Annotated in this window: 109 protein-coding genes and 1 tRNA gene (2 of these 110 only partly in view); 41 read left to right on the top strand and 69 right to left on the bottom strand. The window is 66.9% G+C overall.

Going from position 1 to position 111,487, the window contains the following annotated elements:
- The 3 genes from B6K69_RS00815 to B6K69_RS00805 all read right to left on the bottom strand — a co-directional run.
- Positions 1-83: the 5' portion of a sarcosine oxidase subunit alpha family protein gene (locus B6K69_RS00815; RefSeq protein WP_108644708.1), read on the bottom strand. 2,929 nt of this gene lie to the left of the window's left edge; the window shows 83 of its 3,012 coding nt (coding positions 1-83); it begins with the start codon at positions 81-83; the stop codon falls past the left edge of the window.
- Entirely contained in the window at positions 80-403 is a 324-nt protein-coding gene (locus tag B6K69_RS00810; protein WP_108642436.1) for a sarcosine oxidase subunit delta, read from the bottom strand. The genes B6K69_RS00815 and B6K69_RS00810 overlap by 4 nt, the downstream gene beginning before the upstream one ends.
- Positions 404-493: 90 nt before the next feature.
- Positions 494-1,741: a sarcosine oxidase subunit beta family protein gene (locus B6K69_RS00805; RefSeq protein WP_107673051.1), complete on the bottom strand. Its 1,248-nt coding sequence runs from the start codon at positions 1,739-1,741 to the stop codon at positions 494-496.
- Between the two features lie 255 nt (positions 1,742-1,996).
- Here B6K69_RS00805 and ccmI point away from each other — a divergent pair, with 255 nt between their 5' ends.
- From ccmI to B6K69_RS00790, 3 genes are read left to right on the top strand one after another with little or no spacing between them, the layout of a single operon-like run.
- Positions 1,997-3,223: a c-type cytochrome biogenesis protein CcmI gene (gene ccmI, locus B6K69_RS00800; protein ID WP_108642435.1), complete on the top strand. Its 1,227-nt coding sequence runs from the start codon at positions 1,997-1,999 to the stop codon at positions 3,221-3,223.
- Complete coding sequence (ruvX, locus tag B6K69_RS00795) at positions 3,220-3,705, top strand: Holliday junction resolvase RuvX (protein ID WP_107673049.1); 486 nt, start codon at positions 3,220-3,222, stop codon at positions 3,703-3,705. The genes ccmI and ruvX overlap by 4 nt, the downstream gene beginning before the upstream one ends.
- Positions 3,702-3,941 carry a DUF1289 domain-containing protein gene (locus tag B6K69_RS00790; protein ID WP_107673048.1) on the top strand — a complete coding sequence of 80 codons (240 nt, stop codon included), beginning with the start codon at positions 3,702-3,704 and terminating at the stop codon, positions 3,939-3,941. The genes ruvX and B6K69_RS00790 overlap by 4 nt, the downstream gene beginning before the upstream one ends.
- 87 nt (positions 3,942-4,028) lie before the next feature.
- Here B6K69_RS00790 and B6K69_RS00785 read toward each other — a convergent pair whose 3' ends face one another.
- The 4 genes from B6K69_RS00785 to purB form a co-directional block, all read right to left on the bottom strand.
- Positions 4,029-4,778 carry a hypothetical protein gene (locus B6K69_RS00785; protein ID WP_228156776.1) on the bottom strand — a complete coding sequence of 250 codons (750 nt, stop codon included), beginning with the start codon at positions 4,776-4,778 and terminating at the stop codon, positions 4,029-4,031.
- Positions 4,775-5,590 carry a sulfite exporter TauE/SafE family protein gene (locus B6K69_RS00780; RefSeq protein ID WP_206340551.1) on the bottom strand — a complete coding sequence of 272 codons (816 nt, stop codon included), beginning with the start codon at positions 5,588-5,590 and terminating at the stop codon, positions 4,775-4,777. Before B6K69_RS00780 ends, B6K69_RS00785 begins: the two co-directional genes overlap by 4 nt.
- An 81-nt stretch (positions 5,591-5,671) precedes the next feature.
- On the bottom strand, positions 5,672-6,622 hold the full coding sequence (dusA, locus tag B6K69_RS00775) for a tRNA dihydrouridine(20/20a) synthase DusA (RefSeq protein WP_236939038.1): 951 nt from the start codon (positions 6,620-6,622) through the stop codon (positions 5,672-5,674).
- Positions 6,623-6,735: 113 nt separating this feature from the next.
- The gene (gene purB / locus B6K69_RS00770; protein WP_108642433.1) at positions 6,736-8,037 is read right to left on the bottom strand and encodes an adenylosuccinate lyase; all 1,302 of its coding nucleotides are present in this window, start codon (positions 8,035-8,037) and stop codon (positions 6,736-6,738) included.
- A 157-nt stretch (positions 8,038-8,194) separates the two neighbouring features.
- On the opposite strand from purB, the gene B6K69_RS00765 reads away from it, so the two are divergent.
- Complete coding sequence (locus tag B6K69_RS00765; protein WP_108642432.1) at positions 8,195-8,809, top strand: TetR/AcrR family transcriptional regulator; 615 nt, start codon at positions 8,195-8,197, stop codon at positions 8,807-8,809.
- Here the strand turns inward: B6K69_RS00765 and B6K69_RS00760 are convergent.
- From B6K69_RS00760 to B6K69_RS00720, 9 genes are all read right to left on the bottom strand, one after another.
- Positions 8,806-9,831 carry a sensor histidine kinase gene (locus tag B6K69_RS00760; protein ID WP_108642431.1) on the bottom strand — a complete coding sequence of 342 codons (1,026 nt, stop codon included), beginning with the start codon at positions 9,829-9,831 and terminating at the stop codon, positions 8,806-8,808. The two genes, B6K69_RS00765 and B6K69_RS00760, sit on opposite strands and share 4 nt — an antisense overlap.
- A 47-nt stretch (positions 9,832-9,878) precedes the next feature.
- The gene (gene iolB, locus B6K69_RS00755; protein WP_108642430.1) at positions 9,879-10,694 is read right to left on the bottom strand and encodes a 5-deoxy-glucuronate isomerase; all 816 of its coding nucleotides are present in this window, start codon (positions 10,692-10,694) and stop codon (positions 9,879-9,881) included.
- Between the two features lie 35 nt (positions 10,695-10,729).
- Complete coding sequence (iolE, locus tag B6K69_RS00750; protein ID WP_108642429.1) at positions 10,730-11,626, bottom strand: myo-inosose-2 dehydratase; 897 nt, start codon at positions 11,624-11,626, stop codon at positions 10,730-10,732.
- 7 nt (positions 11,627-11,633) lie between these two features.
- Positions 11,634-13,463 carry a 3D-(3,5/4)-trihydroxycyclohexane-1,2-dione acylhydrolase (decyclizing) gene (gene iolD / locus B6K69_RS00745; protein ID WP_108642428.1) on the bottom strand — a complete coding sequence of 610 codons (1,830 nt, stop codon included), beginning with the start codon at positions 13,461-13,463 and terminating at the stop codon, positions 11,634-11,636.
- Complete coding sequence (locus tag B6K69_RS00740; protein ID WP_108642427.1) at positions 13,460-15,367, bottom strand: bifunctional 5-dehydro-2-deoxygluconokinase/5-dehydro-2-deoxyphosphogluconate aldolase; 1,908 nt, start codon at positions 15,365-15,367, stop codon at positions 13,460-13,462. The genes iolD and B6K69_RS00740 overlap by 4 nt, the downstream gene beginning before the upstream one ends.
- Before the next feature lie 90 nt (positions 15,368-15,457).
- Positions 15,458-16,279: a MurR/RpiR family transcriptional regulator gene (locus B6K69_RS00735; protein ID WP_107673040.1), complete on the bottom strand. Its 822-nt coding sequence runs from the start codon at positions 16,277-16,279 to the stop codon at positions 15,458-15,460.
- A 77-nt stretch (positions 16,280-16,356) separates the two neighbouring features.
- Positions 16,357-16,875 (bottom strand): gamma carbonic anhydrase family protein, encoded by a 519-nt coding sequence (locus B6K69_RS00730; RefSeq protein WP_108642426.1) that lies wholly within the window; start codon positions 16,873-16,875, stop codon positions 16,357-16,359.
- Positions 16,872-17,507 (bottom strand): guanylate kinase, encoded by a 636-nt coding sequence (gmk, locus tag B6K69_RS00725; protein ID WP_108642425.1) that lies wholly within the window; start codon positions 17,505-17,507, stop codon positions 16,872-16,874. Before gmk ends, B6K69_RS00730 begins: the two co-directional genes overlap by 4 nt.
- A 2-nt stretch (positions 17,508-17,509) precedes the next feature.
- The gene (locus tag B6K69_RS00720) at positions 17,510-18,403 is read right to left on the bottom strand and encodes a YicC/YloC family endoribonuclease (RefSeq protein WP_108642424.1); all 894 of its coding nucleotides are present in this window, start codon (positions 18,401-18,403) and stop codon (positions 17,510-17,512) included.
- 178 nt (positions 18,404-18,581) lie between these two features.
- On the opposite strand from B6K69_RS00720, the gene B6K69_RS00715 reads away from it, so the two are divergent.
- Positions 18,582-19,223 (top strand): PAS domain-containing protein, encoded by a 642-nt coding sequence (locus B6K69_RS00715; RefSeq protein ID WP_164681850.1) that lies wholly within the window; start codon positions 18,582-18,584, stop codon positions 19,221-19,223.
- Positions 19,224-19,300: 77 nt separating this feature from the next.
- Here B6K69_RS00715 and B6K69_RS00710 read toward each other — a convergent pair whose 3' ends face one another.
- Positions 19,301-20,671, bottom strand: coding sequence for a class II 3-deoxy-7-phosphoheptulonate synthase (locus B6K69_RS00710; RefSeq protein WP_107673035.1), 1,371 nt, complete (start codon positions 20,669-20,671; stop codon positions 19,301-19,303).
- A gap of 159 nt (positions 20,672-20,830) precedes the next feature.
- On the opposite strand from B6K69_RS00710, the gene B6K69_RS00705 reads away from it, so the two are divergent.
- From B6K69_RS00705 to B6K69_RS00665, 9 genes are all read left to right on the top strand, one after another.
- Positions 20,831-21,853 (top strand): GlxA family transcriptional regulator, encoded by a 1,023-nt coding sequence (locus tag B6K69_RS00705; RefSeq protein WP_107673034.1) that lies wholly within the window; start codon positions 20,831-20,833, stop codon positions 21,851-21,853.
- Positions 21,854-22,030: 177 nt separating this feature from the next.
- Positions 22,031-23,227, top strand: coding sequence for an ABC transporter substrate-binding protein (locus B6K69_RS00700; protein ID WP_108642422.1), 1,197 nt, complete (start codon positions 22,031-22,033; stop codon positions 23,225-23,227).
- Positions 23,228-23,466: 239 nt separating this feature from the next.
- Complete coding sequence (locus B6K69_RS00695) at positions 23,467-24,669, top strand: ABC transporter substrate-binding protein (protein WP_108642421.1); 1,203 nt, start codon at positions 23,467-23,469, stop codon at positions 24,667-24,669.
- 113 nt (positions 24,670-24,782) lie between these two features.
- Complete coding sequence (locus B6K69_RS00690) at positions 24,783-25,574, top strand: ABC transporter ATP-binding protein (RefSeq protein WP_107673031.1); 792 nt, start codon at positions 24,783-24,785, stop codon at positions 25,572-25,574.
- Positions 25,567-26,280: an ABC transporter ATP-binding protein gene (locus B6K69_RS00685; protein WP_107673030.1), complete on the top strand. Its 714-nt coding sequence runs from the start codon at positions 25,567-25,569 to the stop codon at positions 26,278-26,280. Before B6K69_RS00690 ends, B6K69_RS00685 begins: the two co-directional genes overlap by 8 nt.
- A gap of 3 nt (positions 26,281-26,283) precedes the next feature.
- Positions 26,284-27,288, top strand: a complete 1,005-nt coding sequence (locus B6K69_RS00680; RefSeq protein ID WP_108642420.1) for a branched-chain amino acid ABC transporter permease — start codon at positions 26,284-26,286, stop codon at positions 27,286-27,288.
- Position 27,289: 1 nt separating this feature from the next.
- Positions 27,290-28,588, top strand: coding sequence for a branched-chain amino acid ABC transporter permease (locus B6K69_RS00675; RefSeq protein ID WP_107673028.1), 1,299 nt, complete (start codon positions 27,290-27,292; stop codon positions 28,586-28,588).
- Positions 28,589-28,801: 213 nt separating this feature from the next.
- A complete protein-coding gene (locus tag B6K69_RS00670; protein WP_108642419.1) occupies positions 28,802-31,222 on the top strand; it encodes a GcvT family protein in 2,421 nt (806 codons plus the stop codon).
- A 58-nt stretch (positions 31,223-31,280) separates the two neighbouring features.
- The gene (locus tag B6K69_RS00665) at positions 31,281-31,874 is read left to right on the top strand and encodes a nucleotidyltransferase family protein (RefSeq protein ID WP_108642418.1); all 594 of its coding nucleotides are present in this window, start codon (positions 31,281-31,283) and stop codon (positions 31,872-31,874) included.
- Between the two features lie 6 nt (positions 31,875-31,880).
- Here the strand turns inward: B6K69_RS00665 and B6K69_RS18620 are convergent, their stop codons facing one another.
- From B6K69_RS18620 to ypfJ, 4 genes are all read right to left on the bottom strand, one after another.
- A complete protein-coding gene (locus tag B6K69_RS18620) occupies positions 31,881-33,683 on the bottom strand; it encodes a Hint domain-containing protein (RefSeq protein ID WP_108642417.1) in 1,803 nt (600 codons plus the stop codon).
- Between the two features lie 209 nt (positions 33,684-33,892).
- Entirely contained in the window at positions 33,893-34,555 is a 663-nt protein-coding gene (locus B6K69_RS00655) for a Hint domain-containing protein (protein ID WP_108642416.1), read from the bottom strand.
- Between the two features lie 218 nt (positions 34,556-34,773).
- Positions 34,774-34,857: transfer RNA gene (locus B6K69_RS00650), tRNA-Leu, on the bottom strand.
- A gap of 278 nt (positions 34,858-35,135) precedes the next feature.
- On the bottom strand, positions 35,136-35,987 hold the full coding sequence (gene ypfJ, locus B6K69_RS00645; RefSeq protein ID WP_108642415.1) for a KPN_02809 family neutral zinc metallopeptidase: 852 nt from the start codon (positions 35,985-35,987) through the stop codon (positions 35,136-35,138).
- A gap of 163 nt (positions 35,988-36,150) precedes the next feature.
- On the opposite strand from ypfJ, the gene B6K69_RS00640 reads away from it, so the two are divergent.
- Positions 36,151-36,615: a disulfide bond formation protein B gene (locus B6K69_RS00640; RefSeq protein WP_418260573.1), complete on the top strand. Its 465-nt coding sequence runs from the start codon at positions 36,151-36,153 to the stop codon at positions 36,613-36,615.
- A 79-nt stretch (positions 36,616-36,694) separates the two neighbouring features.
- Here the strand turns inward: B6K69_RS00640 and B6K69_RS00635 are convergent, their stop codons facing one another.
- Positions 36,695-37,891 (bottom strand): deoxyguanosinetriphosphate triphosphohydrolase, encoded by a 1,197-nt coding sequence (locus tag B6K69_RS00635; RefSeq protein ID WP_108642413.1) that lies wholly within the window; start codon positions 37,889-37,891, stop codon positions 36,695-36,697.
- A 78-nt stretch (positions 37,892-37,969) separates the two neighbouring features.
- On the opposite strand from B6K69_RS00635, the gene B6K69_RS00630 reads away from it, so the two are divergent.
- From B6K69_RS00630 to xth, 3 genes are all read left to right on the top strand, one after another.
- Positions 37,970-38,296: a HesB/IscA family protein gene (locus B6K69_RS00630; RefSeq protein WP_107673126.1), complete on the top strand. Its 327-nt coding sequence runs from the start codon at positions 37,970-37,972 to the stop codon at positions 38,294-38,296.
- Positions 38,297-38,393: 97 nt separating this feature from the next.
- Positions 38,394-39,125: a hypothetical protein gene (locus B6K69_RS00625; RefSeq protein ID WP_108642412.1), complete on the top strand. Its 732-nt coding sequence runs from the start codon at positions 38,394-38,396 to the stop codon at positions 39,123-39,125.
- A 35-nt stretch (positions 39,126-39,160) separates the two neighbouring features.
- The gene (gene xth, locus B6K69_RS00620) at positions 39,161-39,940 is read left to right on the top strand and encodes an exodeoxyribonuclease III (RefSeq protein ID WP_108642411.1); all 780 of its coding nucleotides are present in this window, start codon (positions 39,161-39,163) and stop codon (positions 39,938-39,940) included.
- Between the two features lie 57 nt (positions 39,941-39,997).
- Here the strand turns inward: xth and B6K69_RS00615 are convergent, their stop codons facing one another.
- Positions 39,998-41,185 carry an FAD-dependent oxidoreductase gene (locus B6K69_RS00615; RefSeq protein WP_108642410.1) on the bottom strand — a complete coding sequence of 396 codons (1,188 nt, stop codon included), beginning with the start codon at positions 41,183-41,185 and terminating at the stop codon, positions 39,998-40,000.
- A gap of 94 nt (positions 41,186-41,279) precedes the next feature.
- Positions 41,280-41,702, bottom strand: a complete 423-nt coding sequence (gene dksA, locus B6K69_RS00610) for an RNA polymerase-binding protein DksA (RefSeq protein ID WP_107673125.1) — start codon at positions 41,700-41,702, stop codon at positions 41,280-41,282.
- Between the two features lie 173 nt (positions 41,703-41,875).
- Here dksA and B6K69_RS00605 point away from each other — a divergent pair, with 173 nt between their 5' ends.
- From B6K69_RS00605 to B6K69_RS00590, 5 genes are all read left to right on the top strand, one after another.
- On the top strand, positions 41,876-42,715 hold the full coding sequence (locus B6K69_RS00605) for an AAA family ATPase (RefSeq protein ID WP_107673017.1): 840 nt from the start codon (positions 41,876-41,878) through the stop codon (positions 42,713-42,715).
- A 466-nt stretch (positions 42,716-43,181) separates the two neighbouring features.
- Entirely contained in the window at positions 43,182-44,570 is a 1,389-nt protein-coding gene (locus tag B6K69_RS00600) for a DUF2927 domain-containing protein (protein ID WP_108642409.1), read from the top strand.
- A 48-nt stretch (positions 44,571-44,618) separates the two neighbouring features.
- The gene (locus B6K69_RS18080) at positions 44,619-44,783 is read left to right on the top strand and encodes a hypothetical protein (RefSeq protein ID WP_164681849.1); all 165 of its coding nucleotides are present in this window, start codon (positions 44,619-44,621) and stop codon (positions 44,781-44,783) included.
- A 23-nt stretch (positions 44,784-44,806) separates the two neighbouring features.
- Positions 44,807-45,988, top strand: a complete 1,182-nt coding sequence (locus B6K69_RS00595; RefSeq protein WP_108642408.1) for a vWA domain-containing protein — start codon at positions 44,807-44,809, stop codon at positions 45,986-45,988.
- 51 nt (positions 45,989-46,039) lie between these two features.
- Positions 46,040-46,723 carry a M48 family metallopeptidase gene (locus B6K69_RS00590; RefSeq protein WP_108642407.1) on the top strand — a complete coding sequence of 228 codons (684 nt, stop codon included), beginning with the start codon at positions 46,040-46,042 and terminating at the stop codon, positions 46,721-46,723.
- A gap of 28 nt (positions 46,724-46,751) precedes the next feature.
- Here B6K69_RS00590 and B6K69_RS00585 read toward each other — a convergent pair whose 3' ends face one another.
- Positions 46,752-47,294 (bottom strand): RSP_2648 family PIN domain-containing protein, encoded by a 543-nt coding sequence (locus B6K69_RS00585; protein ID WP_108642406.1) that lies wholly within the window; start codon positions 47,292-47,294, stop codon positions 46,752-46,754.
- Entirely contained in the window at positions 47,291-48,517 is a 1,227-nt protein-coding gene (locus B6K69_RS00580; protein WP_164681848.1) for an RSP_2647 family RNA methyltransferase, read from the bottom strand. The genes B6K69_RS00585 and B6K69_RS00580 overlap by 4 nt, the downstream gene beginning before the upstream one ends.
- Positions 48,518-48,714: 197 nt before the next feature.
- Between B6K69_RS00580 and edd the strand changes: the two genes are divergently transcribed.
- Both edd and B6K69_RS00570 read left to right on the top strand, forming a co-directional pair.
- Positions 48,715-50,520, top strand: a complete 1,806-nt coding sequence (gene edd, locus B6K69_RS00575) for a phosphogluconate dehydratase (protein WP_108642405.1) — start codon at positions 48,715-48,717, stop codon at positions 50,518-50,520.
- 135 nt (positions 50,521-50,655) lie between these two features.
- Positions 50,656-51,300: a bifunctional 4-hydroxy-2-oxoglutarate aldolase/2-dehydro-3-deoxy-phosphogluconate aldolase gene (locus B6K69_RS00570; protein WP_108642404.1), complete on the top strand. Its 645-nt coding sequence runs from the start codon at positions 50,656-50,658 to the stop codon at positions 51,298-51,300.
- Here B6K69_RS00570 and B6K69_RS00565 read toward each other — a convergent pair.
- Both B6K69_RS00565 and B6K69_RS00560 read right to left on the bottom strand, forming a co-directional pair.
- Positions 51,297-52,391, bottom strand: a complete 1,095-nt coding sequence (locus B6K69_RS00565; protein WP_108642403.1) for an ABC transporter ATP-binding protein — start codon at positions 52,389-52,391, stop codon at positions 51,297-51,299. The genes B6K69_RS00570 and B6K69_RS00565 overlap by 4 nt on opposite strands.
- A gap of 64 nt (positions 52,392-52,455) precedes the next feature.
- Entirely contained in the window at positions 52,456-53,235 is a 780-nt protein-coding gene (locus B6K69_RS00560) for an SDR family oxidoreductase (RefSeq protein WP_108644704.1), read from the bottom strand.
- Between the two features lie 253 nt (positions 53,236-53,488).
- Between B6K69_RS00560 and B6K69_RS00555 the strand changes: the two genes are divergently transcribed.
- Positions 53,489-54,538 carry a Hint domain-containing protein gene (locus tag B6K69_RS00555; protein ID WP_228156775.1) on the top strand — a complete coding sequence of 350 codons (1,050 nt, stop codon included), beginning with the start codon at positions 53,489-53,491 and terminating at the stop codon, positions 54,536-54,538.
- Between the two features lie 30 nt (positions 54,539-54,568).
- Here the strand turns inward: B6K69_RS00555 and B6K69_RS00550 are convergent, their stop codons facing one another.
- Positions 54,569-55,903, bottom strand: coding sequence for an Nramp family divalent metal transporter (locus tag B6K69_RS00550; RefSeq protein WP_108642402.1), 1,335 nt, complete (start codon positions 55,901-55,903; stop codon positions 54,569-54,571).
- A 156-nt stretch (positions 55,904-56,059) separates the two neighbouring features.
- On the opposite strand from B6K69_RS00550, the gene B6K69_RS00545 reads away from it, so the two are divergent.
- From B6K69_RS00545 to B6K69_RS00535, 3 genes are all read left to right on the top strand, one after another.
- Complete coding sequence (locus tag B6K69_RS00545) at positions 56,060-57,658, top strand: peptide chain release factor 3 (RefSeq protein ID WP_107673122.1); 1,599 nt, start codon at positions 56,060-56,062, stop codon at positions 57,656-57,658.
- A 152-nt stretch (positions 57,659-57,810) separates the two neighbouring features.
- Positions 57,811-58,536 carry a hypothetical protein gene (locus tag B6K69_RS00540; protein ID WP_108642401.1) on the top strand — a complete coding sequence of 242 codons (726 nt, stop codon included), beginning with the start codon at positions 57,811-57,813 and terminating at the stop codon, positions 58,534-58,536.
- Positions 58,537-58,710: 174 nt separating this feature from the next.
- Entirely contained in the window at positions 58,711-60,294 is a 1,584-nt protein-coding gene (locus tag B6K69_RS00535; RefSeq protein WP_108642400.1) for a DEAD/DEAH box helicase, read from the top strand.
- A 49-nt stretch (positions 60,295-60,343) separates the two neighbouring features.
- Here the strand turns inward: B6K69_RS00535 and B6K69_RS00530 are convergent, their stop codons facing one another.
- The 23 genes from B6K69_RS00530 to B6K69_RS00415 form a co-directional block, all read right to left on the bottom strand.
- Entirely contained in the window at positions 60,344-62,023 is a 1,680-nt protein-coding gene (locus B6K69_RS00530) for a ribonuclease J (RefSeq protein ID WP_107673005.1), read from the bottom strand.
- A complete protein-coding gene (locus B6K69_RS00525) occupies positions 62,020-62,793 on the bottom strand; it encodes a type III pantothenate kinase (protein WP_108642399.1) in 774 nt (257 codons plus the stop codon). The genes B6K69_RS00530 and B6K69_RS00525 overlap by 4 nt, the downstream gene beginning before the upstream one ends.
- A gap of 21 nt (positions 62,794-62,814) precedes the next feature.
- On the bottom strand, positions 62,815-63,546 hold the full coding sequence (locus B6K69_RS00520) for a biotin--[acetyl-CoA-carboxylase] ligase (RefSeq protein WP_108642398.1): 732 nt from the start codon (positions 63,544-63,546) through the stop codon (positions 62,815-62,817).
- Positions 63,536-64,975, bottom strand: a complete 1,440-nt coding sequence (gene nuoN, locus B6K69_RS00515) for an NADH-quinone oxidoreductase subunit NuoN (protein ID WP_108642397.1) — start codon at positions 64,973-64,975, stop codon at positions 63,536-63,538. The genes B6K69_RS00520 and nuoN overlap by 11 nt, the downstream gene beginning before the upstream one ends.
- Before the next feature lie 9 nt (positions 64,976-64,984).
- Positions 64,985-66,529 (bottom strand): NADH-quinone oxidoreductase subunit M, encoded by a 1,545-nt coding sequence (locus B6K69_RS00510; RefSeq protein ID WP_108642396.1) that lies wholly within the window; start codon positions 66,527-66,529, stop codon positions 64,985-64,987.
- Positions 66,530-66,542: 13 nt separating this feature from the next.
- Positions 66,543-68,762, bottom strand: coding sequence for an NADH-quinone oxidoreductase subunit L (nuoL, locus tag B6K69_RS00505; protein ID WP_108642395.1), 2,220 nt, complete (start codon positions 68,760-68,762; stop codon positions 66,543-66,545).
- Between the two features lie 183 nt (positions 68,763-68,945).
- Complete coding sequence (gene nuoK, locus B6K69_RS00495) at positions 68,946-69,251, bottom strand: NADH-quinone oxidoreductase subunit NuoK (RefSeq protein WP_107672998.1); 306 nt, start codon at positions 69,249-69,251, stop codon at positions 68,946-68,948.
- Between the two features lie 85 nt (positions 69,252-69,336).
- Entirely contained in the window at positions 69,337-69,945 is a 609-nt protein-coding gene (locus B6K69_RS00490) for an NADH-quinone oxidoreductase subunit J (RefSeq protein WP_108642394.1), read from the bottom strand.
- Positions 69,942-70,352, bottom strand: a complete 411-nt coding sequence (locus B6K69_RS00485) for a carboxymuconolactone decarboxylase family protein (protein WP_107672996.1) — start codon at positions 70,350-70,352, stop codon at positions 69,942-69,944. The genes B6K69_RS00490 and B6K69_RS00485 overlap by 4 nt, the downstream gene beginning before the upstream one ends.
- Complete coding sequence (gene nuoI / locus B6K69_RS00480) at positions 70,349-70,843, bottom strand: NADH-quinone oxidoreductase subunit NuoI (RefSeq protein ID WP_107672995.1); 495 nt, start codon at positions 70,841-70,843, stop codon at positions 70,349-70,351. The genes B6K69_RS00485 and nuoI overlap by 4 nt, the downstream gene beginning before the upstream one ends.
- A 4-nt stretch (positions 70,844-70,847) precedes the next feature.
- Positions 70,848-71,885, bottom strand: coding sequence for an NADH-quinone oxidoreductase subunit NuoH (gene nuoH, locus B6K69_RS00475; RefSeq protein WP_107672994.1), 1,038 nt, complete (start codon positions 71,883-71,885; stop codon positions 70,848-70,850).
- Positions 71,886-71,895: 10 nt separating this feature from the next.
- Positions 71,896-72,351, bottom strand: coding sequence for a hypothetical protein (locus B6K69_RS00470; RefSeq protein WP_108642393.1), 456 nt, complete (start codon positions 72,349-72,351; stop codon positions 71,896-71,898).
- A gap of 2 nt (positions 72,352-72,353) precedes the next feature.
- Entirely contained in the window at positions 72,354-74,372 is a 2,019-nt protein-coding gene (gene nuoG, locus B6K69_RS00465; protein WP_108642392.1) for an NADH-quinone oxidoreductase subunit NuoG, read from the bottom strand.
- 85 nt (positions 74,373-74,457) lie between these two features.
- On the bottom strand, positions 74,458-74,859 hold the full coding sequence (locus tag B6K69_RS00460) for a DUF5333 domain-containing protein (RefSeq protein ID WP_108642391.1): 402 nt from the start codon (positions 74,857-74,859) through the stop codon (positions 74,458-74,460).
- Positions 74,860-75,008: 149 nt separating this feature from the next.
- Positions 75,009-75,428, bottom strand: a complete 420-nt coding sequence (locus tag B6K69_RS00455) for a hypothetical protein (RefSeq protein WP_108642390.1) — start codon at positions 75,426-75,428, stop codon at positions 75,009-75,011.
- Between the two features lie 2 nt (positions 75,429-75,430).
- Complete coding sequence (nuoF, locus tag B6K69_RS00450) at positions 75,431-76,726, bottom strand: NADH-quinone oxidoreductase subunit NuoF (protein WP_108642389.1); 1,296 nt, start codon at positions 76,724-76,726, stop codon at positions 75,431-75,433.
- A gap of 12 nt (positions 76,727-76,738) precedes the next feature.
- The gene (locus B6K69_RS00445; RefSeq protein WP_108642388.1) at positions 76,739-76,969 is read right to left on the bottom strand and encodes a DUF5337 domain-containing protein; all 231 of its coding nucleotides are present in this window, start codon (positions 76,967-76,969) and stop codon (positions 76,739-76,741) included.
- Between the two features lie 12 nt (positions 76,970-76,981).
- Entirely contained in the window at positions 76,982-77,638 is a 657-nt protein-coding gene (locus B6K69_RS00440) for an NADH:ubiquinone oxidoreductase (RefSeq protein ID WP_108642387.1), read from the bottom strand.
- 43 nt (positions 77,639-77,681) lie between these two features.
- A complete protein-coding gene (gene nuoE / locus B6K69_RS00435) occupies positions 77,682-78,770 on the bottom strand; it encodes an NADH-quinone oxidoreductase subunit NuoE (protein ID WP_108642386.1) in 1,089 nt (362 codons plus the stop codon).
- Positions 78,771-78,868: 98 nt separating this feature from the next.
- Positions 78,869-80,113 (bottom strand): NADH-quinone oxidoreductase subunit D, encoded by a 1,245-nt coding sequence (locus tag B6K69_RS00430; protein ID WP_108642385.1) that lies wholly within the window; start codon positions 80,111-80,113, stop codon positions 78,869-78,871.
- Positions 80,110-80,718, bottom strand: coding sequence for an NADH-quinone oxidoreductase subunit C (locus tag B6K69_RS00425; protein WP_107672984.1), 609 nt, complete (start codon positions 80,716-80,718; stop codon positions 80,110-80,112). The genes B6K69_RS00430 and B6K69_RS00425 overlap by 4 nt, the downstream gene beginning before the upstream one ends.
- Before the next feature lie 4 nt (positions 80,719-80,722).
- Complete coding sequence (locus tag B6K69_RS00420) at positions 80,723-81,256, bottom strand: NuoB/complex I 20 kDa subunit family protein (RefSeq protein WP_107672983.1); 534 nt, start codon at positions 81,254-81,256, stop codon at positions 80,723-80,725.
- On the bottom strand, positions 81,247-81,612 hold the full coding sequence (locus B6K69_RS00415) for an NADH-quinone oxidoreductase subunit A (RefSeq protein ID WP_107672982.1): 366 nt from the start codon (positions 81,610-81,612) through the stop codon (positions 81,247-81,249). The genes B6K69_RS00420 and B6K69_RS00415 overlap by 10 nt, the downstream gene beginning before the upstream one ends.
- Before the next feature lie 362 nt (positions 81,613-81,974).
- Between B6K69_RS00415 and B6K69_RS00410 the strand changes: the two genes are divergently transcribed.
- Positions 81,975-82,391, top strand: a complete 417-nt coding sequence (locus B6K69_RS00410) for a hypothetical protein (RefSeq protein WP_108642384.1) — start codon at positions 81,975-81,977, stop codon at positions 82,389-82,391.
- 4 nt (positions 82,392-82,395) lie between these two features.
- Here B6K69_RS00410 and B6K69_RS00405 read toward each other — a convergent pair whose 3' ends face one another.
- Genes B6K69_RS00405 through B6K69_RS00395 form a run of 3 tightly spaced genes read right to left on the bottom strand, consistent with a single transcriptional unit; the run spans position 82,396 to position 85,299 of the window.
- Complete coding sequence (locus B6K69_RS00405; RefSeq protein WP_108642383.1) at positions 82,396-82,824, bottom strand: thermonuclease family protein; 429 nt, start codon at positions 82,822-82,824, stop codon at positions 82,396-82,398.
- Positions 82,825-82,841: 17 nt separating this feature from the next.
- Positions 82,842-84,071 carry a DegT/DnrJ/EryC1/StrS family aminotransferase gene (locus B6K69_RS00400; protein ID WP_108642382.1) on the bottom strand — a complete coding sequence of 410 codons (1,230 nt, stop codon included), beginning with the start codon at positions 84,069-84,071 and terminating at the stop codon, positions 82,842-82,844.
- A complete protein-coding gene (locus tag B6K69_RS00395; RefSeq protein WP_108642381.1) occupies positions 84,058-85,299 on the bottom strand; it encodes a TCR/Tet family MFS transporter in 1,242 nt (413 codons plus the stop codon). Before B6K69_RS00395 ends, B6K69_RS00400 begins: the two co-directional genes overlap by 14 nt.
- 148 nt (positions 85,300-85,447) lie before the next feature.
- Between B6K69_RS00395 and B6K69_RS00390 the strand changes: the two genes are divergently transcribed.
- Positions 85,448-85,798, top strand: coding sequence for a hypothetical protein (locus B6K69_RS00390; RefSeq protein ID WP_107672977.1), 351 nt, complete (start codon positions 85,448-85,450; stop codon positions 85,796-85,798).
- A 38-nt stretch (positions 85,799-85,836) separates the two neighbouring features.
- On the opposite strand, the gene B6K69_RS00385 is transcribed toward B6K69_RS00390, so the two are convergent.
- A complete protein-coding gene (locus B6K69_RS00385; RefSeq protein ID WP_108642380.1) occupies positions 85,837-86,511 on the bottom strand; it encodes an HAD-IA family hydrolase in 675 nt (224 codons plus the stop codon).
- Between the two features lie 84 nt (positions 86,512-86,595).
- On the opposite strand from B6K69_RS00385, the gene glmU reads away from it, so the two are divergent.
- The 4 genes from glmU to B6K69_RS00365 all read left to right on the top strand — a co-directional run bounded on the left by glmU (position 86,596) and on the right by B6K69_RS00365 (position 92,185).
- Complete coding sequence (gene glmU, locus B6K69_RS00380; protein WP_108642379.1) at positions 86,596-87,945, top strand: bifunctional UDP-N-acetylglucosamine diphosphorylase/glucosamine-1-phosphate N-acetyltransferase GlmU; 1,350 nt, start codon at positions 86,596-86,598, stop codon at positions 87,943-87,945.
- Positions 87,946-87,949: 4 nt separating this feature from the next.
- Entirely contained in the window at positions 87,950-89,767 is a 1,818-nt protein-coding gene (gene glmS, locus B6K69_RS00375) for a glutamine--fructose-6-phosphate transaminase (isomerizing) (RefSeq protein WP_108642378.1), read from the top strand.
- A 125-nt stretch (positions 89,768-89,892) separates the two neighbouring features.
- Positions 89,893-91,488, top strand: a complete 1,596-nt coding sequence (locus tag B6K69_RS00370; protein WP_108642377.1) for an OpgD/OpgG family glucan biosynthesis protein — start codon at positions 89,893-89,895, stop codon at positions 91,486-91,488.
- Positions 91,489-91,504: 16 nt separating this feature from the next.
- Positions 91,505-92,185, top strand: coding sequence for a DNA alkylation repair protein (locus tag B6K69_RS00365; protein ID WP_108642376.1), 681 nt, complete (start codon positions 91,505-91,507; stop codon positions 92,183-92,185).
- Between the two features lie 98 nt (positions 92,186-92,283).
- Here B6K69_RS00365 and B6K69_RS00360 read toward each other — a convergent pair whose 3' ends face one another.
- Entirely contained in the window at positions 92,284-92,754 is a 471-nt protein-coding gene (locus B6K69_RS00360; protein ID WP_107672971.1) for a hypothetical protein, read from the bottom strand.
- 86 nt (positions 92,755-92,840) lie between these two features.
- On the opposite strand from B6K69_RS00360, the gene moaA reads away from it, so the two are divergent.
- A complete protein-coding gene (gene moaA, locus B6K69_RS00355; protein WP_108642375.1) occupies positions 92,841-93,845 on the top strand; it encodes a GTP 3',8-cyclase MoaA in 1,005 nt (334 codons plus the stop codon).
- A gap of 16 nt (positions 93,846-93,861) precedes the next feature.
- Here the strand turns inward: moaA and B6K69_RS18515 are convergent, their stop codons facing one another.
- The 3 genes from B6K69_RS18515 to B6K69_RS18075 form a co-directional block, all read right to left on the bottom strand.
- Entirely contained in the window at positions 93,862-93,984 is a 123-nt protein-coding gene (locus tag B6K69_RS18515) for a hypothetical protein (protein ID WP_257791670.1), read from the bottom strand.
- A 106-nt stretch (positions 93,985-94,090) separates the two neighbouring features.
- Positions 94,091-95,623 (bottom strand): alpha/beta hydrolase, encoded by a 1,533-nt coding sequence (locus B6K69_RS00350; RefSeq protein WP_108642374.1) that lies wholly within the window; start codon positions 95,621-95,623, stop codon positions 94,091-94,093.
- A 97-nt stretch (positions 95,624-95,720) separates the two neighbouring features.
- Positions 95,721-96,338, bottom strand: a complete 618-nt coding sequence (locus B6K69_RS18075; protein WP_108642373.1) for a hypothetical protein — start codon at positions 96,336-96,338, stop codon at positions 95,721-95,723.
- A 186-nt stretch (positions 96,339-96,524) separates the two neighbouring features.
- Here B6K69_RS18075 and B6K69_RS00340 point away from each other — a divergent pair, with 186 nt between their 5' ends.
- Together B6K69_RS00340 and B6K69_RS00335 are read left to right on the top strand one after the other, a co-directional pair.
- Positions 96,525-97,565: a phosphotransferase gene (locus tag B6K69_RS00340; protein WP_123876510.1), complete on the top strand. Its 1,041-nt coding sequence runs from the start codon at positions 96,525-96,527 to the stop codon at positions 97,563-97,565.
- Between the two features lie 5 nt (positions 97,566-97,570).
- Complete coding sequence (locus tag B6K69_RS00335) at positions 97,571-98,905, top strand: aspartate aminotransferase family protein (protein WP_228156774.1); 1,335 nt, start codon at positions 97,571-97,573, stop codon at positions 98,903-98,905.
- 191 nt (positions 98,906-99,096) lie between these two features.
- Here B6K69_RS00335 and phoB read toward each other — a convergent pair whose 3' ends face one another.
- The 7 genes from phoB to gstA all read right to left on the bottom strand — a co-directional run bounded on the left by phoB (position 99,097) and on the right by gstA (position 104,931).
- The gene (phoB, locus tag B6K69_RS00330; protein WP_107672966.1) at positions 99,097-99,789 is read right to left on the bottom strand and encodes a phosphate regulon transcriptional regulator PhoB; all 693 of its coding nucleotides are present in this window, start codon (positions 99,787-99,789) and stop codon (positions 99,097-99,099) included.
- 10 nt (positions 99,790-99,799) lie between these two features.
- Positions 99,800-100,507 (bottom strand): phosphate signaling complex protein PhoU, encoded by a 708-nt coding sequence (gene phoU, locus B6K69_RS00325; protein ID WP_107672965.1) that lies wholly within the window; start codon positions 100,505-100,507, stop codon positions 99,800-99,802.
- Between the two features lie 7 nt (positions 100,508-100,514).
- Positions 100,515-101,312, bottom strand: a complete 798-nt coding sequence (pstB, locus tag B6K69_RS00320) for a phosphate ABC transporter ATP-binding protein PstB (RefSeq protein ID WP_107672964.1) — start codon at positions 101,310-101,312, stop codon at positions 100,515-100,517.
- A 124-nt stretch (positions 101,313-101,436) separates the two neighbouring features.
- Positions 101,437-102,360 carry a ribokinase gene (locus tag B6K69_RS00315; RefSeq protein ID WP_108642371.1) on the bottom strand — a complete coding sequence of 308 codons (924 nt, stop codon included), beginning with the start codon at positions 102,358-102,360 and terminating at the stop codon, positions 101,437-101,439.
- Positions 102,361-102,398: 38 nt separating this feature from the next.
- A complete protein-coding gene (locus B6K69_RS00310; protein WP_107672962.1) occupies positions 102,399-102,851 on the bottom strand; it encodes an RbsD/FucU family protein in 453 nt (150 codons plus the stop codon).
- 163 nt (positions 102,852-103,014) lie between these two features.
- Complete coding sequence (locus tag B6K69_RS00305; RefSeq protein ID WP_108642370.1) at positions 103,015-104,121, bottom strand: TRAP transporter substrate-binding protein; 1,107 nt, start codon at positions 104,119-104,121, stop codon at positions 103,015-103,017.
- 204 nt (positions 104,122-104,325) lie between these two features.
- Positions 104,326-104,931: a glutathione transferase GstA gene (gene gstA / locus B6K69_RS00300; protein ID WP_108642369.1), complete on the bottom strand. Its 606-nt coding sequence runs from the start codon at positions 104,929-104,931 to the stop codon at positions 104,326-104,328.
- Positions 104,932-105,331: 400 nt separating this feature from the next.
- On the opposite strand from gstA, the gene B6K69_RS00290 reads away from it, so the two are divergent.
- Positions 105,332-107,077 (top strand): acetolactate synthase 3 large subunit, encoded by a 1,746-nt coding sequence (locus B6K69_RS00290; RefSeq protein ID WP_108644702.1) that lies wholly within the window; start codon positions 105,332-105,334, stop codon positions 107,075-107,077.
- A 66-nt stretch (positions 107,078-107,143) separates the two neighbouring features.
- On the top strand, positions 107,144-107,704 hold the full coding sequence (gene ilvN / locus B6K69_RS00285; RefSeq protein ID WP_107672959.1) for an acetolactate synthase small subunit: 561 nt from the start codon (positions 107,144-107,146) through the stop codon (positions 107,702-107,704).
- Positions 107,705-107,806: 102 nt separating this feature from the next.
- Here ilvN and B6K69_RS00280 read toward each other — a convergent pair whose 3' ends face one another.
- Both B6K69_RS00280 and B6K69_RS00275 read right to left on the bottom strand, forming a co-directional pair.
- The gene (locus B6K69_RS00280; protein ID WP_228156773.1) at positions 107,807-108,460 is read right to left on the bottom strand and encodes a hypothetical protein; all 654 of its coding nucleotides are present in this window, start codon (positions 108,458-108,460) and stop codon (positions 107,807-107,809) included.
- Between the two features lie 460 nt (positions 108,461-108,920).
- Positions 108,921-110,126: a pyridoxal-phosphate-dependent aminotransferase family protein gene (locus B6K69_RS00275; RefSeq protein WP_108642367.1), complete on the bottom strand. Its 1,206-nt coding sequence runs from the start codon at positions 110,124-110,126 to the stop codon at positions 108,921-108,923.
- Between the two features lie 248 nt (positions 110,127-110,374).
- On the opposite strand from B6K69_RS00275, the gene B6K69_RS00270 reads away from it, so the two are divergent.
- Positions 110,375-111,487, top strand: partial view of an ABC transporter ATP-binding protein gene (locus B6K69_RS00270; RefSeq protein WP_108644700.1) — the 5' portion only. Its footprint extends 546 nt past the window's final position; 1,113 of the gene's 1,659 nt are visible here — the first part of the coding sequence; the start codon lies at positions 110,375-110,377; the stop codon falls past the right edge of the window.

The following is a 111,487-nucleotide window of genomic DNA, read 5'->3' as shown; positions in this document are numbered from 1 at the left end:
CGCAGACGCTTGCCGTTGAAGCTGATCTCGATGGCATGGGCACGGTCGATCAGGCGCCCGCCCTTGGAAAGCCGCGTGCTCATTTCCAGCCCTTCCACTCCGGCCGCTTGGCCTTGATCTTGTTCACAAGGTCGGCCGGCGGTTCCGACGATTGCGCCGGATAGGTGCCGAAGACCTCAAGCGTGGCGGTGCAGCGCGCGGCCAGGAACCACTTGCCGCAGCCATAGGCATGGCGCCAGCGTTCGAAATGCACGCCCTTGGGGTTCTTGCGGGCGAACATGTAGGCCTCGAAATCCTCGGGGCTGGACCCCGGCCCGAAGCGCTTGAGATGCGCCTCGCCCCCGGGCTGCAACTCGGTCTCCTCGGCCTTCACGCCGCAGTAGGGACATTCAAGGATGAGCATGGAAGCGCTCCGTTTCCGCGGTCGAACCGCAAAAGTTTTCGAAAACTTTTGCAAATTCCTTCGAAGGAATTTGCTGCCTGCACGCGGGTCTCAATGCGCCACCCCGGCCGCGACCGATTCATCAATGAACCGGCCCTCCTTGAAGCGCCACATGTCGAACTCCGCCGCCAGCGGGCCGGGTTCGCCCTTGGCCACCAGCTCGGCCATCGCCCAGCCTGACCCCGGAATAGCCTTGAAGCCCCCCGTCCCCCAGCCGCAGTTGATGAAGCAGTTGCCCAGCGGCGTTTTCGAGATGATCGGGCTGCGGTCGCCCGTCATGTCGACGATCCCGCCCCATTGCCGCAGCATCTTGACCCGGCTGATGATCGGGAAGGTCTCGATCAGCGCGCGCAGGGTTTCCTCGATATGCTGGAAACTGCCCCGCTGGGTATAGTTGTTGAACCCGTCGGTGCCGCCGCCGATCACCAGCTCACCCTTGTCGGATTGCGAGATATAGCCATGCACCGTGTTGGCCATGACCACCACGTCGATGCAGGGCTTGATCGGCTCGCTAACCAGCGCCTGCAAGGCCATGGATTCGATCGGCAGCCGGAAGCCGGCCATTTCGGCCAGCACCCCGGAATGGCCCGCCACCACGATCCCCAGCTTCTTGCACGAAATCGCGCCGCGCGTGGTTTCAACCCCGGTCACCATGCCGTTTTCCGACCGGATGGCGGTGACCTCGCAATTCTGGATCACATCCATGCCCATGTCGGAACAGGCACGCGCATAGCCCCAGTTCACCGCGTCATGCCGCGCCGTGCCGCCGCGCGCCTGATATTGCGCGCCCAGCACCGGATAGCGCGGCCCGTCGATGTTGATGATCGGGACCAGCTTCTTCACCTCTTGCGGGCTGATCCATTCGGTCGCAACGCCCTGCAGGCGATTGGCATGGACCGTGCGCTTGTAGCCGCGCGCCTCGTGGTGGGTCTGTGCCAGCATCAGCAGGCCGCGCGGGCTGAACATCACGTTGTAGTTCAGGTCCTGGCTCATCGTCTCATACAGGCTGCGCGCCTTTTCAAAGATCGCGCTTGAGGAATCCTGCAAGTAGTTCGAGCGGATGATCGTGGTGTTCCGCCCCGAGTTGCCGCCCCCCAGCCAGCCCTTTTCCAGAATCGCGACATTGGTGATGCCGTGGTTCTTGCCCAGGTAATAGGCGGTGGCCAGACCGTGACCGCCGGCCCCGATGATGATGGCATCATAGGCGGGCTTGGGGTCCGGGCTGCGCCAGGCCCTTTCCCAGCCGGTGTGATAGCGCAGCGCCTCACGCGCGATGGCAAAGACCGAATAGCGTTTCATGCAAGCCTACTCCGCACGGGGCATGGGACAGGGCAGCAAAGGGGCACAGGCCGCCGCTTCGCCGCCCCCTGTCTGGAACGCGACCGACTTACACCCCCGCCTCCCCGCGGCACAATCGGGAAAAAAGCGACATGGGCGATCAAGGCTGCGCGATCCGCGCCCCCGCGCAGGCCCTTGCGGCGATTGGGGGCTTTTGCCGGGGGGGCCAAGCCGCTACATCGGGCATGTCGGAAACGGGCCGGGGATGGCAGGGCAATGGATGTGTTGGGCTTCTGGACGATCGCGGGCGCCCTCACGCTGGGGGTGATGCTGCTTCTGCTGCTCAGCCTGCGCCGCGCGGGCGCCGAGGCGGAACCCGCCGCCCGCCGCGACATCGCGGTCTATCGCGACCAGTTGGCGGAAGTGGACCGTGACCTTGCCCGCGGCACCCTGCCCCCCGCCGAGGCCGACCGGCTGAAGACGGAAATCGCCCGCCGCCTGCTGGCGGCCGACCGCGCCCTGACCGCCGCCGGTCCGGTGGCGGCCACCGCCTCGCGCACCCCGCTCCTGCTGGCCGGGGCGCTGGTGCTGGCCGCCGGCGGCGGCGCGCTGGCGATCTACAGCCAGACCGGCGTGCCCTGGTATCCCGACCTGCCGCTGGACCGCCGCCTTGCCGAAGCAGATCACCTGATGGCCTCGCGCCCCTCGCAGGCGCAGGCCGTGGCCGACCTGCCGCCCGCCAAGGCACCCGAGGTTTCGCCCGATTATGCCGCGCTGATGGACAAGCTGCGCGCCAGCGTCGACCCCGCCACCGCGACCGACCCGCGGGGGCTGGAACTGCTGTCCCGAAACGAGGCCGCGCTTGGCAATTTCGCTGCCGCCGAAACCGCACAGCGCCGCCTGATTGCGGTCAAGGGCGCCACGGCCACCGCCGAGGATCACGCGGGTCTGGCCGAAATCCTGATCCGCTGGGCCGGCGGCTATGTCAGCCCCGAAGCCGAGGCGGCGCTGGTCAAGGCGCTGGAACTGGACCCGCAGAACGGCACCGCGCGCTATTTCTCGGGGCTGATGTTCGCCCAGAGCGGCCGCTACGACCACGCCTTCCAGCTTTGGCAGCCGCTCTATGAAAGCAGCCCCCCCGATGCGCCCTGGATGCAGCCGCTGGCCACCCAACTGCCCGACGCCGCCCGTCTGGCCGGCATCCGCTACGACATGCCGGCGCTGAAAGGCCCCTCGGCCGGCGACATGGCCGCCGCCGCCGACATGACACCGGAAGACCGCCAGGCGATGATCGAGGGCATGGTGGACCAGCTTTCCAACCGGCTGGCCACCGAAGGCGGCAGCGCGCAGGAATGGGCGCAACTGATCACCGCGCTGGGGGTGCTGGGCCGCAAGGACCAGGCGCAGGAAATCTATGCCGAGGCCAAGCAGCGCTTCGCCTCGCAGCCCGACGCGCTGGCCAGCCTTGCCGATGTCGCCACCGCCGCAGGACTTGCCCCGTGATCGTGGCCGACCTTGCCGCGCTGCACGCCCTGCTGCCCGCCTCGGGCGCGCTGGCCGGGCTTGACCTGGGCGAAAAGACCATCGGCGTCGCGATCTCGGACCTGCGCCGGTCGGTCGCCACGCCCGCCACGGTGATCCGCCGCGTCAAGTTCACCGTGGATGCCGCCGCCCTGCTGGCGCTTCTGGCCGAGCGCGGGGTGCGCGGCCTGGTGCTGGGCCTGCCCTTGAACATGGACGGCAGCGAAGGCCCGCGCGTGCAATCGACCCGCGCCTTCGCCCGCAATCTGGAACGGCTGTGCGACCTGCCGATGACCTTCTGGGATGAACGGCTGTCCACCGTGGCCGCCGAAAGGGCGCTGCTTGAGGCGGATGCGTCGCGAAAGCGTCGCAAAGAGGTGATCGACGCCGTGGCCGCCGGGTATATCCTGCAAGGCGCGCTGGACCGGCTGGCGCATATGGGCCAGGATCGGAGCGACCCGTGAAGGATGACCTCTGGAAGCGTGACGAGATCCAGTCGCCCTGCATCAAGCTCTGTGTCGTGCACCCCGAGGAACGCATCTGCGTCGGCTGCTACCGCACGATCGAGGAAATCTCGGGCTGGTCGCGGATGACACATGAAGCCCGGGCAGAGCTGATGGCAGACCTGCCCGCCCGCGCCGGACGCCTGCACAAGCGCCGCGGTGGCCGCATGGCCCGGCTGGACCGCGCCGAAAGCTGAGAACGGTCGGCGGAGAGCGGCGCCCGCGGGGGCGCTGCCCCCGCACCCCCGGGGTATTTGGACCAAGATGAAGGGGGCTGCCTGCGGTCAGGGCTCTGTCAGCCACGCGGCGACGCTGGGCAGCAGCGGGCGGAAATAGGCGGTGATCCGGCCTTCCGCAGGGGCGGCGGCCCCTTCGGCCCAGGGGGCGACGCCGTGAACGATCAGCCGGTGCAGCAGCAGCGCCTCGCCCGGACGGGCGGGCAGTTCCACCCTGCGGCAGACACGAAACACCTCGGCCCGGGCTGCCTTGTAGGCGGCGGTCACATCGACCTGATCCCAGAGGTCCGGGTCGGTTCCGGCAAAGGCCCGGCGCAGACCATCCCGCATCACCTCGGCGCTGCCCTCCCAGACCACAAGCGGCGCCGCCCCCGCCCCACAGTCGGTCAGCGGCAGGCCCAGAATCCAGGCGTGCGGCTCTTTCACCATGCGTTGCCGGTCCTGGCCCACGGCCAGCAGCCCGTCCAGATGGGCGGCGTCGCGGCGCTGGCGGAAACCGAAGGCCGCCGCCCCTTCGTCGGGCGAGGGCTGCGGATAGCCGGGCACCACGGTGGAAAGCTGGCCGCGATGCAGGGGCTGCGGCGCAAGCGGCAGCGCGGACCAGGGGAAGCCCACCCCGCCCATGCCGCCATCCGGGCCGTTCGGCAGGGCATCCACGCCCACGAACCAGGTGCCGCCGCAGCGCCAGGGTTCAGGGCTGGCGGCAATGGCAGCACGGGCCGGCGGCAAGGCAGCCGCGGCCCAGGCGGCGATGGCCGGGTCCGGCCCGATCCGGCGCCAGCCCGGGTCCGCCGTCACCAGATCACCTTGCGCAGCATGTTCAGCGCCACCAGCGTCAGGAACACGGCAAAGGCGCGTTTCAGCGGCTTGGGGTTCATCGCATGGGCCAGACGCACCCCCAGCGGCGTGGTCAGCAGCGTGGTGCCGATCACCACAAGGAAGGCCGGCAGGTTGATCGCGCCGATGGTCCAGGGCGGCGCCTCGGCGATCCTGACGAACAGGAAGCCCAGCACCGCCGGCACCGCGATCAGCACCCCGAAGCCCGAAGCGGTGCCGACCGCGCGGTGGATCGGCACGCCGAACAGCGTCATCAGCGGCACCCCGAAGGTGCCGCCGCCAATGCCCATCAGGGCCGAAAAGAACCCGGTGGCCGTGGCCAGAAGCCCGCGCACGGGTTCCCCCGGCATCGCATCGCCCAGCCTTGCGCTGTCGCGGCCGAAGGCCATCCACAGCCCGGCCAGCCCGGCCAGGATGCCGAACACCGCCTGCAGCACCGTTGACGGCACCCGCGCGGCGATGAACACGCCGACCGCCGCCCCGCCCACCAGCCACGGCCCCCAGGTGCGCAGCACCGCCCAGTCGACCGCGCCCTTGCGGTTGTGCGATGTGGTCGAGCGGATCGAGGTAACGACGATGGTCGCCAGCGAGGTGGCAACACAGACCTGCATCACCTGATCGCCCCCATAGCCCAGCACATGAAAGGCGTAAAAGAAGGCGGGCACCAGCACGATGCCGCCGCCAACCCCCAGAAGCCCCCCCACCACGCCGGCAAAGCCGCCGATCACGATCAGTGCCAGCAGCAGCGGAATCAGCGTGGACATCTCTGGAATGGGCATGGGCGGTTCCTTCGCGGCATCTTCCCCCCTGTCTATCCCCGCCGGGGCGCAGGGCGCCAGCCGGGAAACGACAGGTCAGGCCGCCAGTGTCGGCGCCGTGATCCGCTCCAGCGCGGCCAGCAGCACCTCGGGGCCGGCGCCTTCGCGCACGCCTTCCACCGACAGCACCTGCCGCCAGCCCTTGGCGCCGGGGCGGCCATGGAACAGGCCCAGCATGTGCCGGGTGATCTGGTGCAGCCGCCCGCCCCCGGCCAGATGCGCCTCGACATAGGGCAGCATGGCGCGCACCACGGCCACCGGATCGGGGGCGAAGTCTTCACCCCACAGCGCATCGGCGCCGATCAGCACCTGCCCCGGTTCCTGATAGGCCGCGCGGCCGATCATCACCCCGTCCAGCCCCTGCGCCAGCAGGCCGCGCGCCTGATCCAGCGTGGTGACGCCGCCGTTCAGGCAGATCGTCAGCTCGGGGAAGCGGGCCTTCATCCGCAGCACAAGGTCATAGTCCAGCGGCGGAATATCGCGGTTTTCCTTGGGCGACAGGCCCTGCAGCCAGGCCTTGCGCGCATGAACCACGAAATGCCGCACGCCCGCCGCCGCCACGGTTTCCAGGAAGCGCGGCAGCACCTCCTCGGGGGTCTGGTCATCCACCCCGATCCGGCATTTCACCGTCACCGGCACCGGGCTTTCCGCCGCCATCGCGGCCACGCACTCGGCCACCAGCGCCGGGCGCTCCATCAGCACCGCGCCGAAACAGCCCGACTGCACCCGGTCCGAGGGGCAGCCGCAGTTCAGGTTGATCTCGTCATAACCCCAGTCGCGCGCGATCCGCACCGCCGCCGCCAGCTCCGCCGGGTCCGACCCGCCCAGTTGCAGCGCGACGGGGTGTTCCTCGGCGCTGAAATCCAGCAGCCGCGCCTTCGGCCCGTGCACGATGGCGGGCGCCGTCACCATTTCGGTATACAGCATCGCCCGCCGCGTCATCAGCCGGTGGAAATAGCGGCAATGCCGGTCGGTCCAGTCCATCATCGGGGCAACGGAAAGCCGCTCCGCGCCGAACTGCGGCGCGGCCGGCGGGGTTGCGGCGTGGTCCGTCATCTGGCCCATGGATCGGCTTCCGTGGTTTCCGGCACCTGCGAGGCTTACCCGAACACACGCTTGAAGATCGTGTCCACATGTTTGGTGTGATAGCCAAGGTCGAACTTTTCCTCGATCTCGGCCGGGGTCAGCGCGGCGGTCACTTCGGGGTCGGCCAGCAGCTCGGTCTTGAAGTCGGCGCCCTTCTCCCAGACCTTCATCGCGTTGCGCTGCACAAGGCGATAGCTGTCCTCGCGCGACACGCCGGCCTGCGTCAGCGCCAGCAGCACCCGCTGCGACATGACCAGCCCTTTGAACTTGTTCATGTTGCGCAGCATGTTCTCGGGATAGACCACCAGCTTTTCCACCACCCCGGCCAGCCGGTGCAGCGCGAAATCCAGCGTGATCGTGGCATCGGGGCCGATCATCCGTTCCACGCTGGAATGGCTGATGTCGCGCTCGTGCCACAGCGCCACGTTTTCCAGCGCCGGCACCACCGCCATGCGCACCAGCCGGGAAAGGCCGGTCAGGTTCTCGGTCAGCACCGGGTTGCGCTTGTGCGGCATGGCGCTGCTGCCCTTCTGGCCGGGGCTGAAGAACTCTTCCGCCTCCAGCACCTCGGTGCGCTGCATGTGGCGGATCTCGATCGCCACGTTCTCGATGCTCGACGCGATCACGCCCAGCGTGGCGAAATACATCGCGTGGCGGTCGCGCGGAATGACCTGGGTCGAGATCGGCTCGGGCACCAGCCCCAGCGCCTTGCAGACGTGCTCCTCGACCCGCGGGTCGATGTTGGCGAAGGTGCCGACCGCGCCGGAAATCGCGCCGGTCGCCACTTCTTTCCGCGCGTTTTCAAGCCGTTCGCGGTTGCGCTTCATCTCGGCATAGAAGCGCGCGAAGGTCAGGCCCAGCGTGGTGGGCTCGGCATGGATTCCATGGCTGCGGCCGATGCGGACGGTGTCCTTGTGTTCCAGCGCGCGCGTCTTCAGCGCCGCCATCACCCGGTCCACGCCCGCCAGCAGCAGATCGGCCGCGCGCACAAGCTGGATGTTCAGCGTGGTGTCCAGCACGTCCGAGCTGGTCATCCCCTGATGCACGAAGCGCGCTTCCTCATTGCCGATGATCTCGGCCAGATGGGTCAGGAAGGCGATCACGTCATGCTTCGTCACCGCCTCGATCTCGTCAATGCGGGCCACGTCGAATTCCACGTCCTTCGCGCGCCAGACGGCCTCGGCATTGGCCTTCGGGATCACCCCCAGCGCGGCCTGCGCATCGCAGGCATGGGCCTCGATCTCGAACCAGATGCGGAACCGGGTCTCGGGCGACCACAGCTTGACCATCTCGGGGCGGGAATAGCGCGGGATCATCGGCAAACCTCTGTCTGGCGGGGGTTGCGGCTGGCCTTACGCCGGGTTGCGGCGCGGTGCAAGGGAAGCCACCGCCGTTGGGACATTGTTAACCAGACCGCCGCTAGGCTGTCCCCGTCCGGCAATCAGGTATCCGGCAATCAGGCAGGAGGGGCGGGTGCAGGCGGTCAGCAGCGCGGAAGCGGACAGCAACATGCCGAAGCTGCGGCTTGGGCCTGTAGACTGGGTGATGGCCGGCTTCCGGGCGCTGGCCGCCGACGGGCCGCAGGCGGTGCGGGCCGAAACGCTGGCGCGCGGCCTGGGCGCGACCAAGGGGTCGTTCTACTGGCATTTCAAGGATCTGGCCGCGCTGCATCAGGCCATGCTTGACGCCTGGGCGGCGCTTGCCACCACCGCCATCACCACGGCGGCCCAGGCCGCCGGGGCCGATCCGCGGGCGCGGCTCCTGCGTCTGGTCGATCTGGTCTCGGTCCTGCCCGAGGTTGAGGTGGCCGGCGGCGCCCTGGAACCCGCGATCCGCGACTGGGGCCGGGTGGACCCGCGCGCCGGCGCCGTTCTGGCCCGGGTCGATCGCCACCGCATCGCCGCCCTGCGCGACCTTCTGGCCGAAGCGGGCCTGTCCCCCGCCGCGGCCGAAGACGGCGCCGTTGCCCTTTATGGCGCGCTGATCGGGCTGGACAGCCTGCGCCGCACGGCCCGGGTCGCCATGCGCGGCCCGCTGCGGCGGGTGGCCGAGGGTCTGCTGGCCGCCCCCACCCCCGGCGCGGCCTAAACCACCGGCAGGATCACCGTGAAGGTCGATCCCTCGCCCTTCACGCTGTCGATCTTCAGCCAGCCGCGATGCCGGGCCACGATATGCTTGACGATGGCCAGCCCCAGCCCGGTGCCGCCCTTTTCGCGCGAACGGTGGCTGTCCACCCGGTAAAAGCGTTCGGTCAGGCGCGGCAGGTGAACCGGGTCGATCCCCTCGCCCCGGTCGGCCACCGCAACCCGCACCGCCGGGCCGCGGAACGAAGGTTCGCGCGTCACCGTCACCCGCACCTCCTGCCCCGCCGTGCCGTATTTCAGCGCGTTCTCCATCAGGTTGGAAAACACCTGCACCAACTGGTCATGGTCGCCCGGCACCGGAATCGCCCCCGCCGGCGCGTCGATCCGCACCGTTGACCCCAGCCCCTCGGCCACCGGCCGCAGCGTTGACCGGACCGAGGCCAGCACTGCCGCCAGATCGACCGGATCGCGCGGGCGCACCCGTTCCTCGGCCTCGACCCGGCTCAGTTGCAGCAGGTCGCGCACCAGCCGGTTCATCCGCCCCGCCTCGCGCGCCATGATCGACAGGAACCGCTCGCGCGCGGCCGGATCGTCGCGCGCCGGTCCCTGCAAGGTCTCGATGAAGCCGGTCAGGGCGGTCAGCGGCGTGCGCAGCTCATGGCTGACATTGGCCACGAAATCGCGCCGCATCGCTTCTGCCGCCTCTTCGGCGCTGGTGTCGCGGAAGGTGCACAGCACCTGCCGCGCCGCGCCCTGCCCCAGACCGGCCAGCGTCACCAGATAGATATGCTCGGCCCCGTCCTGCACCAGCCGCAGCCGCAGCTCCCGCGCCGGGCCGCCGGCCATGGTCTCGGCCACGCCATCCAGCAAATCCGCCGCCCGCAAGGCCAGCGCCAGCGGCCGGCCCAACGATCCGGGCGGCAACAGGCGCAGCGCGGCGGCATTGGCGGCCACAAGCTGCTCGCCCGCCTCGACCACAAGGGCGGGCAGCGGCAGGGCGTCGATGATCTCGGCAAGCGCGGGCATGGCCCCTGCTTGCCCGGCTTCGCGGCGCGGGGCAAGCCCCGCAGGCGTCACACGCCGGGATTGTCGCGGCGAAAGATCCAGTCGTGATCGGGATCGTTCTGGAACCGCCATTTCCGCAGCGGCCCCGCCATCACGTTCAGATAATACATCTCATAGCCGTAGGGCGCGCCGCAGGGATGGTGCCCCTTCGGCACCAGAACCACGTCATGGTTCTTCACCGCCATGGTTTCGTCCAGCGTGCCATCCTCGGTGTAAACCCGCTGCACGCCAAAGCCCTGCGGCGGGTTCAGCCGGTGATAATAGCTTTCCTCCAGATAGGTCATGCGCGGGAAGTCATCCTCGTCATGCCGGTGGCTGGGATAGCTGGACCAGTTGCCCGCCGGGGTGAAGACCTCGGTCACCAGCAGGCTGTCGGCCACATCGGCCGCCTCCATGGCGATGTTGTTGATGAACCGCTGGTTCGCCCCGGTGCCGCGCGGCGTCAGCGCAATGCCCTCGGGCCCCAGAAGCCGCGCCGGATGCCCGCCCTTGCCCGGCGCCGAACAGATCGCCAGCGTGCAGGGCGTGGTTGCCACCGCCCGCCAGTCGGTGCCGTCCGGCAGGTACAGGCAATGCGGCGGCGTCCGTTCAAAGACGTTCATCCGGTCGCCCAGAACGCCCCAGTCCTGCCCGGCGCCGGTCACATGGGCCTTGCCCTCGACCAGCACCAGAATCACCTCGCGCCCGCCCGTCACCTCGGCCGCCACATCGCCCGGCGCCAGCCGGTACAGCGAAAAGCCGACATAGCCCCAGCCCGCCGCCTCGGGCGTTATGTCATGCACCTTGCCCCGCACGCCCGCGGGTTTCCGCAGCAGATCGACCATGGCTTTCCTCCGTCCTCACCGCACTCCGGCGGGGGTCACACCAGACCGGCGTCCCGCGCCAGCCGCTTCAGCGTCGCCAGCCCCAGCGTCTGGTACAGCAGCGGATTGCGCACCTTCGGGTCTTGCTCGGCCTCGATCACGATCCAGCCGTCATAGCCCGCCTGCGCCAGAATCTTCAGCAAGGGCGCAAAGTCCACGCCGCCCTCCTGATCGCCCGGCACAGTGAAGGCCCCGGCCACCACGCCCTGCAGGAACGAAAGCCCCTCGCCCCGCACTCGCGCCACGATGTCGGGGCGGATGTTCTTGGCATGGAAATGCCGCACCCGGCCCACATGCCGCGTCAGCACCGCCACCGGATCGCCGCCGCCAAAGGCGCAATGCCCGGCGTCGAACAGAAGATGCGTCGCGGGCCCCGTCGCCGCCATCAGCGCATCAATCTCCTCGGGCGATTCAACGATGGTGCCCATGTGGTGATGATAGACCAGCGTCACGCCCTGCGCCGCCAGATACGCCGCGAAGGCCTCCAGCTTCGCGCCAAAGGCGGTCATCTCCGCCGCCGTCAGGCGCGGCCGGTCATTCACCGCACGGCCCGCGTCGCCATGGATCGCGTTCGAGGTCTCGCAGACGATCATCACCTTGCAGCCATTGTGGCGCAGCTTCGCCAGATGGTGCCGACAGGCGGAAATCTCGTCCTCGACCGACCGCACCAGCAGTTCCGTCGAATACCAGCCCGAGATGAACTTCAGCCCGTAACCGGCCAGCAGCGCACGCAATTCCTCGGGGTCATCCGGCCAGCGGTGGCCGTTCTCGATCCCGTCAAAACCGATCTGGCGACCGGCCTCGTCCAGAATCCGCGCGGTCGGAATATCGGCCCCGATGCTGCGGTCGTCGTCATTCGCCCAGGCGATGGGGTTGGTGCCGAAAAGGATCATGCTGCCCTCAATTCACAAGCCATTGGGCCTTGATGCCCTGTTCATAGCCCTTGCGGGCCTCGTTCACGCCGGGCCGGTCCGAAACCTCGGGCACGGCCACATCCCACCAGGTGCCGCCCGCGCCGGTTCCCGGCAGCGGATCGGCGTCGATCACGATCACCGTCGGAACGCTGGCCGACCGCGCCTTCACCAACTCTGCCTCCAGCTCGACCAGAGACGCGGCCTTCACCGCATGGGCACCCAGTCCCCGCGCCATGCTGACGAAATCCAAGGCCATCTGGTTGACGTGGAAGGCATCGTCCAGAAGGTTGTTGAACGGCGCCCCGCCGGTGGCCTTCTGCAGCCGGTTGATGCAGCCGAAGCCGCGGTTGTCCACCAGCACCACGGTGATCGGCACGCCCATCATCACCGCCGTCGCCAGTTCCGAATTGGCCATCATCCAGGACCCGTCGCCCAGCAGGCAGATCACCTCGCGCGCGGGCCGGGCCATCTTGATGCCCATGGCCCCGGCGATTTCATACCCCATGCAGGAGAAACCGTATTCCATGTGATAGCCGCCCTGCGCCGCGCGCCACAGCACATGCAGCACCCCCGGCATCGACCCCGAGGCCGACATGACAAGGCTGTTCTTGTCGGCCACCCGCCCCACGGCCCCCACGATCTGCGCGTCCGACGGCAGTTCGTTGCCCGAAGGCTGGCTGAAGATCCCGTCGGTCAGCGCGAACCAGTCCGCCCGCGCCTTGAAATCCGGGTCGGCAAAGCGGTGCCCGTCCAGCGCCGCCGAAATCCGCTCCAGCGCCACCTTCGCATCCGCCACCAGCGGCTGCGCGGCGCGCTTGGCCGCGTCATAGCCATGGATGTTGATCGACAAGAGCTTGCGCCCCGGCGCCGAAAACACCGTCCACGACCCGGTGGTGAAATCCTGGAACCGCGTCCCGACACCGATCACCAGATCGGACTCGGCGGCCAGCTTGTTGCCGCAGCCGGTGCCGGTCACGCCGGGCGAACCGAAATGCAGCGGCTCTTCCCAGTCCACCGCGCCCTTGCCCGCCTGCGTTTCGACCAGCGGAATGTTATGGGCGCGGGCAAAGTCCAGCAGCGTGGCCTCGGCCCCGGAATACAGCACCCCGCCGCCCGACACGATCAGCGGCCGCTTCGCCGCCCGGATCGCCGCCACCGCCTCGGCCAGTTCGCGCGCATCCGGCTCGGGGCGGCGGATGTGCCAGACGCGCGGCGTGAAGAACTCCACCGGGTAATCATAGGCCTCGGCCTGCGTGTCCTGGCAGAAGGCCAGACAGACCGGCCCGCAATTCGCCGGGTCCGTCATCACCCGCAGCGCGCGCGGCAGCGCGGTCAGCAGATGCTCGGGCCGGCTGATCCGGTCGAAGTAACGCACCACCGGGCGGAAACAGTCATTCGCCGACACCGTGCCGTCGTCGAAATCCTCGATCTGCTGCAACACCGGATCGGGCGCGCGGTTGGCGAACACGTCGCCCGGAATGAACAGCACCGGCAGCCGGTTCACATGCGCCACCGCCGCCGCCGTGACCATGTTCGTCGCCCCCGGCCCGATGGACGAGGTGACGGCCATCGCCTTGCGCCGGCCGCTGGCCTTGGCATAGGCCACGGCGATATGCGCCATGGTCTGTTCGTTCTGCCCACGCCAGGTGGGCAGCGCGTCGCGATGGGCATGTAGCGCCTCGCCCAGACCGGCCACGTTGCCATGGCCGAAAATCGCCCAGACCCCTTCGATGAAGCGGCTGCCGTCCTCGGCCTGTTGCAGCGACAGCCAGCGCACCATCGCCTGCGCCGCGGTCAACCGGATCGTCTGTGTCATGCCTTCCCCCCTGCCCCTGCGCGGGCCTCGTCCCAGATGCGGCACAGCCGCGTATAGCGCCCGGCCATCTCGGCCACCGCCTCGGCATCGCTCAGCGTGCCGGCCAGCCAGCCGCGCGCCGCATCGCCAAAGATCGTCCGCCCGATGGCAAAGCCTTTCACCAGATCGTGCCGCGCCGCCAGCGCCAGCGATGCGGCCAGCGCCCCTTCGCTGGCATCCAGCCCCAGCACCACGATGCCGCGCAGATGCGGATCGCGCCGGCGGATCGCCGCACAGGCCCGGTCCCAGGCGGCGTCGCTGGCAAAGGGTTCCAGCTTCCACCAGTCGGGGAAGACCCCCAGGTCATAGAACCGCTCGATCAGCCGGGCGCTGGTGTCGTCATCGACCGGCCCCACCTTGGAGGGGATGATTTCCAGCAGGAATTCCAGCCGGTTGCGCCGCGCCGCCTGGAACAGCCGCAGCACGGTATCCTCTTGTGCGGCGCGCATCTGCGCGTCGTCGTCGGGGTGGCAGAAGCACAGCGCCTTGACCACATGGCCCAGCGGCCATTCCGACAGGCCGCCGAAATCGGCGCCGATCTCGGGCTCCACCGTCAGCGGGCGCGATCCGGGCCATTCCACCGGCCGCCCGATCCACAACCCCGTTCCGGCCGCCCGATACAGCGCCCGCCGCCCCAGACGGCTATCACACAGGATGCCATGGCCCGGCTTGCCACCGGCCACCTGCAAGGCCGCCGTCAGGCACAGCTCCTTGAAGGCGCCAATCTTTTCGGGCGTCGCGCCCTCCATCGCCTCAAGCTGCGCGCGGTGGTCAAAGGCAAAGACCCGCAGGCTGGACCAGTCGTCATGCCGGTTGGTCGCCCAGTGAATCTGCTCCAGCGCCGCGTCCTTGCGCAGGGCCGGCGTCACCACGCCCCGCGCCAGGAAGAACCGCAACTCTTCCCAACTGGGATAGGCCGGCGTGCAGCCGTGCCGGCTGACGGCAAAGGCCCCGCAGGCATTGGCATAGGTCAGCGCCACCGGCCAGGGCTCGCCGTCCAGCCAGCCCTTCAGCAGGCCCGACATGAAACCGTCGCCCGCCCCCAGCACGTTGAACACCTCGATCGGAAAGCCGGGGCCGGATTGCCCTTCGTCCAGCCTGTCGGGAATGGCGCCGGTGAAGGCCACCGCGCCCATCGGCCCGCGCTTGCACACCAGCGTGGCCGTGCTGACTGCCCGCACCGCCCGCAGCGCGGCGATGGTGTCGGTGCTGCCGCCGGCGATGTGGAACTCTTCCTCGGTTCCGACGATCAGGTCGAACAGGGGCAGCGTCGCCTGCAGCCTGGCCGTCACGGCGGCGCTTTCGATGAAGCGGCTTTCCCCCGCCCCATGCCCCGCCAGCCCCCAGAGGTTCGGGCGATAGTCGATGTCCAGCGCCGTCTGCGCCCCGTGCCTGCGGGCCAGGTGCAGCGCCTTCAGCACCGCCGCCTCGGTCTGCGGATGCGACAGATGGGTGCCGGTCGCCACCACCGCGCGCGATGCGGCGATGAACCCCTCGTCGATGTCGTCCTCGCACAGCGCCATGTCGGCGCAGTTTTCCCGGTAGAAGATCAGCGGAAACTGCGTCTCGTCGCGGATGCCCAGCAGCACCAGCGCGGTCAGCCGCTCGGGGTCGGTCTTCACGCCGCGCACGTCCACGCCCTCGCGCGCCAGTTCCTCGCGGATGAAGCGGCCCATGTGCTCATCGCCCACCCGCGTGATCAGCGCCGAACGCAGCCCCAGCCGCGCGGTGCCCGCCGCCATATTGGTCGGGCTGCCGCCGATGTATTTCTGGAACGACCCCATGTCCTCCAGCCGGCCGCCAACCTGCGCGCCGTACAGGTCCACCGAGGACCGGCCGATGGTGATCACATCCAGCGTCTTCATGCAGTTCCCCCCGCCCCGCCCCGCACAGACTCGGGGCCCCTCCGGGCTATGGAATAAATATTCCATCTTGATCCGCAGGGGAAGCGGAATTCATCCCCCGCGCGCCGATCCCACCGCAACCGCCAGCGCCAGCGCCAGCGCGATGGTGGCCGACAGCGACCGGAAGGCGCCGAAATCCACCTCGGGCACCACCAGCGCGGCCGAGGCCAGCCGCGCCAGCGGCCCGCCGGCCTGATCGGTCAGCGCCACCACGGCAAGGCCGCGCTCGCGTGCATCCTGCGCCAGCGCCAGCGTTTCCGGCGAATAGGGCGCGAAGGTGATCGCCAGCAGCGCATCGCCCGGCCGCAGCGCAAAGCGGTGGTCCAGCTTGCCCACGCCATCATGCAGCAGCGCCGGCACCTGCATCTTTTCAAACACATAGGCCAGGTAGCTGGCCACCGGAAACGCCCGCCGCAGCCCGACCAGATGGATCATCCCCGCCCCGGCCAGCAGCCCGACCGCCCGGTCCAGCGCCGCCTCGTCCACGCTTTTGGTCAGCGATTCCAGCGACAACCGCCCCGCCTCGACAAATTCCGCCAGCAGCGCCGCCGGCCGCCCCGCGCCGCCCGCCTTCAGGTTGCGCAGCCGCGTGGAATAATCCGGCGGGCCGGGCGACCAGGCCTCGCGGAACAGCCGCTGCATGTCGGAAAACCCGGAAAAACCCAGGATCTGGCAAAACCGCATCAGCGCCGAAGGCGGCACATCCGCCCCCGCCGCCAGTTCCGCCACGGTCGAAACGGCAATCCGGTCGGTATTCGCGGCGATGAAATCGGCGCATTGCTGCAACCGGCGCGGCAGCGAATCGGCCAGCGCCGCCAGCCGGTCGCGGAATTCGTCAACCGTCGCCGGCGGCGTTGGGGTCTTCACGTCCATCTGGCCTCTCCTGCGGGCACAGGGGCAAGGCTAGCACGAATGGAACGAATATTCCAACCCGTTCCCGCGATGGCGCCCTACAGCGCCTTCAGCCCCTTGCGGAACCGTTCGGCATTGGCACGATACCCCGCCGCCGATTGCAGCAGCCGCGCCCGGCCCGCCTCGTCCAGCATCCTCACCACCTTGCCAGGCGCGCCCATCACCAGCGCCCCGTCGGGAATTTCCTTGCCCTCGGTGACCAGCGCCCCGGCCCCGATCAGGCAGCCCCGCCCGATCTTCGCGCCGTTCAGCACCGTCGCCCCCATCCCGATCAGGCTGCCCTCGCCAATGGTGCAGCCATGCAGCATCGCCTTGTGGCCGATGGTGCAGAAGGCGCCGATCACCAGCGGAAAGCCCATGTCGGTGTGCAGCACGCAGTTTTCCTGGATGTTGGTATCCTGCCCCACCGTGATCGGCTCATTGTCGCCGCGCAGCGCCGCCCCGAACCAGACCGAGGCCCCGGCCCCCAGCACCACCCGCCCCATCACATGCGCGCCCGGCGCCACCCAGGCCTCGGGGTGAATCTCCGGCGCGATCCCGTCCAGTTCATAGATCATCTTGCGTCGAACTCCCGGTTCAGGCCACGGACGAAATCCGCCAGGTCGGGCTGGCGGTCGCGGCGGCTGCGTTCCCCTTCCACGATGCTGATAAGTTGCGCAAAGGTTGAGTCAAGGTCGCGGTTGACCAGCACATAATCATATTCGGCCCAATGGCTGATCTCGTCCTGGCTTTTCGCCATGCGCCCCGCGATCACCTCGTCGCTGTCCTGCCCCCGCGACCGCAGCCGTCGCTCCAGCTCGGCAATCGACGGCGGCAGGATGAACACCGACACTACATCCCGCCCCAGCCCCGAATTGCGGATCTGCTGGCCGCCCTGCCAGTCGATGTCGAACAGCGTGTCGCGGCCTTCGGCCATCGCCGCCTCGACCGGGGCGCGCGGGCTGCCGTAGAAATTGCCGAACACCTCGGCATGTTCCAGCATCTGCCCGGTGCGCACCATCTCCTCGAAGTCGGGTCGGGTCTTGAAGTAATACTCGCGCCCGTCCACCTCGCCCGGGCGCGGGGCGCGGGTCGTGGCCGAAACCGAAAAGCGCAAGGACGTGTCCCAGACCATCAGCTTCTTCGCCAGCGTGGATTTTCCCGCCCCGGAAGGCGAGGACAGGATGAGAAGAAGCCCCCGGCGCGCCATCGTCACTCCACGTTCTGAACCTGCTCGCGCATCTGATCTATGACCGTCTTCAGGTCAAGGCCGACACGGGTCAGGTCAATGTCCTGCGCCTTGGAAAGCAGCGTGTTCGCCTCGCGCAGGAATTCCTGCATCAGGAAATCGAACTTGCGCCCCACCGGCGCGGCATCGGCCAGAAGCGCGCGGGCGGCGGCAATATGGGCGCCCAGCCGGTCCAGCTCCTCGGTCACGTCCTGCTTCACGGCCAGCAGCGCCAGCTCCTGCGCGATGCGCGCCTCATCCAGACCTTCGGCATTGGCAGTCAGCCGCGCCAGCGCCGCGCGCAGGCTGTCCGCCGCCTTGTCGCGCCGCGCCTCGGCCAGACGGGCGGCCTCGGCCACCAGCGCGGCGATGCTGTCCACCTGCGCGCCGATCACCCCCGCCAGCGCCGCGCCCTCGGCCGCGCGCATGGCGGCGAAATCGGCCAGCAGCCCCGGCAGATCGGCCAGAATGGCGGCGCGCAGCGGCGTGGTGTCCTCCTCGGCGGCGGCGGCATCCATCACCCCGCGCATGGCCAGCACATCCGCCGCCGTCGCCTGCGCCAGCGTCACGCCAGCCGTCATCGCGGCGGCCTCCACCTCTTGCAGCGCCCGCAGCACGCCGGCCAGCACCTCGCGGTTCACCCGCGCCGGCTCCGCCGCCCCGCTTTCGCGAGCCACCTTCAGCGTCAGGCTGACATTGCCGCGCCCCAGCGCCTTTTGCAGCTCGGCCCGCAGCGCCACTTCCAGCCCGTCCACCCAGTCGGGCACCCGCAGCCGCAGGTCCAGCCCCTTGCCGTTGACGCTGCGGATGTCCCACAGCCAGCCATAGCCGGCCCCGGCGCCGCGGCGCGCGGCAAAGCCTGTCATCGAAACGGTCATCGCCTTCTCCTGTTCCGGCCCCGGCCCGCGCGGCAGGTATTTACCATTTGACAAGATTTTCGCCCAAATTCGCGCGATCCAGGCTAATCTTGCGGCAAGACCCGCGCAGGTCCAGCCGGCCTAGCAGACCCGCCGGATCGCATCAACACACGCCGCCCGCAGCATGACGGAGGTCAGGATGATATTCTCGTTTCCGGGCGGCCCCGGCGGCAACCGGACCGCAACCGGCGCCGGCTTTCCCGCCATCGCCCGGGTCCGCGCCTATTGGGAAGGGCTGCGCGCCGAAACCGGCCAGATCCCCTTGCGCGCCGATCTGGACCCGCGCGGTCTGGCGCAGGCGCTGGATCATGTCTTCGTGGCCGACCGCATCGGAACCGGCCTTCTGCGTCTGCGCATCGCCGGCATGGGCCTGACCGACCTTGCCGGTCTGGACATGAAGGGCCTGCCGCTGTCTTGCCTGTTCCTGCCCGAAGCCCGGCTGAAACTGGCCCAGTCTGCCGAACAGGTGTTCACAATGCCCGCCGTGGTCGAGATGCAGCTTGAGGCCGAGCGCGGCATCGGCCGCCCCGGCCTGCTGGCCCGGCTGCTGCTGATGCCGCTGCGGTCCGGCTCCGGTAGCTGCGATCTGGCCCTGGGTTGCCTTGAAACCAGTGGCGAGATGGGTCGATCGCCCCGCCGCTTCACCGTGCTGCGCAGCACCGGAACCCGGCTGACCATTCCGCCGCTCAGCCCCGGCCCGACCCGCGACCCCGCCCTTGCCGAAGCCCCGGCCCCGCCGCCCCGCGCGCCGCATCTGCGGCTGGTCCATTCCGCCGACTGACCGCACCGCCCGTGGGCCGCAACGCAAGACGCCCGCCCCTTTCGGGACGGGCGCCTGTTGCAGATCTGCCTGCCGGCTCAGAACGCGACGCGACGCGCTTCCTCGCGCTGGCGGGTCAGTTCCTCGGCCACAAGGAAGGCCAGTTCCAGCGACTGGCTGGCGTTCAGCCGCGGGTCGCAGGCGGTGTGGTAGCGGTCGGCCAGGTTTTCATCCGACACCGCGCGCAGACCGCCGGTGCATTCGGTCACGTCCTGCCCCGTCATCTCGAAATGCACGCCGCCGGGGACGGTGCCTTCCGCCTTGTGGATGGCAAAGAACTCGCGCACCTCGCGCAGCACGCTGTCGAAGGGCCGGGTCTTGTAGCCCGACGACGACTTGATCGTGTTGCCGTGCATCGGGTCGCAGGACCAGACGACATTCGCGCCTTCCTCCTGCACCGCCTTGATCAGGCGCGGCAGGTTTTCCCCCACCTTGCCCGCCCCGAAGCGCGCGATCAGCGTCAGCCGGCCCGCCTCGTTTTCCGGGTTCAGCTTGGCCATCAGCACCTTCAGGTCATCGACCGTGGTCGAAGGCCCGCATTTCAGCCCGATCGGGTTCAGCACGCCGCGGCAGAATTCGACATGCGCGCCGTCCACCTGACGGGTGCGGTCGCCGATCCACAACATATGGCCCGACCCCGCCACCGGCTGCCCGGTCAGGCTGTCGATGCGGCACAGGGCCTCTTCGTATTCCAGCAGCAGCGCCTCGTGGCTGGTGTAGAAATCCACCCGGCTCAGCTCGTTCGCGGTCTCGCTGTTCACGCCGGCCGCGTTCATGAAGTCCAGCGCGTCGGAAATCCGGTTCGACAGTTCGCGGTAACGCTCGGCCTTGTCCTGATCGGCAAAGCCCAGCGTCCAGCTATGAACGCGGTGGATGTCGGCGAAACCGCCGGTGCTGAAGGCGCGCAGCAGGTTCAGGCTGGCTGCCGCCTGCGTGTAGGCCTGCAACATGCGCTGCGGATCGGGCATCCGCGCCTCGACCGAAGTTTCGAAGCCGTTGATGATGTCGCCGCGGTAGCTGGGGTATTCCACCCCGCCGATCACCTCGGTCGGGGCGGAGCGCGGCTTGGCAAACTGCCCGGCCATGCGGCCGACCTTGATCACCGGAACCTTGGCGCCATAGGTCAGCACCACTGCCATCTGCAGCATCACGCGGAACGTGTCGCGGATGTTGTCGGCGCTGAATTCGGCAAAGCTCTCGGCACAGTCGCCGCCCTGCAGGACAAAGGCCTTGCCGGCCGCGGCCTGGGCAAGCTGCTTCTTCAGCCGCCGCGCCTCACCCGCGAAGACCAGCGGCGGATACTTGGCAAGCTGCGCCTCAACGCCCTTCAGGGCCGCCTGATCGGGGTAATCCGGCATCTGGACCCGCGGCTTTGCACGCCAGTCCGATTTCGTCCAACCCTTGGTCATGGCACCCTCCGCATCGTTTGCGATAACGGCCCGAGCCTATAGCCCCTGCCGCCTTTGGATGCAAACCGCAAAAGGCGGGTGAAAGATATGCTGCTGGCTCTTGCACAAGTGTAAAATTTCGGCTTCCAATGCCCGCAAACGACACCAACAGGTCGCAAGATGTCCATCTCTCCGCGCAAAGCCACCCAGAACGCGACCGAGGCCGCAACGCGCCGGTTTGTCTTCCTGCTGCTTGACCGCTTCACCATGCTGGCCTTCGCCAGCGCCATCGAACCCCTGCGCATCGCCAACCGCGTGGCGGGGCGTCCGCTTTATGCCTGGGCGCTGGCCGGCGAAGGCGGCGAGGTGGCGGTCTGTTCCAACGGCACCGCCTTCAAGCTGGACATGGGCCTGACCGAGATCGACCGCGAGGACGTGCTCCTGGTCTGCGGCGGCATCGACGTGCAACGGGCCACCACCCGGGGCGTGCTGAACTGGCTGCGGCGCGAGGCGCGGCGCGGCGCCATTGTCGGCGGGCTGTGCACCGGCGCCTTCGCGCTGGCCCGTGCGGGGCTGCTGGATGGCAAGAAGGCCACCATCCACTGGGAAAACCAGGACGGCTTCCTTGAGGAATTCGAAGAGGTGAAGCTGACCAAATCGGTCTTCGTCATGGACGGCAACCGCTGGACCACCGCCGGCGGCACCTCGTCGCTGGATCTGATGCTGAAGGTGATCGCCGCCGACCATGGCGAGGATCTGGCCAATACCGTGGCCGACCAGTTGATCTATTCCACCATCCGCACCGATCAGGACACGCAGCGCCTGTCGATCCCCACCCGCATCGGCGTGCGGCATCCGAAACTGTCGCAGGTCATCCAGATGATGGAAGGCAATATCGAAGATCCGATGTCGCCCGCCGATCTGGCCGAGGAAGTGGGCATGTCCACCCGCCAGCTTGAACGCCTGTTCCGCCGCTATCTGAACCGCAGCCCGAAACGCTATTATATGGAACTGCGGCTGCAAAAGGCGCGCAACCTGCTGATGCAGACGGATATGAGCGTGATCAACGTGGCGCTCGCCTGCGGCTTTGCCAGCCCGTCGCATTTCTCGAAATGCTACCGGGCGCATTACAACACCACCCCCTACCGCGAACGCGGCACGCAAGGCCTGCCCGGCGCCGTGCCGGTCCGCCTGTCGATCTGATCCGCGCCGCCTGCCCCTTGCGGGCAAGCCGCCGGGATTGTGGGCAAAACCCGCATCGACTTTCATCAAAAGCGGGGAATTGGCCGCCATTTCCCGGCCATTCAACAGACTTTTCTTTCAATTGCATCGGCCTTACTCTGCCTTTTCAGGACAACAGTCCGAACAGGGAGATAATAAATGAAGAAACTTCTGCTGGCCGTTTCGGCCTGCGCTTTGACCGTGGGCGCCGCCTCGGCCGAAGATGTCAAACTGGGCATCCTCATCGGCTTCACCGGCCCCATCGAATCGCTCACCAAACACATGGCCGCGGCCGCCGAACTGGCCATGTCCGAGGTGAATGCCTCGGGCAAGTCGCCCTATACCTTCGTGCCGGTGCGCGGCGATTCCACCTGCACCGACGCGGCGGCAGCCACCGCTGCGGCGGAACGGATGATCACCGCCGAAGGCGTCAAGGGCATCATCGGCGCCGATTGCTCGGGCGTGACCCGCGCCGTGCTGACCAATGTCGCCATGCCGAACGGCATCGTGATGGTCTCGCCCTCGGCCACCTCGCCCGCCCTCAGCGCCGACCCGGACAATGGCCTGTTCTTCCGCACCGCGCCCTCGGATGCCCGCGAAGGCGAGGTCATGGCCGACATCCTGACCGAGAAGGGCGTGAAGTCGATCGCGCTGACCTATTCCAACAGCGACTACGGCAAGGGTCTGGCCGAAGCCATCGCCGCGGCCTTCACCGCCAAGGGCGGCACGGTCACGATCAACGCCGCGCATGACGACGGCAAGGCCGACTATTCGGCCGAAGTCGCGGCCCTTGCGGCGGCGGGCGGCGACCTTCTGGTCGTGGCCGGCTATCTGGACCAGGGCGGCAAGGGCATCATCCAGGCCTCGCTGGACAGCGGCGCCTTCTCGACCTTCGGCCTGCCCGGCGGCATGGTCGGCGACAGCCTGCCCGCCGCCATCGGCCCGGGCCTTGACGGCAGCTATGGCCAGGTCGCCCAGTCCGACAGCCCCGGCGCCGCGATCCTGACCGAAATGGGCAAGACCAGCGCCGCCCCCTTCGACGCGACCTCGCCCTATTCGATGGAAAGCTATGACGGCGCCGCGCTGATCATGCTGGCCATGGTCGCCGCCGGCTCGACCGACCCGAACGTCTACAAGGACAAGATCATGGACATCGCCAACGGGCCGGCAGACGGCTCGGGCACCAAGATCCTTCCGGGCGAACTGGGCAAGGCTCTGGAACTGATCGCCGCCGGCAAGCCGGTCGATTACGACGGCGCCTCGGGCGTCACCCTGATCGGCCCCGGTGAATCGGCCGGCCGCTACAAGGAGTTCGAGATCAAGGGCGGCAAGTACGAGACCGTCAAGTTCCGCTGATCCGTCCGGCGACCTGCCCCCCCTGCAGGGGCTGAGTCGCGCCATATCCCCGGCCCTGCCCGCACCCTTGCGGGCGGGGCCATTCTTTTTCTGCCCGGTCCTTCCACTTTCCGTTCTGACAGTGCAAAAGATTTGCGCGGCTTTCTGTCGCCTTGCCGCTGTTCGGGCGGGGGTATTCCCTCCGGCTGGGCGGCCGGTTCGGCCTTGCCGCAGGAATCTGATCCGGTCTGGAGGACCCCATGAAGAAACTGTTTCTGGCCGCTTCGACGCTAGCGCTGACCGCTGGTGTCGTATCTGCCGAAGACGTGAAGCTGGGCACGCTGCTTGGCATCACCGGCCCGATCGAAAGCATCTCGCCCAACATGTTCACCGCCGCCGACATGGCGATCAAGGAAGTGAACGATTCGGGCAAGGCGGCGAATGGCTGGGTGTTCCAGAACGTCCGCGCCGACTCGACCTGTATCGACGCCGCCGCCGCCTCGGCCGCTGCGGAACGCCTTGTCACCGTGGAAGGCGTCAAGGGCATCATCGGCGGCGACTGCTCGGGCGTGACCCGCGCCGTGCTGACCAACGTCGCCATGCCGAACGGCATCGTGATGATCTCGCCCTCGGCCACCTCGCCCGCCCTCAGCACCGACCCGGATGACGGCCTGTTCTTCCGCACCGTCCCCTCGGACGCCCGCGAAGGCCAGGTCATGGCCGACGTGCTGGAAGCCCGCGGCGTCAAGTCGATCGCGCTGACCTATTCCAACAGCGACTACGGCAAGGGCCTGGCCGAAGCCATCGCCAACGCCTTCACCGCCAAGGGCGGCACCATCACCATCAACGCCAGCCATGACGACGGCAAGGCGGACTACTCGGCCGAAGTCGGCGCCCTGGCCTCGGCCGGCGGCGACGTGCTGGTCGTGGCGGGCTACATCGACCAGGGCGGCAAGGGCATCATCCAGGCCGCCGTGGACACCGGCGCCTTCACCACCTTCGGCCTGCCGGGCGGCATGTATGGCGACAGCCTTGTCGAAGCCATCGGCCCGGCGCTGAACGGCTCGTTCGGGCAGCACGCCGCCTCCACCTCGGAAGGCTATACCGCCTATCTCGATCTGGCCAAGGCCTTCGACCCGTCCTTCGACGGTTCGACCAACTTCGCCGCCACCAGCTATGACGCGGCGGCGCTGATCATGCTGGCGATGCAGGCGGCAAATTCGACCGACCCGAAGGTCTACAAGGACAAGGTCATCGAAATCGCCAACGGCCCCGCCGACGGTTCGGGCACCAAGATCAAGGCCGGCGAACTGGGCAAGGCGCTGGAACTGATCGCGGCCGGCACCGCCATCGACTATGACGGCGCCACCGGCGTGACGCTGATCGACGGCGGCGATGCCTCGGGCACCTTCGCCGAAGACGAGATCAAGGATGGCAAGTGGGAAATCGTCGGTTACCGTTGATCCGACGCTGAAACCATGACATCAGAGACGGCGGCCCGGGCATTGCCCGGGCCGTTCGCCAATCAGAAGGCCCCCCACGCACAGCGAAAGCGGCGGGCCCGCCAGGGGATAGTATGATCAGGGTCGAGAACCTTCATCGCCATTTCGGTGGATTCCGTGCCGTCGATGGCGCCACCTTGGAAATCCGCAAGGGCGCGATCACCGGCCTCATCGGCCCGAACGGCGCCGGCAAGACCACGCTGTTCAACGTCATCGCCGGACGCCTGCCGCCCACCTCGGGCCATGTGTACATGGGCGACGAGGAAATCACCGGCCTGCCGCCGCATGTGCTGTTCCACAAGGGCGTTCTGCGCACCTTCCAGATCGCCCATGAATTCGGCAGCATGACCGTGCGCGAGAACCTGATGATGGTTCCCGCCGCGCAATCGGGCGAAAACCTTTGGGACGCGCTGTTCCGCCGCGGCAAGGTCGCCTCGGAAGAGGAACGCCTGCGCGCCAAGGCCGATGAGGTGCTGGAGTTCCTGACCATCAGCCACCTGGCCGACCAGAAGGCGGCCATGATCTCGGGCGGGCAGAAGAAGCTGCTGGAACTGGGCCGCACCATGATGGTGGACGCCAAGATCGTGTTCCTTGACGAGGTGGGCGCCGGGGTGAACCGCACCCTGCTGAACACCATCGGCGACGCCATCGTCCGGCTGAACAGGGAACGCGGCTATACCTTCTGCGTGATCGAACATGACATGGATTTCATCGGCCGCATCTGTGGCCCGGTCATCTGCATGGCCGAGGGCAAGGTTCTGGCCGAAGGCACGGTGGACGAAGTGAAGAACGACGAACGGGTGATCGAGGCCTATCTGGGCACCGGCCTGAAGAACAAGCTGAAGGAAGAACACGCCCATGGCTGAACCCTTCCTCATCGGCGAAAACATGACCGGCGGCTATGGCGCGGTGGACATCCTTCATTCCTGCACCATCGCCGTCGAACCCGGCGAGATCGCGGTCATCGTCGGCCCGAACGGCGCGGGCAAGTCCACCGCCATGAAGGCGGTCTTCGGCATGCTGAAACTGCGTCAGGGCAGCGTGCGGCTGGCGGGCGAGGACATCACCGCCCTCACCCCGCAGGCCCGCGTGCGCAAGGGCATGGGCTTCGTGCCGCAGACCCACAACATCTTCACCACCATGTCGGTCGAGGAAAACCTCGAAATGGGCGCCTTCATCCGCACCGACGCCCAGATCCGCGACACGATGGAGCAGGTCTATGACCTGTTCCCCATCCTCAAGCAGAAACGCCATCAGGCAGCGGGGGAACTGTCGGGCGGCCAGCGCCAGCAGGTCGCCGTCGGCCGCGCGCTGATGACCCAGCCCAAGGTTCTGATGCTGGACGAACCCACCGCCGGGGTCAGCCCCATCGTGATGGACGAACTCTTCGACCGCATCATCGAAATCGCCCGCACCGGCATTTCCATCCTGATGGTGGAACAGAACGCCCGGCAGGCGCTGGAGATTGCCGACAAGGGCTATGTGCTGGTGCAGGGCGCCAACCGCTTCACCGACACCGGAAAGGCGCTGCTTGCCGACCCGGATGTGCGCCGTTCGTTCCTCGGGGGCTGAGACATGGACTTCCTCAACGCCCTTGTGGCCTTCTCGAACTTCATCCTGATCCCCGGCCTTGCCTATGGCAGCCAGCTTGCGCTTGGCGCGCTGGGGGTCACGCTGATCTTCGGCGTGCTGCGGTTTTCCAACTTCGCCCATGGCGATACCATGGCCTTCGGCACCGCCTTCGTGATCCTGTTCACCTGGTGGTTCCAGTCGATGGGCATCACCGGCGGCCCGCTGCCCACCGCGCTGCTGGCCCTGCCCTTCGGCATTGCCGTCACCATCGCCATGGTGCTGGGCACCGACCGCGTGGTCTATCGCTTCTACCGCCGCCAGCGGGCCAAGCCGATCATCCTGGTCATCGTCTCGGCCGGGGTCATGTTCGTGATGAACGGTCTGGTGCGGATGATCATCGGCACTTCGGAAAAGAACTTCACTGACGGCAGCCGCTTCCTGCTGGACCCAAAGACCTTCCGCGACACCACCGGCCTTGCCGAACCGCTGGCGATCAAGACGACACAGGCCGTCTCGGTCGTGGTGGCGGTGGTCTGCGTGGCGCTGCTGTTCTGGTTCCTGCAAAAGACCCGCACCGGCAAGTCGATGCGCGCCTATTCCGACAACGAGGATCTGGCGCTTCTCTCCGGCATCAACCCTGATCGCGTGGTCATGGTCACCTGGATGATCGCGGGCACCTTGGCCTGCATCGCCGGCACGCTTTATGGCTTGGACAAGAGCTTCCGCGTCTTCGTCTATTTCGGCCTGCTGCTGCCGATCTTCGCCGCGGCCATCGTCGGCGGTCTTGGCAGCCCGCTGGGCGCCATCGTCGGCGGCTATGTCATCGCCTTTTCGGAACTGATCGTCACCTCGGCCTGGCGCAAGATCCTGGGCTACCTTGCCCCGCCCGACTGGCTGGGGCCGGGTCTCTATCAGGCGCTGTCCACCGATTACAAGGTGGCCGTCAGCTTCGTGATCCTGATCGTCGTTCTGCTGTTCCGCCCGCAGGGCATCTTCGGAGGCAAGTGAGATGGCCCGCAACCTGACCCTCTTCGCCGGCGTGGCCCTGCTGTTCATCCTGACCGGGGTGCTGCAAAGCTGGAACCTGTCGCTGAACATCCTGAACCTTGCGCTCCTGTCGGCCATCATGGCCATCGGGGTGAACATCCAGTGGGGCTATGCCGGCCTGTTCTCGACCGGCATCGTCGGATCGGTCGCGCTTGGCGGTCTGGCCGTCGGGCTGGTCGCGGGCAAGCAGGTGCCGGAAGGCTGGGCCGCCGGTGGCCCGCGCATCCTGGCCGCGCTGCTGTTCGCCGTCTTCGCCGTGGCCCTCACGGTCTGGCTTTACCGCCGCCTGCCCGCCTCGCGCATCCGCGGGCTGGCGGTGGCGCTGTTCCTGGTCGTGGCCTTCTTCATCTATCGCGGCATCCTTGACCCCGCCGTCATGGCGGTCGAGGCGAACAACCCCGCCCAGGCCGGCCATATCGGCGGTCTGGGGCTGAATTCGCTCTGGGCCTGGCCGGTGGGCGCGCTGATGGCCGCCGCCGCGGCCTGGGTGATCGGCAAGATCGCCCTTGGCCTGCGCGAGGATTACCTGGCCATCGCCACCCTTGGCATTGCCGAAATCATCGTCGCCGTGATGCGCAACGAAGACTGGCTTGACCGGGGCGTGAAGAACCTGATCGACCTGCCCCGCCCCTGGCCCGTGCCCAAGGAAGTGGACCTTCAGGTCGATCCGGGCTTCCTCAGCTTTGCGCAAAGCTGGGGCATGGACCCGGTCTCATCCTCGACCATCTTCGTCAAGCTGATGTATGCCGCGATGTTCGCGCTGGTGCTGTTCGCGCTGATCTGGCTGACCGAGCGCGCGCTCAACAGCCCCTGGGGCCGCATGGTCCGCGCCATCCGCGACAACGAAGTTGCCGCCGCCGCCATGGGCAAGGATGTGAAATGGCGCCACCTGCAGATCTTCATCATCGGTTCGGCCGTCGTCGGTCTGGCCGGTGCGATGATGACCTCGATGGAAGGCCAGATCACCCCCGGCAACTACCTGCCCCTGCGCTTCACCTTCCTGATCTGGGTGATGGTGATCGTCGGCGGATCGGGCAACAACTGGGGCGCGGTGCTGGGCGGCCTGCTGATCGGCTGGCTCTATCTGGCGGTCGAATTCCTCGGCCCGCAGATGATGAGCTATGTGCTGGCCGCGCTGCCCGCGGGCGAGCTGAAGAACCACCTTCAGGACACCGCCGCGCATATGCGCCTGCTGACCCTGGGCGTCGTTCTGCTGGTCGTCCTGCGCTTCGCACCAAGGGGCCTGATCCCCGAAAAGTGACGCGCCACAGTCATACGCCAGGCATACACTGGCACGACGCAAGGCAGACGTAAGACATACCCCGAAAAACGCGCCCGTCCCCCGGCCGGCGCGTTTTTCAATGGAAGGACAGCCCCGCCCGCGCGCACTGTATGCGACATTTCCTGTCGCGGAAACACATGCCATTCCGGCCCCGCCCGGCCAGATTGCGGGAAAGTTTCAGGGAGTTCCGGGATGAAATCTCATGCGCGCGTGGTGGTGATCGGCGGCGGCGTCGTCGGCTGTTCGGTCCTGTATCACCTGACCAAACTCGGCTGGTCCGACGTGATGCTGATCGAACGCAGCGAGCTGACCTCGGGCAGCACCTGGCACGCCGCCGGCGGCTTCCACACCCTGAACGGCGATACCAACATGGCCGCGCTTCAGGGCTATACCATCCGTCTTTACAAGGAGTTGGAGGCCATCACCGGCCTGTCCTGCGGGCTGCACCATGTCGGCGGCATCACGCTGGCCGACAACCCCGCCCGCTTTGAACAGCTCAAGGCCGAACGCGCCAAACACCGCTACATGGGGCTGGATACCGAAATCCTCGGCCCGGCGGAAATCGAGAAATTCACCGAAGGCATGGTCAATCTGGAAGGCATCATCGGCGCCCTCTACGACCCGCTTGATGGCCACCTTGACCCGTCCGGCACCACCCACGCCTATGCCAAGGCGGCCCGCATGGGCGGCGCCGAAATCGTGCTGCACAACCGCGTCCTGGAAACCAACCCCACCGCCGAAGGCTGGGAAGTGGTGACCGAAAAAGGCACCGTCACCTGCGAACACCTCGTCAACGCCGCCGGCCTCTGGGCCCGGGAAGTTGGAGCAATGGCAGGGGTTTACCTGCCGCTGCTGCCGATGGCGCACCAGTATCTGGTGACCGACGACATCCCCGAAATCATGGACATCCTGAAATCGGGCCGCGAATTCCCGCATGTGATGGACCCCGGCGGCGAAAGCTATCTGCGGCAGGAAGGCCGTGGCCTGTGCATCGGTTTCTACGAAAAACCCTGCGAGCCCTGGTCGGTCGATGGCACGCCCTGGACCTTTGGCCATGAACTGCTGAACGAGGATTTCGACAAGATCGCCGACTCCGTCGCCTTCGCCTACCGCCGCTTCCCGGTGCTGGAACGCAGCGGCGTCAAGCGGGTGATCCACGGCCCCTTCACCTTTGCCCCTGACGGCAACCCGCTGATCGGCCCGGTGCAGGGCCTGCGCAACTACTGGTCCGCCTGCGCCGTGATGGCCGGGTTCAGCCAGGGCGGCGGTATGGGCCTGGCCCTGGCGCAATGGATGATCGAGGGCGAGGTGGAACGCGACCCGCGCGGCTTCGACGTGTCGCGCTTCGGCACCTGGACCAGCCCCGGCTATACCGTGCCGAAGGTGATGGAAAACTACCGGATGCGCTTCAACGTCTCGTATCCGAACGAGGAACGCCCCGCCGCCCGCCCCTTCCGCACCACCCCGATGTATGAGGTGTTCGATGGCATGAACGCCGTCTGGGGCCAGCAATACGGGCTGGAAGTGGTGAACTACCACGCCCTGCCAGGCGAACCGCGGCTGGAGACCCCCACCTTCAAACGCTCGAACGCCTGGGAGGCGACGAAGCAGGAAGTCCGCGCCGTCCGCGAAGGCGTGGGTATCAACGAATTGCAGAACTTCGGGAAATATCTGGTCAAGGGCCCCGGCGCCCGCGCCTGGCTTGACCGGATCATGGCCGGGCGCATCCCGAAACCGGGCCGTCTGTCGCTGACCCCGATGCTGGCACAATCGGGCAAGATCATCGGCGATTTCACCGTATCCTGCCTGTCGGAAACCGAATTCCAGTTGACCGCCAGCTATGGCGCACAGGGCTGGCATCAGCGCTGGTTCGACCAGCACGCAGAGCCCGGCGTGACGGTCGAGAACATTTCGGACAGCCGCTCGGGCTTTACCATCGCCGGCCCCGGTGCGCGCGATCTGCTGGCCCGCGTGACCCGCGCCGATGTCAGCGCCGAGGCGTTCAGGTTCATGGACGTGAAGAAGATGGCCGTCGGCATGGCCAACTGCATCGTGCAGCGCGTCAGCTATACCGCTGATCTGGGCTATGAAATCTTCTGCGACATCCATTCCGTCCGCCACCTGTGGGACGTGCTGAACGAGGCCGGCAAGGACATGGGCCTGCGCCCGTTCGGGATGCGCGCGATGATGTCGCTACGGCTGGACAAGTGGTTCGGAAGCTGGGGTCGCGAGTTCAGCCCCGATTACACGCCCGCCGAGACCGGGCTTGACCGCTTCATTTCGTGGAACAAGCCCGCAGACTGGATCGGCAAGGCGGCGGCGCTGAAGGAGAAGGCGACCGGGCCCAAGCGCAAGTTGGTCAGCATCGTCGTCGATGCCGCCGATGCCGATGTGGTGGCGTGGGAGCCGATCTGGCTGGATGGCGCGGTCGTCGGCTTCTGCACCAGCGGCGGCTTTAGCCACTGGACGAACACGTCGGTCGCCATGGGCTTCATCCCCGCCGACCGCGTGCAGGATGGCCTTGCGCTGGAGGTCGAGATCCTTGGCGAACGCCGCCCGGCCCGTGTTCACCTTGAACCACTGTGGGATGACGGCGGCCGTATGCGCGCCTAAGTCCGGCAGACCAGAAGGGGGGCAGACAGCCCCCCTTTTCTTTGGCATCACGGCGGGCATGACGCCCGTTCATATCCTGATCCTGGCCGCCGGTTCGTCCTCGCGTATGCGCGGGGCGGACAAGCTGATGGAGCCGATTGCCGACCGACCGCTGATCGCCCATCTGGCACAGGTGGCGCTGGCCACCGGCTGCCCGGTCACGGTGGCCCTGCCTGCCGGCGGCGGCCCGCGCGAAGCGGCGGTGCAGGGCCTACCGCTGACCGGGCTGCGGGTTCCCCGGCCCGAAGACGGCATGGCCGCCAGCCTGACCGCCGGTCTGGCCGCCCTGCCCCGGCAGGCGCCGGTGATGTTGGTACTGGGCGACATGCCAGAGCTTACAACGGCCGATCTGCAGGCGATGCTGGCGGCGCAGATCGCCCACCCCGACCGCATCCTGCGCGCCATGGGTCAGGACGGAACGCCCGGCCATCCGGTTCTGTTTCCCCCCTGGACCCGCCCCGAACTGGCCGGGTTGACGGGTGATCAGGGGGCGCGTGCCGTTCTGGCCCGCCACGCGGCTGAAATCACCCCGGCGCCACTGCCGGGCACCCATGCCACCACCGATCTGGACACGCCGGAAGACTGGGCCCGCTGGCGCGCGGGCCGCGGCTGACCGCGCCTACCCAATGTCCAGCAGCGCCATTTCGCGCTTTTTCAGCGTGATACGGGCCGCAGGATAGCTTTGCCCCTGCGCGATCCCGGGAAACAGCTCCAGCAGTTCGGCAAGCTGCGGGTCGGGCTTGCCCTTGAGCGCCATCGCGCCCGGCTGATAGCTTTCCGTCCAGGCCCCTTCGGCGCGAATGATCTGGTGGTGGTCGAACATCAGGTGAATGTAGCTGATGGCCTGCGGCGCAAGGGCCGTGATCCCCTGCCGCCCCACCAGATGGATCGCCGCGACCAGCACCTCGGCCTCACCGAACAGCACTTCATATCGGGGTGACGCGATCATCATGCGGTGCTGGGGCGACACCACCAGATCGCGCGCGGGCAGATTTCCCCCCAAAGCTCCGCGGGCGATGCGGACCGGCGCCAGCACGGGGCGGGCCAGAACCTGCGCCAGGGTCAGGTCGCGGCGGCCGATCCAGCGGATTTCCTGATAGCCGTTGTCGCGGGTCAGCACGCGGTCGCCAACCTTCAACACCTCAACCGGCACCTCCCCGCGGTCGGTGGTGATTCTTGCCCCGGGGGTGAAGCAGGCAATCACCCGCTCGATGTCGGTAAAGGTCATCGTGCCGATGACATTCCCGAGGCTGTCCAGAAACTCGACCGTGCCGTTTTCGTGGTTGGCCGGATCGTAGTAGATATTGGTGCCCTTGTGCCCCCAGAAGGTCAGGTCCAGCACATCCTGGTCAATGCCGGTCGAGCCGCCATCCACGACATCGCCGATATCGCCATAGATCGTGTCCTGATCGGCGCCGCCGTAGATCGTGTCGGCCCCGGCTCCACCGCGCAACTGGTCGGCCCCGGCGCCGCCGAACAGCGTGTCGTTGCCAGTGCCGCCGTCCAGACTGTCGGCGCCGTCGCCGCCGTCCAGCACATCGTTGTTGTCACCGCCTGACAGCGTGTCGTTTCCCGTGCCGCCCGACAGGCTGTCATTGCCGGCGCCGCCTGACAGCAGGTCATCATTCGCGCCGCCATCCAGCGAGTCATTGCCGGTGCCGCCGTCAAGGGTGTCGTTCCCGTCCTCTCCGAACAGGCGGTCATTGCCGGATCCGCCCGACAGGCTGTCATTGCCTATGCCACCATAAACAATGTCATTGCCCAGACCCGCCAGAACCGTATCGTTTCCGGCACCCGCGCGAATGAAATCGTCATTCCCGCTTTGCCCGGAAAGACCCGCATCATTGTTGTCAACTTTATCCGATCCATTGGCGATGGGTTCGATATAGGCGGAATCAATCAGGTCATTTCCGCTGGTGCCGTCGATATAGCCATCGTCAAATCCCGTCACCGCGCGATCGGCGCCAAGATTTGCATTGGAGGTGGCGACCGAATTTATGGTTATTGACCGGATCGGCTTGGCTTCGTAAGCCGCGGTGTCACTGCTGCCGGGCAGTTCCGGGGCCAGGAACAGCTCACCCGTGGTGGATTGCACCAGAACGGCGGTGACCGTGGCGGTGGTTCCATCGGCATAGGTGATGGTGGCATTGTATTCGACAACACAATCAAAGGTATAACTTGCAGGCGATCCACCCGTGCTGGCTGTGAACTTGAACGGTCCGCCGCTGGCGCTGTTGTTGGTCAGAAAACTGGACGCCGTGCCCTGAAGCGTGGCCGAAGAGATGTGCCCGAACAGCGGATCTGCGGTTGTTCCAAAGGTTCGCCCGTTCAGATTGCTGGCATTTTCGACCGTATCATTGCCTTCGGTGGGATCAAGGGCGGTCGTAGAACCAAGGTAAATCCAGGTAAATGTCCTTGCCATGGTCAATAAACCTGCAACCAGCGATTATAGAGCATCATTATTTCCAATCCAGCAACAGTGCCCTGTTTTTGTGGCGAAGGGTGTTCATCAGACAATGGCACCCGCCGTCAAGAGGATTGGACACAATTCCGAACAATTGGATAATGGCGGTATTTGACGAAAAATGGCCTGAAAAATGGCAGGACAGCGAAGGGCAATTGAAAGGCGTCTCAGCCTTTCAGATGTGCCGCCTCATCCCGCGTCAGGACGCGCCGCGCAGGCCCGATGCCGCCCCCGTTCGCCGCAGGGTGCAAGGCAGGGAACAGCTCCAGAATCTCGCTGCGCTGCGCGTTTCCAAGGCCCTTGAGGCTGAAGTCTGTGGGCTGGAAGCTTTCGGTCCAGGCCCCGTTCGACAGCACCACCTCATGCCGGTCGAACAGGAAGTGGACATAGGTCAGCCCGACCGACGTCACCGCCTGCACCCCCGGCGTGCCGACCAGGTGCTTGGCCGCGACCAGCACTTCGGGATCATCGAAATGCAGCAGGCTGCGGTCGCCCGCCACCAGCACCCGATGGTTGGGCGAAACCAGCAGATCGCGTTCGGGCAGGCCGTTCCCAAGCGCACCGGCCGCGATCAGCACCGGCTGCAGATGCGCGTTCAGCAGCAGTTGCGCGGCACCAAGCGCGTTGCGCGCCGCCCAGCGGATTTCCTGGATGCCATTGTCACGGGTGACCACCCGGTCCCCTGCCCGCAGATGTTCGGCCGGAATCTCGCCGCGCGGCGTGGCAATCAGCGTGCCGCGGGTAAAGCAGGGCGACATGGCACTGCCCTGGCCGGCGCTGCGGTTTGCAGGCAGGTCGTCCAGTTTGCCGGTTTCACCGTTCGGGGCCATTCACCAACCCATGCAAGACCCTCAGCGGTGCTTCCGCCGGGTCGTAGATCACAAAGAAACAGGCCCGCCCGTGCCCCCGCCTGGGCGACCCACCGCAGATATACCGCGCCGGAAGACAGCCGGGAAGGCACTTCCGCCCGCACCCCCCAAGATGGACGCGGAAAACCGCAGGACGCGGGCCACGCATCACGCAATCGGTTCGGGAAGTCGGGAAATTCTGGTGCGGGTGGTCGGACTCGAACCGACACTCCTTGCGGAAACAGAGTTTGAGTCTGTCGCGTCTACCATTCCGCCACACCCGCACATTTTAGCGCCCGCTAGGTAGGAGCCAAGCTGACAACTTGGCCACGGACGCTTCTTCTCTACTTGGCCGAGTAAGGCCAATTCAAGCCCCTCGATCAGCCCGCCGGGCCTATAGTTGACCAGAAGAACAGAAACCCAGCATAACATCTTGCTTTCGCTATGCATTTCAGGGAGAGCGCCGGAACTTTGAATCCGCTGCGTCTACCATTCCGCCACTCGGGCCACCTGAGGCCGGGGTCTAATATCCCCGGCCGCGGGCGTCAATCACAGATGCGGCCTAAAGGTCGCGCGCCGAGAACGTGTCGCAATCGGCAATCTGGCCGGATTTCAGCCCGCGCAGGAACCATTCGGAGCGCTGCTCCGAGGTGCCATGGGTGAACGTATGCGGCATCGGCCGCTGGCCGGCGTTGCGTTGCAGCGTATCGTCGCCAATCTGCCGGGCCGCGTTCACCGCCTCTTCCAGATCGCCGCGCTCGATCGTTCCCAGCGTCTGCGCCGCCTCGCGCGCCCAGATGCCCGACAGACAGTCGGCCTGCAGTTCGACCATCACCGAAATCCGGTTCGATTCTTCCTGGCTGGCGCGCTGGCGGGCGGCGTTCGCCTTGCCCAGAATCCCCAGTTCGTCCTGCACATGATGGCCGATCTCATGTGCCACCACATAGGCAGCCGCGAAATCGCCATGCGCGCCCAGTTTCTGCTGCAACGTGGTGAAGAAGGCGGTGTCGAGATACACCTTCTTGTCGGCCGGGCAATAGAACGGCCCCGTCGCCTCGGACGCGCCGCCACAGGCCGACGGGGTGTGATCCTTGAACAGCACCAGCACGGCGGGCGTGTATTTCGCGTTCAACTGTTCCGAAAAGACCTTGGTCCAGATCTCTTCGGTATCGGCCAGCGTGACCGAGACAAATTCGCCGGCCTGCTTGTCGGCCTCGGTCAGTTCGACCGGGGCGTCGCCGCTGCTGCCCTGCCCGCCGCCCGGCCCCAGCAGGGCACTGGGGTCAACCCCCAGGAACATGGCGATCAGCACAACGACAATGGCCCCCGCCCCGCCGATGCTGGCGGTGCGGCCGCCCGACATGCGGCGGCGGTCCTCGATGTTGTCACTGCCGCGGCGGCCCTTCCATTCCATCGTAGTCTCTCCTGAACGGCATTTCTTGCCGCCAGACTAGCCGCAAGCGGGCCAGCCTGAAAGCCCCGTCCTGACGCCCGGCCTGCGCACCGCGTCGTGACTTCCCCCCGCCATGGCCTGCGCTTATGGTGCCGCCCGAATGGACAGAGGGACCGGCATGAGTGTGACCCAAAGACAGGCAACCACCGTTGCGGGCCTTGGCTCGGCCGCCCTTCTGGCGGGGGCCTTCGCGTTTCAGTACCTTGGCGGGCTGCCGCCCTGCCAGTTGTGCCTCTGGCAGCGCTGGCCACATGCCACGGCGGTGCTGATCCTTGGGCTGATCTGGCTGACCGGCTGGCGCTGGCTGGCCTGGGCGGGGGCTGTCGCCGCGCTGGCAACCGCCGGCATCGGGTTGTTCCATGCCGGGGTCGAACAGGGCTGGTGGGAGTTCATCTCAAGCTGCACCCAAGGCTCCATCGCGGGCCTGTCGGGCGCCGATCTGCTGAACCCCGCCACCGCCCTGCCCGCCCCGGTGCGCTGCGACCAGATCCCGTGGAGCCTGGCCGGCATCTCGATGGCGGGCTGGAACGCGATTGTTTCGGCGGGTCTTGCCGCGATCTGGATCTTCGGCGCCACCCGCAAGGCCTGAGCGCGAGACCGGAGTTTTCACAAACTCCGGTCCGATGTCTTGCAAGACATCGGGGACCGCGCCGTAAGGACGGCCCCCGTCAGCCTGCCCGCACCACCGGATCGACACCCATCAGCCGGGCATGTTCCTGAATGGCGAAGCGGTCAGTCATGCCGGCCACATAATCCGCCACGATGCGCGCCAGTTCGGTTTCGTCCCGTGCGGCGTCAATGTCCTGCCGCCACTCGGCCGGCAACAGGCCCGGATCGCGCAGGAACAGCGGGAACAGGTCATCCACCACCCGCGTCACCTGCGCCCGCACCTCCATCACCGAAGGCGCGCGGTACATGCGGTGGAACAGGAAGGACCGCACCGCCTTCAGTTCCTGATAGAGCGGCTTCGAGAAGCGGATGATCGTGGTGCCCATGTGGCGGATCTCGTCCACCGATTTCGGCTGTGCCCCGGCCAGCCGGTTCTGCGCCACGGCGATCACATCCTCGACCATGCGGCCGAACACCCGGCGCAGCGCCTCATGCCGCCGCCGCATCTTTTCCAGCCCCGGATACAGCCGGTCCACTTCGGCAAAAGCCGGGCCTGCAACCGGCAGCTCCATCAGGTCTTCCTCAGTGAAAAGGCCCGAGCGCAGGCCGTCATGCAGGTCGTGGTGCGAATAGGCCACGTCATCGGCAATCGCCGCCACCTGCGCCTCGGCGCTGGCATGGGTGTCCAGTTCCAGATCCCAGGCCGCGTTCACCTCGGCCAGCGCATAGGGAAGCGCGTCGGGGTCATGGGCGTGCTTGGCATCGGCATTGGGGCCGATCACCGGACCGTTGTGCTTGGCGATGCCTTCCAGCGTTTCCCAGGTCAGGTTCAGCCCGTCGAAGCCGGCATAGTGGCGTTCCAGCCGGGTCACGATGCGCAACGCCTGCGCGTTGTGGTCGAACCCGCCATAGGGCTGCATCAACCGCGCCAGCGCGTCTTCGCCGGTATGGCCAAACGGCGTGTGGCCCAGGTCATGCGCCAGCGCGATGGCCTCGGCCAGATCGGTGTTCAGCCCCAGCACCCCGCTGATCGTGCGCGCCACCTGCGCCACCTCGATCGAATGGGTCAGCCGGGTGCGGTAGTAATCGCCCTCATGTTCGACAAAGACCTGCGTCTTGTGTTTCAGCCGGCGGAAGGCCGAGGAATGGATGATCCGGTCCCGGTCGCGCTGGAACGGCGAGCGGAAGGAACTCATCCCCTCGGGGTAAAGTCGCCCGCGCGAGGCGTCGGGCAGGCAGGCAAAGGGGGCAAGCATCGGACCTCGGCTTGTTCGGAGCGATCACACCCCATATATGTAAGGCCAAGGCCCAAGGATACGGGAACACCCATGGAACTGACGCTTCCCCCCCGCGTGACCGACCGCGCCTTCGCGCGTCTGGCCGAAATTGCCGAAATGACCGGCGAACAGAAACCCTTGCGCGTCGGCGTGTCGGGCGGTGGCTGTTCGGGGTTCCAGTATGACATCCGGCTGGACGACCCGGCCGGTGACGATCTTGTGCTGGAAAAGGACGGGTTCAAGGTGGTGGTCGATCCGGTATCGCTGCCGTTCCTGACAAATGCCGTGATCGACTTCACCGATGAACTGATCGGCGCCCGTTTCGTGATCGAGAATCCCAACGCCAGCAGCTCTTGCGGCTGCGGAACCAGCTTCTCGATCTGACAGGGCGGCCCTCGGGCGCCACGTTACAAAGTTTTCGCGTGACGCATCCCGGATGCGCCCTATCCTCTGTGCTCAACCACAACGGCAAGGCGCCAAGATGACGACCGTCCTTATCCTCGGCTCGGCCCCGATGGCCGCCGAAGCGGCACACTGGCCGCGCGCGCCGTTCGATTGCATCGTGGCGATCAACAACGCCCATGCGCTGCGCCCCGACTGGGACTACCACATCCACCCCTGGGATTTTCCCGCCGACCGCCGCCCCGTGCCGGGGCCGGGCCAGCGGCTGATCACGCAGGACGATTTCGTTCCCGCCCAGAATGCGCTTGGCGGCTTTGTCTATGCCGGCGGCACCATGGCCTTTACCGCCCTTTACTGGGCGCTGCACAGCCTTGCGCCGCGCGTGATCGCGGTTTTCGGCTGCGACATGCACTATCCCACCGCCGGCCCGACCCATTTCTACGGCACCGGCGCGCCCGATCCGCTGCGCCCTGACATCACGCTGCGGTCGCTTGAGGCCAAGTCGGCGCGGGCGCTGGTTCTGGCCGCGCAGCGCGGCACGGCGCTGGTGAACCTGTCGGCCGGCCCGTCGCGGCTGGTGTTCCCGCGCCACCCGCGCGCCCTGGCGCATCTGGCGCAGCCGCAACCCTACGATGCCCCCCGTGCCGCCGAAGCCCTGGCGCGCGAGGCCGACCTTGGCTATCACGTCGCCTCTGGCCGTTATTGGGAAGAGGCCGACCGTTTCGATCCCGCCGAAATCGACCGGCTTGATGCGCTGTGGCGGGCTGCCGCCGCGGCACCCCGGCTTGTGCCGCGCGCCGCCCGCCCCTAGTCTGGCCGCTCGACGTGCCACAAGGGGAACCGCCAATGAAGATCGCCAGCTTCAACATCAACGGCATCAAAGCGCGGATCGAAGCCCTGCCCCGCTGGCTGGAAGCCGCCCGCCCCGATGTGGTCTGCCTGCAGGAAATCAAGAGCCAGGACGAGTCGTTCCCACGCGAGCTGTTCGAGGACATGGGCTATCGCGTCGAAACCCATGGGCAGAAATCCTTCAATGGCGTGGCGATCCTGTCGAAACTTCCGCTGGAAGACGTAACCCGTGGCCTGCCCGGCGACGAGGGCGACGAACAGGCGCGCTGGATTGAGGCGACTGTGATCGGGGCCCGCGCGGTGCGGGTCTGCGGCTTGTACCTGCCGAACGGCAACCCCGCACCGGGCCCCAAGTTCGATTACAAACTGGGCTGGATGGCCCGGATGGAAGCGCGGGTGAAGGCGCTGCTGTCCACCGAGGAACCTGTGATCTTCCTTGGCGATTACAACGTGATCCCGCAGCCGCAAGATGCCGCAAAGCCCGAGGCCTGGGTTGAAGATGCGCTGTTCCGACCCGAAAGCCGCGCCGCCTTTCGCCGGCTGGTCAACCTTGGCCTGACCGACGCGATCCGAACCCTCGACCCGCGGCCGGGGATCTATACCTTCTGGGACTATCAGGCGAATTCCTGGGAACGCGGCAACGGCATCCGCATCGACCACCTGCTGCTGTCGCCGCAGGCCGCAGACCTGCTGGAAGAGGCGGGCATCGACAAGGACACGAGGGCGGGTGACAAGCCATCCGATCATGTCCCGGTCTGGGTCGATCTGGCCGCCTGAGGCCCAAATTTCTTCGAAGAAATTTGCAAAATCCTTCGAAGGATTTTGTCCCCGGCTTCAGCCGGCCCGCGTCACGTCATGGCCATAAAGCCAGTCGAACCGCCCCAGCGCCGCCTGCGGCGCCACCGCCCCGCCGATCCGCAGCCCCAGATGCGCCAGAGACCGCAGCGGCCCTGACAGGTGATAGGCCCGCGCGTTGCGATTGGCCGCTTCCACAATCCGGGTGGTGCGCGGGGCACGGCGGCCCTGATATTCTGCCAGCCCCGCTTCCCCCACGCCTTTCGCGGCCAGGCTGTCAGCTAGCACCCAGGCATCCTCCAGCCCCATGCTGGCCCCCTGCGCCAGAAACGGCAGCGTCGGATGCGCAGCATCGCCCAGAATCGCCACCGCGCCCTGCGGCAGCACCCGCTGCCACTGCCGTGCGACCGGGTGCCGGAACAGCCCCCACAGCCAGACATCCTGCGCCTGTTCCAGCCAGCCCTGCACCCGGGCTCCATAGCTCTCGAAAGCCACCCGCAGCTCCATCGGGTCATCCCGCAGCGACCAGCCCTCTTCGACCCAGCGGCGGCGTTCCTCGACGGCCACGATGTTGCGCAGCGTGCCGCCGCGCAGCGGGTAGCTGACCAGATGCCGCCCCGGCCCCATATGCACCTCGGCCACGGCCGGCGCGCCCGGCTCGCAGGGCACCAGCGTGCGCCAGGCCACCTGATGGGTGAAGAACGGCGCCACCTTGCCGTTCAGCGCCGCCCGCACCTGCGAATGAAGCCCGTCCGCGCCGATCAGAATCTCCGCCTCGATCTCGGCCCCGGTGGCCATGTGCAGCCTGGGCCGGGGGCCGGACAGATCGACCACCTCCACCTTCTGCAACAGCCGCAATTCCGCGCCCGCATCGCGCGCGCCCTGCAACACCAGATCAATCAGATCGGCCCGGTGCAGGAAGTGATAGCCCTGCTCGGGGCGCAGCTTCGCCACGTCAAGCCGGGTCACCAGACTGCCATCCAGCCCGTCGCGCAGTTCAACCGCCACCGCCCGGGTTGAAACCCGCTCCAGCTCCTGCGCCAGTCCCAGGGCCTTAAGCACCGCTGCCCCGTTCGGGCTGATCTGCAAGCCGGCCCCCACTTCGCGGATGGCGTCTGCCTGCTCCAGCACGGTGACCTGCGCGCCGCGCAAGGCCAAGGCCCGCGCCGCCGCCAGTCCCGCGACACCTGCCCCGACAACGATGACCGACCGGCCCTTCAGGCTCATCTGACCTCCGCAAATGCAAACGCCGGGAGCAAGGCGCCCGGCGTCACTGTCCTGTGAACATCGCAATACCGCAACCCCCCGGGGCTGCGACCTTTCAGTCCTCGCGATGCACCTTTTCGCGGCGCTCGTGCTTTTCCTGCGCTTCCAGCGTCATGGTCGCGATGGGGCGCGCATCCAGCCGTTTCAGGCTGATCGGCTCGCCCGTCATCTCGCAATAGCCGTATTCGCCGCTTTCGATCCGCCGCAGCGCTGCGTCGATCTTCGAGATCAGCTTGCGCTGACGGTCCCGGGTGCGCAGTTCCAGCGCGCGGTCGGTTTCCTCGCTGGCGCGATCGGCCAGATCGGGAACATTGCGGCCGCTTTCGGTCAGGTTGCCCAGGGTTTCGGCGGATTGACTCAGCAGTTCCTGCTTCCAGACAACCAGCTTCCTGCGGAAATATTCAAGCTGCCTGTCATTCATGAACGGCTCGTCTTCGGCCGGTCGATAATCATCAGGCAGGAACACTTCCGGCTTCATCGCAGCAGTCTCCATCTTGTCGGCACGCGCCGGCAGGCAGGCATCTGTCATGGCGTGCTCCCGTTGGCGGCGCATGTAGCTTAACTGCCGCGCCTTGTCACTAGCAGTTGCGGCATTTTGTGCGCCCCGGTAGGGTCCAGCCCAAATTGTGATCAGCCGCCCGGGGGGCCTCCATGAAGTTCACGTCCACGGCGGGCTATGTCGCCGCCCCCGATCTGGCCGTGGCGGTCAATGCCGCCGTGGCGCTGGAGCGGCCGCTGCTGGTCAAGGGCGAACCCGGCACCGGCAAGACCGAGCTTGCCCGCCAGGTGGCCGGCAGTCTGGGCCTGCCGCTGCTGGAATGGCATGTCAAATCCACCACGCGGGCACAGCAGGGCCTTTACGAATATGATGCGGTCAGCCGGCTGCGCGACAGCCAGTTGGGCGATGACCGGGTGCATGACGTGCGCAACTACCTGCGCAAGGGCAAGCTGTGGGAGGCGTTCACCGCCCCGCAGCGCGTGGTCCTGCTGATTGACGAGGTGGACAAGGCCGACATCGAGTTTCCGAATGACCTGCTGCAGGAACTCGACCGGATGGAGTTCCACGTCTACGAGACCGGAGAGACGATTCGCGCGCTGCACCGGCCCGTCGTGATCATCACCTCGAACAACGAGAAAGACCTGCCCGACGCCTTCCTGCGCCGCTGCTTCTTTCACTACATCCGCTTCCCCGACCCCGAGACGCTGGCCGCCATCGTCCGCGTCCACCTGCCCGGCATCAAGGAACGGCTGCTGGCCACCGCGCTGGCCGAGTTCTTCGAGATCCGCGAAACACCGGGGCTGAAGAAAAAGCCCTCGACTTCGGAAATGCTGGACTGGCTGAAGCTGATCCTGGCCGAAGACCTGTCGCCCGAGGATCTGAAGCGCGACGGGCGGCATCTGCTGCCGAAACTGCATGGGGCGCTGCTGAAGAATGAACAGGACGTGCACCTGTTTGAACGGCTGGCCTTCATGGCGCGCGGCCAGCGCTGAAGTCGGATCTTGGGCCACACGAATCGCCCTGATTTCCGATAGTTCCGCGCCATTCTTCATGTTTTGTGACAACTAACGATCACGGCCTGAAGCAAGGCGAAACAAACCGTGATCGACCCGCTCCAGATCTGGTTCCGGGCCGGCGCCGTGCCGCAAGGGGCTGTGTCGCCCGTGTCCGGCACCGTGCCGGCGATTGACTTCATGGCCGCGCCCTGAGGACATTGCCCCATCGTGCGATCGCAAGCACCCGCCCCGGCTGGTCCGTGGGGCGGGTCCGGTTCGTGTCGGCTGGGGCTCCCGTCTGCTCGTCCCTGCACCCGGCGGAACCGATGCGACAGCGACAGGACCACCGGGGACTGCCGCGGGCGGTGATGTGGGGGCATCGCCGCCCAAGGCGGGCACCGGGCCACCCCAACCGGCCGGGCATGGTGCCCGGCCCCGCTTGCACAGACCGGGCTGCCAGATCATGCGATCCGTCCCGCTGCTTGCTGCGCTGATGCTGCTGTCCTCCTGCGCGCCGCACGGCGGGGCGCAGGCAACGCGCAGCCGCGCGCCCGGCACAGACCCCGATCAGGCCGTCTTTGCCGCAGCCGCCCTTGACACAACCGCAAGCACGGCCTCACTGCCCGGCCCCGGCGGCCATGGCCGCGCCGAACTGGCCGCCACCTTCATGGACCTGACCTTCCGGCTGGAAAGCGGCCGCAGCCTGCCCGGTTTCAGCCGGTTCGAAGGCCCGATCACGGTTGCGCTGGCGGGCGATGTGCCCGGTTCGGCCGAACCCGACCTTGCCGCCCTGCTGGCGCGGCTGCGGGCCGAGGCGGACCTTGACATCACCGCCGTTTCCCCCGGCACGCCCGCCGCGATCACCATCGAATTCCACCCCAAGGCCGTGTTGCGGCCAATCGCCCCGTCCGCTGCCTGTTTCGTGGTGCCCAATGTCGGGTCGCTGGCCGAATACCGTGTGGCCCGCGGCACCGCCGCAGTGGACTGGGCCACCGTCACCCGCCGCAGCCGTGCGGCCATCTTCATTCCCGCCGACACCAGCCCGCAAGAGGTGCGCGATTGCCTGCATGAAGAAATGGCCCAGGCCATCGGCCCGTTGAACGACCTCTATCGCCTGTCCGACAGCGTGTTCAACGACGACAACTTCCATGCCGTGCTGACCCCCTTCGACATGTTGATGCTGCGCGCGACCTATGCGCCGGAACTGGCCTCGGGCATGACCGAGGCGCAGGTTGCCGCCCGGATCGGTGGCGTCTTCGCCCGCCTCAGCCCCGGCGCCGAACGGACCGGGGTCGATCTGTCCGCCACGCCCAAGGCCTGGACCCAGGCCATCGAGACCGCGCTTGGAGCCGGCAAGCCGGTCACCACCCGCCGCGCCGCCGCCGAACGCGCGCTCTCGCTGGCCCGCAGCCGTGGCTGGCAGGACGGCCGGCTTGCCTTCAGCCATTTCGCGGCGGGCCGGCTGCTGGTCGGCAGCAACCGCGCCCGCGCCGTGCGCGAATTCACCGCCGCTTCGGCAATCTACGCCCGCCTGCCCGGCGGCGCGGTGCAGGTCGCCCATATCGACATGCAGCTTGCCGCCATCGCGCTTGCTGCCGGCCAGCCCGATCAGGCGCTGCGCTTTGCCGACCGCGCCATTCCCGTCGTCCGCGCCGCCGAGAATCAGGCGCTGCTGGCCACGCTGCTTCTGCTCAAGGCCGAGGCGCTGGATCATCTGGGCCAGAGGGCCGAGGCCGACCGGCTGCGCCTCGACAGCCTTGCCGCCGCACGCTATGGCTTCGGCTCGGAAACGGTGATCCGCGCCCGCCGGGACGAGATCGCCGCGCTTGCCGCGCCATCGGTGCCGGGCTGACGTCCGCGCCGGCCCGGCTTTGAGACCGATCTTGGGAGAACGGGACAGATGATCGTCATCGGTGGATTTGTGATTGGGGCGATCTACGGCACCCTCAGTGCCCGGCAACGGGGCGGCAAGGCGGCCGACATGGCACAATATGCCGCCGGCTATGGCATTGCCGTTGCCTTGCTGGGCCTGTTCCTGACCCTGCTGATCAGCCGCCTGACCTGACGCCACCGCGGAAAGGCCCGGCCATGTTCCAGCCCTTCCTTGAAACGCTGCGCCGCGAGGGCGTGCCGGTCTCGATCCGCGAATACCTTGATTTCCTGCGGGCGCTGGACGCCGGCCTTGTCACCGCCGATGTGGAAGGCTTCTACCACCTTGCCCGCGCGGCGCTGGTCAAGGATGAACGCCACTATGACCGCTTCGACCGCGCCTTCGCCGCCGCGTTCAACGGGCTGGAAAGCCTTTCGCCGGAAGATCTGCTTCAGGCGCTGGACTTGCCCGCCGACTGGCTGGCGAAGCTGACTGAAAAGCACCTGACCGACGCGGAAAAGGCGCAGATTCAGGCGCTTGGCGGGTTCGACAAGCTGATGAAAACCCTGCGTCAGCGGCTGGCAGAGCAGAAAGGCCGCCATCAGGGCGGGTCGAAATGGATCGGCACCGCCGGCACCTCTCCCTTCGGCGCGCATGGCTACAACCCCGAAGGCGTGCGCATCGGACAGGACGAAAGCCGCCACCGCCGCGCGGTCAAGGTCTGGGACAAGCGCGAATTCCGCAATCTTGACGATCAGGCCGAAATCGGCAGCCGCAACATCAAGCTTGCGCTGCGCAGCCTGCGTCGCTGGGCGCGCGACGGTGCGGTTCAGGAACTGGACCTTGACGGCACCATCCGCGCCACCGCCCATCAGGGCTGGCTGGACGTGAAGACCCGCCCCGAACGCCGCAACGCGGTGAAGGTGCTGCTGTTTCTGGATGTGGGCGGCAGCATGGACCCGCATATCCGCGTGATGGAAGAGCTGTTCTCGGCCGCGAAGTCGCAGTTTCACCATCTGGAAAGCTGGTATTTCCACAACTGCCTGTATGAAGGTGTCTGGCGTGACAACGCGCGGCGCTGGTCGGCGCAGACCCCCACCTGGGATGTGCTGCGCAGCCACGGCCCCGACTGGCGCGTGATCTTTGTCGGCGATGCCGCCATGTCGCCCTATGAAATCACCCATGCCGGCGGTGCCAACGAACACTGGAACCCCGAAGCCGGCCAGGTCTGGCTGACCCGGGCGGTGGAGCATTGGCCGCATCACCTGTGGATCAACCCCGAGCGCGAGGACCATTGGGGATACACCGCCTCGACCGGCATGATCCGGTCAATCTTCGGCGGCCGCATGGTGCCGATGACGGCGGAAGGCATTGCCCGCGGGCTGAAAGAGTTGCGTTAGGGTGCGGTCTTCGGGCTGGCAACCCGTCCCGGACACCCCATATGCTGACACATGCTTCGCCTGACCCCGCTCCTTCTTGCCATCGCCTATGCCGTGCTGATGATGCGCTTTTCCGTCTGGCGGACGAAAAAGACGCTTGAGGCAAAGTCGAAACCGCTGACCGACCCGGCCCTGACCCGCCTGACCGACCGCATGGCGCAGGCGCTGGACATGCCGCAGATCAAGGTGTTCCTGCTGGATGTCGATCCGGTCAACGGTCTGGCCGGACCGGATGGCCGCATCTACCTGACCCGCGGTTTCGTGGCGAAGAAGATGCAGGGCGAAGTCACGGCCGAGGAACTCGCCTCGGTCGTGGCGCATGAGATGGGCCATGTCGCCCTTGGCCACATGCGGCGGCGGATGATCGACTTCACCGGCCAGAACGCCGCCTTCATGATGCTGGCGGCCGTGCTGAACCGTTTTCTGCCCTTCATCGGCGTCTGGATCGCCAATGCGATCTCGACCGCGCTGATGGCCCGCCTGTCGCGGCGCGACGAATTCGAGGCGGATGCCTATGCCACCGCGCTGCTGATCAAGTCCGGCATCGGGGCAGGGCCGCAAAAAAGCCTGTTCCGCAAGCTGGACGCGCTGACGCAGAACCACGCCCAAGGCGTGCCCGCCTGGCTGCTAAGCCACCCGCGCACCGATGACCGCATCGCCGCAATCGAGGCGAATGAGGCGCGCTGGCTGGGGTAAAGGGCAAATTCGTTCAAACGAATTTGCCTCAGGCCCCCAGGGCCTTGCCCAGCCGGAACAGTTTCGCCCGCTTCATCAGCCCCTTCAGCGCCACCGGGCCGCCAGACAGGCGTTCCGCCTTAGCGCGGACCTCTTCCACGATCCGCGCCATCACCTCGGGGTGGCGCGATTGCAATTCCCACAGGAAGCCGTCCGGGTCGCGCCGGGCGATCCCCTCGCCCGCCAGAACATGGCCGGGAAAATCGGCGGCGTTGAAGGTGACAATCGCATCGGCGCCGCTGGCGATGGCCACCGCCAGCACATGCCGGTCATTGTCGTCAGGCAGCACAAGCCGCGCCTCGATGCCCGGTTGCGCCGCCACCATGGCGCGCGGGAAACCGGCCCGCAGCAGCGCCGCCTCGCCCTCGGCCTGAACCTGCACCACCGGCCCCAGCTTGGCGGTGGCGCGTGTCCATTCGCCCAGGATACGCTCGGACCAGACCGGCTGATACAGCCCCGCCTGCGCCGCGCCCTGCAGGATTTCCCGCAAGACCGTGGGATACAGGACGCAGGCGTCGAGAACCGCCTTCATCCGTCCAGCCGGAAGGCCAGCGCCTTGAGGTAGCTTGATTCCGCCAGTTGCGGCAGCACCGGGTGGTCGGGTCCGGCAAAGCCGGTCCAGAGGATCTGGCCCCGCCGCCCGCCCCGGCCGATGCCGCGCGCGCTGGCATTGCGGAAGGCGCTCAGGTCCGCCGCATGAGAACAGGAACACAACACCAGATAGCCCCCCGGCGCCACCAGCGGCGCCGCCAGCCGGGCAATCCGTTCATAGGCGCGCAAGCCCGCCTCAAGCGCCGGTTTCGCGGGCGCAAAGGCCGGCGGGTCGCAGATCACCAGATCAAAACGCGCGCCTTCGGTTCCAAGGGCTTCCAGCACGGCAAAGGCGTCACCCTGCCGCGTCTGGAAGCGGTCGCCAAAGCCCGAGGCCTTTGCCCCCGCCTCGGCCAGTGCCAGCGCCGGCGCGCTGGCATCCACGGCCAGCGCCTGCGCCGCGCCGCCCGCCAGCGCCGCCAGAGCGAAGCCCCCGACATGCGTGAACACATCCAGCACCCGCGCGCCCCGCGCCAGCCTTGCGGCAAGGGCGTGGTTCTCGCGCTGGTCGAAGAAAAGGCCGGTCTTCTGCCCGCCCATCAGATCGGCCATGTAGCTGGCGCCGTTCATCGGCACCACGACCGGCTCCGTCGGCGCCGGCCCGTGCACAACCGCCATCTCCTCGGCCAGCCCCTCCAGCCCCCGCGCGCGGCCCGATCCGTTCTTGACCACCGTGGCGACGCCCGTCACCGCGACCAGCGCCGCCACCAGGGCCGCCAGATGCGCCTCGGCCCAGGCCGCGTTGGGCTGCACCACCGCCACTTCGCCGAAGCGGTCGATCACCACGCCGGGCAGCCCGTCGGCCTCGGCATGGACCAGCCGGTAGAACGGCGCGGGGTAAAGCCGCGCCCGCAGCGCCAGCGCCCGGGCCAGCCGCGCCTCGAACCAGGCCTGATCGACCGCCGCTTCCGGGTCGCGGTCCAGCATCCGCGCCACGATCTTCGACGCCGGGTTCACCGTCACCAGCCCCAGCGCCCGCCGCTCGGCATCTTCCAGCACCGCAAGGGTGCCGGGCGCCATGCCGCTTGTCCGCCGGTCCAGCACCAGCTCGTCAGCATAGACCCAGGGGAAACCGTGCCGGATCGCCCGCGCCTCGGCCTTGGGCCGCAGACGGACAACAGGACGGGAATAAGACGGCGCGGGCGTGGGGGACATGGGTTCCATCCGCCCCCCTTAGCGCGAAGCGGCGCGGGCGAAAAGACGCAGCGCAGCGATGCGGGGGCTGCAAAGCGCGCGCGGAAGGTCTATCCTTCCCCAAGGCCGCCGCCCCACCCTGGCAGCCCGTGATGTCGCAGGGGTATTGTTAGCGCTAACGCTACCTGCTAAAACCCACCTGACACCCATCGACCGAAAGGCAGGCCATGCCGCTGCATCCCACCATCGCCCGCGTCACTGATCGTATCCGCGCCCGGTCCGAAGCCAGCCGCGGCGCCTATCTGTCCCGGGTTGCCGCCGCCGTTGCCCAAGGCCCCGCCCGCGCGCATCTGAGCTGCGGCAACCAGGCCCATGCCTATGCCGCGATGGCCGCCGACAAGCCCGCCCTGTCGGAAACCCGCGCCCCGAACATCGGCATCGTCACCGCCTATAACGACATGCTCTCGGCCCACCAGCCATTCGAGACATACCCCGACCGCATCCGCGCCACCGCGCGCCGCGCCGGGGCCACCGCCCAGGTGGCGGGCGGTGTGCCCGCCATGTGCGATGGCGTGACCCAGGGGCAGCCCGGCATGGAACTGTCGCTCTTCTCGCGCGATGTGATCGCGCTTTCTGCCGGCGTCGCCCTGTCGCACAACTGTTTCGACGCCGCCCTCTTCCTTGGCGTCTGTGACAAGATCGTGCCCGGCCTGATCATGGCCGCCGCCACCTTCGGCCATATCCCCAGCGTCTTTGTCCCCGCCGGCCCGATGACCAGCGGCATTCCGAATGATGAAAAATCCCGCGTCCGCAACGCCTTTGCCGAAGGCAAGGCCACGCGGGCCGAGCTGATGGCGGCGGAAATGGCCAGCTACCACGGCCCCGGCACCTGCACCTTCTACGGCACCGCGAACACCAACCAGATGCTGATGGAGGTGATGGGCCTGCACCTGCCCGGCGCCAGCTTCGTGAACCCAGGCACCCCCTTGCGCGACGCGCTGACCGAGGCCGCGGTGACCCGCGCAACCGAGATCACCGCGCTTGGCAACGACTTCCGCCCGGTGGGCGAGATTCTGGACGAACGCGCCTATGTCAACGGCATTGTCGGGCTGATGGCGACGGGCGGCTCGACCAACCTTGTCCTGCACCTGCCCGCCATGGCCCGCGCCTCGGGCGTGCTGCTGGACCTGCAGGATTTCGACGACCTGTCGCAAGCCGTGCCACTGATGGCCAAGGTCTATCCGAACGGGCTGGCCGACGTGAACCATTTTCATGCGGCGGGCGGCCTGCCCTTCCTGATCGGACAGCTTCTGGATGCGGGCCTGCTGCACCCAGATGCCAAGACCGTGGCCGGCGACGGCCTTGCCGCCTACCGGCAGGAACCGAAACTGACCGGGGGCCGGTTGGGCTGGTCCGACGGTCCCGCCACCACGCTGAACGACAAGATCCTGCGCCCCGCCGCCGATCCGTTCCAGCCCACCGGCGGGTTGACGCAACTGTCCGGCAACCTTGGCCGCGGCGTGATCAAGGTTTCGGCCGTCGCGCCCGAGCGTCACATCATCGAGGCCCCCACCCGCGTCTTCCACAGCCAGGAGGCGGTGAAGGCCGCCTTCAAGGCCGGGGAATTCACCTCCGACACCGTGGTCGTGGTCCGCTTCCAGGGACCGCAGGCCAATGGGATGCCCGAACTGCATTCGCTGACCCCGACGCTCAGCGTCTTGCAGGACCGTGGCCTGCGCGTGGCGCTGGTGACAGATGGCCGGATGTCAGGCGCCAGCGGCAAGGTGCCCGCCGCGATCCACGTCTCGCCCGAAGCGGCCGCCGGCGGCCCGCTGGCCCGGCTGCGCGACGGTGATCGGGTGCGGCTTGACGCGACAACCGGCACGCTGACCTGCCTTGAACCCGGCTTCGACAACCGGACACCTGCCACCGCCGACCTTTCCGCCAATGCCCATGGCATCGGGCGCGAGCTGTTCGAAGCCTTCCGCCGCAATGTCGGCCCGGCCGAAACCGGCGCCTCGGTGGTCGTCTAGGCCACCCCGCCTTCACCTCCGGCGGGGGGCGTTGTACCAGGATGAAATCCCGCAGCTTCATCTTGGACAAAATACCCCCGCCGGAGGCACCCGCCCTTTCAACCACCCCGCCGTCCGGGGACAGGAGACAACACGATGACCCCTGCCGAACAATCGCAGAAAGCCGCCGAAATCTGTGCGCTGGCCCCCGTGGTGCCGGTGCTGGTGATCGAGGATGCCGCCCAGGCCCGCCCGTTGGCCGAAGCCTTGGTCGCAGGCGGCCTGCCCGCGCTTGAGGTAACCCTGCGCACCCCCGCCGCGCTGGACGCCATCCGCGCCATGGCCGAGGTGCCGGGCGGCGTGGTCGGCGCGGGCACCCTGCTGACGCCCGCCGATGTGCGCGCGGCCAAGGCGGCGGGCGCGCGCTTCGGCGTTTCGCCCGGTGCCACCGACCGGCTGATCGCCGCCTGTGAAGATGAGGGGCTACCGCTCCTGCCCGGCGCTGTCACCGCCTCGGAAATCATGGCGCTGCTGGAGCGCGGCTATACGGTGCAGAAGTTCTTTCCCGCCGAACAATCCGGCGGCGCGGCCTTCCTCAAGTCGATCGGCGCGCCGATCCCGCAGGTGCGGTTCTGCCCCACGGGCGGCATCTCGCTGAAGAACGCCCGCGATTATCTGGCGCTGAAGACCATCGCCTGTGTCGGCGGAAGCTGGGTCGCCCCGAAAGAGGCGCTGGCCGCCGGCAACTGGGCCGAAGTCACCCGTCTGGCCGCCGAAGCCGCCGCCCTGCCGCGCGGCTAGGCCGACTTGCCCGCGCCGAAGACAAAGCACTTGTCGCGGCGGATCATCAGCCAGAACGCGGTGCCCGGCCCCGGCAGGAATACGCCCGGCACGCTGGCCGTCAGCCGTGATCCGTCAAAATCCATGCGGAACTCGACCAGGCTTTCGCGGCCCAGATAGCGCGCCCGCACCACCTCGCCCCGGGCGGCCATGCCGTCCTGCGGGGTGGGCAGCGGTCCGCGTCCGCCGCGGTCAAAGTCGATCTTCAGGTGCTGCGGACGGATCACGATTTCCACCGCCGCGCCATCCGCATGGCCCGGCGTCAGGAAGGCGCCGAAGGCGGTTTCGGTCAGCGCGCCCCTGGACACGCCACGGATCACGTTGACATCGCTGAAGAAAGCCGCCGCCGCCTTGTCCACCGGCGCGTTATAGACGTTGTAGGGCGCGCCCTTCTGCACGATCCGCCCGCCGCGCATCAGCGCGATTTCGTCGGCCATCCGCATCGCTTCGTCCGGCTCATGCGTGACCAGCACCACGCCGGCGCCTTCTTCCTTGAGAATGTCCAGCGTCACATCGCGGATGCCGTCGCGCAGCCGGTTGTCCAGGCCCGAGAACGGTTCATCCATCAGCATCACGCCGGGCCGCGGGGCCAGCGCCCGGGCCAGCGCCACGCGCTGCTGTTCGCCGCCCGACAACTGGTGCGGATGCTTGGGGCCGAAGCCGGTCAGGTTCACCCGCTCCAGCAATTCATCCACCCGCCGCGCGCGGGCGGCCTTGTCGCCGCCCAGGCCGAAGGCCACGTTGCCCGCCACCGTCAGGTGCGGGAACAGCGCGAAGTCCTGGAACATCAGCCCGACGCCGCGCTTCTCGGGCGGCAGGTGCAGCCCCGGGCCGGCCATCGCCACGCCGTCGATGCGGACGGTGCCCGCCTCCAGCCGCTCGACCCCGGCAATCATCCGCAGCGTGGTAGATTTCCCACAGCCCGACGGGCCCAGCAGGCAGGTCACCTGCCCCGGTGCCACGCTGAAACTGACGCCATCGACCACGGGGCGCCCGCCGAAGGCGCGGGTCAGGCCCTGAACCTCAAGACGGGGGGCGCGGGCGTCGGGCATGATTTCCTTCCTGAAACAGTCAGGAACGCGGATAGCAGCCGCGCCGCGCCCCCGCAACCCGGCGCTACATCGACAGGTTGGTCGCGCCGCCGTCCAGCAGGATGTTCTGCCCCACGATGAAACCGGCATGTTGCGAACACAGGAAGGCACAGGCCGCCCCGAATTCCTCGGGCGTGCCGTAGCGCCCGGCGGGAATGGTCGCCATCCGCTCGGCCTGCGCGGCCTCGTAGCTGATGCCCTTGGCCTTGACCACGCCCTGATCCAGCGCCACCGCGCGGTCGGTCGCATGGATGCCGGGCAGAAGGTTGTTGATCGTCACACCCTTGCCCGCCACCTGCCGCGCCGTTCCGGCGACAAAGCCGGTCAGACCGGCCCGCGCCGAGTTTGACAGCCCCAGCACCCCGACCGGCGCCTTGACCGAGACCGAGGTGATATTGACCACCCGCCCCCAGCCGCGCGCCATCATGCCCGGCAGCACCGCCTGAATCAGCGCGATCGGCGTCAGCATGTTGGCATCCAGCGCCTTGATGAAATCCTCGCGATCCCAGTCCGACCACAGGCCCGGCGGCGGGCCGCCGGCATTGGTGACCAGAATGTCAACCTGCGGCCCTGCCGCGGCCAACACCGCCGCGCGCCCCGCCTCGGTGGTGATGTCGGCCGCCACCGCCGTCACCGCGACCCCGGCCGCGCGCAGATCGGCCGCCGTCGCTTCCAGCGCCTCGCGGCCGCGCGCGCAGATCACCAGATCGACGCCCGCCACCGCCAGCGCCTCGGCGCAGCCGCGCCCCAGGCCCCTGGACGCCGCACAGACGATTCCCTTCCGCCCGTTGATCCCGAGATCCATCTTCACCTCCTGCATGTATTTCGCCCGGCAACTTCGCGCGCAAGTTACCAATGTGGCCGGAATTGCCTTCCCCCGTCCACAGTCTGGCCGCATCTAGCCGATATCTTGTCCGGGTTCGCAAGCATCGGATAGACCTTCGTGCTACAACTGACGATAAGACATGATTACCAAGTGCAGCAGTGACATGACATCCGATCACAGTCTTCCCCTTCCAGGCCAAGCCTGCCAGATCTTTGCTGCGGATGATCTTTTCGTGTCATCCGGGGTGAATGGTGGCGATGCGCTTGGCTTGCCGGATGAAGTTCTGACGGGCGACATCTACGCGCTGGACGACATGGCCCGCCCGCTGCTTTTGCGCATCACCTCGCCGCAGCCCGGCGAAGAGGTGCAGGTTGCCGACGGATCGTCGGTCGGCACCCGCGGTGACACGGTCCGCCTGCTGGCCAGCTATACGATGATGTCCCCCGATGGCGACCGGACCGAACTTCTGCTGCTGTCCGTGTCCGGCGGGCTTTATGCCCTGCCGCTGTCGCCGGTCATCGCGCAAACCGATTATACGCTGATCAAGGTTGAAACCGCGCCCGAACAGACCCGGCTTGCCGATGTGATGGCGCTGTCTTTCGGCCGCGGAACCCGCATCACCCTGGCCAACGGCCATCAGGTCGCGGTTGAAAAGCTGCGGCCCGGCGCCATGATCCTGACGCGCGACCACGGCCCCCAACCCCTGCGCTATGTCGGGCGGGCCACGCTGCGCGCCACCGGCGTCTTTGCGCCGGTGATCATTCCCCAGGGCGTTCTGGGCAATTCCGGGGCGCTGGTCGTCAGCCAGCAGCACAGGATGTTCCTTTATCAGCGCCGCCGGTTGCCGGGGATTCCGATGTCGGAACTTCTGGTGCAGGCCCGTGACCTGGTTGATCAGGAAACCGTCTTCATCCGCGACGGCGGCTTTGTCGACTGGTTCAGCCTGATCTTCGACCGGCACGAGATCATTTACGCCGAGGGGATTCCCGCTGAAAGCCTGATGGTGAATGACGCCACCGTCAGCCGCCTGCCCCCCGCCGTTGCGCAAGAGGTGCGCCGGCAGTTCCCGGAACTGGCCCATGTGCAGCGGTTCGGCACCGAAGCGGGCCGGCAGTTTCTGGAAGCGATTGGCCCCGCCACCCTGTTCCGCAAGCCGCGCCAGCGCCGCGACCCGGCGGCAGCGGCCCCGTTGATGGGGCTGGACAAGACGGTTGCGGGAAATCCCCGGCCCGCGCCCATGACGCCCCCCGATGACCGGGACGGGAATTCGGCCGCAAGCTGAGGGGCGGCACCCGCCCCCTGCTGACGCCCCCTAGCCGATCAGCAACGATCCCAGCAGATGCAGGTTCAGGCCGATGATCGTCACCGCGATCAGCGCCGCAACCGCAGTCAGCCAGCGCGGCGCCACCATGTCGCCCATCTTGGCCTTGCTGGCGGTGAACATCACCAACGGCACGATGGCAAAGGGCAACTGGAAGCTGAGAACGACCTGGCTCAGGATCAGCAGCTTGCCCGTCTCGCTGGCGCCCCAGATCAGGATCACCACCAGCGCCGGCACGATGGCCACCGACCGGGCGATCAGCCGCCGCAGCGCCGGGCTGATGCGGAAGGCGATGAACCCCTCCATCACGATCTGCCCGGCCATGGTGGCCGTCACCGTGGCGTTCAGCCCGCAGGCCAGCAGCGCCACCCCGAACAGCGTCGGGGCCAGCGATCCGCCCAACAGCGGCGACAACAGCGCATGGGCCTGGTCGATCTCGACGATCTCGTGGTTGCCGCTGGCATGGAAGGTTGCGGCGGCCAGGATCAGGATCGAGGCATTGATCAACAGCGCCAGCATCAGCGCGATGGTGCTATCCCATGTCGCATGGCGCAGCGCCTCGTGCCGGCTGGCCGGGTCGGCGCCCCAGGCGCGGGTCTGCACGATGCCGGAATGAAGATACAGGTTATGCGGCATCACCGTGGCCCCGATGATGCCAAGCGCGATATACAGCATGTCGGGGTTGCGCAGGATCTCGACCGAAGGGGCAAAGCCCCGGATCACCGCGTTCCAGTCCGGGTCGGCCATGGCGATCTGCACCAGGAAACAGGCCGCGATCACGCCCAGCAGGGCAATCACCACCGCCTCGACCTTGCGGAAACCACGGTTCTGCAACCACAGGATCAGGAACACATCGCCCGCCGTCAGGAAGATGCCGATCTCCAGCGGAATACCGAACAACAGGTTCAGGCCGATGGCGGTGCCGATCACCTCGGCCAGATCGGTGGCGATGATCGCCGCCTCGGCAAACAGCCACAACGGCACCGAAATCCAGCGCGGATAGGCATCGCGGCAGGCCTGCGCCAGATCGCGGCCCGATCCGATGGCCAGCCGCGCGCACAAGGATTGCAGCAGGATCGCCATGATGTTCGACAAAAGCGCAACCGACAGCAGCGCATAGCCGAACTTCGCCCCACCTGCCAGCGAGGTGGCCCAGTTGCCGGGGTCCATGTACCCCACCGCGACAAGGTAGCCCGGCCCGACAAAGGCCATGAACCGCCGCAACCGCGATGTGCCCCTGGGCACGACGATCGAGCCGAACACTTCGGAAAGCGAGGGCGCGGTGCGCTCCTGGCGCCAGGCAGGCGGAGCTTCGGGATTGGACATGACGGCCTAGATGCAAATGATTTGCATTATCAATAGACCTGCCCCCGTCCCCGGTCAAGCCTGATTGCGGGCCGCCGTGGGACGCGAACAGGGCCGAAAACTCAGGCCAAATCCCCCCCGTGGACGGAAGGCCCGCTTTGGGATATGAGCCGCGCCATGCCCAGCAATGCCGCCCCCCTTCCGCCCGAAATCGCCCGCCGCCGGACCTTTGCGATCATCTCGCACCCCGACGCCGGCAAGACCACGCTGACCGAAAAGTTCCTGCTGTTCGGCGGTGCCATCCAGATGGCCGGTCAGGTCCGCGCCAAGGGCGACGCCCGGCGCACCCGGTCGGACTTCATGAAGATGGAACAGGAACGCGGCATCTCGGTCTCGGCCTCGGCCATGAGCTTCGATTTCCGCCAGTTCCGCTTCAATCTGGTGGACACCCCCGGTCACAGCGACTTTTCCGAAGACACCTACCGCACCCTGACGGCGGTGGACGCGGCAGTCATGGTGATTGACGGCGCCAAGGGCGTGGAATCCCAGACCCGCAAGCTGTTCGAGGTCTGCCGCCTGCGCGACCTGCCGATCCTGACCTTCTGCAACAAGATGGACCGCGAAAGCCGCGACGTTTTCGAGATCATCGACGAGATTCAGGAAAACCTTGCCATCGACGTGACGCCGGCCTCCTGGCCCATCGGTCAGGGCCGCGATTTCATCGGGGCTTATGACATCCTGCATGACCGGCTGGAAATCATGGACCGCGCCGACCGTAACAAGGTGGCGGAATCGATCCAGATCACCGGCCTTGACGACCCCAAGCTGTCGGATCACGTCCCCGCCGACCTGCTGGCCAAGCTGCGCGAAGATCTGGAAATGGCCCGCGAACTGCTGCCCGCCTTTGACCGCGAGCAGTTCCTGCACGGCGCCATGACGCCAATCTGGTTCGGCAGCGCCATCAACAGCTTTGGCGTCAAGGAACTGATGGACGGCATCGGCGAATACGGCCCCGAGCCGCAGCCGCAAAAGGCCGCCGAACGCCAGATCAGCGCCGAGGAAGGCCCGGTCACCGGCTTCGTCTTCAAGGTGCAGGCCAACATGGACCCCAAGCACCGCGACCGGGTGGCCTTCGTCCGCCTTGCCTCGGGCCATTTCGAACGCGGGATGAAGCTGTTTCATGTCCGGTCGAAAAAGCCGATGGCGGTGTCGAACCCGGTCCTCTTTCTGGCCGCCGACCGCGAACTGGCCGAGGAAGCCTGGGCCGGCGACATCATCGGCATCCCGAACCACGGCCAGTTGCGCATCGGCGATGCGCTGACCGAAGGCGAGGCGCTGCGCTTCACCGGCATCCCCAGCTTTGCGCCGGAACTGCTGCAATCCATCCGCGCGCTGGACCCGATGAAGGCCAAGCATCTGGAAAAGGCCCTGACCCAGTTCGCCGAGGAAGGGGCTGCCAAGGTGTTCAAGCCGATGATCAGCTCTGGCTATATCGTCGGCGTCGTCGGCGCCCTGCAGTTCGAGGTGCTGGCCAGCCGGATCGAACAGGAATACGCCCTGCCCGTCCGTTTTGAAGGGTCGAACTTCACCTCCGCGCGCTGGATTTCCGGCGACAAGGCGGAAATCGAGAAGCTGGTCAACGTCAACAAGCAGCACATCGCCACCGACAGCGACGGCGATCTGGTGTTCCTGACCCGCCTGCAATGGGACATCGACCGTGTGCTGCGCGATTACCCCGGGGTGCGGCTGACGGCGACCAAGGAAATGATGGTCTGATCCGCCCGAAGGCGGGTCAGCCCCCGGCCGTTCTTGACCCATGGGCAGACCGGCCATACCTTTTTCAAAGGTCAGCCCCGGCTTGCGGCGCGTGACACGGCATCGTCAAGGAGCGCGGTCCCATTCCCACCTATGCTGACGCCCCGGACGAGTTGATCGCGATCTGGAACAAGCGGCGCGAACCGCTGAGGGCCGGACGGCACGAAGGCCTGCCGCCGCTGGATACCGATCTTCGCGCGCTGGCCATGGCCGTGGTGCCCGAAGGCGAAACCCTGCCGCTCCGCGCCTCGCCCCATGCGCGCAAGCGGTTCGAGGTGCGGCGCGATCTGGTGGGCAAAAGCGAACTTGCCGCCCTGAACGCGCTGCTGATCGCCCATCTGCGCAAGCAAAGCTACCCGGACCACGCGCCGCAACTGTTCCGCCGGATCTGGACGGAAGAGGCCGATCACCTGTTGCAGGAACTGTCGTCGCGCTGGCTGATCTCATCGGCCATCACCTTTGGCGATCATGGCGAAACCGAAGCGCAACGGCGAATCGGTCTGGCAATGAATGTGCTGTTTTCGCAGATGAAACTGTATGAATTCGAGCGGGTTCATTCCGGCGTGCCCGCCGATCAGCCGTTTCGGCCACGGCCCGGCGTCAAGCAGATCCTGCCGATGGATCTGCCGGGGTTCGCGCTTCTGTCCGGCGGGCTGGACATCAACCTGCTGGCCCAGATCTGGTCGATGGCTCTGGAAGAACCGATTGCCGGGCGGCTGGCCTGTCACCTGCTGGACAAGCTGAACGACGACCCCCGCTCGCTGTTCCGCCGCATTTCCCTGATGCGGGCCGATCTGATCGCACGCCGCGCTGCCAAGGCCGCCGGGCAGGCAGACTGACAGCCGCCCGCCCCGGTCAAGGACACCCTGCCCGTCCGGCCACGCAACTTGACCGAAAGCCGGCTTTCCTGTATCGCCCGATCAGGCCCTTTACGGCCTGAATCCGCGGGGCGCCCGGAAGTTGCGTCCCATTACCCCCGTGCGGGGCCAGCCCCCGCATCTGACAGGACGCTGATGACCAAATTCTCCGACCTCGCGCTTGACCCGCGCGTGCTGCAAGCCGTCACGGAATCGGGCTATGAAACGCCGACTCCGATCCAGGCCCAGGCCATTCCCGAAGCTCTGAAGGGCCGTGACGTGCTGGGTATTGCCCAGACCGGCACCGGCAAGACCGCCAGCTTCACCCTGCCGATGATCACGCTGCTGGGCCAGGGCCGGGCGCGGGCGCGGATGCCGCGCAGCCTTGTGCTGGCGCCGACGCGCGAACTGGCGGCCCAGGTGGCCGAAAGTTTCGACACCTATGCCAAGCACACCAAGCTGACCAAGGCCCTGCTGATTGGCGGCGTTGCCTTCGGCGAACAGGACAAGCTGATCGACCGTGGCGTCGATGTGCTGATCGCCACCCCCGGCCGTCTGCTGGACCATTTCGAACGCGGCAAGCTTCTGCTGACCGGTGTTCAGATCATGGTGGTCGATGAAGCCGACCGGATGCTGGACATGGGCTTCATCCCCGACATCGAGCGCATCTTCCAACTGACGCCCTTCACCCGTCAGACGATGTTCTACAGCGCCACCATGGCGCCCGAGATCGAGCGGATCACCAACACCTTCCTGACCAACCCCGCCCGCGTCGAGGTTGCCCGTCAGGCCACCACCAGCGAGACGATCGAACAGAAGCTGATCGCCTTTGCCCCCAGCCGCAAGGACCGCAGCTTTGCCGAAAAGCGCGCCGTTCTGCGCGCGCTGATCAAGGCCGAGGGCGAGGCCTGCACTAACGGCATCGTGTTCTGCAACCGCAAGATGGATGTGGACGTTGTGGCCAAGTCGCTGAAGTCGCACGGCTTCAACGCCGCGCCGATCCATGGCGACCTTGACCAGTCACAGCGCACCCGCACGCTGGATGCGTTCCGCGATGGCAGCCTGCATATTCTGGTGGCCTCGGACGTGGCGGCGCGCGGGCTGGACATTCCGGCGGTCAGCCATGTGTTCAACTTCGACGTGCCCTCGCACCCCGAGGATTACGTCCACCGCATCGGCCGCACTGGCCGGGCCGGCCGTCTGGGCAAGGCCTATACGATCTCGGTGCCGATGGATGACAAGTATCTCAAGGCCATCGAAAGCCTTGTGAAGATGGAAATCCCGCGCGGCGAACTGCCCGAAGGGCTGGATCTGGCCGAAGCCGGCACCGACCGGCCGCGTGAGGAACGCAGCCCGCGCGGCCGTGGCGACCGTGACCGCAGCCGTGGCCGGGGTGAGCGGTCGGGTGAGCGTGAGCGGAGCGAGCGCAAGCCGCGCTTCGAGGCCGAAACCGTGGCCGTCGAACCCGCCGAGCCCGTCGCCGCCGTGGCCGAGGCCCCTGCCCGCCCCGAGCGCAGCGAAGAGCCGCGCGCCGAACGCCGCGAACCGCGCGACCGGCGCGACCGCAAGGACGACCGGCGCGAGGATCGTCGGGACGACCGCCGCGACCGCCGGGATGAGGGCGGGTCGGTGCGCGGCATGGGCGACCATGTTCCCGAATTCATCCTGCGCAGCTTCAAGATCGCCGCACCGTCGCCGGAAACCGCCGAAGACGAAGCCCCGGCCGACGCTGAAAGCTGAGATCAGATTGCAGCACGAAATGAAACGGGGGCCTTTCGGCCCCCGTTTTTCATTCCTCGATCAGTCGGCTGACGACGACCGTCACCTCTGGCTTCTTGCCGATCTCCTCCATGGTGACCTGGCGAACGACCTTGCGGATTTCCTCATCCATCTTGCCGTCATCCTTGAGCGTCTTGCGCCCGGCACGCCCCATCCAGTCGGCCAGATCGGATTCAAGGGTTTCGTTCAGCAGCCGGTCGCCACGGCCGCGGTCGGTCAGACCCATGATCTCGACCCAGGGTTCGCCCATCGGCTGATCCTTCTCGTCCAGGATCACCGTCACCAGCACATGCCCGTTCAGCGCCATGCGGATACGGTCGCGCACCACGCCATCCATGGCGCCGATCTGCACCGAGCCGTCCAGATAGACGCGCCCGGTCTCGATCCGCTCGGCCACCACCGGCACATCGCCGGTCAGGTTCAGCATCATGCCATTGGTGGCCACCATGCCGGCAATGCCGGCCTCGGTGGCGATGCGGACATGTTCCGTCAGGTGGCGATGTTCGCCATGCACCGGGATCAGCATGTCGGGCAGCAGCGTGCGGTGAACATGTTCCAGATCGGGCCGGTTGGCATGGCCCGAGACGTGGTAAAGCCCGTCAGTATCGTCATGCACCGTGACGCCCATCTCTGAAAACGCATTCCAGATGTGGATCACGCTGCGCTCGTTGCCCGGAATGGTGCGGCTTGAGAACAGGAAGCTGTCGCCCTGCCGCATCTCGAATCCCAGATACTTGCCGCGCGACAGCGCCGCACTTGCCGCACGGCGTTCGCCCTGGCTGCCGGTGACCAACAGCATCAGGTTGCGGCGCGGAATTTCCAGCGCCTCTTCCGGCGTCACGATGCGGGGAAAGCCGTTCAGCACCCCCGCCTCTTCTGAAGCCGCCAGCATCCGCTTCATGGAACGGCCCAATACGCAGATTGACCGATCGGCAGCGCGGCCAGCCTGCGCCAGCGTCTTCAGCCGTGCCACGTTCGACCCGAAGGTGGTGGCGACGAACATCCCCGGCGCTTCCGAAATCAGCTTGGCCAGCGGTTCGGCCAGCGTCGCCTCGGACCGGCCGGGATGGTTCGAAAACACGTTGGTGCTGTCGCAGGTCAGCACCTTGACCGGCGCTTCGGCGGCGATGCCGGCCCACATCGCATCATCCCAGCCCTCGCCCACCACGGGGGTGCGGTCGATCTTGAAATCGCCGGAATGGACGATCCGCCCCGCGGGCGTATCAATGATCAGACCCGAGCTTTCGGGGATGGAATGGCTGACCGGCACGAACTGCACCTTGAACGGCCCGGCGGTCACGGTTGCGGGCCGCGGCTCGACGGTGACCACCGCATCAACCGGCAACCCGGCCTCTTCCAGCTTCAGCCGGCCGATGGTGGCGGTGAAGCGGCGGGCATAGACCTTCTTCTTGCCAAGCTGCGGCCACATCAGTGCCAGCGCCCCGATATGGTCTTCGTGGGCATGGGTGATGAAGATCGCCTCCAGCCGGTCAACCCGTGCCGCCAGCCAGGAAATGTCGGGCAGGATCAGGTCAACCCCCGGTGCGCCGTCCATATCGGGGAAGGTCACGCCCATGTCGACCAGGATCAGCCGCTCCTTGCCGGGCGGACCATAGCCGAACACATAGGCGTTCATGCCGATCTCGCCGGCACCCCCGAGGGGAAGATAGATCAGCCGGTCCTTGCTCATGCCGTTTCCTTGTTGAAGTCGTTGATCAGGACCAGCCCGTGCATTGTCAGGTCGTCCTCGATGGAATGGAACAGGTCGGTGCCCTGCGCGAAAAGAGAGGCGAGGCCGCCGGTGGCGATCACCTTCGATGGCCGCGGGCGTTCCTTGCGGACCTCGCGCACGATGCCTTCGACAAGCCCCACATAGCCCCAATACACGCCGGATTGCATACAGGCCACCGTATTCGTGCCGATCACATGGCCGGGCTTGGCCACGTCGATATGCGGCAGGGCGGCGGCGGCCATGTGCAGCGCCTCAAGCGACAGGTTGACGCCGGGCGCGATCACCCCGCCGACATAGGCGCCGTCGTGATCCACCACGTCAAAGGTCGTGGCGGTGCCGAAGTCCACGACGATCAGGTCGCCGCCATGGCGGTCATGGCCAGCCACGGTATTGACCAGCCGGTCCGGGCCAACCGTGGTGCCCTGATCCACGCGGGGCAGCACCGGCAGCCGACATTCCGGCTTGCCCACCACCAGCGGGCGGCAGTCGAAATAGCGGTTGCACAGAACCCGCAGATTGAACACCACCCGCGGCACGGTGCTGCTGATGATCGCCTCGGTGATGGTGGTTTCCAGCTTGGTCAGCATCATCAGCGACGACAGCCAGACGAAGTATTCGTCGGCGGTGCGCTTGTGGTCGGTGGCAATGCGCCAGGTCGCCAGAAAGCGCGTGCCGTCCCAGATGGAAAAGACGGTATTGGTATTGCCGCAGTCGATGGCCAGAAGCATCACACTCTCTCCCTTGCCACGCTAGAAGAACACTTCGGCCGCGGGAATCGCAACCGGGCCGGCGGCCATGCGAAGGATCAGGTTGCCCTCGGCGTCGATGGTCTCGAACACGCCTTCGCGGGTCTCGCTGCCGGTGCGGGCGCGGATGGGTTCGCCCAGACGGGCCGCATGGGCCAGAAAGGCCGTGCGCAGGGGGGCAAAGCCTTCGGCCGCGAACCGCGCCTCCCACCCGGCATAGGCGGCGGCCAGCGCGTCAAGGAAATGCTCTGGCGTGATCCGCAGCCCGGTTTCCGACAGAAGCGAGACCGGCGTCACCGCCCCCGGTTCAACCGCACCCACCGGCGGCGCGCCGATCAGGTTGACGCCGATGCCGATGCACAGCACCGGACCTTGCGCTTCCAGCAGGATGCCGGCGACCTTGCCGCCGTTCAGCAGCACGTCGTTCGGCCACTTCAGCGAAAACACCTGCGGCAGCCCGGTCAGCGCGGCAAAGGCATCGCGCAGCGCCAGCGCGGCGGCAAAGCTGCGCAGCGCGGCGCGGGCGGGCGGGTCGGCGTGGCGCAACACCAGCGTGCCGTAGAAGTTGCCGGGCGGGCTGGCCCAGGGCCGTGCCCGCCGCCCCCGGCCCGCGCTTTGTTCGCGCGCCAGAATCCACAAGGGCCCCGTCAGATGCGGGGCCCTGCGGAAGCCTTCGGCGTTGGTGGAGTCGACCGTCTCCAGCAGCACCCGGCCGGCGGGGGCGTCAGCGGACAAGCGCTTCCGCCGCCACCTGGGCCACGGGCTCAAGCCCGAACAGGTTGACGATCCCGGCCAGCATGATGACCGCCACCGCAACCAGCATCGCCCATTGCACCGGCGCCATGCGGCTGTCGGCGGGTTCCTGATCGGCACCGAAATACATGAAGTAGACGATGCGCAGGTAGTAGAAGGCCCCGATCACCGAAGCCACGGCCCCGGCCAGCGCCAGCCAGACCATATCGGCATCGACCGCCGCCTTCAGCACATAGAACTTCCCGAAGAAGCCCACCATCGGCGGCACACCGGCCAGGCTGAACAGCAGCACCAGCATGGCCAGCGCCTTCAGCGGTTCCTTCTTCGAGAACATGTTGAGGCTGGCAATGTCGTACACCGGGCGGCCGTCGCGTTCCAGCGACAGGATGAAGGCAAAGGTGCCGACGTTCATGGTGACATAGATCACCATGTAGATCAGCATCGCCTGCACCCCTTCGACCGTGCCCACGGCCAGGCCGATCAGCGCATAGCCCATATGGGCGATCGAGGAATAGGCCATCAGGCGCTTGATGTCCTTCTGCCCGATGGCGGCAATCGCGCCAAGGAACATCGAGGCCACGGCCAGACCGGCCAGCACCTGCCCCCAGTCGCCCGGAATGGCGCCGAAGGCGTCGAACACCACCCGCGCGATCAGCGCCATGGCGGCAACCTTGGGTGCTGTGGCGAAGAAGGCGGTCACCGGGGTCGGGCTGCCCTCATAGACATCGGGCGTCCACATGTGGAAGGGCACGGCCGAGATCTTGAAGGCCAGACCGGCGATCACGAAGACCAGACCGAACAGCAGCCCCAGCGGTGCCGCCTCGCCCTGAAGCGATGTCAGGATGCCGGCAAAGGCCGTGGTGCCGGCAAAGCCATAGGCAAGCGACGCGCCATAAAGCAGCAGCCCCGACGACAGCGCCCCAAGGATGAAGTATTTCAGCCCCGCCTCGGTGGATTTCAGGCTGTCGCGGCGCAGCGCGGCCAGCACATAAAGCGCCAGCGATTGCAGCTCCAGCGCCATGTACAGCGACATCAGATCGCTGGCGCTGACCATCAGCAGCATACCCAGAACGGCCAGCGAGGCCAGAACCGGATATTCGAACCGAAGGATTCCGGTGCGGCTCATGTAGTCCTGCGCCATGATCAGCACGGCGGCGGCAGAGATCAGGATGGTCACCTTCGCGAAGCGGGCAAAGGCATCGTCGATGAACAGCGTGCCGAAGGCCGTGCGCTCGCCCTGCCCGGCCAGACCGATCCACAGCGCCAGCGCGGCCATCAGCCCCGCCGTCGCCCAGACCAGTGGCACCGCCACGCGGTCCTTGCCGGTATAGACCCCGAACATCAGCGCGGCGATGGCCCAAAGCGCAAGGACCACCTCGGGCAGGACGGTTTGAAAATCACTGGGTGTCATGCTCGGTCCTCAGTTCATCGCCACGGCGCCGGCCCCGGCCGCAGCCTGGACAGCTTCGTGGTAATCGGCAACCAGGGCAGCCACCGACGGGCCGATGACATCGGTCACCGCCGCCGGATAGACACCCAGGATCAGGGTCATGGCCACAAGCGGCGCAAAGATCGCCTTCTCGCGGCCGGTCATGTCGCTGATGCTCTTCAGGGCTTCCTTGATCAACTCGCCAAAGACGACACGGCGATACAGCCACAGCGCATAGGCCGCCGACAGGATCACGCCCGTGGTCGCCACGGCCGCCACCCAGGTATTGACCTGGAAGATGCCGACCAGCGTCAGGAATTCACCGATGAATCCGCTGGTGCCGGGCAGGCCCACGTTGGCCATGGTGAAGAACATGAAGATCAGCGCATAGGTCGGCATCCGGTTCACAAGGCCGCCATAGGCGTCGATCTCGCGGGTGTGCATCCGGTCGTAGATCACGCCGACACATAGGAACAGCGCGCCCGAGATGAAGCCGTGGCTCAGCATCTGGAAGATGGCGCCGTCAATGCCCTGCTGGTTGGCCGCGAAGATGCCCATGGTGACATAGCCCATGTGCGCAACCGACGAATAGGCGATCAGCTTCTTCATGTCCGACTGCGCCAGCGCGACAAGGCTGGTGTAGACGATGGCAATCGCGCTCATCCAGAACACCAGCCCAGACAGATGGTCGCTTGCCACCGGGAACATCGGCAGGCTGAAGCGCAGGAAGCCATAGCCGCCCATCTTCAGCATCACCGCCGCCAGCACCACCGACCCTGCGTTCGGGGCCTGAACGTGGGCGTCCGGCAGCCAGGTGTGCACCGGCCACATCGGCATCTTCACCGCGAAGCTGGCGAAGAAGGCCAGCCACAGCAGCGTCTGGATCCCGCCGATGATCTGGAAGCCCGCTACCGAGATCGTTTCGGACGCGAAGGTGTGATCCATCAGCTTCACGATGTCGGTGGTGCCCGCGTCCATGTACATGGCGATCATCGCCACCAGCATCAGCACCGAGCCGAGGAAGGTGTAGAGGAAGAACTTGAACGCCGCGTAGATGCGTTCCTTCCCGCCCCAGATGCCGATGATCAGGAACATCGGGATCAGGCCCGCCTCGAAGAACAGGTAGAACAGCACCAGATCCAGCGCGCAGAACACGCCCAGCATCAGGCTTTCCAGCACAAGGAAAGCGATCATGTATTCCTTGACGCGCTTGTCCACCTCCCAGGCGGACCAGATCACCAGGGGCATCAGGAAGGTGGTCAGCATCACGAACAGGATCGAGATGCCGTCCACGCCCATCTTGTAGGTCAGACCCAGGATCCAGGTCCGTTCGACCACGAACTGGAAGCCGGTGTTCGAAGGATCGAACTCCAGCACCAGGAAGATCGAGGCGAGGAAGGTCGCCAGCGTGGCAAAAAGGGCCAGACGCTTGGCGCCCATCTGCGCGGCATGGTCATCGCCGCGCATGAACAGCGCCATGATGGCGGCCGCGACCAGCGGCAGGAAGGTGATGATCGAGAGAAGTTGCTGTGCCATTGATCCCGCGCCCTTACCTGGCGCCGCCGTAAAGGGTCATCCAGGTGACGAGGACAACGATCCCCAGCACCATCGCGAAGGCGTAGTGGAAGATGTATCCCGACTGCGCCCTCCCCGCGAGGCGGGTGAAGAAGGGAATGATCCCCATCGCCACCCCGTTGATCGTGCCGTCGATCAGATCGCCGTCGCCCCGCTTCCACAGGAACCGCCCGATGAACTTGGCCGGCTGCACGAAAAGACGGTCGTAAAGCTCGTCGAAGTACCACTTGTTCAGCAGGAATTCGTAGAGCGGACGCTGCGCCCGCGCCAGACGCGCCGGCAGGCCGGGGCTGGCGATGTAGAACAGCCAGGACAGGCCCAGACCGATTACCATCGCGACGAAGGGAGAGACCTTCACCCAGGTCGGCGCTTCATGCGCGGCATGGATCACATGGTTGTCCGGCCCGATGAAGATGGCGCCCTTGGGGGCCGCGCCTGCAACCGCAGCCACCGCCTCATGGCCGGCCTCGGCCTCGGTTGCCACGACTGCGCCTTCCGCCGGAGCGGTGGCATGATCCGCCGCCTCGCCTTCGGTCGCCGCATGGCCGGCATCCGCGCCTTCGGTCGTTGCGGCGGCGTGGTCGGTTCCGTGTTCGGTGCCATGAACGGCCGCAGCCTCCATGCCGAACCAGCCGCGCAACTTGGCTTCGTCGCCGAAGAACACGTTGTACCACAGCATCCCCGAGAAGATCGCGCCAAGCGCCAGCACCCCCAGCGGGACCAGCATCACCGCCGGGCTTTCATGCGGCTCGTGGCCGTGGTCGTCATGCCCGTGGTCGCCATACCCATGCGCGGCGTGACCATGGCCATGGTCATGGCCCTGCGCCCGGCTGGTGCCGAAGAAGGTCAGGAACATCAGCCGCCAGCTATAGAAGCTGGTGAAGCAGGCCGCCACGACCAGCAGCCAGAAGGCATACATGCTGCCGCCGCCCCAGGCGCTTTCGATCACGGCATCTTTCGACAGGAAGCCGGCAAAGCCCCAATGCGTCAGCGGGATGCCCACGCCGGTGATGGCCAGCGTGCCGATCAGCATCGCCCAGAAGGTCAGCGGAATCTTCTTCCGCAAGCCCCCGTAATTGCGCATGTCCTGTTCGTGGTGCGTGGCATGGATCACCGAGCCGGCCCCCAGGAACAGCATCGCCTTGAAGAAGGCGTGGGTGAACAGGTGGAACATCGCCACCGAATAGACGCCCGACCCAGCCGCAACGAACATGTAGCCAAGCTGCGAACAGGTCGAATAAGCGATCACGCGCTTGATGTCGTTCTGCACCAGACCCACCGTCGCGGCGAAGAAGGCGGTGGTGGCGCCGACGATCACGATCATCGTCTTGGCATCCGGCGCGTATTCATAAAGCGGCGACATCCGGCAGACGAGGAAGACCCCCGCCGTCACCATGGTCGCGGCGTGGATCAGCGCCGACACAGGGGTCGGGCCTTCCATCGCGTCGGGCAGCCAGGTGTGCAGCCCAAGCTGCGCCGACTTGCCCATGGCCCCGATGAACAGCAGTACGCCAATCAGGTTGGCCGCGTTCCATTCCCGCCACAGGAAGGTGAGGTTGGTTTCCGCCAGCGCCGGCGCGGCGGCGAACACGTCGTCGAACCGGATCGAGTCGGTCAGGAAGAAGATCGCCATGATGCCAAGGGCAAAGCCGAAGTCACCGACCCGGTTCACAACGAAGGCCTTGATCGCGGCCGCATTGGCCGAAGGCTTGCGGTAATAGAACCCGATCAGCAGGTAGGACGCGACGCCCACCCCTTCCCAGCCGAAGAACATCTGCACCAGGTTGTCGCTGGTGACCAGCATCAGCATCGCGAAGGTGAAGAACGACAGATAGGCAAAGAAGCGGGCCTTGTAATGCTCGCCCTCGTGCCAGTTGTCGTCATGCGCCATGTAGCCGAAGCTGTAGAGGTGGACCAGCGCCGAGACCGAGTTCACCACGACCAGCATGATCGCGGTCAGCCGGTCCAGCCGGATCGCCCATTCGGTCTGCAGCGTGCCCGACTGGATCCAGTCCAGCAGCACGATATGCCGGGTTTCGCCGTCAAAGGTCAGGAAGATAACCCAGCTCAGGGCAGCGGCCAGGAAGACCAGCGACGTGGTCAGCACCTGGCCGGCCTTCTCGCCGATGATCCGCCAGCCGAAGCCGCAGAGGATGGCCCCGATCAGAGGCGCAAAAAGAATGATCGTGGCCATTACTCAGCCCTGCCTTGACTGGAGGCGCAGCGGTCGGACCCGCAGCGCGTCGATTGGAATTCCTGTGCCGCAACCGTGCCACGCTCGCCGCAGGTCTCGCATTCGAGATCGACCATCCGGCCCTGCACCGCCGTGACCCGCAGCCCGAAGGCGTTGCGGTCCCCTACCCTTGCGACCATGCCCTCAACCCTTCATCACGTTCACGTCTTCCACGTCGATCGTCCCGCGGTTGCGGTTGAACACGACAAGGATGGCCAGGCCGATGGCGGCCTCGGCCGCGGCGACCGTCAGCACGAACAGGGTGAAGACCTGCCCCACCATATCGCCCAGATGCACCGAGAAGGCGACGAGGTTCAGGTTGACCGACAGCAGCATCAGTTCGATCGACATCAGGATGACGATCACGTTCTTCCGGTTCAGGAAGATCCCGAAGATCCCGATCACGAACAGCGCCGCGGCGACTGTCAGGTAATGTTCAAGTCCCACCATCTCTCGTTCCCTCCGGGTCTTTTGCCCGTTGTCGTTCCTCTGGGCCGGTCGGCCCGAACCGTTGCGGCAGCCTTGCGGCGTGGGCTTACAGCCCCTGCCCCGGCTTCACGTCCTTCAGTTCCATCGCCTTGGCCGGGTCGCGCCACATCTGTTGCAGCACGTTCTGCCGCTTGATGTCCTTGCGGTGGCGCAGCGTCAGCAGGATCGCCCCGATCATGGCGACCAGCAGGATCAGCCCGGCGATCTGGAACAGGAAGCCGTATTTGTCATAAAGGATCAGCCCCAGCGCGCGGGCATTGTCCACGCCATGCGGCGCCGGCGCATCGCGCAGGCCAAGGGCCCCGTCCGCCTCGACCCAGGCGCCGATGCCAAGGCTGATCTGGATGATCAGCACCACCCCCACCAGCAGGGCCAGCGGCATGGCGCGGCTGATCTCGCCCTTCAGCGCGGCAAAGTCCACGTCCAGCATCATCACCACGAACAGGAACAGCACCGCGACCGCGCCGACATAGACGATCATCACCAGCATGGCGACGAATTCGGCCCCCATCAGCACCATCAGACCGGCGGCACCCAGGAAGGACAGGATCATCCACAGCACCGAATGCACCGGGTTGCGGCTGATGGTCAGCATCAGCCCCGCCACCACCGTCATCACGGCAAAGGCGTAGAATGCGATATCGGCAACGCTCATGACGTTCCTTCCTTCTTTTCGGCAAAGACCGATTGGGCGGTCTCCAGCGCCTTCTGCATGGCGGGCAGGCCGCCGAACATGCTCATCTGCCAGATCACTTCCGCGATCTCGCGTTCCGTCGCCCCCGCTTCCAGCGCGTGACGCACCGTCATGCGGATCTGCGGCTCGCCCTGCGCGCCCAGAACCGTCAGCGCCGCCAGCGTGACCAGAAGCCGGGTCTTGGCATCCAGCCCTTCGCGGTTGAAGGTCTTGCCGAACCACATTTCCAGCATGTCCTTCGACATGGTGGGAAACATCTTGTCCAGACCGCTGACATTCATGTTCTCAAGCGCAGGATTGAAGGCGCGCAGCATTTCCTGCCCGCTTTCCATCATCTGCTGGAACATTCTGGTATAGGCGTCGGTCATCGGTAGGGCGCATCCAGTTCAAGGTTGCGGGCGATCTCGGCTTCCCAGCGGGCGCCGTTCTCCAGCAGCTTTTCCTTGGTGTAGAACAGCTCTTCGCGGGTCTCGGTCGAAAATTCGAAGTTCGGGCCTTCCACGATGGCATCCACCGGGCAGGCTTCCTGACAGAAGCCGCAGTAGATGCACTTGGTCATGTCGATGTCATAGCGCGTCGTGCGGCGGCTGCCGTCCTCGCGCGGTTCGGCGTCAATGGTGATGGCCTGCGCCGGGCAGACCGCCTCGCACAGCTTGCAGGCGATGCAGCGTTCCTCGCCGTTGGGATAGCGGCGCAGCGCGTGTTCCCCGCGGAACCGGGGCGACAGCGGCCCCTTTTCATGCGGATAGTTCAGCGTGGTCTTCGGCGCGAAGAAGTACTTCATCCCCAGGGCAAAGCCCTTGATGAAATCCGTCATCAGGAAGTAGCGGGTGGCGCGGTTCCAGTCGATGTTGGCCATTGGATCAGCCCCCCAGGGTCCAGCGGGCCCAGAAGGTGCCCAGGATTTCGAACTTGGCCAGGAAGGCCACCAGCACGACCCAGCCCAGCGACAGCGGCAGGAACACCTTCCAGCCGATCCGCATCAGCTGGTCATAGCGGTAGCGCGGCACGATGGCCTTCACCATGGCGAAGAGGAAGAAGAAGAACCACATCTTCGCCACCATCCACCACCAGCCATCGGCGATGCCGGGGATGGGCGACAGCCAGCCACCGAAGAACAGCAGCGAAATCAGCGCGCACATCAGGAAGATGGCGATGTATTCGCCGGCCATGAACAGCAGGTAGGGCGTGGAGGAATATTCCACCATGAACCCCGCCACCAGTTCGGATTCCGCTTCCGGCAGGTCGAAGGGCGGGCGGTTCGTTTCGGCCAGCGCGCTGATGAAGAACAGCACCACCATCGGCAGATGCGGCAGCCAGTACCAGTTGAACAGGCCCCAGTTGCCATCCTGGGCGGCAACGATATGGCTGAAGTTCATGCTGCCGGTCGAGATGATGATGCCGATGATGATCAGGCCAAGGCTGACTTCGTAGGAAATCATCTGCGCCGCCGACCGCAGCGAACCAAGGAAGGCGTATTTAGAGTTCGACGCCCAACCGCCCATGATCACGCCATAGACTTCCAGTGACGACACCGCAAAGACGAACAGGATGGCGACGTTGATGTCGGCCAGAACCCAGCCGCTGTCGAACGGGATCACCGCCCAGGCCAGAATGGCCAGCACGAAGCTCAGCATCGGGGCCAGGAAGAATACCGGACGGTCCACGCCCGCCGGGATCACCATTTCCTTGACCACGAATTTCAGCGCGTCCGCCACCGATTGCAGCAGGCCGAAGGGCCCCACCACGTTCGGTCCCCGGCGCATCTGCACCGCGGCCCAGACCTTGCGGTCGCCATAGACAAGGAACAAGAGGCTGATCATCACGAAAGCGACGATCAGCAGGCTCTGTGCTGCGATCAGCAGCGTCGTCCCGAGGCCTGTATCCAGAAATCCGTCCATTGTCCGTCCCTTACACCGTCGGAATGCCCTGCAGGCCGCAATCGTTCACCTGAACCTTGGCGTCGATCACCTTGCGCCCTGCGGGCAAGGCGGTCGAGATGAGATAGACCGCATCCCCCCGCCATGTCTTGCCTTCTTTGTCCACCTTGGTGCGGACATGCCGCACGAACCCGGCTTTCCGGGTCAGCGCGTATTGTGCGGCGGCGCAGCGGCCATAGGCCACCACCTCCGCCTCGTCCTTCGCACCCGTCATCGTCAGGCGGAAGCTGATCATGTCCTCATCCATGGGCACCGCCTCGATGCCCAGATATTCCGCGTCCGACACTTGGACCAGGCTTTTGGCCGCCGCGTCCGCGGGTTCGGCCCCGCTGGCAGTGTCCGCCCCGTCCGCAGGCACGCAGCCAGCCAGCGCCGCCGAAGCGACGATCAGGCCAAGGCCGCAGCCCAGGGTCCGGGGGCCAAACATCCTCATTCCGCCGCCATCGGGGTTGCCGCCCGCGCCTTGGCCATCGCCGAAAGCTCGGCCATCACCGCCGACGCCCGCGCGATCGGGTTGGTCAGGTAGAAATCCCTGATCGCATTACGGAAGGTGGCCTTGCCGGGCGCCCGCAGTTCAAGCGGTTGCCAGGCGTTCTCGGCCACTTCGTCGATCTCGGCCAGATGCGGATGCACCTTGACCAGCGCGCCGCGCAGTTGCGCCAGGCTGTCCCACGGCAGCGCCGCGCCCAGTTCGGCCGACAGCGCCCGCAGGATCGCCCAGTTTTCCTTGGCCTCGCCCGGGGCGAACCCGGCGCGGAAGGCCAGTTGCGGCCGGCCCTCGGTGTTGACGAACAGCCCGTTCTCTTCGGTATAGGCCGCCGCCGGCAGGATCACATCGGCGCGGGCCGCGCCACGGTCGCCATGGCTGCCCTGATAGATGACAAAGGGACCGGCGGCGATCTCCACCTCGTCCGCGCCCAGATTGAAGATCACCTCTGCATGGTCGGTGGCGGCCGCCAGCCCGCCCTCGGTCACGGCGCCCACGTCCATCGCCCCCACGCGCGACGCGGCCGTGTGCAGGACCAGCAGCTTGCAGTCGCCCAGTTCGCAGATGCGCATGGCATGGGCCAGAACCGCCTCGCCATCCGCCTCGTTCAGGGCGCCCTGCCCCACGATCACGATGCCCGGCGTGCCGGCCTTGTTCGCCAGGTCTTGCGTCAGCATCCCGGCCAGCGTGGCGCGGTCATTGCCCAGATGGGCATAGTCATAGGTCAGGTCCGCTGCCTCGCCGATCAGCGCCACATCCGCGCCATTGGTCCAGGCCTTGCGGATGCGGGCATTCAGCACCGGCGCCTCGATCCGCGGGTTCGACCCGATGATCAGGATCCGGCGGGCGCTGTCGATATCTTCGATCTTCGCGGTGCCGACATAGGCCGAACGGTTGCCCGCCGGCAGACGCGCGCCATCGGTGCGGCATTCGACATGGCCGCCCAGCCCCTCGACCAGCGCCTTCAGGCTGAAGGCCGCCTCGACCGGGGCCAGATCGCCCACCAGACCGGCAACCCGCTTGCCCTTCATCGCCTTGGCCGCGCGTTCCAGCGCCTCGGCCCAGCTTGCCTTGCGCAGGCGGCCGTTGTCGCGGACGTAGGGCACGTCCAGCCGCTGCCGGCGCAGACCATCCCAGATGAAGCGGGTCTTGTCGCTGATCCACTCCTCGTTCACGCCGTCATGGTTGCGCGGCAGGATGCGCATCACTTCGCGGCCCTTGGTATCGACGCGGATGTTCGACCCAAGCGCATCCATCACGTCGATGGATTCGGTCTTGGTCAGTTCCCACGGACGGGCGGTAAAGGCATAGGGCTTGCTGGTCAGCGCGCCGACCGGGCACAGGTCGATGATGTTGCCCTGAAGGTTCGAATCCAGCGTCACGTTCAGATAGCTGGTAATCTCGCTGTCTTCGCCGCGTCCGGTCTGGCCCATCTGGGTGATGCCCGCGACCTCGGTCGTGAAGCGCACGCAGCGGGTGCAGGAAATGCAGCGCGTCATCTCGGTCTTGACCAGCGGGCCAAGATTCAGGTTCTCGCTGGCCCGCTTCGGCTCGCGGTAGCGGCTGAAGTCCACGCCATAGGCCATGGCCTGATCCTGCAGGTCACATTCGCCACCCTGGTCGCAGATCGGGCAGTCCAGCGGGTGGTTGATGAGCAGGAACTCCATCACCCCCTCGCGGGCCTTCTTGACCATGGGCGATTTGGTCTTGACGACCGGCGCCTCGCCATTCGGGCCGGGGCGCAGGTCGCGCACCTGCATCGCGCAGCTTGCGGCGGGCTTCGGCGGGCCGCCGACCACCTCGACCAGACACATCCGGCAGTTGCCCGCGATGGTCAGCCGTTCGTGATAGCAGAAGCGCGGGATCTCGATCCCGGCAACTTCGGCTGCCTGAATGATCGTCATCGCGCCATCGACCTCGATCTCGATGCCGTCAATGTTGATTTTCTTCAGGTTCGACATGCCTACGCCCTTCCCGTCCTGACAAGACGCACGGCACCAACCCGGTGCCGCCCGCCGCCATCCTGTTGCGTGACCCGACGCCGGATCACGACCTGTCCCTCAGCAGGCTGCCGATCAGGCTGCCCTTCGCAATCTCGTCGCGGCCGACCTTGCAATAGGTCTCGGCCTTGCCTTCCACCGCGCCGGCCGCCTTGAGCCACGCCGCAGCTTCCTTCTTGATCCGCGCCTTCTGCGTTTCATCCTTGAGAAAGGCACGGACCTCGTCTTCGGGATAGCCCTTCTGGCGGGCATAACGCTTCAGCTCTTCCAGCTTCGACCAGACGGTGAACATGCGCGCATCGATGGTCGGGCAGGTCTTGCGGATGACATCGCCGATGCGACCGGCGCGCAGGCTGTCGTTGATGAACTTCTCGGACGCCAGCGGTTCCAGCGCGAAGGCCGGGCTGGCCATGACAAGCGACAGGGCAAGGGTCTTGAAAATCTTCATGGGGATCGCTCCACAGGCTGCTCTGCCCGCAGACGCCGGGGCTTTCCCCCGTGCGCCCGGACGCAGGCATCCTGTCAGTCCCCGGTCCGCAGCCCAAAGCACGCCTTCGTGCCCCTGCCGTGATCCGCCGATGCTGAAACCTTGCGTGATCATGCGCAGGCCCCCGCAAAGACCCAGGCCGCGCCAGAGCGTTCATAGGCGCCGATGGCCGCCTCGTTGAACCGGCCCCCGGCCTTGCCGCAACCCTGGCGGGCCGCCTTCTTGGCAATCGCGCCCTCGTCCATTGCCAGGGGCGACGCGCTGGCCGCCACGCGCACCAGCCGCCCTTCAACCGGGCGGGCGCCGTCTGCGGTCAGCCGAAGCCCGGTTCCCCGCCCTTCGACCTGAACCGCAAAGGCGCGGCCATCGACCACGACCTCCGCCAACGGAACCGCCTTCGCCGCGCCAACGCGGTCCAGCTCGTCCTGCGGTGCCACGCAGCCCGCCAGCGCCACGGCCATCAGCCCCGCAGCCGCCGAACGGCAGCGCAGGGGGCCGGTGCCCGCAGCGGTATGGAGGGCGGTGGTCATGCTTATTCCGCCGCCACGGCGCTGATGCGGCCGGTCTTGCGGGCCTTGATACGGTCTTCGATCTCGTCGCGGAAGGCGCGCACAAGGCCCTGGATCGGCCAGGCCGCCGCATCGCCAAGCGCGCAGATCGTGTGGCCTTCCACCTGTTTCGTCACCGAAATCAGCATGTCGATCTCTTCGATCTCGGCCTCGCCCCGGACCAGACGGTCCATGACCCGCATCATCCAGCCGGTGCCTTCGCGGCAGGGCGTGCACTGGCCGCAGCTTTCATGCTTGTAGAACTTGGACAGCCGCCAGATCGCCTTGATGACATCGGTGGACTGGTCCATCACGATCACCGCCGCCGTGCCAAGACCCGACCGCTGTTCGCGCAGCCAGTCGAAATCCATGATCGCATCGTCGCATTGCGCGGCGGTCAGCAGCGGCACCGAAGACCCGCCCGGGATCACCGCCTTCAGGTTCTTCCAGCCGCCGCGCACGCCGCCGCAATGGGTTTCCAGCAACTCGCGCAGCGGGATCGACATCGATTCTTCCACGACGCAGGGGTGAACCACATGGCCCGAGATGCCGAACAGCTTGGTCCCGGTGTTGTTGGGCCGGCCGAAGCTGGCGAACCATTCCGCGCCGCGGCGCAGGATGGTGGGCACCACCGCGATGGATTCGACGTTGTTCACCGTGGTCGGGCAGCCGTAAAGGCCCGACCCCGCCGGGAACGGCGGCTTCATCCGCGGCATCCCCTTCTTGCCTTCAAGGCTTTCCAGCAGCGCGGTTTCCTCGCCGCAGATATAGGCGCCGGCGCCGTGGTGCAGATACAGGTCGAAGTCGAAGCCCGACTTGGCCGCGTTCTTGCCCAGCAGGCCCGCGTCATAACATTCGTCGATCGCCGCCTGCAGCGCCTCGCGCTCACGGATGTATTCGCCGCGCAGGTAGATGTAGCAGGTGTTCGCCCCCATGGCGAAAGACGCGATCAGCGCACCTTCGATCAGCGTGTGGGGATCATGGCGCATGATCTCCCGGTCCTTGCAGGTGCCGGGTTCGGATTCGTCGGCGTTGATCACCAGATAGGACGGGCGGCCGTCCGACACCTTGGGCATGAAGCTCCACTTCATGCCGGTGGGGAAGCCTGCCCCGCCCCGGCCGCGCAGGCCGCTGGCCTTCACGATGTCGATCAGCTTGTCCCGGCCAAGCGCGATCAGCCCGGCGGTGCCATCCCAATGGCCGCGCTTCATCGCGCCCTTCAGGCTGCGGTCATGCATCCCGTAAAGGTTGGTGAAGATACGGTCCTGATCCTTCAGCATCCGTCTGGCTCCTTAACCCTGGCGTCCACGCCAGATCTGATACGTCACGACCAGCGCCCAGGTGAACGCGGCCAGGGCGGCAAGGTCGAAGAGAAAGACATAGCGGGCCGGCCAGCCCATCTGTCCCCCCAGCCATTGCGCGCCCATCCACAGAAGCATCGTGCCGGCAATCACCAGAGCAACCATCCGGGCCTGCCCGGCCCGGGGGTCGATCTTCGCACGCGGCTTCTGCGGATCAGTCATTCCGGTGCGGCCTCAGTAATCGTTGCGGCGGGCACGCTGGCGGAAGCTGGCCATGCCCTCGGTCACGATGATCTTCGCCTGAGCCACCCATTTGTCGCGGGTCACCCGGCCCTTGAAGCCGCGCAGGTTCGATTCCACCCAGGCCACATCGGCCTCGGTCCAGTTGGCGACCTGATCGAAATGCCAGAAGCCCAACTGGTTCAGCAACCGTTCGGTCACGGGGCCGACACCTTCGATGTCGCGCAGGGTATCGGCCTTGCCATTCAGCGGCGCGGCATGACGGGCCGGGCCACCTGCCGTTTCGACCGGGGTCGAGATCAGCGCAGCCGGCGTCGCATCCACTTCGGCCGGCGCGGCCGCAACCTTGGCAACCGGCGCAAGTTTCGCAACCGGGGCCTGGGCCGCGCGGGCCGCCGCGCGCGCCTCATCGGCAGCGGCGACACGGGCCGCGAAGGCCGCCGAAGATGCGGGCGAAACCGGCCCGCCGATCCACCACGGGAACCCCATCACGGCACCGGCAGCGCCCGCCACGACGACGCCGAAGAACGCCGCCGGCATAAGGTCGAACTCGCCCACGACAACAGACGCCGCAAAGGCGACCAGCCCCATGGCAGCACCGATCACCCAGCCTTCAAGCAAGGGTGCACCTTCGAACCTGACATCAGCCATATCCGTCACTCCCAAGTTGGACCCCGAGGTCCGGGGTCATTGCTCAATCTTCGCCGCGCCCGATGCGCTCGGCCTCTTCGGCCGTGCCGCCGGCTGCCAGAACCCGGGCCTGCGCAACCCAGCGGTCGCGCGACACCCGGCCCTTGAAGCCTTCAAGATTCTCGTCAACCCAGGCAACCTCGTCCGCGGTCCAGGCCGCGATCTGGTCGAAATGGAAGAAGCCAAGCGTGTGGCACAGTTCCTCAAGTTTCGGGCCGACGCCCCAGATCAGCTTGAGGTCATCCGCCTTGCCCTTGCGCGCCGCCTTCAGCACCTTGGGCTTTTTCGCCGCCACCGGCGCATCGGCCAGCTTAGCGGGTTCGGCCGCCTTCGGCGCTGCCTTGGGCCTGGCCGCAGCCTTGGGCTTCTCGGCCGCAACCGCAGCCTTGCCCAGCCAAGGGGTCGTCAGCGGCACCTCGGTGCCGTCGATCCGTTTGACCGTATCGCCGATGTCCACCGCAAGCTGCGCGCTGGCATTGTACTGCCGGCGCCCGGATTCGAATTCCTTGAGCGAGGTCAGCCCCCCCGCCGGCTCTGCCGCATAGCGCCCGTTCTGCGGGCCGGGCACCGGAACCTCGCCCGACGAGAACCGGGTGATCAGCGCGCGCAGCTTGGCGGCGTCAAGGTCTTCGTAATAGTCCTTGCCGATCTGGGCCATCGGGGCATTGGCGCAGGCGCCCATGCACTCCACCTCTTCCCAACTGAACTTGCCATCGGCCGACAGCGTGTGCGGCGTGGGCGCGATCAGCTCCTTGCAGACGGCGATCAGGTCTTCGGCGCCGCAGATCAGGCAGCTTGTGGTGCCGCAGATCTGCACATGCGCCACGCTGCCCACGGGCTGCAACTGGAACATGAAGTAGAAGGTCGCCACTTCCAGCGCGCGGATATAGGCCATGCCCAGCATGTCAGCGACATGCTCGATGGCCGGGCGGGACAGCCAGCCTTCCTGTTCCTGCGCCCGCCACAGCAGCGGAATGATGGCGCTGGCCTGACGGCCCGCCGGATATTTCGAGATCTGGCCCTTGGCCCATTCCAGGTTCGCCGGGGTGAAGGCAAAACTGTCAGGCTGGGTGTGGTAAAGGCGACGAAGCATTCAGAGACCCGACAGCAGAAGCGGAAGGAAAGGCGCCACAGCAGGCACCAGGAAAAGCGCAAGGAACGTGGGAACCAGGCCGAAGGCGGTTGTCTCGATCATCGGTCGATCTCCCCGAACACAACGTCCATGGTGCCGATGATGGCCGACACGTCGGCCAACTGGTGGCCCTTGCAGATGTAATCCATCGCCTGCAGGTGCAGGAAGCCCGGCGCGCGGATCTTGGCGCGGTAGGGCCTGTTGGTGCCATCGGCCACCAGATAGACCCCGAATTCGCCCTTCGGCGCCTCGACCGCGGCATAGACCTCGCCCGCCGGAACGTGGAAGCCTTCGGTGTAGAGCTTGAAGTGGTGGATGAGCGCCTCCATCGAGGTCTTCATCTCGGCCCGCTTCGGCGGCGACAGCTTACCGCGCGCCATCACGTCGGTCTTGGCGGCCGGCTCGCGCAGCTTGGCCACGGCCTGCAGGATGATGCTGGTCGATTCCCGCATCTCGGCCATGCGGCACAGATAGCGGTCATAACAGTCACCGTTCTTGCCGACCGGGATCTTGAAGTCGAACTCGTCGTAACATTCGTAGGGCTGGCTGCGCCGCAGATCCCAGGCAAAGCCCGATCCGCGCACCATCACGCCGGAAAAGCCCCAGTCCTGAATGTCCTTCTCGCTGACAATGCCGATGTCGGCATTGCGCTGCTTGAAGATGCGGTTTTCGGTCAGCAGGCTGTCGATGTCGTCCAGCACCTTGGGGAAGGCCTTCGCCCAGGTCTCGATGTCGTCGATCAGCTCGGGCGTCAGATCCTGATGCACCCCGCCCGGCCGGAAATAGGCCGCGTGCAGACGCGCGCCGCAGGCGCGTTCGTAGAACACCATCAGCTTTTCGCGTTCCTCGAAGCCCCAGAGCGGCGGCGTCAGCGCGCCCACGTCCATGGCCTGCGTGGTGACGTTCAGCAGGTGGTTCAGGATACGACCGATCTCGGAATACAGCACCCGGATCAGGCTGGCCCGGCGCGGCACCACCACCCCGGTCAGCTTTTCGATCGCCAGACACCAGGCATGTTCCTGGTTCATCGGCGCCACATAATCCAGCCGGTCGAAATACGGCAGGTTCTGCAGATAGGTGCGGCTTTCCATCAGCTTCTCGGTGCCGCGATGCAGCAGGCCGATATGCGGGTCGCAGCGTTCGACGATCTCGCCGTCCAGCTCCAGCACCAGCCGCAGCACGCCATGCGCCGCCGGGTGCTGGGGGCCGAAGTTGATGTTGAAATTGCGGATGCGCTGCTCGTTGGTCAGCGTATCGACGGTGCCGTCGTCATAGGCGTTCTGCCGGATATCGCCGTCCATCATTTCGCACCTGCCTTCTGGTCGCCGGGAAGGATGTATTCGGCCCCTTCCCAGGGGGACATGAAGTCGAACTGGCGGTATTCCTGCACCAGTTTCACCGGCTCGTAGACCACGCGCTTGCGCGCCTCGTCGTAACGCACCTCGACATAGCCGGTGGTCGGGAAATCCTTGCGCAGCGGATGGCCGCGGAAACCGTAGTCGGTCAGGATGCGCCGCAGGTCCGGGTGGCCTGAGAACAGGATGCCGAACATGTCGAACACCTCGCGCTCGAACCAGTTGGCGCTGGGGTGCAGGCCAATGATCGAGGGCACCATGTCCTCTTCGCGCACCGCCACCTTCAGGCGGATGCGGTGGTTCCGGTACATCGACAGGAAGTGATACACCACGTCGAACCGCGCCGGGCGTTCGGGGTGGTCGATGGCGGTGATGTCCACCAGCGACGAAAACCGGCAGGCCGGATCATCGCGCAGGAATTCGATCAGGCTTTCCAGATGCGGCAGCGCAACGGTCAGCGTCAGTTCGCCAAAGGCGACGGACGAGGCAAGCACGGCATCGGCCCGCTTCATCTCGATCGCGGCGGCCAGATCCTGAAGGGCGGTCTCGGGCATCGGGTTACCTCACCAGGGTGCCGGTGCGGCGGATCTTCCGCTGCAACTGCAGGATACCGTAAAGCAGCGCCTCGGCCGTGGGCGGACAGCCGGGAACGTAAACGTCGATCGGCACGATCCTGTCACAGCCGCGCACCACGGAATAGCTGTAGTGGTAATAGCCACCGCCATTGGCGCAAGAGCCCATGCTGATCACATAGCGCGGCTCGGGCATCTGGTCATAGACCTTGCGCAGCGCCGGGGCCATCTTGTTGGTCAGCGTGCCGGCCACGATCATCAGGTCCGACTGGCGGGGCGAAGCGCGCGGCGCGGTTCCGAAGCGTTCCAGATCATAGCGCGGCATCGAGGTGTGCATCATCTCGACCGCGCAGCAGGCCAAGCCGAAGGTCATCCAGTGCAGGCTGCCGATGCGCGCCCAGTTGATGATGTCCTCGGTCGAGGTCAGCAGAAAGCCCTTGTCCTGAAGCTCGCGGTTCAGCGCCTGAACCATGACCTCCTGGTCACCGCCGGCGGTGTTCGGTCCGGTGCTCACTCCCATTCCAGGGCCCCCTTCTTCCATTCATAGGCAAAGCCGATGGTCAGGACGGCCAGGAAGACCATCATCGACCAGAAGGCCGTCATGCTGAGGTCGCCGAAGGCCACCGCCCAGGGGAAGAGGAAGGCCACTTCCAGGTCGAAGATGATGAACAGGATCGACACCAGATAGAAGCGCACGTCGAACTTCATCCGCGCGTCGTCAAAGGCGTTGAAACCACATTCATAGGCCGACACCTTTTCGGGGTCGGGGTTGCGAACCGCAAGCACGGCGGCGGCAAGGATCAGGATCAGGCCCAGCCCCGCTGCGACAGCAAGCAGAATGAGAATGGGCAGATACTCCCGGAGAAGCGCGTCCACGAGAAGCTCCTTCAGCTGGCGACAGCGAGCTGCGGGTATTCACACCCGCTTGAACTCTGCGCCCCGTTTACTCCGCGCCCCGGCTGGGGTCAACGCATGGGGGGCGGGATTCAGGTGTCTGAAACAAAGGATTTCGCGGCTTGTATGCAATGGTGTGCCGATTTTCCCGCTCTGGTCGAGCCGACCGAAGCCCCCCGCAAGCCGGGGGGGGCGTCCCTGCGGGCCACCCTGCGCGGATGAGTCGCGGATGACTTGCACAGGATCGCGGCAAAGCCGCCGCGGAAGGGCCGCTTTCCAGACCTTGACCGCAGCCAGACCAAGGACTTGTCTGCTGCAAGACACCCCTGCCTGAAAGGTTCGCCATGCGCCTTCTGCCCGCCCTCTGCGCCCTGCTGGTGCCGCTGCCCGTGGCCGCCGCGCCGATTTGCCCCGTCGACGCCGCCGCGGTCGAGGCGCGGATCGCCGATCTGGAACCGGCCTATTCCATGGTCCTGTCCGACATTTCCTGCGATGCGCCCGCCCTGCCCGCACATGTGCTGCTGTGCGATGCGGTCGAGGCCCCCGACATGCTGCTGTGGCGCATGGGCCGGCTGGACGATCTGGCCTGGGTCTACGCCGTGGAAAACGCGACAGGGCAAGAGGTTGACCTGACCAACCCGCCGCGTGACGACAGCTTCATCGCCGCCCGCGATGCCTGTACCGATACGGCCTGCCTGTGTGATGTGCTGATCCGGCACACCAACGACAGCCTTGGCGGCACCTCGCCCTATCCGCAGTAAACGGTCAGTCGCACCAGCCTTCGCGGGCGCCGCCGTCATAGGGGCGCCCGTGTCCGGCCTTCAGCATCACATCGGCGGCATCCGTGCCGTCCAGCACCAGATGCACCAGCGGCCGGTCATAGCGGTCGCGCCCTTCGATCCCGATCTCCACCCGCTGCGCCCGGCGCACCGCCGCGGTCAGCGCCGCCTTGGCCGCCCCGGCCGCCGCCGTCTCGGCCGCGCAGGCGCCTTTCAGTTCTGGCGTGTCCAGCCCGATCAGCCGGGCGGTCTCGGTCCGCTCGGGGCAGATCAGTTCGACCGAATCCCCGTCATAGACATAGCCCACCCGGCAGGCCCCGCCCGGCAGCGGCACCGGAGCGGCCCAGTCCACAAAGCGCAGCAGCGCAAAGACCGTCAGCCCGCAATAGGCAACAAGGGTGGCGTCCAGCCGCATCCGCCCGGACCGGACGCCTATTGAACCTGCGGCGCGGCCACCGCCTCGACGGTCTCGGCCTGCCCGATCCGCAGCGCCTCGGCCCGCACGATCCGGGCGATCTGCGCCACATCGGCCTCGGAAAAGGTCAGCGGCAGCCGCATGTCCACCAGCCCGCGCAGCACCCGGTCGGTCTGCGGGCAGGATTGTTCGCCGGCATAGCGCCAATGCACATAGCGGCTGGTAAAGGCCACCGGATCGCCGGCGCCAAACCATTTCAGCTCAACCCCACGCGCCACGCAGCCCGCAAGGAAGGCCACGATGCGCGGCTCCTCCCAGTCGGGCAGCAGGAACTGGAAGGATGATCCCATATAGGCCTCTTCCTCGGGGCGCGGTATCAGCCGCAGCCCCGGCACCCCGGCCAGCCCCGCCTCCATTCCGCGATAAAGCGCGGCCCAGCGGGCGCGACGGTCGGCCAGCATGGCGATCTGCGGCCGCAGGATGGCCGCGCGCAGATTGTCCATCCGCCCCGAGACATTGGGCACCTCCAGCCGGATCGCCTCGAACACCTCGGGCGACGGCGCGGCGCGGTGGCGCGCATACAGCATGTAGCTGCCTGACAGCAGGATCATCCGCGCAGCCAGCTCCGCATCATCGGTGATGCAGAACCCGCCCTCGCCCGAATTCATGTGCTTGTAGGTCTGCGTCGAATAGCAGCCAATCAGCCCGTGCCGCCCGCTGGGCACGCCCCGCCATTCGGCCCCCATCGTATGGGCGCAATCCTCGATCACCGCCACGCCCAGCCGGGCGCACAGCGCCATCAGCGCGTCCATGTCGCAGACATGCCCCCGCATGTGCGACAGCAGCAGCACCCGCGATCCGGTGGCCAGCGCCTTCGCCTCAAGATCGGCAAAGTCCAGGATCAGGTCTTCTGTCACCTCGACAAAGACCGGCTGCCCGCCGACCGCCGCAATCGCACCCGGCACCGGGGCCAGCGTGAAGGCGTTGGTCAGCACCGGCGCGCCCTGCCCCACGCCCACGGCCCGCAAGGCGCAGCCCATGGCATAGCCGCCCGAGGCAACGGCCAGGCAATAGCGCGCCCCGGTGAAGGCGGCGAATTCCTCTTCCAGAAGCGCGGCCTCGGCCACCTCGTCGCCCGCGGTGTTGTAGCGGTGCAGCCGCCCGTGCCGCAGCACGGCCAGCGCCGCCGTGATCCCGGCCTCGGGAATCGGCTCCTGCTGGGTGAAACTTCCCTCAAACCGTTCCAAGCCGGTCCTCCCGCCGTTTCAGCAGCACAAACAGCGCCAGCGTCAGCACCATGAACCCCGCCGCCACCCAATAGGCGATGTCCGGCGATTGCCAGGCCCTGCCCGGCGCCATGAAATGCCCGAATACCCAGGAATAGAACACCGTGCCCGCCAGCATCGCCACATTGGTGATCGCGGAAATTCCGCCCTGCAACTCGCCCTGCGCATCCTCGGGCACCCGGCGCGACATCATCGCGGTCAGCACCGGATGGGCAAAGCCCTCGGGTCCGTGCAGGATCATCAGCGCAAACACCATGACGACCCCGGTCGCCAGACCATAACCCAGCACCGCCAGCATCGAACAGGCCAGCCCGAACATCGCCGTCCGCGCCTCTCCGAAGCGGGCCACCACCGGCCCGGTCAGCCCGGCCTGAAACGCCCCCGTCACCAGCCCGAACATGGCCAGCGTCAGGCCGACCATGCCTTCGCTCCAGCCGAACTTGGCAATGCCCCAGAACGACCAGATCGCTGGATAGACCGATGTCGAGAAGAAATAGAGCCCCATCAGCAGGCACATCGGCAAGACGCCGCGATAGGTGGCGAACACCCGGAAGGCCGCAAAGGGGTTGGCGCGCGACCACTGGAATTCGCGGCGGTTCTGCGGTGCCAGCGTTTCGGGCAGCACGAACCAGCCATAGACGAAATTCAGCATCGACACCGCCGCCGCCACCCAGAACGGCACGCGCGGGCCGAATTCGCCCAGCATCCCCCCGATCGCCGGCCCGATCACGAAACCCACGCTCAGGGCGGCGCCCATCATGGCAAAGGCCCGCGCTCGGCCCTCGGGCGGGGTCACATCCGCGATATAGGCATTGGCGATTACCCAGCTTGACCCGCAGATGCCGGCCAGCACCCGGCCCACGAACAGCCAGAACAGCGTGGGCGCCACCGCCGAAAAGGCGAAGTCCAGCCCCAGCCCGAACACCGCCAGCAACAGCAGCGGCCGGCGACCATAACGGTCCGACAGGTTGCCCATCAGCGGCGCAAAGGCAAATTGCGCCAGGCTGAAGGCGGCAAACATCCAGCCACCGATGATCGCGGCTTGGTCGATGCCAGTATGGCCCACCTCCTCGATCAGCGCGGGCATCACGGGCATGATCAGCCCGAAACCCACCATGTCCAGAAACACGGTGAGCATGACAAAATTCGCGGCATGGCGCGAAGGCGGACTGGACAGGGCGCGGCTCATGCCGGGCGGCTTAGGCCCTTGCGTTGCGCCTGTCAAACCTGAGCGGGAATGACAGGTTTTGTCACTGGCCCATCGCCCACCGCCGCGCCATGATGGCCCTACCCGCGGCGAACATCCGCCACCCGCCCTTCAACCCGATGGAATTGCCATGAAGATCCGCTTCCTTGCCCCCGCCGCCCTTGCCCTTGGCCTGTCAGCCACCCTGCCCGCCCATGCCGATCTGGTGATCCAGGGCCGCGCCGCGCAGGCGCTGCAATGTTCGGCCCTGCTCTACATGGTCTCGGACGAGCTTTATTCCGCCGGCTACATCAGCAAGGGCGATCTTGACTGGGCGCAATCGGCCGCCGTGGTGATGCTGGACCATGTGCCCGGCACCGATGAACAGAAGGCGCAGGCGATGGTGCAGCGGTTCCAGAAGATCTTTGCCACCCGCAGCCTGCCCGACCTGATGAAGGAATTCGACAAGACCGCGCCCTGGTGCAAGAAGAACTTCCTCTGACACAGGCCCCCGCCGCCGCCCCCTGCGGGCGGCGGCCCTCAGGCCAGAAGCCGCGCCGCCAGCGCGGGCAGATCGGCATAGGCGTGCAGCAGCGCCTCAGGTTGCAGCCGGGCAATGCCCGGCCCTTCGGGGCCAAAGCTGACCAGCGCGCAAGGAACCCCCACGGCGCGCGCCGTCTTCAGGTCGGTCTCGGTATCGCCCACCAGCATTGACCGCCCCACCACCCCGCCGGCCGTTTCCACCGCCAGACGGTAGGGTGCCGGGTCGGGCTTGCGCACCGGCAGGGTGTCGGCCCCCACCATGGCGCCGAACAGATCCCGCACCCCCAGCCGCCGCAGCAGGTCTTCCGCCAGACCGGCGGGCTTGTTGGTGCAGATGGCCACCGCCAGCCCCGCCCGGCGCAGAGCTTCAACGGCCTCGACCGCGCCGGGATACAGCCGGGTATGGGTATCAATCCCCTCGGCATAGGCCTCCAGCAGCCGCGGATACCAGGCGTCAACCTCGGCCTCGTCCCCGGCCCGGCCGATCCGCGAAAACCCCAGCCGCAGCATGGCCCCCCCGCCGTGAAAGGCGGTCAGCGTATCGTCCGGCCCCAGCAGATCCCCGCGTCCCATGGCGCGGAAACAGGCATTCGCCGCCGCCAGCAGATCGGCGGATGTATCGGCCAGCGTGCCGTCCAGATCGAAGACCACGCATTTTCCGCCTTGCAACATCCCGCAACCCTCTGTGAGAAGCCGCCCCTTGGCGGCCCGCCGCCTTCGCCGTAAAACCGGCGCCAAAGAAAAGGAAGGGGCAGAATGCAGGTCTCGCTCATCATCCTGGCCGCGGGCCAGGGAACGCGCATGAATTCCGACACGCCCAAGGTGCTGCACAAGGTGGCGGCCGCCCCCCTGCTGCATCACGCCATGGCCGCGGGCCGCGCGCTGGACCCCGTGCGCAGCGTTGTCGTGGTCGGCCATGGCGGCGAGGCGGTGGCCGCCGCCGCCCGCGCCTTTGACGAGACTGCCGAAGTCGTGGTGCAGGAGGAACAGAAGGGCACCGGCCATGCCGTTGCCCAGGCCGCGCCGCTTCTGGCCGATCTGCCGGGCGAGGCGATCGTGCTTTACGGCGACACCCCCTTCATCCGCCCCGAAACGCTGCAGGCGATGCTGGCCGCCCGCGCCAGCCATGCCGTTGTGGTGCTGGGCTTCCACGCCCGCGACCCCGGCCGCTATGGCCGGCTTCTGACGCAGGGCGACCAGCTTCTTGCCATCCGCGAATTCAAGGATGCCACGTCTGAAGAACGCGCCATAACGCTTTGCAATTCCGGCGTGATCTGCGCCGATGCGCAAACGCTGTTCCGCCTTGTCGCGCAGATCGGCAATGCCAATGCGGCGGGCGAATATTATCTGACCGACGTGGTGGAACTGGCCCGCGCCGCCGGCCTGTCCGCCGGTGTCGTCACCTGTGATGAAGCCGAGACGATGGGCGTGAACACCCGCGCCCAACTGGCCGAGGCCGAGGCCGCCTTCCAGGCCCGTGCCCGCGCCGAGGCGCTGGAAAACGGCGTCACCCTGACCGCCCCGGAAACCGTGTTCTTCGCGCTGGATACCCATATCGGGCGCGATGCCATCATCGGCCCGAACGTGCTGTTCGGCCCCGGCGTTACCATTGAATCGGGGGCCGAGATCAAGGGCTTCTGCCATCTTGAAGGCTGCCACGTCTCGCGCGGGGCCGATGTCGGGCCGTTCGCCCGGCTGCGCCCCGGCGCGGAACTGGCCGAAGACGTGCATGTCGGCAATTTCGTGGAAATCAAGAACGCCATCCTTGATGAAGGCGTGAAGGTCGGCCACCTGACCTATATCGGCGATGCCGACATCGGCGAATACACCAACATCGGCGCCGGCACCGTAACCTGCAACTATGACGGCGTGATGAAGCACCGCACCCGCATCGGCAAACGCGCCTTCATCGGCTCGGACACCATGCTGGTCGCCCCCGTCACCGTGGGCGATGGCGCGCTCACCGCCTCGGGCAGCGTCATCACAGAAGATGTTCCGGCCGAGGCCATCGCCCTGGCCCGCGCCCGGCAGGTCAACAAACCCGGCCTCGCCACCCGTCTGTTCGAGAAACTCCGCGCCTTGAAGGCCGCGAAAGCAAAGGGCTGACTCCATGTGCGGCATCGTCGGCGTCCTTGGCCACCACGAAGTGGCCCCCCTTCTGGTCGAGGCGCTGAAGCGTCTGGAATACCGCGGCTATGACAGCGCCGGCATCGCCACCGTCAACGGCGGCAAGCTCGACCGCCGCCGCGCGGTGGGCAAGCTGGTGAACCTCTCGGACCTGCTGGTCCACGATCCTCTGCCCGGCAAGGCCGGCATCGGCCACACCCGCTGGGCCACCCACGGCGGCCCGGTGATCAAGAACGCCCACCCCCACCGCTCCGGCCCGGTGGCCGTGGTCCATAACGGCATCATCGAGAACTTCCGCGAGCTGCGCGAAGAACTGGCCGCGTCCGGCTATGTTCAGGAATCCGACACCGACACCGAAGCGGTTGCCCTTCTGGTCCGCCGCGCGATGGACGCCGGCGCCACCCCGGTCGAGGCCGCCCGCGAAACCCTGTCGCGGCTGCACGGCGCTTTCGCGCTGTGCTTCCTGTTCGACGGCGAAGAGGATCTGCTGATCGCCGCCCGCAAGGGCAGCCCGCTGGCCATCGGCCATGGCGAAGGGGAAATGTTCGTCGGCTCCGACGCCATCGCGCTGGCCCCGATGACCGACCGCATCACCTATCTGGAAGAAGGCGACTGGGCGGTCGTCACCCGCAAGGGCGCCGAGATCTTCGATGCAGCCGGCCGCCGGGCCAACCGGCCGGAAACCCGCATCCACCTGGACGCGACCCGGATCGAGAAGGCCGGCTACAAGCATTTCATGGCCAAGGAAATCGCCGAACAGCCGGTGGTTCTGGCCGATGCGCTGAAACATTATACCTCGGCCCGCGGCACGCTGGAACTGCCCGAGGCCCTGTCGTTCAAGGGCATCGACCGCGTGACGCTGGTCGCCTGCGGCACCGCCAGCTATGCCTGCCATGTTGCGAAATACTGGTTCGAACAGATCGCCGGCCTGCCGGCCGAGATCGATGTCGCCTCGGAATTCCGCTACCGCGACCCGGTGCTGTCGCCCGCCTCGATGGCGGTCTTCGTCAGTCAGTCGGGCGAAACCGCCGATACGCTGGCCGCGCTGCGCCATGTGAAGGAAAAGGTGGCCCGCGTGGTTTCGGTGGTGAACGTCCCCACCTCCTCGATTGCCCGCGAATCCGATCTGGCCCTGCCCATCCTGGCCGGCGTCGAGGTCGGCGTCGCCTCGACCAAGGCCTTCACCTGCCAGTTGACCGTTCTGGCGCTGATGGCGCTCAAGGCCGCGCAGGACCGGGGCACCATCGACGCCGCCACCCTTGCCCGACGGCTTGAGGATCTGCGCGCCTTGCCCGGCCTGATGAACGCCGCCCTTGGCCTGTCAGACCCCATCGCCCGCATCGCCAAGGATCTGGCCAAGGCGCAGGACATCCTGTTCCTCGGCCGTGGCCCGATGTTCCCGCTGGCCCTGGAAGGCGCCTTGAAGCTCAAGGAAATCAGCTACATCCACGCCGAAGGTTACGCATCGGGTGAACTGAAACACGGCCCCATCGCCCTGATCGACGCCGCTGTCCCGGTCATCGTCCTGGCCCCCAAGGATGCGCTCTTCGACAAGACCGTGTCGAACATGCAGGAAGTGATGGCCCGCAACGGCAAGGTGCTGCTCCTGTCCGATGCCGAAGGCGTGGAAACCGCCGCGCAGGGCACCTGGAAAACCCTGACCCTGCCGCCGGTGGCCCCGCTCTGGGCGCCCATCCTCTATGCCATCCCGGCGCAGTTGCTGGCTTATCATACCGCCATCGCAAAAGGCACCGATGTCGATCAGCCGCGCAATCTGGCAAAATCCGTCACGGTTGAGTGACGCGGGACGCGAAAGCCGCTCTGATGATCACGGGGGCGCTTGCCTGACGCCCCCGGCCGCTCTACCACAGCGCGCGAAAGCGGGTGCCTTGCAACCCGCCGCAACCCGAACCCCAAGCCCGAGCCATGCCCCCCCATCCCCACCGTCGCGACATCCTTCGCAGCGCCCTTGGCGCCGGCGCCTTTTTCCTGCTGCCCCGCCTGGCACTGGCCCAGACCGGCAGCCCCGCCGCAGAACCCACGCCCTTCACCTTCGAGATCCTCAAGGAAATGGCCCGCACCCTGGCGGCCCATCCCTATGAACCCGCGAAGATCGAAGACGACGCGGTTCTGGAACAGGTCGACTATGACGCCCACAACCAGATCAGCTTCCGCAAGGACCGCACGCTCTGGCTGAACAGCGGCGACATGTCTCCGGTGCAGCCGTTCTTTCCCGGCCGCTACTTCCGCCAGCCGGTGCGCATCTTCACCCTTGAAGGCGGCATGGCGACCGAGTTTCCCTTCGCGCTTGACCTGTTCGACATTCCCGAAGGCAACCCCGCCCGCAACCTGACCCATACCCATGGCTTCGCCGGCTTCCGGGTGCAGGATGCGAAATCGGGGCGCGACTGGATGGCCTTCCTCGGCGCCTCCTACTGGCGGACCGAGGGCTATTCCGGCCAGTTCGGCCTGTCGGTGCGCGGCCTGGCGATGGACACCGCCCTTGCCAACGGCCCCGAGGAATTTCCGCTGTTCACCCGCTTCTGGCTGGAACCCTCGCCCAATGGCGAGATGACCGCCTACGCCCTGCTGGAAAGCCCGCGCGCCACCGGCGCCTATCGCATTGCCTCGCGCCGCGACAACGGCGTCATTCAGGATATCGAGGCGACGATCTTCCTGCGCGGCACCGTCGAACGGCTTGGCATCGCGCCACTGACCTCGATGTTCTGGTTCAACAAGACCAACCGCTTCGTTTCGGTGGACTGGCGCCCCGAGGTGCATGACTCGGACGGTCTCGAAATCCTGTCGGCCAGCGGCGAAACCATCTGGCGGCCGCTGAACGCACCGCCCCGCAACATGGTCAACACCTTCTCGACACCGGGCGTCCGGGGCTTCGGCCTGATGCAGCGCGAACGCGACTTTGCCCAGTATCAGGATGACGGCGTGTTCTACGACCGCCGCGCAAGTGCCTGGGTCGAACCCAAGGGCGACTGGGGCAATGGCACCGTGACCCTGGTCGAACTGCACACCGAGGATGAGACGCATGACAACATCGTCGCCTTCTGGCAACCGGCGACCCCGGCGGTAAAGGGCGCCACCTTCGACATGGCCTATCGCCTGTCCTGGGTCGAGGATTGCCCCGTCGCCCCCACCGCCGCCCGCTTCATCGCCACCCGCATCGGGGCGGCCGGGATGCCGGGCGAACCGCGGCCGGAAAACGCGGTCAAGCTGGTCTGCGATTTTGATGGTCGCGGGCTGGAGGGCCTTGGCCCGACCGATGGCGTCACGCTTGAAGTCACCGCCAGCCATGGCAAGGTGGACAAGACCGCCGCCTTCCCGGTGGTGGGCCAGTCCTATTGGCGCGGCATCTTCGATCTTGATTTCTCGATGGTGCCGCCGGGCGATGATACCCCCATGGACCTGCGGCTCTTCGTCAGCCACAAGGGGGCGGCGAAAAGCGAAACCATGCTGCTGCAGCTTTTCCCGTCGCAGATGCGCAAACTTCTCGACGCAGCCCCCTGACCGGAAAGGATACGGCATGGTCACGCTCGACACGGCCCTGACCGCGCTTGAAGCGGCGGCCGACCCGGCCAAGGCGCCCGAAATGGCCGCCTATCACAAGGCGCCGCGCCGCTATCTGGGCGTGACCGTGCCGCAGATCACCGATCTGGCGAATGGCTGGCGGGCCGAAATGACGGTCGAAGACCGGGTCGCGCTGGCCGATGCGCTCTGGCAGACCGACATCCACGAAGCGCGGGTGGCGGCGGCGAAACTGCTGACGCAGGCCCGGCTGCGCCCCGATCAGGCGGCCTGGGATCTGATCGCCTCCTGGGTGTCGTCCTTCGACGCCTGGGCCATTGCCGACCATGCCTGCGACGCCGGCGAACGCCGCCTTCTGGCCGATCCGTCCCGCCTTGATACAGTCGAAACCTGGACCACCTCGCCCCATATGTGGACGCGCCGCGCCGCGTTGGTGATGACGCTGCCCTGGACCAAGCAGAATTTCCCGAAACCCGAAGACGCCGCCATCCGCGACCGGGTGCTTGGCTGGGCCGCCGGCTATGTGGCCGACCCGGACTGGTTCATCCAGAAAGCCGTGGCCTGGTGGCTGCGCGACCTGTCGAAACACGATGCCGACCGCACCCGCGCCTTCCTTGCCCGCCATGGCGAGGCGATGAAACCCTTTGCCCGCAAGGAAGCCGCGCGCCTGCTGGCCTGACGGTCCGCGCGCCCTTGCGTCTCATCTGTCCTAAATATCCCGGGGGTGCGGGGGCAGCGCCCCCGCCTGCGTCCCGGCCCGCGCCCGGCCTGCGCTCGTCAGGGACCGTAGATCGTGATCTTCGGCAGTTCGGTCAGCCCGATCCCCAGCGCCTGATAGGCGCCCAGCGACATCAGCGCCCCGCCGCTGCCCGGCCGCAGGTCCACCGCCAGCGACTTTCCGTTCGGCGCCACGACCCGGCCCTTGGCCGCCGCCGTCACCAGTTCCGACTGCACCCACAGGCCCTGTTCGGCCGGCGGCCCCAGGGCCACCACCGACTGGCCCAGCGTCCGCTCGCCCCCGGTCGGCTTCACCGCCAGCGCCGCCGATTTCTCTGCCGCGCTGGTCGTGTCCAGCGAGGCCGCCGATTGTCCGCTGCCCCCCAGCGGCGTGGTCTGCACCGCCGGCGCGAACTCGGTCGCCAGGGCGGGGTCTTTGGCGGCGGGCGGCTTGCCCGACAGGCGATCCATGGCGGCACAGCCCGACAGGGCCACGGCGAACGACAACAGGACAAGGGAATGTTTCATCATGCCTACGACGATAGTCTGCCGCCCGCCGCCCCGCAACTGCCGCTTTGGTGCTTGTGGCAAGGGTCCGCCGCGCCTACCTTCCGGCAATGACCGACGCGCCCCTCATCGACCCCTTCGCCCGCGCCATCAGTTATCTGCGGGTCTCGGTCACCGACCGCTGCGATTTCCGCTGCACCTATTGCATGGCGGAACACATGACCTTCCTGCCCAAGGCAGACCTTCTGACGCTGGAAGAGCTTGACCGCCTCTGTTCTGCCTTCGTCCGCATGGGCGTGCGCAAGCTGCGGGTCACCGGGGGGGAACCGCTGGTCCGCCGGGGCATCCTTACCTTCTTCGAGGCGATGTCGCGCCATCTGGCCACCGGCGCCCTGCAGGAGCTGACGCTGACCACCAACGGCAGCCAGTTGGCCCGCTTTGCCCGGCCGCTGGCCGATCTGGGCGTGACCCGCGTCAATGTCAGCCTTGATACGCTGGACCCCGACCGTTTCGCCGCCATCACCCGCTGGGGCCGCCTGCCGCAGGTGCTGGACGGCATCGCCGCCGCCCGCGCCGCCGGGCTGCGCGTCAAGATCAACGCCGTTGCCCTGAAAGGCGTGAACGAGGACGAGCTGTTCTCGCTGACCGACTGGTGCGCCCGCGAAGGCCATGATCTGACCTTCATCGAGGTCATGCCGATGGGCGATGTCGAACCCGCCCGCCTTGACCAGTATTGGAGCCTGCGCGACCTGCGCGCCCGTCTGGCCAGCCGGTTCACCCTGACCGATCTGCTGGAACGCAGCGGTGGCCCCGCCCGCTATGTGCGGATCGAGGAAACCGGCCAGAAGATCGGCTTCATCACGCCGCTGACCCATAACTTCTGCGAAAGCTGCAACCGGGTGCGGCTGACCTGCACGGGCGAACTTTACATGTGCCTGGGCCAGGAAGACCGCGCCGACCTGCGCGCGCCCCTGCGCGCCAGCTCTGAGGATGCGCGGCTTGAACAGGCCATCCGCGCCGCAATCGCGCGCAAGCCCAAGGGCCATGATTTCGACTATTCGCGCAGCGGCGTCAGCGGCAAGGTCAGCCGCCACATGAGCCATACCGGAGGCTGAACCGGCGGCGCCCGCCTCAGTGCGGCGCTTCCACCCGGTCCAGCAGCGCCTCCAGCGCCATCAGCGGGAAGGCCCCCGCCAGCGCCTGCCGCAGCAGATCCGTCCAGTCCTGCCGATCCAGCCCATCCTTGCCCGTCATCGCGTGATCCCTTCCGTTGCGCGGTCCACCGGACTGGCCCCTTTTCGGGGCGTGGCTGGGTGCGGATCAATTCCTGACTGAATTACTATGTAATGTCAATCCGGCCTTATCCGGCCAGCAGCGGGAAGGTCACGCCCAAGGCCCAGGCAAAGGCCAGCGCCTGCATCAGCGCACCCGCAAACGGGTGCCGCGTCGCACCATAGGCCCGCGCCGACAGCCAGCCGAACAACAGGAAGGCCAGCACCACCACCGGCAGGATGATCAGCAGGAACATCAGCCGCTCGAAATCCAGCGCCACGGCAATCAGCAGGCTGACCAGCAGCCCCGCCTTCAGCGCCACCCCCTCCAGCCGCCCCGCGCCGGCGCCCCGCATCGCCCATTCCAGTGCCAGAAAGCACGGCAGCGTGCCGGCCAGGATCGCGGCCATCACCACGGCCCGGCCCGGGCCGGGATAGAAATTCGTCAGATAGGCGTCGATCGGCCAGAAGATCAGCCCCGCCACCAGCGCAAAGCCGATCAGCCCGGCCAGCAGTGCCCGCGGCGGCCAGTCGGGCCGTGGCGCGCCCGCCCGCCACAGGCACAGCGCCAGCACCCCGCCGAAGGCCGCGAAATGCACCGCCAGATAATCGGCCACCAGCACCGGCAGGAACCCGGTCGGCACAAAGCGCAACCCCAGCGGCACCACGACAACCGGCACCAGCACCACCCACCACAGCCGCCGCCACGGCAGGCCCGCCCCCTGCGGTTCGGCCGCCACCTGCGGCAAAAGCCGCATCCCCTGCCCGGCCAGCACGGCCCCGCACAACAGCAGCAGCGCGATCCAGCCGCCGCGGTCCGCCACCGCCCCCTGCGGCACGGCCCCGAAGGTCTGGTCCAGCCAGCCCACCATCTCGGCCATCGTCGCGGTCGAGAACAGCACGCTGACATGTTCGACATGCGGCGCCACCGCCGCCCGCCGCCAGTTGCCCTCGAACCCGACCGTTTCGCCTTCCTGTGCGGATGGGTCCATCAGCCCCGCCGCCCACAGCGCCTCCTGCCGCAGGCGCGGCTCCCATTCCCCGGTCACCACCAGCAGGTTGGGCGGCGTGGCGGGCGTCACCTCGCGCGAAAACATCGACACCAGGATGGTCGCATCCACCCCGCCTTGCGACCGCACCGCCCGCACCACGATGTCGGTCGCCATCGAATGACCCAGCACCGCCAGCCGCCCGTCGCCATAGCCGCGCGCGGCCCGCATCACCGTTTCCAGCTCGCGCCGCAGCGTGACCGTTGCGCCGTCGATTTCGGTGATCGACCCGGACAGCGGCGCCGGATTGCGCCCGTGCCCCGCACTGTCATAGCTGACCGCCACATAGCCGGCCCGCGCCGCCGACAGGGCGAAACTGTCCATGATCCGGGCCGAACCGGCAAAGCCGTGCTCGATCACCAGCACCGGCCCCTTCGCCGGCCCCTCGGGGCGGAAAACCTGCGCCGGCACCCCGTCAATATCCACCCGCTCGACCCGCACCCCGGCCGCCTGATCGTGCAGCTTCGCCAGCGCCAGCCACAGCCCGGCCACCGCCAGCCCCACGATCAGCGCCATCCGCAGCATCGCCAGCGATGCCACCCGTGCCTGTTCTATGCCCTGTCCCAGTCTCATGCGTCCCGCCCTTTGCGCCCTTATCTGGCGCGGCACGGCGGAAAGTCACCCCCGAAAATGCCGCGGGCCGGGCAGCTTGCCCCGGCCCGCGCCGGTTTCAGCCGTTCAGCGGCCTGTCACGGTCTTTCGGCCCCCAGGGATCGTCCTCCTCGCCCTGCTCCGTGCCGCGCCCGCCGGTGCCGATGGCAATGATCACGAACCCCAGCCCGATCAGCCCGACAATGACACCCGTCACCACCAGCACATCCGCCGTCCGGGTCGAAGCGGCGGCGTCGGCGCAGCGTTGCAGCGCGGCAATCGCCATGCTGCCCGGCGCGATGCCGACCGAGGCCACGATCAGACCGGCCGTATAGCCCCCCATCGCCACCCCGCCCGCCACCGGCACCCCCGCCAGCACCATCGCGGCCACCCCGACAACGGCGGTTGCCGCCATGGTCGCGGTCAGCAGGTCAATGGCCGCCCGGGCCGAGGCCAGTTCGGCCCCGCAGGCCCCCGCCGCCGCGCAGGCCGGATTGGACAGCGCATCGCTGGCCATGGCCAGGCTGACCGCCGCGATGGCCGCGCTGACCACCGCGCCGGCAAAGGGCGCAATCGCGCCCGGCGCCCCGAAAAAGGAAGCGTTCACCGCAATCGCGGTCACCGTCAGCGCAATGGCAAGCGCCAGTGCCACCTGCGCAGCCGCAAGCGCCGACAGAATCATCGTAAAGTCGCACATCAGAATGCTCCGTTCAAAAAGGTCCGGCGGAAAACAGGCCCGCCATGAAGCCAGTGCAGCACAGCCGCCCGCGGTGCGAAAGTCAGGTTATCCTGCGGTCCGGCAGGCGCCGGCCTCTTCCACCGCCTTCCCTCTGGCGCAAGGGCGCCGCCTGTGGTCATCTGGCGCCGACCCAAGGCCGACCCCATGCCCGACACCCAGACCCAAGACGCGCTCGGCGCCCTGCTGACCCTGCCGCCCCCGGAGCTTGCGCCCGGGGCGCTGGCCCCCCTTTTGGCGCGGCACTGGGGCCTTGCGGGGGATCTGTCGCCCCTCACCTCGGAACGCGACCTGAACCACCGGCTGACCACGCCGCAGGGCCGCTTCATGGTCAAGCTGGCGAACCCGGCCGAGCCAGAGCCGATGACCGGCTTCCAGACCGGCGCGCTGCTGCATGTCGCCGCCCGCGATCCCGCCCTGCCGGTGCCGCGCCTGGTGCCCACCCGCGACGGCGCCCCCTGGGTGGCGCTGCCGCAGGGCCGCCTGCGGCTGCTGACCTGGCTGGACGGCACCCCGTTGCACGCGGCCCCGCACGGCCCTGCCCAACGCCGCGCCGTGGGCGACGCGCTGGCCCGCCTGACCGCCGCGCTGGCCGATTATGCCCATCCGGCCGATGACCACATCCTTCTGTGGGACATCAAGCAGGTGCCCCGCCTGGCCCCCCTGCTGCCCAGCCTGGCCGATGCCAACCTGCGCGCCGAGGCGGCCGCCTTAGTGGCCGATTTCGAAACCCGGATCTCGCCCGCGCTGTCGCGCCTGCCCGCGCAGGTCTGCCACGCCGATTTCAACCCGCATAACCTGCTGGTCGCGCCCGATGATCCGACCCGCGTCACCGGCATCCTCGATTTCGGCGACATGGTGCGCACTCCGCGCATCTGCGACCTGGCCACCGCCGCCTCCTACCAGATCGACCCCGACCAGCCGCTGGAAAGCCTGTCCGCCTTCCTGTCGGGTTATGCCGCCCGCCTGCCGCTGACCGGCCCCGAGGTGGCGCCGCTGTTCGACCTGATCACCGCCCGCATGGTCACCACCCTGACCATCGCCAACTGGCGGGCGGCGCGTTATCCCGAAAACGCCCCCTACATCCTGCGCAATGCCCCGTCGGCCCGCGCGGGCCTTGCCGCCTTTCGCCGGATCGACCGCGCCGCCGCCACCGCCGCCTTCGCCCGCGCCACCGGACTGGAGTGATCGCCATGCCCCCCTCGCCCCGCATCGGCCAGATGGTCAACGCCTATGCCCCCGGCAAGGGCCACCTGTCGCCCGCCGACGAGGCGCTGGTCGCGCGGCGGACCCGGGCGCTGGGGCCGGCCTACCGTCTGTTCTACGAAACCCCGGTGCATCTGGTGCGCGGTCAGGGCGTCTGGCTGTATGATGCGCAGGGCAACCCTTGGCTTGATTGCTACAACAACGTCGCCTGTGTCGGCCATTGCCACCCCCGCGTGGTCGAGGCGATGGCGCGGCAGGCCGCCACGCTGGCCACCCATACCCGCTATCTGCACGACGGTATCCTCGACTATGCCGAACGGCTGCTGGAAACCTTCCCCGATCCGCTTGGGCATGTGATGTTCACCTGCACCGGGTCGGAAGCCAACGATCTGGCCTATCGCGTGGCCCGCGCGGCCACCGGCGGCACCGGCGTCATCGTCACCGACAACGCCTATCACGGCGTCACGCTGGCCACCGCGCAGATGTCCATGTCGATCGGCCCTGCCGTGGCCCCGGGGCCCGAGGTGATTGCCATCCCCGCCCCCAGCCCGGCCAATTACCCCGGCGGCATCGCCACAGGCTTCGCCGCCGCCGTGCGCACCGCCTGTGCCGCCCTGCGCGACAAGGGCCTGCGCCCTGCGATGCTGATCGTGGACACGGTGTTTTCCTCCGACGGCCTCTGGCTGGACCCGCCCGGTTTCCTTGCCCCGGCGGTAGAGGCCATCCGCGCCGAAGGCGGCCTCTTCCTGGCCGACGAGGTGCAGCCCGGTTTCGGCCGCACCGGCGGCTCGATGTGGGGCTTCCAGCGCCATGGCATCCTGCCCGACATGGTGTCGCTGGGCAAGCCGATGGGCAACGGCTACCCGGTGGCGGGGCTGGTGCTGCGGCCCGATGTGATTGCCGAATTCGGCGCGCAGGCGCGGTATTTCAACACCTTCGGCGGCAATGCCGTGGCCGCCGCCGTGGCGATGGAAGTGCTGCGCGTCATTCAGGACGAAGGCCTGATGCACCACGCCGAAGTCACCGGCGCTGCCTTTGCCGAAGGCCTGCGCAAACTGGCCGCCCGCCACCCCGAAACCCTGGGCGACGTGCGCGGCGCGGGCCTGTTCCTGGCGGTGGACATCCTGCAGGACGGCGCCCCCGACCCGGCCGCCGCCAGCCGCATCGTCAACGGCCTGCGCGACCGGCGGGTGCTGATCTCGGCCACCGGCCCGCAGGGCAATATCCTGAAGATCCGCCCGCCGCTCCCGTTTTCAACCAGCAATGCCGAACAGTTCCTGTCGGCCCTTGGCGCGGTTCTGGCAGAGCATAACCCTGCATAGGCGTCGCAGGCGGGGGCGCTGCCCCCGCACCCCCGGGATATTTGAGGACAGAAAATGAACAGATGCGGCATTTTCTGTCCGGCAAATATCCCCGCCGGAGGCACGGTCCGAGCCGGTTGACGCGCGTCTTCGCGCGTCAGAGGCGAGACAGGAAACCTGCGGCCGCCCTTGCGGCCGCACCGCTGAAAAGGTCAGCCCAGCGCGTAGCCGGCGCCGCGCACGGTGCGCACCGGGTCTTCGCCGCCGTGCTGCATCAGCGACTTGCGCAACCGGCCCACATGCACATCCACCGTGCGGGTATCGACATAGATGTCGCGTCCCCAGACCCGGTCCAGCAACTGCTCCCGGCTCCAGACCCGGCCGGGCTTTTCCATCAGCGTGGACAGCAGGCGAAACTCGGTCGGGCCCAGTTTCAGCGATCGGTCAGACCGGGTGACGCGGTGGGTTTCCGGGTCAAGGCGGATGTCCTCGAACTCCAGCACCACGCCCACGGTCGAAGGGCGCACACGGCGCAACTGGGCGCGGGTGCGCGCCATCAGCTCCAGCACCGAATAGGGCTTGATGACATAATCGTCGGCGCCGGTTTCCAGGCCACGGATGCGGTCCACCTCCTCGGCGCGGGCGGACAGCATGATGATCGGGATCGACCGCGTCTCGGGCCGCATCTTCAGGCGGCGGCAGACCTCGATCCCCGACAGTTTGGGCATCATCCAGTCCAGGATGATGACATCCGGCGCCTCTTCCTCGACCAGGATCAGTGCATCCTCGCCATTGTCGGCCGCCGTCACCCGGAAGCCTTCGGCATCAAGGTTGTAGGACAGCACCTCGCGCTGCGCGGGTTCGTCCTCGACCAGAAGAACCGTGGGCCGCTTGTCCTGCGCCATCTCTGTCTCCTCAGCCTTCGGCCATCGGCACGCTGTCGACCTTGGGCCGCGCCGTTTCGGGCACCGCCCCTTCGACCAGATAGATCACCTGTTCGGCGATGGCGGTGGCGTGGTCGCCCACCCGTTCGATGTTCTTGGCGATGAAATGCAGGTGCATGCAGGGGGTGATCGTGCGCGGATCTTCCAGCATGTAGGTCAGGAACTGACGGAACAGCGCGGCATACATCTGGTCCACCTCGGCATCGCGCAGCCGCACCTCGGCCGCCTTGGCCGGATCGCGCGCGATATAGGCGTCCAGCGCATCGCTGAGCAGCGCCACCACCGCCCGCGCCATCCGCCGGATCGCGCCGGGTGCCCCGTTGACCGGCGCCATGTGCATCAGCACCAGCGACCGCTTGGCCAGGTTCTTGGCATAATCGCCCGACCGTTCCAGCGCGGCGGCCAGCCGCATCACCGTCAGCACGGTGCGCAGGTCGGTCGCCGTGGGGGACCGCAGCGCAAGGATGCGGGCACATTCGGTCTGGATCTGCTCTTCCAGCGCGTCGATGGCGGCATCGCCGGCGCGCACCCGTTCGGCCAGCGCCTCGTCGCGCATTTCCAGCGCCTCGACGGCTTCGAGAAGCGCCTTCTCGACCAGCCCGCCCATGCGCATGACCATGGCCTGGACGCTTTCCAGATCCTTGTCGAAGGACGAAACGATATGGGGGTCGCGCATCATGCCCTGCTCATCCGATCCGGCCAGAGATGTAGCTTTCGGTCCGCGGGTCGCGCGGATTGGTGAAGATCTCGCCGGTGTCGCCGAATTCGACCAGCACGCCCAGATGGAAGAAGGCGGTCTTCTGGCTGACGCGCGCGGCCTGCTGCATGGAATGGGTGACGATCACCACCGAAAATTCGCTGCGCAATTCGTCGATCAGCTCCTCGACCTGCGCGGTGGCGATCGGGTCCAGCGCCGAACAGGGTTCGTCCATCAGCAGCACTTCGGGGCTGGTGGCAATGGCGCGGGCAATGCACAGGCGCTGCTGCTGGCCGCCCGACAGGCCGGTTCCCGGGGAATCAAGCCGGTCCTTCACCTCGTCCCACAGCGCGGCACGGCGCAGGCTGGCCTCGACCAGCGCGTCCAGTTCCGCCTTGCCCCGGGCCAGACCGTGGATGCGCGGGCCATAGGCCACATTGTCATAGATCGGCTTGGGAAACGGGTTCGGCTTCTGGAACACCATGCCGACCTTGGCGCGCAACTGCACCGGGTCCACCTCGCGGGCATAGATGTCCTCGCCGTCCAGCGTGATCTTTCCGGTGACCCGGGCCGAGGCCACGGTGTCGTTCATCCGGTTCAGGCAGCGCAGGAAGGTGGATTTGCCACAGCCCGACGGGCCGATGAAGGCGGTGACGGTCCGTTCGCGGATGTCCACCGACACATCCTTGAGGGCATGGGTCGTGCCGTAATGCACGTTCACGGCCTCGGCCTTCATCTTGGTCGAATCGTTGGACACCGTCCGCTCCACCACTCGCATGTCGTTCATGTCTGCCTCCGGCCACCGTGCTTCGCGGGCCTCTGTGCGCCGGTTCTGCGGCGAAGCTGTAACGGCTGTATGACAGTTTTGCGAATTCCGGGCGACAGCGCCGTTTCGCGCCGCCCGGGCGCGGTCAGCCCTGTCGCGCCAGCAGCGCGTCGATCTCAGCCCGCGCCGGCATGGCCGGGGCGGTGCCTGGCCGGGTGACGCTGATTCCCGCCGTGGCGCAGCCGAAGCGCACCGCCTCGATCACGTTGCGGCCCTCGCTGAGCGCCACGGCAAAGCCACCGTTGAAGGCATCGCCCGCGCCGGTGGTTTCCACCACGGGGCCGGCGCTGATCACCGGCAGATGCAGGCTGCGGCTGGCGTCGCGGTACAGCGCGCCATTGCCGCCCAGCGTCACGATCACCGCCCCCACGCCGCGCGCCAGCAGCGCATCGGCGGCGCGTTCGGCATCGGCCACGGTGACGACCGGGATGCCGGTCAGCGCCTCGGCCTCGCTTTCGTTCGGGGTGATGAAATCGCACAGCGCCAGCGTGGCATCGTCCAGCGTCGCCGCCGGTGCGGGGTTCAGGATCGTCCGCACCCCCGCCGCCCGCGCGATTTCCAGCCCGCGCCGCGCCGCCGCGACCGATTGTTCCAACTGGGCGACAAAGACCGAGGCGCCGCGGATCAGATCGGCCCGCGCATCCAGATCCTCGGGCGTGATGCGGGCGGCAGCCCCCGGCGCCACGATGATGGCATTGTTGCCGGTGGCCGCCTCAAGAAAGACAAAGGCCGCCCCGGTATAGCTTTCGGCATCCTCGGTCACCTCGGGGTGGACCCCGGCCTTGGCCCAGGTCGTCCGCGCGATGGCGGCGAAATCGTCGCGGCCCAGGCGGGTGATGAAATGCACCTTGCCCCCCGCCATGGCCGCCGCCACCGCCTGGTTCGACCCCTTGCCCCCCGGCCCCAGCGCGAAGCTATGGCCCAGCAGGGTTTCGCCCATCTTCGGCTGCCGGTCCGCGCGAAAGGCCGTATCGGCCACGAAGATGCCAAGGATGACGATGGGTTTCATGGGCACAGCACTCCGGTATCGGGCTTGGGTCTCGGGTATCAGGCGTCAGGCGGGATCACGCCCTTGCGGAACATGAAGCAGCCGTAGAACCGCCGCTCCCCGGTCTGGATCACGGCGAAGGACTGCCGGGCCAAGTCGTAAAAGGCAAAGCGTTCGACCGCAACCATGGGCCTTGGCCGGCCTTCGGCGCGGTCGATCTCGGCCTGCACCTCGCCCTGCACCGCAGGCACCTGATCGGGCGCCCCCACCACTTCCATCCGGCCGGCGAAATCCTCGACGAACGTGTCCAGCGGCAGCACCGACAGGATCGCCTTCGCCGCCTCGGCGGCGGTCAGGTTCTCCATCCGCAGCACCCGGCCCGTCACCGTGGCCCGCGCCACCGCCTCGGCCGGAAAGTTGGTATCGGCCAGGATCAGCACATCGCCATGCCCCATGGCCCGCAGACAGCCCAGCACCTCGGCATTCAGCCGGTTGTCGATTCCCTTCAGCATGTCCCCCTCCGCCCGCCGCTGCGACAGTCGCCGCACGGCCCCTGCCCGCAGGATGCACAGTTGCGCGCCGCCGCGCCAGTGGGCAGCCGCACCCGCGCGGGCCAAATGAAAACGGCCCCGAAGAGGGTTCTCCGGGGCCGCACGTTCAAAGGTCAGGCAAGGGTCAGAGCTTGCCGGCCTGCTGTTGCGACATCATGAACACGTCGTAGTTGTATTCCGCGATCTGCGCATTCAGGTAGGCATCGCGACGGAAGGCATCCTGCGATTCCTTGATCTTCTTGAAGGTGGCGTTGCCGGCCGACACTTCGGCGTAGGTCTGGTTGGCCGCTTCGAAGGCCGCCAGCAGCACGTCTTGCGGCAGCGGGCGCAGTTGCGCGCCGTTGGCCACCAGCGACTTCAGCGCCGTGGGGTTCTTCCAGTCATAGCTGGCCAGCATGTCGGTGTTGGCCACCACGCAGCCCGCCTTGAGCGCCGCCTGATACGAGGGCGGCAGTTCGGCCCATTTGGCCAGGTTGATCATGGTCGCGATGGCCAGGCCACCTTCCCACCAGCCGGGATAGTAGTAGTAGGGCGCGACCTTGTAGAAGCCGAGCTTTTCATCGTCATACGGACCCACCCATTCGGTCGCGTCGATGGTGCCCTTTTCCAGCGACGGATAGATGTCGCCGCCGGCAATCTGCTGCGGAACCACGCCCAGCTTCTCGATCACCTTGCCGGCGAAGCCGCCGATCCGCATCTTCAGACCCTTCAGGTCTTCGACCGAGTTGATCTCCTTGCGATACCAGCCCGCCATCTGCACGCCGGTGTTGCCGGCCGGGAAGGCGATCAGGTTCTGCGTGGCGTAGAACTCGTTCATCATGTCGATGCCGCCGCCATAGTAGAACCAGGCGTTCATCATCCGGGCGTTCAGCCCGAAGGGCACGGCCGCACCCAGCGCATAGGTCGGGTCTTTGCCCCAGAAGTAATAGGGAACGGTGTGGCAGGCTTCGACCGTGCCCGCCGACACGGCATCGGCGGCCTCAAGGCCGGGCACCAGTTCGCCCGCCGGGAACACCTGCAGGGTGAAGTTGCCGTCGGTCATTTCCGAGACGTATTTCGACATGGTCTCGGCCGCGCCGAAGATGGTGTCGAGCGATTTCGGGAAGGACGAGGTGACACGCCAGGTCACCTTGGGGGCGGTCTGCGCGATGGCCGGCGCGGCCAGGGCGGTGGCACCTGCCGCCATCGTGCCGCCAACGGCGGCCTTCGTCAGAAAGGAACGACGATCCATGAATTCTCCTCCACATGTGTCAGCGGCCCTGTGCTTTGCCGGCGCAGGTCGATGACGGAACCCTAGCCAGCAAGTCGCGGCTTGCAAACCGGTTTTTCATGTGGGGCGAAAAGCTTGCGCCGAATTGATCGCGGCGCAAGCGGCTGACCCTGCGTCAGGCGGCGCGGCCCGTGCCGCACCGCCCATCTGCAAGGCAGATGCCTGTCACTTGAGCAGACCTTCGGCCTTCATCGCCGCCTGCACCGAGGGGCGTTCCGCAATGCGGGCGCGCAGCGCCTCGATCCGCGGAAAGCGCGAAAGATCATGCCCCATCGGGCGCGACCAGTTGGTCACGGTGAACAGATAGGCATCGGCGGGGGTGAACTCGGTCCCGGTCAGGAAGGCGCGGCCATCGGCCAGCCGGTCCTCGATCACCTTCAGCCGCGCATCCAGCAGCGCAAGCTGCGCCTCCTTCGCGGCCCCCTCAAGGCCACGGAACAGCGGCGAATAGGTCTTGTGCACCTCGGTCGCCACATAGTTCAGCGCCTCTTGCAGCCGGGCGCGGCCCAGCGTGCCGGCCGCCGGCAGGGCCCCCGGCTTCGCGCTGTCCATCACATATTGCATGATGGCGACGCCTTCGGTCAGCACCTCGCCGCCGTCCAGCGCCAGCGCGGGCACCGCCCCGCGCGGGGTGATCGCCAGATAGTCCGCGCCGCTTTCGGTCTGCTTTTCCCGCAGGTTCACCTTTTCGGCGCTGTAGGCGACACCGGCCTCCTCAAGCACGATATGCGATGCCAGCGAACAGGCCCCGGGCGAATAGTAAAGCTTCATCTGCAACCCCTCCTCGCCGCGACCACCGCAGCGGATGGTGACGTGATAGCGCAGATGCGGGCGCCGGCAGAAGGGGCAACCGCGACTCAGCCCCGCACAAAGGGGGCTGCGCCGCCGCACGAATTCCCGAAAGTTGCGCCGATGCGGCATCGGGACGCAAGATAAGTTCAATTTTCAGCGGTCCCTGGATATTTTCCATGCGCTTTTGCAGTTGACGCCCTTGCAGCCGCAGCCTAGTTTCCGCCGCGGAAAAGGCATGAGGGCGGCGATGACCGACATTCTCGTAGTTCTTGGGGACAGGCGCATGGGCCGGTAACGGCACACCATGATGGTGACCATGCGCCCTCGGGAACCCCACCCGGGGGCTTTTTCTTGGTTCGGACGGCAAGGGATGCAAGCGATGACAAGGTCGATGACCGGCGCGAAGATGGTGGTGCAGGCTCTCAAGGATCAGGGGGTCGAGGTTGTCTTCGGTTATCCCGGCGGCGCCGTCCTTCCGATCTATGACGAGATTTTCCTGCAAAACGACATCCGGCATGTTCTGGTCCGCCATGAACAGGGAGCGATCCACATGGCCGAAGGCTATGCCCGGTCCACCGGCAAGGTGGGCGTGGCGCTGGTGACCAGCGGCCCGGGGGCCACCAATGCGGTGACCGGCCTGACCGATGCGCTGATGGATTCGATCCCGATCGTGGTGCTGACCGGCCAGGTGCCGACCTTCATGATCGGCACCGACGGTTTCCAGGAAGCCGATACCGTGGGCATCACCCGCCCCTGCACCAAGATGAACTGGCTGGTGAAGGACAGCGCCCGGCTGCCCGAGACCATTCACCGCGCCTTCCATGTGGCCCGGTCGGGCCGGCCGGGGCCGGTGCTGATCGACATCCCCAAGGATGTGCAATTCGCCCAGGCCGAATACACCGGGCCGGAGCGGATGAAGCCCGACCATTACCAGCCGCGCGTCAAGGGCGACATCGACGCCATCACCCGGCTTGTCGAGATGCTGGAAACCGCCGAACGCCCGGTGTTCTACACCGGCGGCGGGGTGATCAATTCCGGCAAGGGCGCCAGCCAGTTGCTGCGCGAACTGGTCGATGCGACGGGCATCCCGATCACCTCCACGCTGATGGGTCTTGGTGCCTATCCGGCCAGCGGCAAGTCGTGGCTGGGGATGCTGGGGATGCACGGCCTTTATGAAGCCAACCTCGCCATGCACGGCTGCGACCTGATGATCGCGGTCGGCGCGCGCTTCGACGACCGGATCACCGGCCGCGTCAAGGATTTCAGCCCGAACTCCACAAAGGTGCAGATCGACATCGACCCGTCCTCGGTGAACAAGGTGATCCGGGTTGACCTGCCGGTCATCGGCGATGTCGGTCATGTGCTGGAAGACGTGCTGAAGGTGTGGAAGGCGCGTGGCCGCAAGGTCAACAAGGACGGCATCGCCCGCTGGTGGGCGCAGATCAACGACTGGAAGAAGATCAACTGCCTGGCCTATGAGCCCAGCAAGACCACCATCAAGCCGCAATACGCCCTGCAACGGCTCGAGGCGCTGACCAAGGGCATGGACCGCTACATCACCACCGAAGTGGGCCAGCACCAGATGTGGGCGGCGCAGTTCCTGGGCTTCGAAGACCCCAACCGCTGGATGACCTCGGGCGGCCTCGGCACCATGGGCTATGGCCTGCCCGCCAGCATCGGCGTGCAGATCGCCCATCCCGAGGCGCTGGTGATCAACGTCGCGGGCGAGGCGTCCTGGCTGATGAACATGCAGGAAATGGGCACGGCGATGCAGTTCCGCGCGCCGGTCAAGCAGTTCATCCTGAACAACGAACGTCTGGGCATGGTGCGCCAGTGGCAGGAACTCTTGCATGGCGAGCGCTATTCGCAAAGCTGGAGCGAGAGCCTGCCCGATTTCGTCAAGCTGGCCGAGGCTTTCGGCTGCAAGGGCATCAAGTGCAGCGATCCCAAGGATCTGGACGACGCGATCCTGGAAATGATCCGCTACGACGGGCCGGTGATCTTTGATTGCCTGGTCGAGAAGCACGAGAACTGCTTCCCGATGATCCCGTCGGGCAAGCCGCATAACGAAATGCTGCTCTCGGCCGATGCCGAGGCCTTCAAGGCCGGCGCCGCGCTGGTCTGAGATGTCGGAAACCGGGGGCGTCGCGCCCCCGGCCCCCCGTGGAATATTTGCAGAAGGGAAAGCCGCATGTCGGCCTTGAACATCAAGAAGGGCGCTTCCAGCCATTCCGCCTATGACCTACGCGACAGCCATGTCGAGGTTGAGGAAAGCCACACCCTGGCTGTGATCGTCGAAAACGAACCGGGCGTGCTGGCCCGCGTGATCGGCCTGTTCTCGGGCCGTGGCTACAATATCGACAGCCTGACCGTGGCCGAGGTGGACCACACCGGCCACCGCTCGCGCATCACCATCGTGACCCGCGGCACACCGGCGGTGATCGACCAGATCGAGGCGCAGCTCAGCCGGATGGTGCCGGTTCACGCCGTGCACGACCTGACGGTCGAAGGCCCCAGCGTGCAGCGCGAACTGGCGCTGTTCAAGGTGGCCGGCAAGGGCGACGCCCGGATCGAGGCCCTGCGCCTGGCCGAGATCTTCCGCGCCAAGGTGGTGGATTCGACGCTGGAAAGCTTCATCTTCGAAATCACCGGCACCCCGGAAAAGATCGACGCCCTGGCCGAACTGCTGCGCCCGCTGGGCCTGCGCGAACTGGCCCGCACCGGCGTCGCCGCCCTCTCCCGCGGCGCCTGAGCCGCAGACGGTTCCCACGACCGCCGGCCAGGCCGCACTGGCGGGCCGGCGGTTGCGGTGCGGGACGGGGCGGTCGCTCCGCCACCGTGGAAGGCAAAGCGTTCAGTAGGGGCTAGCGTCGAGGAGGCTGCTCAAGTATCCATCGCAACCTAAAAAATATCCTGCAACCCCCTGCATGACATCGGCCAGCGTCGGTAAATGAAGGTCGGAATAGGCGACGGGCACGGGGTTCCCCTGACGATCCACAGGGTAACGATACGAGTATGAACCGGGATCAATCTTAGCAAACTCGAGGATGATTTTCCCCACCACCGGATCAGCCTCGTCCGGGTCTTCGGTTCCGTAGTGTTCGAGCATCGCCAAGAACTCAGACCACAGTTTGTCTAGGTCATGTGACTTCCAGTTGGGCTCGATGCCAACCGCGGGCCCGAACGTAGCAAGATGATATTTCAGCGATAGTTCGATGAACTGCCGGTAGTTGAAAATGATGGGGAACACGAGGATATCGCGAGTCGGGCGATTATCGGCAGCGGCCTGAACCATTAAATCCGCCGCCGACTTGTAACCCTCCATCATGAGCACTAGGCGTGTAAACCCATCGTTTGCAACATTCGCATTATCGAATGGATCGTCGGCAACGACAAACGGCTTGTCGTCAGTCGCCGGCCACCGAAACTCGGTATTCAGAATGTCCTCAAATGTCTTTCTCTTGGCCATATGAATCACCCCCTCTTTGATATCTTTGAGATTATTCACCCGGGCTGATCTCCCCGGGCAAGGGCTCACCGTCCGCTAAGGGCTCAAAGCCGCCCTACTCCCGCCACACCATCAGGCCAGCCCCCGACCGCGGGTGGGCGCCTCCAACGGCGCGAGGCGGGCGCTTGATGGGGCGGCCTCTCCCACCAACCGAACGAAGAACCCACAGCGCAGAAGCGCCCGCCCGGGGGGCGGTCGGGCGCTGGCCGGGGCCGCTTCGCGGCTGTTAACCCGGCAGGGACGTCTGTTCTAACGGGGAAGACAGGGCACCTTACTGGCACCGTCCGTTCAGCGATCAATCCCCCCTTTCCTGTCGCAGCATCAAACCAGCCCCCGACCGCAGGTCGGCGCTTCAAACGCGCGACGGCGGCGCTTGATGGCGCGGGCGGGCGCTGGCCGGGGCGGCTGACGCCGCTCTCAACCCGGCCGGAGCCTCCCGTCTGACAGCAGCACGGGCCCCTCAGGCCCGGTCGGCCACCACCTGCGCGGCGGCCTCCAGCGCGCCCTTGCCATGCGGAATGCCCAGCGCCTTCAGCCCGGCCTCCATCACCGCCAGCACGCCCAGCGTCATATGGGCGTTCACATGGCCCATATGCGCCACGCGCAGCGCGCCATCGGCGTTGGGGTCTTCCGGCGTGCCGGCGCCAAGGCCGATGCCCAGCGTCACCCCGGCGCGGGTCTCGCACCAGCGGCGCAGCCGGGTGGCCGCATCGCCGCCGAACCGCGCCGCCGTGACCGAACGGCCGCGCCAGTCGGGCTGGCCCACGTTCAGCGCAATGGCGGGGTTGCCCGCGCCCCAGGCCTCGAACGCGGCCCAGACGGTGCGGGCCAGCGCGTCATGCCGGGCCCAGACCTGCGCCAGCCCCTCTTCATGCAGCAGCATGGTCAGCGCCTCGCGCAGGCCATACAGGTGATGCGTCGGCGCGGTGCCGTCCCAGTATTGCCAGAACTCGGCCGGTTCCGCCCGCGGCCCCCAACGCCAGTAGGGCGAGGCCATGTCGCCCTGCCCGCAGCGCAGTTTCGCCGCTTCCGAGAACCAGACGAAGGCCAGACCGGGCGGCGTCATCAGCCCCTTCTGGCTGGCCGCCACGGTGACATCGACGCCCCAGTCGTCCATCCGGTATTCATCGCAGCCCATCGAGGCGATGCAATCCACCGCGAACAGCGCCGGGTGGCCGGCGGCATCAATCGCCGCGCGCAGGGCGGCAATGTCGTTGCGCAGCGTCGTGGCGGTATCGACATGCGTCGTCAGCACCGCCTTGATGCGGTGCTCGCGGTCGGCGCGCAGGATCTGTTCCAGACGGGCCGGGTCGGCGGGCGACTGGCGCCCGAAATCCTCGATCTGCACCTCGATGCCCATGGCGCGGGCATGGGCCGCCCAGGACTGGCCGAACTGCCCGCAGGCCAGCACCAGCGCGGTTTCCCCGCGCGAGAACAGGTTGGAATTCGCCGCCTCCCACCCGGCATGGCCATTGCCGATATAGGCCGCGACATGCTGGGTGGTGCCCGCAACGGCCCGCAGATCGGGCCAGATCCCGGCAACCATCTCGACCAGCGGCCCTTCATAGATGTTCGGGCTGCCCCGGTGCATCGCCCGCAGCACCCGGTCGGGCATGGTCGAGGGGCCGGGAATGGCCAGATAGGGGTGGCCGTGGGCAAGGCTCATTCGGGCAAACTCCTTGGGGGATTGCGGATGCGGCGTCGGGTCATGGCTAGCCCCCTGCCCCCGCATCGTCAACGCCCCGGCTGCCGCCGCCGCCCCCGTGCCGCTTGAGCCAGGGCCCCGCATGGGCTACATGCGTCAGACAACCCAGACGGGACAATGCCTTGGCCGAACCGCCCCCTTCCCCGCAGCTTTTCCGCCGCTACTGGCGCAGCTTCCTGCGCAAGCGGCTGGGGCTTCTGCTGCTGGCGATGCTGCTGTCGGTGATCGAAGGCTCAACGCTGGGGCTCTTGTCCTGGCTCTTGCAACCGCTGTTCGACGATGTGTTCGCCGCCAAGTCCATGTCGGCGCTGACACTGGTCGGCGGCGGGATTCTGGCGCTGTTCGTCCTGCGGGCCGTCACCTCGATCCTGGGCCGCTGGCTGATCGCGCGGGTCAACAATGAAACGGCCGCCGAAATGCAGGTGGCGCTCCTGGGCCATCTGCTGACGCTGGACGGCGCGTTCTTCCAGAAGAACCCGCCCGGCACGCTGATCGACCGGGTGCAGGCCGATACCTCGGCCGCGCAGGGTGCGGCGCAGATGGTGCTGGTGGGCGTCGCGCGCGATGCGGTGTCGCTTCTGGGCCTGCTGGTGGTGGCCCTGCGGATTGATGTGGTCTGGACGCTGGCCGCGCTGGTCGGGGCGCCGCTCTTGTTGCTGCCGGCGCTGGTGCTGCAACGCTATGTCCGGCGCAAGACCTTGCACATGCGGGTGCAGTCCGGCCTGCGCTCCACCCGGCTGGACGAGGTGTTTCACGGCATCCAGCAGGTCAAGCTGAACCGGATGGAAAGCTACCAGACCGGGCGCTTCTCGCAGATCGTGGCGCGCATCGTCCGGGCCGAAGTGAAATCGGCCGTCGGACGCGCGGCAATGCCGGCGCTGGTGGACATCGTCACCGGCATCGGCTTTTTCGCGGTGCTGATGCTGGGTGGCTCGCAGGTGGTGGCGGGCGAACGCACCACCGGCGAGTTCATGGCCTTCTTCACCGCCATGGCGCTGACCTTCCAGCCGATCCGCCGCATCTCGGACCTTGCCGGAAGCTGGCAGATTGCCCGCGCCTCGCTGGAGCGGCTGTATGAACTGTTCGACACCCGGCCCGCCACCACGCGTCCGCCGCAAAGCCGCGCCCTGCCGGCGCAGGTGCCGCCGGAAATCGTGTTCGATGACGTGCGCTTTGCCTATGACGACCAGCCGGTCCTGCAGGGCCTGACCTTCACCGCCGAAGCCGGCAAGGTCACGGCGCTGGTCGGCGCTTCCGGCGCGGGCAAGACGACCGTCTTCCATCTGCTGACTGGGCTGGCCGATCCGTCCTCGGGGCGCATC

Source organism: Pseudogemmobacter blasticus (genome assembly GCF_003071405.1).
GTDB classification, from domain to species: Bacteria; Pseudomonadota; Alphaproteobacteria; order Rhodobacterales; family Rhodobacteraceae; genus Pseudogemmobacter; species Pseudogemmobacter blasticus.
This window is presented reverse-complemented; position numbering and strand designations above follow the sequence as displayed.

What these genes read in the sequence shown, in the direction of transcription:
- nuoI (WP_107672995.1), bottom strand. Translation starts at nt 70,843, where the DNA reads ATGGCCAACATCGACTGGAACCGCGCCACCCGCTACTTCCTGATGACG.
- B6K69_RS00635 (WP_108642413.1), bottom strand. Translation starts at nt 37,891, where the DNA reads ATGCTTGCCCCCTTTGCCTGCCTGCCCGACGCCTCGCGCGGGCGACTT.
- B6K69_RS00685 (WP_107673030.1), top strand. Translation starts at nt 25,567, where the DNA reads ATGGCTGAACCCTTCCTCATCGGCGAAAACATGACCGGCGGCTATGGC.
- B6K69_RS00690 (WP_107673031.1), top strand. Translation starts at nt 24,783, where the DNA reads ATGATCAGGGTCGAGAACCTTCATCGCCATTTCGGTGGATTCCGTGCC.
- B6K69_RS00310 (WP_107672962.1), bottom strand. Translation starts at nt 102,851, where the DNA reads ATGCTGAAGGGAATCGACAACCGGCTGAATGCCGAGGTGCTGGGCTGT.
- nuoE (WP_108642386.1), bottom strand. Translation starts at nt 78,770, where the DNA reads ATGCTTCGTCGCCTTTACCACACCCAGCCTGACAGTTTTGCCTTCACC.
- B6K69_RS00810 (WP_108642436.1), bottom strand. Translation starts at nt 403, where the DNA reads ATGCTCATCCTTGAATGTCCCTACTGCGGCGTGAAGGCCGAGGAGACC.
- ccmI (WP_108642435.1), top strand. Translation starts at nt 1,997, where the DNA reads ATGGATGTGTTGGGCTTCTGGACGATCGCGGGCGCCCTCACGCTGGGG.
- B6K69_RS00335 (WP_228156774.1), top strand. Translation starts at nt 97,571, where the DNA reads ATGCCCCCCTCGCCCCGCATCGGCCAGATGGTCAACGCCTATGCCCCC.
- B6K69_RS00395 (WP_108642381.1), bottom strand. Translation starts at nt 85,299, where the DNA reads ATGAGCCGCGCCCTGTCCAGTCCGCCTTCGCGCCATGCCGCGAATTTT.
- B6K69_RS00370 (WP_108642377.1), top strand. Translation starts at nt 89,893, where the DNA reads ATGCCCCCCCATCCCCACCGTCGCGACATCCTTCGCAGCGCCCTTGGC.
- B6K69_RS00525 (WP_108642399.1), bottom strand. Translation starts at nt 62,793, where the DNA reads ATGCTTCTGGCCATCGACTGCGGCAATACCAATACCGTCTTTTCCATC.
- B6K69_RS00425 (WP_107672984.1), bottom strand. Translation starts at nt 80,718, where the DNA reads ATGCCCGAGACCGCCCTTCAGGATCTGGCCGCCGCGATCGAGATGAAG.
- purB (WP_108642433.1), bottom strand. Translation starts at nt 8,037, where the DNA reads ATGATCCCGCGCTATTCCCGCCCCGAGATGGTCAAGCTGTGGTCGCCC.
- B6K69_RS00655 (WP_108642416.1), bottom strand. Translation starts at nt 34,555, where the DNA reads ATGGCCCCGAACGGTGAAACCGGCAAACTGGACGACCTGCCTGCAAAC.
- B6K69_RS00565 (WP_108642403.1), bottom strand. Translation starts at nt 52,391, where the DNA reads ATGCCCGACGCCCGCGCCCCCCGTCTTGAGGTTCAGGGCCTGACCCGC.
- B6K69_RS00585 (WP_108642406.1), bottom strand. Translation starts at nt 47,294, where the DNA reads ATGAAGGCGGTTCTCGACGCCTGCGTCCTGTATCCCACGGTCTTGCGG.
- B6K69_RS00510 (WP_108642396.1), bottom strand. Translation starts at nt 66,529, where the DNA reads ATGGCACAGCAACTTCTCTCGATCATCACCTTCCTGCCGCTGGTCGCG.
- B6K69_RS00740 (WP_108642427.1), bottom strand. Translation starts at nt 15,367, where the DNA reads ATGAAGACGCTGGATGTGATCACCATCGGCCGGTCCTCGGTGGACCTG.
- B6K69_RS00680 (WP_108642420.1), top strand. Translation starts at nt 26,284, where the DNA reads ATGGACTTCCTCAACGCCCTTGTGGCCTTCTCGAACTTCATCCTGATC.
- ypfJ (WP_108642415.1), bottom strand. Translation starts at nt 35,987, where the DNA reads ATGGAATGGAAGGGCCGCCGCGGCAGTGACAACATCGAGGACCGCCGC.
- B6K69_RS18075 (WP_108642373.1), bottom strand. Translation starts at nt 96,338, where the DNA reads ATGTGCGACTTTACGATGATTCTGTCGGCGCTTGCGGCTGCGCAGGTG.
- B6K69_RS00710 (WP_107673035.1), bottom strand. Translation starts at nt 20,671, where the DNA reads ATGACCAAGGGTTGGACGAAATCGGACTGGCGTGCAAAGCCGCGGGTC.
- B6K69_RS00420 (WP_107672983.1), bottom strand. Translation starts at nt 81,256, where the DNA reads ATGGGAGTGAGCACCGGACCGAACACCGCCGGCGGTGACCAGGAGGTC.
- B6K69_RS00305 (WP_108642370.1), bottom strand. Translation starts at nt 104,121, where the DNA reads ATGGATCGTCGTTCCTTTCTGACGAAGGCCGCCGTTGGCGGCACGATG.
- gmk (WP_108642425.1), bottom strand. Translation starts at nt 17,507, where the DNA reads ATGGCGCGCCGGGGGCTTCTTCTCATCCTGTCCTCGCCTTCCGGGGCG.
- B6K69_RS00455 (WP_108642390.1), bottom strand. Translation starts at nt 75,428, where the DNA reads ATGACCACCGCCCTCCATACCGCTGCGGGCACCGGCCCCCTGCGCTGC.
- B6K69_RS00275 (WP_108642367.1), bottom strand. Translation starts at nt 110,126, where the DNA reads ATGAGCCTTGCCCACGGCCACCCCTATCTGGCCATTCCCGGCCCCTCG.
- B6K69_RS00385 (WP_108642380.1), bottom strand. Translation starts at nt 86,511, where the DNA reads ATGTTGCAAGGCGGAAAATGCGTGGTCTTCGATCTGGACGGCACGCTG.
- B6K69_RS00760 (WP_108642431.1), bottom strand. Translation starts at nt 9,831, where the DNA reads ATGCCCGCGCTTGCCGAGATCATCGACGCCCTGCCGCTGCCCGCCCTT.
- B6K69_RS00735 (WP_107673040.1), bottom strand. Translation starts at nt 16,279, where the DNA reads ATGGACGTGAAGACCCCAACGCCGCCGGCGACGGTTGACGAATTCCGC.
- nuoH (WP_107672994.1), bottom strand. Translation starts at nt 71,885, where the DNA reads ATGGACGGATTTCTGGATACAGGCCTCGGGACGACGCTGCTGATCGCA.
- gstA (WP_108642369.1), bottom strand. Translation starts at nt 104,931, where the DNA reads ATGAAGCTTTACTATTCGCCCGGGGCCTGTTCGCTGGCATCGCATATC.
- nuoG (WP_108642392.1), bottom strand. Translation starts at nt 74,372, where the DNA reads ATGTCGAACCTGAAGAAAATCAACATTGACGGCATCGAGATCGAGGTC.
- pstB (WP_107672964.1), bottom strand. Translation starts at nt 101,312, where the DNA reads ATGAACGACATGCGAGTGGTGGAGCGGACGGTGTCCAACGATTCGACC.
- moaA (WP_108642375.1), top strand. Translation starts at nt 92,841, where the DNA reads ATGACCGACGCGCCCCTCATCGACCCCTTCGCCCGCGCCATCAGTTAT.
- B6K69_RS00625 (WP_108642412.1), top strand. Translation starts at nt 38,394, where the DNA reads ATGACGACCGTCCTTATCCTCGGCTCGGCCCCGATGGCCGCCGAAGCG.
- B6K69_RS00695 (WP_108642421.1), top strand. Translation starts at nt 23,467, where the DNA reads ATGAAGAAACTGTTTCTGGCCGCTTCGACGCTAGCGCTGACCGCTGGT.
- B6K69_RS00530 (WP_107673005.1), bottom strand. Translation starts at nt 62,023, where the DNA reads ATGAGCAAGGACCGGCTGATCTATCTTCCCCTCGGGGGTGCCGGCGAG.
- B6K69_RS00410 (WP_108642384.1), top strand. Translation starts at nt 81,975, where the DNA reads ATGCGCCTTCTGCCCGCCCTCTGCGCCCTGCTGGTGCCGCTGCCCGTG.
- B6K69_RS00665 (WP_108642418.1), top strand. Translation starts at nt 31,281, where the DNA reads ATGACGCCCGTTCATATCCTGATCCTGGCCGCCGGTTCGTCCTCGCGT.
- phoU (WP_107672965.1), bottom strand. Translation starts at nt 100,507, where the DNA reads ATGATGCGCGACCCCCATATCGTTTCGTCCTTCGACAAGGATCTGGAA.
- nuoL (WP_108642395.1), bottom strand. Translation starts at nt 68,762, where the DNA reads ATGGCCACGATCATTCTTTTTGCGCCTCTGATCGGGGCCATCCTCTGC.
- B6K69_RS00340 (WP_123876510.1), top strand. Translation starts at nt 96,525, where the DNA reads ATGCCCGACACCCAGACCCAAGACGCGCTCGGCGCCCTGCTGACCCTG.
- glmS (WP_108642378.1), top strand. Translation starts at nt 87,950, where the DNA reads ATGTGCGGCATCGTCGGCGTCCTTGGCCACCACGAAGTGGCCCCCCTT.
- iolE (WP_108642429.1), bottom strand. Translation starts at nt 11,626, where the DNA reads ATGATCCTTTTCGGCACCAACCCCATCGCCTGGGCGAATGACGACGAC.
- glmU (WP_108642379.1), top strand. Translation starts at nt 86,596, where the DNA reads ATGCAGGTCTCGCTCATCATCCTGGCCGCGGGCCAGGGAACGCGCATG.
- nuoF (WP_108642389.1), bottom strand. Translation starts at nt 76,726, where the DNA reads ATGCTGAAGGATCAGGACCGTATCTTCACCAACCTTTACGGGATGCAT.
- iolB (WP_108642430.1), bottom strand. Translation starts at nt 10,694, where the DNA reads ATGGTCGATCTGCTGCGGAAACCCGCGGGCGTGCGGGGCAAGGTGCAT.
- B6K69_RS00350 (WP_108642374.1), bottom strand. Translation starts at nt 95,623, where the DNA reads ATGAGACTGGGACAGGGCATAGAACAGGCACGGGTGGCATCGCTGGCG.
- ilvN (WP_107672959.1), top strand. Translation starts at nt 107,144, where the DNA reads ATGTCGGCCTTGAACATCAAGAAGGGCGCTTCCAGCCATTCCGCCTAT.
- B6K69_RS00700 (WP_108642422.1), top strand. Translation starts at nt 22,031, where the DNA reads ATGAAGAAACTTCTGCTGGCCGTTTCGGCCTGCGCTTTGACCGTGGGC.
- B6K69_RS00720 (WP_108642424.1), bottom strand. Translation starts at nt 18,403, where the DNA reads ATGACCGTTTCGATGACAGGCTTTGCCGCGCGCCGCGGCGCCGGGGCC.
- B6K69_RS00315 (WP_108642371.1), bottom strand. Translation starts at nt 102,360, where the DNA reads ATGAAACCCATCGTCATCCTTGGCATCTTCGTGGCCGATACGGCCTTT.
- B6K69_RS00615 (WP_108642410.1), bottom strand. Translation starts at nt 41,185, where the DNA reads ATGAGCCTGAAGGGCCGGTCGGTCATCGTTGTCGGGGCAGGTGTCGCG.
- B6K69_RS00600 (WP_108642409.1), top strand. Translation starts at nt 43,182, where the DNA reads ATGCGATCCGTCCCGCTGCTTGCTGCGCTGATGCTGCTGTCCTCCTGC.
- xth (WP_108642411.1), top strand. Translation starts at nt 39,161, where the DNA reads ATGAAGATCGCCAGCTTCAACATCAACGGCATCAAAGCGCGGATCGAA.
- B6K69_RS00805 (WP_107673051.1), bottom strand. Translation starts at nt 1,741, where the DNA reads ATGAAACGCTATTCGGTCTTTGCCATCGCGCGTGAGGCGCTGCGCTAT.
- B6K69_RS00595 (WP_108642408.1), top strand. Translation starts at nt 44,807, where the DNA reads ATGTTCCAGCCCTTCCTTGAAACGCTGCGCCGCGAGGGCGTGCCGGTC.
- B6K69_RS18620 (WP_108642417.1), bottom strand. Translation starts at nt 33,683, where the DNA reads ATGGCAAGGACATTTACCTGGATTTACCTTGGTTCTACGACCGCCCTT.
- nuoK (WP_107672998.1), bottom strand. Translation starts at nt 69,251, where the DNA reads ATGGTGGGACTTGAACATTACCTGACAGTCGCCGCGGCGCTGTTCGTG.
- B6K69_RS00445 (WP_108642388.1), bottom strand. Translation starts at nt 76,969, where the DNA reads ATGACTGATCCGCAGAAGCCGCGTGCGAAGATCGACCCCCGGGCCGGG.
- B6K69_RS00560 (WP_108644704.1), bottom strand. Translation starts at nt 53,235, where the DNA reads ATGGATCTCGGGATCAACGGGCGGAAGGGAATCGTCTGTGCGGCGTCC.
- B6K69_RS00430 (WP_108642385.1), bottom strand. Translation starts at nt 80,113, where the DNA reads ATGATGGACGGCGATATCCGGCAGAACGCCTATGACGACGGCACCGTC.
- B6K69_RS00570 (WP_108642404.1), top strand. Translation starts at nt 50,656, where the DNA reads ATGACCCCTGCCGAACAATCGCAGAAAGCCGCCGAAATCTGTGCGCTG.
- B6K69_RS00545 (WP_107673122.1), top strand. Translation starts at nt 56,060, where the DNA reads ATGCCCAGCAATGCCGCCCCCCTTCCGCCCGAAATCGCCCGCCGCCGG.
- nuoN (WP_108642397.1), bottom strand. Translation starts at nt 64,975, where the DNA reads ATGACACCCAGTGATTTTCAAACCGTCCTGCCCGAGGTGGTCCTTGCG.
- dusA (WP_236939038.1), bottom strand. Translation starts at nt 6,622, where the DNA reads ATGATGGACTGGACCGACCGGCATTGCCGCTATTTCCACCGGCTGATG.
- B6K69_RS18515 (WP_257791670.1), bottom strand. Translation starts at nt 93,984, where the DNA reads ATGACGGGCAAGGATGGGCTGGATCGGCAGGACTGGACGGATCTGCTG.
- iolD (WP_108642428.1), bottom strand. Translation starts at nt 13,463, where the DNA reads ATGACACAGACGATCCGGTTGACCGCGGCGCAGGCGATGGTGCGCTGG.
- B6K69_RS00535 (WP_108642400.1), top strand. Translation starts at nt 58,711, where the DNA reads ATGACCAAATTCTCCGACCTCGCGCTTGACCCGCGCGTGCTGCAAGCC.
- B6K69_RS00405 (WP_108642383.1), bottom strand. Translation starts at nt 82,824, where the DNA reads ATGCGGCTGGACGCCACCCTTGTTGCCTATTGCGGGCTGACGGTCTTT.
- B6K69_RS00730 (WP_108642426.1), bottom strand. Translation starts at nt 16,875, where the DNA reads ATGATCTATGAACTGGACGGGATCGCGCCGGAGATTCACCCCGAGGCC.
- B6K69_RS00550 (WP_108642402.1), bottom strand. Translation starts at nt 55,903, where the DNA reads ATGTCCAATCCCGAAGCTCCGCCTGCCTGGCGCCAGGAGCGCACCGCG.
- B6K69_RS00460 (WP_108642391.1), bottom strand. Translation starts at nt 74,859, where the DNA reads ATGAAGATTTTCAAGACCCTTGCCCTGTCGCTTGTCATGGCCAGCCCG.
- B6K69_RS00290 (WP_108644702.1), top strand. Translation starts at nt 105,332, where the DNA reads ATGACAAGGTCGATGACCGGCGCGAAGATGGTGGTGCAGGCTCTCAAG.
- phoB (WP_107672966.1), bottom strand. Translation starts at nt 99,789, where the DNA reads ATGGCGCAGGACAAGCGGCCCACGGTTCTTCTGGTCGAGGACGAACCC.
- B6K69_RS00590 (WP_108642407.1), top strand. Translation starts at nt 46,040, where the DNA reads ATGCTTCGCCTGACCCCGCTCCTTCTTGCCATCGCCTATGCCGTGCTG.
- B6K69_RS00365 (WP_108642376.1), top strand. Translation starts at nt 91,505, where the DNA reads ATGGTCACGCTCGACACGGCCCTGACCGCGCTTGAAGCGGCGGCCGAC.
- dksA (WP_107673125.1), bottom strand. Translation starts at nt 41,702, where the DNA reads ATGAAGCCGGAAGTGTTCCTGCCTGATGATTATCGACCGGCCGAAGAC.
- B6K69_RS00705 (WP_107673034.1), top strand. Translation starts at nt 20,831, where the DNA reads ATGTCCATCTCTCCGCGCAAAGCCACCCAGAACGCGACCGAGGCCGCA.
- B6K69_RS00715 (WP_164681850.1), top strand. Translation starts at nt 18,582, where the DNA reads ATGATATTCTCGTTTCCGGGCGGCCCCGGCGGCAACCGGACCGCAACC.
- B6K69_RS00390 (WP_107672977.1), top strand. Translation starts at nt 85,448, where the DNA reads ATGAAGATCCGCTTCCTTGCCCCCGCCGCCCTTGCCCTTGGCCTGTCA.
- B6K69_RS00675 (WP_107673028.1), top strand. Translation starts at nt 27,290, where the DNA reads ATGGCCCGCAACCTGACCCTCTTCGCCGGCGTGGCCCTGCTGTTCATC.
- B6K69_RS00485 (WP_107672996.1), bottom strand. Translation starts at nt 70,352, where the DNA reads ATGACCGACGCCTATACCAGAATGTTCCAGCAGATGATGGAAAGCGGG.
- B6K69_RS18080 (WP_164681849.1), top strand. Translation starts at nt 44,619, where the DNA reads ATGATCGTCATCGGTGGATTTGTGATTGGGGCGATCTACGGCACCCTC.
- B6K69_RS00580 (WP_164681848.1), bottom strand. Translation starts at nt 48,517, where the DNA reads ATGGAACCCATGTCCCCCACGCCCGCGCCGTCTTATTCCCGTCCTGTT.
- B6K69_RS00360 (WP_107672971.1), bottom strand. Translation starts at nt 92,754, where the DNA reads ATGATGAAACATTCCCTTGTCCTGTTGTCGTTCGCCGTGGCCCTGTCG.
- B6K69_RS00440 (WP_108642387.1), bottom strand. Translation starts at nt 77,638, where the DNA reads ATGGCTGATGTCAGGTTCGAAGGTGCACCCTTGCTTGAAGGCTGGGTG.
- edd (WP_108642405.1), top strand. Translation starts at nt 48,715, where the DNA reads ATGCCGCTGCATCCCACCATCGCCCGCGTCACTGATCGTATCCGCGCC.
- B6K69_RS00670 (WP_108642419.1), top strand. Translation starts at nt 28,802, where the DNA reads ATGAAATCTCATGCGCGCGTGGTGGTGATCGGCGGCGGCGTCGTCGGC.
- B6K69_RS00470 (WP_108642393.1), bottom strand. Translation starts at nt 72,351, where the DNA reads ATGTTTGGCCCCCGGACCCTGGGCTGCGGCCTTGGCCTGATCGTCGCT.
- B6K69_RS00490 (WP_108642394.1), bottom strand. Translation starts at nt 69,945, where the DNA reads ATGAGCGTTGCCGATATCGCATTCTACGCCTTTGCCGTGATGACGGTG.
- B6K69_RS00605 (WP_107673017.1), top strand. Translation starts at nt 41,876, where the DNA reads ATGAAGTTCACGTCCACGGCGGGCTATGTCGCCGCCCCCGATCTGGCC.